Annotated in this window: 97 protein-coding genes and 7 tRNA genes (1 of these 104 running past the window's edge); 80 read left to right on the top strand and 24 right to left on the bottom strand. The window is 56.5% G+C overall.

What is annotated here, in order from left to right:
- The 5 genes from xerD to lysS form a co-directional block, all read left to right on the top strand.
- Nucleotides 1-122: the 3' portion of a site-specific tyrosine recombinase XerD gene (xerD, locus tag ACMGGP_RS14320; RefSeq protein ID WP_010248689.1), read on the top strand. 772 nt of this gene lie to the left of the window's left edge; the window shows 122 of its 894 coding nt (coding positions 773-894); its start codon lies off the left edge, out of view; the stop codon is at nt 120-122.
- Between the two features lie 21 nt (nt 123-143).
- Nucleotides 144-857, top strand: coding sequence for a bifunctional protein-disulfide isomerase/oxidoreductase DsbC (dsbC, locus tag ACMGGP_RS14315; protein ID WP_010671049.1), 714 nt, complete (start codon nt 144-146; stop codon nt 855-857).
- 3 nt (nt 858-860) lie between these two features.
- Nucleotides 861-2,594, top strand: a complete 1,734-nt coding sequence (recJ, locus tag ACMGGP_RS14310; RefSeq protein WP_033769918.1) for a single-stranded-DNA-specific exonuclease RecJ — start codon at nt 861-863, stop codon at nt 2,592-2,594.
- 231 nt (nt 2,595-2,825) lie between these two features.
- Nucleotides 2,826-3,924 (top strand): peptide chain release factor 2 gene (gene prfB, locus ACMGGP_RS14305; RefSeq protein ID WP_099257461.1). Its coding sequence is split into 2 segments (ribosomal slippage): nt 2,826-2,900 and nt 2,902-3,924, totalling 1,098 coding nucleotides; the frame shifts between segments, so codons are not numbered across the junction.
- 9 nt (nt 3,925-3,933) lie between these two features.
- Nucleotides 3,934-5,454 (top strand): lysine--tRNA ligase, encoded by a 1,521-nt coding sequence (gene lysS / locus ACMGGP_RS14300; protein ID WP_010248682.1) that lies wholly within the window; start codon nt 3,934-3,936, stop codon nt 5,452-5,454.
- A 300-nt stretch (nt 5,455-5,754) separates the two neighbouring features.
- On the opposite strand, the gene ACMGGP_RS14295 is transcribed toward lysS, so the two are convergent.
- On the bottom strand, nt 5,755-6,381 hold the full coding sequence (locus ACMGGP_RS14295) for a serine protease (protein ID WP_029519406.1): 627 nt from the start codon (nt 6,379-6,381) through the stop codon (nt 5,755-5,757).
- A 360-nt stretch (nt 6,382-6,741) separates the two neighbouring features.
- On the opposite strand from ACMGGP_RS14295, the gene ACMGGP_RS14290 reads away from it, so the two are divergent.
- The gene (locus ACMGGP_RS14290) at nt 6,742-7,905 is read left to right on the top strand and encodes an MFS transporter (protein ID WP_010248677.1); all 1,164 of its coding nucleotides are present in this window, start codon (nt 6,742-6,744) and stop codon (nt 7,903-7,905) included.
- On the opposite strand, the gene ACMGGP_RS14285 is transcribed toward ACMGGP_RS14290, so the two are convergent.
- Nucleotides 7,902-8,822: a LysR family transcriptional regulator gene (locus ACMGGP_RS14285; protein ID WP_346525764.1), complete on the bottom strand. Its 921-nt coding sequence runs from the start codon at nt 8,820-8,822 to the stop codon at nt 7,902-7,904. The two genes, ACMGGP_RS14290 and ACMGGP_RS14285, sit on opposite strands and share 4 nt — an antisense overlap.
- A gap of 102 nt (nt 8,823-8,924) precedes the next feature.
- On the opposite strand from ACMGGP_RS14285, the gene lysA reads away from it, so the two are divergent.
- Complete coding sequence (gene lysA, locus ACMGGP_RS14280) at nt 8,925-10,181, top strand: diaminopimelate decarboxylase (RefSeq protein WP_010248673.1); 1,257 nt, start codon at nt 8,925-8,927, stop codon at nt 10,179-10,181.
- Between the two features lie 32 nt (nt 10,182-10,213).
- Here the strand turns inward: lysA and ACMGGP_RS14275 are convergent, their stop codons facing one another.
- Nucleotides 10,214-10,522: a PTS lactose/cellobiose transporter subunit IIA gene (locus ACMGGP_RS14275; RefSeq protein ID WP_010671044.1), complete on the bottom strand. Its 309-nt coding sequence runs from the start codon at nt 10,520-10,522 to the stop codon at nt 10,214-10,216.
- Nucleotides 10,523-10,700: 178 nt separating this feature from the next.
- Between ACMGGP_RS14275 and ACMGGP_RS14270 the strand changes: the two genes are divergently transcribed.
- The 5 genes from ACMGGP_RS14270 to ACMGGP_RS14250 all read left to right on the top strand — a co-directional run bounded on the left by ACMGGP_RS14270 (nt 10,701) and on the right by ACMGGP_RS14250 (nt 15,135).
- On the top strand, nt 10,701-12,059 hold the full coding sequence (locus ACMGGP_RS14270) for a PTS sugar transporter subunit IIC (protein ID WP_498798581.1): 1,359 nt from the start codon (nt 10,701-10,703) through the stop codon (nt 12,057-12,059).
- Nucleotides 12,056-13,483 carry a glycoside hydrolase family 1 protein gene (locus tag ACMGGP_RS14265; protein WP_033772527.1) on the top strand — a complete coding sequence of 476 codons (1,428 nt, stop codon included), beginning with the start codon at nt 12,056-12,058 and terminating at the stop codon, nt 13,481-13,483. The genes ACMGGP_RS14270 and ACMGGP_RS14265 overlap by 4 nt, the downstream gene beginning before the upstream one ends.
- A 15-nt stretch (nt 13,484-13,498) precedes the next feature.
- Nucleotides 13,499-13,816, top strand: a complete 318-nt coding sequence (locus ACMGGP_RS14260) for a PTS sugar transporter subunit IIB (RefSeq protein WP_010248665.1) — start codon at nt 13,499-13,501, stop codon at nt 13,814-13,816.
- A gap of 96 nt (nt 13,817-13,912) precedes the next feature.
- On the top strand, nt 13,913-14,686 hold the full coding sequence (locus ACMGGP_RS14255; RefSeq protein ID WP_010248663.1) for an FCD domain-containing protein: 774 nt from the start codon (nt 13,913-13,915) through the stop codon (nt 14,684-14,686).
- Nucleotides 14,683-15,135, top strand: a complete 453-nt coding sequence (locus ACMGGP_RS14250; RefSeq protein ID WP_498798580.1) for a GNAT family N-acetyltransferase — start codon at nt 14,683-14,685, stop codon at nt 15,133-15,135. Before ACMGGP_RS14255 ends, ACMGGP_RS14250 begins: the two co-directional genes overlap by 4 nt.
- 40 nt (nt 15,136-15,175) lie before the next feature.
- On the opposite strand, the gene ACMGGP_RS14245 is transcribed toward ACMGGP_RS14250, so the two are convergent.
- From ACMGGP_RS14245 to mutH, 4 genes are all read right to left on the bottom strand, one after another.
- Complete coding sequence (locus tag ACMGGP_RS14245) at nt 15,176-16,216, bottom strand: NADP(H)-dependent aldo-keto reductase (RefSeq protein WP_010248659.1); 1,041 nt, start codon at nt 16,214-16,216, stop codon at nt 15,176-15,178.
- Between the two features lie 140 nt (nt 16,217-16,356).
- On the bottom strand, nt 16,357-16,575 hold the full coding sequence (locus ACMGGP_RS14240) for a YgdI/YgdR family lipoprotein (protein WP_003853956.1): 219 nt from the start codon (nt 16,573-16,575) through the stop codon (nt 16,357-16,359).
- Between the two features lie 118 nt (nt 16,576-16,693).
- Complete coding sequence (locus ACMGGP_RS14235) at nt 16,694-17,404, bottom strand: TerC family protein (protein ID WP_010248654.1); 711 nt, start codon at nt 17,402-17,404, stop codon at nt 16,694-16,696.
- Nucleotides 17,405-17,503: 99 nt separating this feature from the next.
- Nucleotides 17,504-18,181: a DNA mismatch repair endonuclease MutH gene (gene mutH / locus ACMGGP_RS14230; protein WP_010248652.1), complete on the bottom strand. Its 678-nt coding sequence runs from the start codon at nt 18,179-18,181 to the stop codon at nt 17,504-17,506.
- A gap of 684 nt (nt 18,182-18,865) precedes the next feature.
- Between mutH and rppH the strand changes: the two genes are divergently transcribed.
- From rppH to recD, 12 genes are all read left to right on the top strand, one after another.
- Nucleotides 18,866-19,393, top strand: a complete 528-nt coding sequence (gene rppH / locus ACMGGP_RS14225; protein WP_009087042.1) for an RNA pyrophosphohydrolase — start codon at nt 18,866-18,868, stop codon at nt 19,391-19,393.
- A 12-nt stretch (nt 19,394-19,405) separates the two neighbouring features.
- Nucleotides 19,406-21,652 (top strand): phosphoenolpyruvate--protein phosphotransferase, encoded by a 2,247-nt coding sequence (ptsP, locus tag ACMGGP_RS14220; RefSeq protein WP_010248647.1) that lies wholly within the window; start codon nt 19,406-19,408, stop codon nt 21,650-21,652.
- Between the two features lie 324 nt (nt 21,653-21,976).
- A complete protein-coding gene (gene lgt, locus ACMGGP_RS14215) occupies nt 21,977-22,861 on the top strand; it encodes a prolipoprotein diacylglyceryl transferase (protein WP_498798579.1) in 885 nt (294 codons plus the stop codon).
- Nucleotides 22,858-23,652 carry a thymidylate synthase gene (gene thyA / locus ACMGGP_RS14210; protein ID WP_033772525.1) on the top strand — a complete coding sequence of 265 codons (795 nt, stop codon included), beginning with the start codon at nt 22,858-22,860 and terminating at the stop codon, nt 23,650-23,652. Before lgt ends, thyA begins: the two co-directional genes overlap by 4 nt.
- Before the next feature lie 186 nt (nt 23,653-23,838).
- Nucleotides 23,839-24,309 (top strand): prepilin-type N-terminal cleavage/methylation domain-containing protein, encoded by a 471-nt coding sequence (locus ACMGGP_RS14205; protein ID WP_115758843.1) that lies wholly within the window; start codon nt 23,839-23,841, stop codon nt 24,307-24,309.
- Nucleotides 24,300-24,833, top strand: a complete 534-nt coding sequence (locus ACMGGP_RS14200) for a prepilin peptidase-dependent protein (protein WP_498798578.1) — start codon at nt 24,300-24,302, stop codon at nt 24,831-24,833. The genes ACMGGP_RS14205 and ACMGGP_RS14200 overlap by 10 nt, the downstream gene beginning before the upstream one ends.
- Nucleotides 24,830-25,234, top strand: a complete 405-nt coding sequence (locus ACMGGP_RS14195) for a DUF2509 family protein (RefSeq protein WP_187493112.1) — start codon at nt 24,830-24,832, stop codon at nt 25,232-25,234. The genes ACMGGP_RS14200 and ACMGGP_RS14195 overlap by 4 nt, the downstream gene beginning before the upstream one ends.
- Before the next feature lie 25 nt (nt 25,235-25,259).
- Nucleotides 25,260-25,520: a prepilin-type N-terminal cleavage/methylation domain-containing protein gene (locus tag ACMGGP_RS14190; RefSeq protein ID WP_022623816.1), complete on the top strand. Its 261-nt coding sequence runs from the start codon at nt 25,260-25,262 to the stop codon at nt 25,518-25,520.
- Between the two features lie 101 nt (nt 25,521-25,621).
- A complete protein-coding gene (gene recC, locus ACMGGP_RS14185) occupies nt 25,622-28,999 on the top strand; it encodes an exodeoxyribonuclease V subunit gamma (RefSeq protein WP_418796208.1) in 3,378 nt (1,125 codons plus the stop codon).
- Between the two features lie 108 nt (nt 29,000-29,107).
- On the top strand, nt 29,108-32,005 hold the full coding sequence (gene ptrA / locus ACMGGP_RS14180) for a pitrilysin (protein WP_498798577.1): 2,898 nt from the start codon (nt 29,108-29,110) through the stop codon (nt 32,003-32,005).
- Entirely contained in the window at nt 32,002-35,541 is a 3,540-nt protein-coding gene (recB, locus tag ACMGGP_RS14175) for an exodeoxyribonuclease V subunit beta (protein WP_498798576.1), read from the top strand. Before ptrA ends, recB begins: the two co-directional genes overlap by 4 nt.
- On the top strand, nt 35,538-37,379 hold the full coding sequence (recD, locus tag ACMGGP_RS14170) for an exodeoxyribonuclease V subunit alpha (RefSeq protein ID WP_498798575.1): 1,842 nt from the start codon (nt 35,538-35,540) through the stop codon (nt 37,377-37,379). Before recB ends, recD begins: the two co-directional genes overlap by 4 nt.
- 49 nt (nt 37,380-37,428) lie before the next feature.
- Here the strand turns inward: recD and argA are convergent, their stop codons facing one another.
- Nucleotides 37,429-38,757: an amino-acid N-acetyltransferase gene (argA, locus tag ACMGGP_RS14165; protein ID WP_010248624.1), complete on the bottom strand. Its 1,329-nt coding sequence runs from the start codon at nt 38,755-38,757 to the stop codon at nt 37,429-37,431.
- A gap of 232 nt (nt 38,758-38,989) precedes the next feature.
- On the opposite strand from argA, the gene amiC reads away from it, so the two are divergent.
- Nucleotides 38,990-40,234 carry an N-acetylmuramoyl-L-alanine amidase AmiC gene (gene amiC / locus ACMGGP_RS14160; RefSeq protein WP_010248623.1) on the top strand — a complete coding sequence of 415 codons (1,245 nt, stop codon included), beginning with the start codon at nt 38,990-38,992 and terminating at the stop codon, nt 40,232-40,234.
- A gap of 110 nt (nt 40,235-40,344) precedes the next feature.
- On the opposite strand, the gene ACMGGP_RS14155 is transcribed toward amiC, so the two are convergent.
- From ACMGGP_RS14155 to ACMGGP_RS14145, 3 genes are all read right to left on the bottom strand, one after another.
- Nucleotides 40,345-40,421, bottom strand: a tRNA-Met gene (locus ACMGGP_RS14155).
- A gap of 54 nt (nt 40,422-40,475) precedes the next feature.
- Nucleotides 40,476-40,552: transfer RNA gene (locus ACMGGP_RS14150), tRNA-Met, on the bottom strand.
- A gap of 66 nt (nt 40,553-40,618) precedes the next feature.
- Nucleotides 40,619-40,695, bottom strand: a tRNA-Met gene (locus tag ACMGGP_RS14145).
- 203 nt (nt 40,696-40,898) lie between these two features.
- Here ACMGGP_RS14145 and mltA point away from each other — a divergent pair.
- Nucleotides 40,899-42,047 carry a murein transglycosylase A gene (gene mltA, locus ACMGGP_RS14140; protein WP_010248620.1) on the top strand — a complete coding sequence of 383 codons (1,149 nt, stop codon included), beginning with the start codon at nt 40,899-40,901 and terminating at the stop codon, nt 42,045-42,047.
- A gap of 48 nt (nt 42,048-42,095) precedes the next feature.
- Complete coding sequence (gene tcdA, locus ACMGGP_RS14135; RefSeq protein ID WP_010248618.1) at nt 42,096-42,908, top strand: tRNA cyclic N6-threonylcarbamoyladenosine(37) synthase TcdA; 813 nt, start codon at nt 42,096-42,098, stop codon at nt 42,906-42,908.
- On the opposite strand, the gene csdE is transcribed toward tcdA, so the two are convergent.
- Nucleotides 42,887-43,342, bottom strand: a complete 456-nt coding sequence (gene csdE / locus ACMGGP_RS14130) for a cysteine desulfurase sulfur acceptor subunit CsdE (protein ID WP_010248617.1) — start codon at nt 43,340-43,342, stop codon at nt 42,887-42,889. The two genes, tcdA and csdE, sit on opposite strands and share 22 nt — an antisense overlap.
- 2 nt (nt 43,343-43,344) lie before the next feature.
- Nucleotides 43,345-44,553, bottom strand: a complete 1,209-nt coding sequence (gene csdA / locus ACMGGP_RS14125; RefSeq protein WP_498798574.1) for a cysteine desulfurase CsdA — start codon at nt 44,551-44,553, stop codon at nt 43,345-43,347.
- Between the two features lie 209 nt (nt 44,554-44,762).
- Here csdA and ACMGGP_RS14120 point away from each other — a divergent pair, with 209 nt between their 5' ends.
- From ACMGGP_RS14120 to rlmM, 4 genes are all read left to right on the top strand, one after another.
- Nucleotides 44,763-44,987 carry a YgdI/YgdR family lipoprotein gene (locus tag ACMGGP_RS14120; protein ID WP_010248613.1) on the top strand — a complete coding sequence of 75 codons (225 nt, stop codon included), beginning with the start codon at nt 44,763-44,765 and terminating at the stop codon, nt 44,985-44,987.
- 333 nt (nt 44,988-45,320) lie between these two features.
- Complete coding sequence (locus ACMGGP_RS14115) at nt 45,321-46,238, top strand: transcriptional regulator GcvA (protein WP_003854641.1); 918 nt, start codon at nt 45,321-45,323, stop codon at nt 46,236-46,238.
- A gap of 50 nt (nt 46,239-46,288) precedes the next feature.
- The gene (locus ACMGGP_RS14110; RefSeq protein WP_010248611.1) at nt 46,289-46,684 is read left to right on the top strand and encodes a DUF423 domain-containing protein; all 396 of its coding nucleotides are present in this window, start codon (nt 46,289-46,291) and stop codon (nt 46,682-46,684) included.
- Nucleotides 46,677-47,777 carry a 23S rRNA (cytidine(2498)-2'-O)-methyltransferase RlmM gene (rlmM, locus tag ACMGGP_RS14105; protein WP_010248609.1) on the top strand — a complete coding sequence of 367 codons (1,101 nt, stop codon included), beginning with the start codon at nt 46,677-46,679 and terminating at the stop codon, nt 47,775-47,777. The genes ACMGGP_RS14110 and rlmM overlap by 8 nt, the downstream gene beginning before the upstream one ends.
- Nucleotides 47,778-47,801: 24 nt before the next feature.
- Here the strand turns inward: rlmM and xni are convergent, their stop codons facing one another.
- From xni to queF, 3 genes are all read right to left on the bottom strand, one after another.
- Nucleotides 47,802-48,557 carry a flap endonuclease Xni gene (gene xni, locus ACMGGP_RS14100; RefSeq protein ID WP_010672145.1) on the bottom strand — a complete coding sequence of 252 codons (756 nt, stop codon included), beginning with the start codon at nt 48,555-48,557 and terminating at the stop codon, nt 47,802-47,804.
- A 34-nt stretch (nt 48,558-48,591) separates the two neighbouring features.
- Nucleotides 48,592-49,956 carry a nucleotide 5'-monophosphate nucleosidase PpnN gene (ppnN, locus tag ACMGGP_RS14095; RefSeq protein ID WP_010672144.1) on the bottom strand — a complete coding sequence of 455 codons (1,365 nt, stop codon included), beginning with the start codon at nt 49,954-49,956 and terminating at the stop codon, nt 48,592-48,594.
- Between the two features lie 169 nt (nt 49,957-50,125).
- A complete protein-coding gene (gene queF / locus ACMGGP_RS14090) occupies nt 50,126-50,971 on the bottom strand; it encodes an NADPH-dependent 7-cyano-7-deazaguanine reductase QueF (protein ID WP_061901167.1) in 846 nt (281 codons plus the stop codon).
- A 62-nt stretch (nt 50,972-51,033) separates the two neighbouring features.
- Between queF and syd the strand changes: the two genes are divergently transcribed.
- The 4 genes from syd (at nt 51,034) to ACMGGP_RS14070 (ending at nt 53,737) form a co-directional block, all read left to right on the top strand.
- Nucleotides 51,034-51,582 carry a SecY-interacting protein gene (gene syd, locus ACMGGP_RS14085; RefSeq protein WP_010672142.1) on the top strand — a complete coding sequence of 183 codons (549 nt, stop codon included), beginning with the start codon at nt 51,034-51,036 and terminating at the stop codon, nt 51,580-51,582.
- 587 nt (nt 51,583-52,169) lie between these two features.
- On the top strand, nt 52,170-52,499 hold the full coding sequence (locus ACMGGP_RS14080; RefSeq protein WP_498798573.1) for a YqcC family protein: 330 nt from the start codon (nt 52,170-52,172) through the stop codon (nt 52,497-52,499).
- The gene (gene truC / locus ACMGGP_RS14075) at nt 52,499-53,278 is read left to right on the top strand and encodes a tRNA pseudouridine(65) synthase TruC (RefSeq protein ID WP_498798572.1); all 780 of its coding nucleotides are present in this window, start codon (nt 52,499-52,501) and stop codon (nt 53,276-53,278) included. The genes ACMGGP_RS14080 and truC overlap by 1 nt, the downstream gene beginning before the upstream one ends.
- Before the next feature lie 12 nt (nt 53,279-53,290).
- Complete coding sequence (locus tag ACMGGP_RS14070) at nt 53,291-53,737, top strand: flavodoxin (protein ID WP_010248594.1); 447 nt, start codon at nt 53,291-53,293, stop codon at nt 53,735-53,737.
- 78 nt (nt 53,738-53,815) lie between these two features.
- On the opposite strand, the gene garD is transcribed toward ACMGGP_RS14070, so the two are convergent.
- A complete protein-coding gene (gene garD, locus ACMGGP_RS14065; protein WP_061703060.1) occupies nt 53,816-55,375 on the bottom strand; it encodes a galactarate dehydratase in 1,560 nt (519 codons plus the stop codon).
- Nucleotides 55,376-55,949: 574 nt separating this feature from the next.
- On the opposite strand from garD, the gene ACMGGP_RS14060 reads away from it, so the two are divergent.
- The 6 genes from ACMGGP_RS14060 (at nt 55,950) to ACMGGP_RS14035 (ending at nt 62,931) form a co-directional block, all read left to right on the top strand.
- A complete protein-coding gene (locus tag ACMGGP_RS14060) occupies nt 55,950-57,311 on the top strand; it encodes an MFS transporter (RefSeq protein ID WP_010248591.1) in 1,362 nt (453 codons plus the stop codon).
- Nucleotides 57,308-58,654, top strand: a complete 1,347-nt coding sequence (locus ACMGGP_RS14055) for an enolase C-terminal domain-like protein (protein ID WP_187493121.1) — start codon at nt 57,308-57,310, stop codon at nt 58,652-58,654. The genes ACMGGP_RS14060 and ACMGGP_RS14055 overlap by 4 nt, the downstream gene beginning before the upstream one ends.
- A gap of 10 nt (nt 58,655-58,664) precedes the next feature.
- Nucleotides 58,665-59,996, top strand: coding sequence for a glucarate dehydratase (gudD, locus tag ACMGGP_RS14050; RefSeq protein ID WP_498798571.1), 1,332 nt, complete (start codon nt 58,665-58,667; stop codon nt 59,994-59,996).
- A 45-nt stretch (nt 59,997-60,041) separates the two neighbouring features.
- Nucleotides 60,042-60,812 (top strand): 2-dehydro-3-deoxyglucarate aldolase, encoded by a 771-nt coding sequence (garL, locus tag ACMGGP_RS14045; RefSeq protein WP_498798570.1) that lies wholly within the window; start codon nt 60,042-60,044, stop codon nt 60,810-60,812.
- A 19-nt stretch (nt 60,813-60,831) separates the two neighbouring features.
- Nucleotides 60,832-61,716, top strand: coding sequence for a 2-hydroxy-3-oxopropionate reductase (gene garR, locus ACMGGP_RS14040; protein WP_010248583.1), 885 nt, complete (start codon nt 60,832-60,834; stop codon nt 61,714-61,716).
- 75 nt (nt 61,717-61,791) lie between these two features.
- The gene (locus ACMGGP_RS14035; protein WP_033758769.1) at nt 61,792-62,931 is read left to right on the top strand and encodes a glycerate kinase; all 1,140 of its coding nucleotides are present in this window, start codon (nt 61,792-61,794) and stop codon (nt 62,929-62,931) included.
- A gap of 54 nt (nt 62,932-62,985) precedes the next feature.
- Here the strand turns inward: ACMGGP_RS14035 and barA are convergent, their stop codons facing one another.
- Nucleotides 62,986-65,715 (bottom strand): two-component sensor histidine kinase BarA, encoded by a 2,730-nt coding sequence (gene barA / locus ACMGGP_RS14030; protein WP_010248580.1) that lies wholly within the window; start codon nt 65,713-65,715, stop codon nt 62,986-62,988.
- A gap of 94 nt (nt 65,716-65,809) precedes the next feature.
- Here barA and rlmD point away from each other — a divergent pair, with 94 nt between their 5' ends.
- From rlmD to queE, 6 genes are all read left to right on the top strand, one after another.
- Nucleotides 65,810-67,126, top strand: coding sequence for a 23S rRNA (uracil(1939)-C(5))-methyltransferase RlmD (gene rlmD, locus ACMGGP_RS14025; RefSeq protein WP_498798569.1), 1,317 nt, complete (start codon nt 65,810-65,812; stop codon nt 67,124-67,126).
- 29 nt (nt 67,127-67,155) lie between these two features.
- Entirely contained in the window at nt 67,156-69,387 is a 2,232-nt protein-coding gene (gene relA / locus ACMGGP_RS14020; RefSeq protein ID WP_010248576.1) for a GTP diphosphokinase, read from the top strand.
- A gap of 158 nt (nt 69,388-69,545) precedes the next feature.
- On the top strand, nt 69,546-70,334 hold the full coding sequence (gene mazG, locus ACMGGP_RS14015; protein ID WP_010248574.1) for a nucleoside triphosphate pyrophosphohydrolase: 789 nt from the start codon (nt 69,546-69,548) through the stop codon (nt 70,332-70,334).
- 229 nt (nt 70,335-70,563) lie between these two features.
- Complete coding sequence (gene pyrG, locus ACMGGP_RS14010) at nt 70,564-72,201, top strand: glutamine hydrolyzing CTP synthase (protein ID WP_010248572.1); 1,638 nt, start codon at nt 70,564-70,566, stop codon at nt 72,199-72,201.
- Between the two features lie 76 nt (nt 72,202-72,277).
- On the top strand, nt 72,278-73,573 hold the full coding sequence (eno, locus tag ACMGGP_RS14005) for a phosphopyruvate hydratase (RefSeq protein WP_010248571.1): 1,296 nt from the start codon (nt 72,278-72,280) through the stop codon (nt 73,571-73,573).
- Nucleotides 73,574-73,973: 400 nt separating this feature from the next.
- Entirely contained in the window at nt 73,974-74,645 is a 672-nt protein-coding gene (gene queE, locus ACMGGP_RS14000; RefSeq protein WP_010248569.1) for a 7-carboxy-7-deazaguanine synthase QueE, read from the top strand.
- Nucleotides 74,646-74,754: 109 nt separating this feature from the next.
- Here the strand turns inward: queE and queD are convergent, their stop codons facing one another.
- Nucleotides 74,755-75,114, bottom strand: a complete 360-nt coding sequence (gene queD, locus ACMGGP_RS13995; protein ID WP_498798568.1) for a 6-carboxytetrahydropterin synthase QueD — start codon at nt 75,112-75,114, stop codon at nt 74,755-74,757.
- Nucleotides 75,115-75,413: 299 nt separating this feature from the next.
- On the opposite strand from queD, the gene cysJ reads away from it, so the two are divergent.
- Genes cysJ through ACMGGP_RS13980 form a run of 3 tightly spaced genes read left to right on the top strand, consistent with a single transcriptional unit; the run spans nt 75,414 to nt 79,677 of the window.
- Nucleotides 75,414-77,225 (top strand): NADPH-dependent assimilatory sulfite reductase flavoprotein subunit, encoded by a 1,812-nt coding sequence (gene cysJ / locus ACMGGP_RS13990; RefSeq protein ID WP_022623799.1) that lies wholly within the window; start codon nt 75,414-75,416, stop codon nt 77,223-77,225.
- Nucleotides 77,225-78,946 (top strand): assimilatory sulfite reductase (NADPH) hemoprotein subunit, encoded by a 1,722-nt coding sequence (cysI, locus tag ACMGGP_RS13985; RefSeq protein ID WP_022623798.1) that lies wholly within the window; start codon nt 77,225-77,227, stop codon nt 78,944-78,946. Before cysJ ends, cysI begins: the two co-directional genes overlap by 1 nt.
- Entirely contained in the window at nt 78,943-79,677 is a 735-nt protein-coding gene (locus ACMGGP_RS13980; protein ID WP_010248562.1) for a phosphoadenylyl-sulfate reductase, read from the top strand. Before cysI ends, ACMGGP_RS13980 begins: the two co-directional genes overlap by 4 nt.
- 60 nt (nt 79,678-79,737) lie before the next feature.
- Here the strand turns inward: ACMGGP_RS13980 and ACMGGP_RS13975 are convergent, their stop codons facing one another.
- Both ACMGGP_RS13975 and ACMGGP_RS13970 read right to left on the bottom strand, forming a co-directional pair.
- The gene (locus ACMGGP_RS13975) at nt 79,738-80,022 is read right to left on the bottom strand and encodes a YciI family protein (protein WP_010248560.1); all 285 of its coding nucleotides are present in this window, start codon (nt 80,020-80,022) and stop codon (nt 79,738-79,740) included.
- A 9-nt stretch (nt 80,023-80,031) separates the two neighbouring features.
- On the bottom strand, nt 80,032-81,045 hold the full coding sequence (locus tag ACMGGP_RS13970; protein ID WP_010672132.1) for an aminopeptidase: 1,014 nt from the start codon (nt 81,043-81,045) through the stop codon (nt 80,032-80,034).
- A gap of 363 nt (nt 81,046-81,408) precedes the next feature.
- Here ACMGGP_RS13970 and cysG point away from each other — a divergent pair, with 363 nt between their 5' ends.
- The 13 genes from cysG (at nt 81,409) to rpoS (ending at nt 92,781) form a co-directional block, all read left to right on the top strand.
- Nucleotides 81,409-82,824, top strand: coding sequence for a siroheme synthase CysG (cysG, locus tag ACMGGP_RS13965; RefSeq protein ID WP_498798567.1), 1,416 nt, complete (start codon nt 81,409-81,411; stop codon nt 82,822-82,824).
- Between the two features lie 9 nt (nt 82,825-82,833).
- The gene (cysD, locus tag ACMGGP_RS13960) at nt 82,834-83,742 is read left to right on the top strand and encodes a sulfate adenylyltransferase subunit CysD (protein WP_010248554.1); all 909 of its coding nucleotides are present in this window, start codon (nt 82,834-82,836) and stop codon (nt 83,740-83,742) included.
- 11 nt (nt 83,743-83,753) lie between these two features.
- Complete coding sequence (gene cysN / locus ACMGGP_RS13955) at nt 83,754-85,181, top strand: sulfate adenylyltransferase subunit CysN (RefSeq protein ID WP_122457787.1); 1,428 nt, start codon at nt 83,754-83,756, stop codon at nt 85,179-85,181.
- Complete coding sequence (gene cysC / locus ACMGGP_RS13950; protein WP_013358869.1) at nt 85,181-85,786, top strand: adenylyl-sulfate kinase; 606 nt, start codon at nt 85,181-85,183, stop codon at nt 85,784-85,786. Before cysN ends, cysC begins: the two co-directional genes overlap by 1 nt.
- A 54-nt stretch (nt 85,787-85,840) precedes the next feature.
- Nucleotides 85,841-86,161 carry a DUF3561 family protein gene (locus ACMGGP_RS13945; protein WP_010248547.1) on the top strand — a complete coding sequence of 107 codons (321 nt, stop codon included), beginning with the start codon at nt 85,841-85,843 and terminating at the stop codon, nt 86,159-86,161.
- A gap of 177 nt (nt 86,162-86,338) precedes the next feature.
- Nucleotides 86,339-86,656 (top strand): cell division protein FtsB, encoded by a 318-nt coding sequence (gene ftsB, locus ACMGGP_RS13940; RefSeq protein WP_010248545.1) that lies wholly within the window; start codon nt 86,339-86,341, stop codon nt 86,654-86,656.
- A gap of 3 nt (nt 86,657-86,659) precedes the next feature.
- The gene (gene ispD, locus ACMGGP_RS13935; protein WP_010248543.1) at nt 86,660-87,376 is read left to right on the top strand and encodes a 2-C-methyl-D-erythritol 4-phosphate cytidylyltransferase; all 717 of its coding nucleotides are present in this window, start codon (nt 86,660-86,662) and stop codon (nt 87,374-87,376) included.
- A complete protein-coding gene (gene ispF, locus ACMGGP_RS13930; protein WP_022623795.1) occupies nt 87,373-87,858 on the top strand; it encodes a 2-C-methyl-D-erythritol 2,4-cyclodiphosphate synthase in 486 nt (161 codons plus the stop codon). The genes ispD and ispF overlap by 4 nt, the downstream gene beginning before the upstream one ends.
- The gene (truD, locus tag ACMGGP_RS13925; protein WP_163851055.1) at nt 87,855-88,895 is read left to right on the top strand and encodes a tRNA pseudouridine(13) synthase TruD; all 1,041 of its coding nucleotides are present in this window, start codon (nt 87,855-87,857) and stop codon (nt 88,893-88,895) included. The genes ispF and truD overlap by 4 nt, the downstream gene beginning before the upstream one ends.
- Nucleotides 88,896-89,086: 191 nt before the next feature.
- Nucleotides 89,087-89,848 (top strand): 5'/3'-nucleotidase SurE, encoded by a 762-nt coding sequence (gene surE / locus ACMGGP_RS13920; protein ID WP_003849099.1) that lies wholly within the window; start codon nt 89,087-89,089, stop codon nt 89,846-89,848.
- Nucleotides 89,842-90,468: a protein-L-isoaspartate(D-aspartate) O-methyltransferase gene (locus tag ACMGGP_RS13915; RefSeq protein WP_010248537.1), complete on the top strand. Its 627-nt coding sequence runs from the start codon at nt 89,842-89,844 to the stop codon at nt 90,466-90,468. The genes surE and ACMGGP_RS13915 overlap by 7 nt, the downstream gene beginning before the upstream one ends.
- 162 nt (nt 90,469-90,630) lie before the next feature.
- On the top strand, nt 90,631-91,731 hold the full coding sequence (gene nlpD, locus ACMGGP_RS13910) for a murein hydrolase activator NlpD (RefSeq protein ID WP_498798566.1): 1,101 nt from the start codon (nt 90,631-90,633) through the stop codon (nt 91,729-91,731).
- 57 nt (nt 91,732-91,788) lie between these two features.
- Nucleotides 91,789-92,781: an RNA polymerase sigma factor RpoS gene (rpoS, locus tag ACMGGP_RS13905; RefSeq protein WP_498798565.1), complete on the top strand. Its 993-nt coding sequence runs from the start codon at nt 91,789-91,791 to the stop codon at nt 92,779-92,781.
- Between the two features lie 139 nt (nt 92,782-92,920).
- Here the strand turns inward: rpoS and mutS are convergent, their stop codons facing one another.
- Complete coding sequence (gene mutS / locus ACMGGP_RS13900) at nt 92,921-95,482, bottom strand: DNA mismatch repair protein MutS (protein WP_010248533.1); 2,562 nt, start codon at nt 95,480-95,482, stop codon at nt 92,921-92,923.
- Nucleotides 95,483-95,788: 306 nt separating this feature from the next.
- Entirely contained in the window at nt 95,789-96,436 is a 648-nt protein-coding gene (gene narL / locus ACMGGP_RS13895) for a two-component system response regulator NarL (protein ID WP_010248531.1), read from the bottom strand.
- Between the two features lie 316 nt (nt 96,437-96,752).
- Here narL and ACMGGP_RS13890 point away from each other — a divergent pair, with 316 nt between their 5' ends.
- The 7 genes from ACMGGP_RS13890 (at nt 96,753) to ACMGGP_RS13860 (ending at nt 106,595) form a co-directional block, all read left to right on the top strand.
- Complete coding sequence (locus tag ACMGGP_RS13890) at nt 96,753-98,144, top strand: NarK family nitrate/nitrite MFS transporter (protein ID WP_498798564.1); 1,392 nt, start codon at nt 96,753-96,755, stop codon at nt 98,142-98,144.
- Between the two features lie 101 nt (nt 98,145-98,245).
- Nucleotides 98,246-102,007 (top strand): nitrate reductase subunit alpha, encoded by a 3,762-nt coding sequence (locus ACMGGP_RS13885; protein WP_498798563.1) that lies wholly within the window; start codon nt 98,246-98,248, stop codon nt 102,005-102,007.
- Nucleotides 102,004-103,548 carry a nitrate reductase subunit beta gene (gene narH / locus ACMGGP_RS13880; RefSeq protein ID WP_060680820.1) on the top strand — a complete coding sequence of 515 codons (1,545 nt, stop codon included), beginning with the start codon at nt 102,004-102,006 and terminating at the stop codon, nt 103,546-103,548. The genes ACMGGP_RS13885 and narH overlap by 4 nt, the downstream gene beginning before the upstream one ends.
- Entirely contained in the window at nt 103,545-104,273 is a 729-nt protein-coding gene (gene narJ, locus ACMGGP_RS13875; protein ID WP_033772484.1) for a nitrate reductase molybdenum cofactor assembly chaperone, read from the top strand. Before narH ends, narJ begins: the two co-directional genes overlap by 4 nt.
- A complete protein-coding gene (gene narI / locus ACMGGP_RS13870) occupies nt 104,270-104,947 on the top strand; it encodes a respiratory nitrate reductase subunit gamma (RefSeq protein WP_010248521.1) in 678 nt (225 codons plus the stop codon). The genes narJ and narI overlap by 4 nt, the downstream gene beginning before the upstream one ends.
- A gap of 149 nt (nt 104,948-105,096) precedes the next feature.
- Nucleotides 105,097-106,179 (top strand): lytic murein transglycosylase B, encoded by a 1,083-nt coding sequence (mltB, locus tag ACMGGP_RS13865; protein ID WP_010248519.1) that lies wholly within the window; start codon nt 105,097-105,099, stop codon nt 106,177-106,179.
- Between the two features lie 80 nt (nt 106,180-106,259).
- The gene (locus tag ACMGGP_RS13860) at nt 106,260-106,595 is read left to right on the top strand and encodes a zinc ribbon domain-containing protein YjdM (RefSeq protein ID WP_010248517.1); all 336 of its coding nucleotides are present in this window, start codon (nt 106,260-106,262) and stop codon (nt 106,593-106,595) included.
- A 34-nt stretch (nt 106,596-106,629) separates the two neighbouring features.
- Here the strand turns inward: ACMGGP_RS13860 and ACMGGP_RS13855 are convergent, their stop codons facing one another.
- Entirely contained in the window at nt 106,630-107,517 is an 888-nt protein-coding gene (locus ACMGGP_RS13855; RefSeq protein ID WP_191924316.1) for a dihydrodipicolinate synthase family protein, read from the bottom strand.
- Nucleotides 107,518-107,681: 164 nt separating this feature from the next.
- Between ACMGGP_RS13855 and tam the strand changes: the two genes are divergently transcribed.
- The 10 genes from tam to ACMGGP_RS13805 all read left to right on the top strand — a co-directional run bounded on the left by tam (nt 107,682) and on the right by ACMGGP_RS13805 (nt 115,109).
- The gene (gene tam, locus ACMGGP_RS13850; RefSeq protein ID WP_498798562.1) at nt 107,682-108,461 is read left to right on the top strand and encodes a trans-aconitate 2-methyltransferase; all 780 of its coding nucleotides are present in this window, start codon (nt 107,682-107,684) and stop codon (nt 108,459-108,461) included.
- A 105-nt stretch (nt 108,462-108,566) separates the two neighbouring features.
- On the top strand, nt 108,567-109,061 hold the full coding sequence (gene pncC / locus ACMGGP_RS13845) for a nicotinamide-nucleotide amidase (protein ID WP_010672121.1): 495 nt from the start codon (nt 108,567-108,569) through the stop codon (nt 109,059-109,061).
- 95 nt (nt 109,062-109,156) lie between these two features.
- The gene (recA, locus tag ACMGGP_RS13840; protein WP_010248510.1) at nt 109,157-110,224 is read left to right on the top strand and encodes a recombinase RecA; all 1,068 of its coding nucleotides are present in this window, start codon (nt 109,157-109,159) and stop codon (nt 110,222-110,224) included.
- Between the two features lie 123 nt (nt 110,225-110,347).
- Nucleotides 110,348-110,866, top strand: coding sequence for a regulatory protein RecX (locus ACMGGP_RS13835; protein ID WP_337029262.1), 519 nt, complete (start codon nt 110,348-110,350; stop codon nt 110,864-110,866).
- A 133-nt stretch (nt 110,867-110,999) separates the two neighbouring features.
- Nucleotides 111,000-113,627 carry an alanine--tRNA ligase gene (gene alaS / locus ACMGGP_RS13830; protein WP_115387249.1) on the top strand — a complete coding sequence of 876 codons (2,628 nt, stop codon included), beginning with the start codon at nt 111,000-111,002 and terminating at the stop codon, nt 113,625-113,627.
- Between the two features lie 250 nt (nt 113,628-113,877).
- Nucleotides 113,878-114,063, top strand: a complete 186-nt coding sequence (gene csrA, locus ACMGGP_RS13825) for a carbon storage regulator CsrA (protein ID WP_008927091.1) — start codon at nt 113,878-113,880, stop codon at nt 114,061-114,063.
- A 283-nt stretch (nt 114,064-114,346) separates the two neighbouring features.
- Nucleotides 114,347-114,439 (top strand) — tRNA-Ser (locus tag ACMGGP_RS13820).
- Between the two features lie 8 nt (nt 114,440-114,447).
- Nucleotides 114,448-114,524 (top strand) — tRNA-Arg (locus ACMGGP_RS13815).
- A gap of 209 nt (nt 114,525-114,733) precedes the next feature.
- A tRNA-Arg gene (locus tag ACMGGP_RS13810) sits at nt 114,734-114,810 on the top strand.
- 222 nt (nt 114,811-115,032) lie between these two features.
- Nucleotides 115,033-115,109: transfer RNA gene (locus ACMGGP_RS13805), tRNA-Arg, on the top strand.
- The last annotated feature ends 234 nt before the right edge of the window (nt 115,110-115,343 follow it).

Raw genomic sequence — 115,343 nt, 5'->3', positions numbered from 1 at the left:
CCGATCTGCGTGTCGTACAGATGCTGCTGGGACACAGCGATCTCTCCACCACCCAAATTTATACGCACGTCGCCACTGAGCGCCTGCGTCAGTTGCATCAACAACACCATCCGCGGGCCTGAACCGCGGCGATAAGGACAAAAATGAACAAGCATTTTGCCATGCTGGCTCTTTTAGCCAGCGCCTTTTCCGGTCTCGCACAGGCCGATGACAGCGCCATTCAGCAATCACTTAAAAAGCTCGGTCTGAACCAGACGGAGATCAGCCCGTCACCGCTGCCGGGTTTTAAAACCGTGCTGTCAGAAAGCGGCGTGCTCTACGTGACCGACGACGGGAAACATATGATCCAGGGTCCGCTCTATGACGTCAGCGGCAAACAGCCGGTCAACGTCACCAACCAGCTGCTGGACAAAAAAGTCGAGGCGCTGGTGCCGGAGATGATCGTCTACAAAGCGCCTAAAGAGCAGCACGTGATCACGGTCTTCACCGACATCACCTGTGGCTACTGTCACAAGCTGCACGAGCAGATGGCGGACTACAATGCGCTGGGCATTACCGTGCGTTACCTGGCGTTTCCGCGTGAAGGGCTGAACGGTCAGATTGAACCAGCGATGAAAGCGATCTGGTGCAGCGCTGACCGCAATAAAGCGTTTGATGAGGCGATGAAAGGCAATGCGCCGAAAATGGCCGCACCAGACAGCTGCAAAATCGATATCGCCCAGCACTATAAACTTGGCGTGCTGTTCGGCATTCAGGGCACGCCCGCGATGCTGACTGACAGCGGCATGATGATCCCAGGTTATCAGTCGCCGCAGGAGCTGAAGCAGGTGCTGGACAATCAGAAGCGTGGTGGTTAATCGGTGGTAAAACAGGATGTGGAACTCCGTCGCCGTGAGGTGACGGTTGACGATGCGCTTCCGGCGACGCTGCCGCCGCTGCTGAAACGACTCTATCTGCAACGCGGCGTGCGCGACGCGGCAGAGCTGGAGCGCGGGGCGAAAAACCTGCTGCCGTACCAGTCCTTAAGCGGGATTGAGAGCGCAGTGGAACTGCTGCATCAGGCGCTGCTGGATGGGCGTCGCATTATGGTGGTGGGCGACTTTGATGCCGATGGCGCGACCAGTACCGCGCTGACGGTCATGGCGCTGCGCAGCATGGGCGGCGGCAACGTGCAGTATCTGGTGCCTAACCGCTTTGAAGATGGTTATGGCCTCAGCCCTGAAGTGGTTGAGCAGGCGCGGGCGCGCGGCGCGGCGATGATCCTGACCGTCGACAATGGCATCTCCTCCCACGCTGGCGTTGAATGTGCCCATCAGCACGGGATTCCGGTGCTGATTACCGACCACCACCTGCCGGGCGAGACCTTACCAGCCGCTGAGGCGATCGTTAATCCCAATCTGCCGGACTGCAACTTTCCCTCACGTGCACTGGCGGGCGTGGGCGTTGCGTTCTATCTGATGCTGGCGCTGCGCGCCCATCTGCGCACCCAGGGCTGGTTTGGTGCCACTCGCACCGAACCCAATCTGGCGGAGATGCTGGATCTGGTGGCGCTCGGCACGGTTGCCGACGTGGTGCCGCTCGACGTCAACAACCGCATTCTGGTGTGGCAGGGACTCAGCCGCATTCGGGCCGGAAAATGCCGGCCAGGCATCCGGGCGCTGCTGGAGATTGCTAATCGCGATGCGCGTCAGATGGCGGCCAGCGATCTCGGCTTTGCGCTGGGGCCACGGCTCAATGCCGCAGGCCGGCTCGACGATATGTCGGTGGGCGTGGCGCTGTTAATGACTGAGGATCTCAGTCAGGCACGGATGTTAGCCAGTGAGCTGGACGCGCTGAACCAGACGCGCAAAGAGATAGAGCAGGGCATGCAGAGCGAAGCGCTGGCGCTGTGTCAGGCGCTGGAGCGTGAGCAGCGCGATCTGCCGCTGGGGCTGGCCTTTTATCATCCCGAATGGCATCAGGGGGTGGTGGGGATCCTCGCCTCCCGTCTGAAAGAGCGTTTCCATCGTCCGGTGATTGCCTTTGCTCCGGCGGGCGACGGTACGCTGAAAGGCTCTGGCCGCTCAATTGCCGGTCTGCATCTGCGCGACGCACTGGAGCGTCTGGATACGTTGAATCCCGGCCTGATGCTGAAGTTCGGCGGTCATGCCATGGCGGCAGGCTTATCACTGGAAACCGCACGCTACGAGGAGTTTCGTCAGCGCTTTGCCGATCTGGTCGGTGAGTGGCTGGATGGCGAATCTCTGCAGGGCATCATCTGGTCAGATGGCGCGTTGCAGCCGCAGGAGTTTTCGCTGCAGACCGCTGAGATGCTGCGCGAAGCGGGGCCCTGGGGCCAGGCGTTCCCGGAACCCGCCTTTGACGGCAAATTTAAGCTGCTGCAACAGCGGCTGGTGGGCGAGCGACATCTGAAAGTGATGGTCGAACCGCTGGACGGCGGTCCGCTGATCGACGGTATCGCCTTTAATGTCGATACCACCCTGTGGCCCGACAGCAGCATTCGTCAGGTCGAGCTGGCCTATAAGCTGGATATCAATGAGTATCGCGGTAACCGCTCGGTACAGCTAATCATTGACCATATCTGGCCGCTTTGATTTTTCTAAGGCGCGCGCGTCTCCGGTCACGGCAGAGGCGCGTCAGCCTGTTTTTCCCCTGCGTTAACCTGCTGTGCGAGCGGTTGTCGTCGCAGCCCGATAAGCAAATGCAACGCGTCACGCCGCTCCGGCATCAGCCCGCTGTCTCAGCGCTACAAACTGCCGCCAGTTTCGGGTAAACTTGTGCGTTAAATTTCCTGTCCCATCGAACATAAGAAAGACGCTAAAGCCATGTTTGAAATCAACCCGGTCAAAAACCGTATTCAGGACCTCAGTGAGCGCAGCGACGTTCTTCGGGGGTATCTTTGACTACGATGCCAAGAAAGAACGCCTCGAAGAAGTAAACGCCGAGCTGGAACAGCCCGATGTCTGGAACGAACCTGAGCGTGCTCAGGCGCTGGGCAAAGAGCGCTCCTCGCTGGAAGCGATCGTGCAGACGCTGGATCAGATGTCGCAGGGCCTGGAAGATGTGCAGGGTCTGCTTGAACTGGCGGTAGAAGCGGAAGACGAAGAGACTTTCGACGAAGCGGTTGCCGAGCTGGATGTCCTTGAGGGCAAGCTGGGCGAGCTGGAATTCCGCCGCATGTTCTCTGGCGAGTATGACAGCGCCGACTGCTACATCGATTTGCAGGCGGGTTCCGGCGGCACCGAAGCGCAGGACTGGGCCAGCATGCTGATGCGTATGTATCTGCGTTGGGCTGAAGCCAAAGGCTTCAAAACCGAAATTATCGAAGAGTCTGAAGGTGAAGTTGCAGGCATTAAATCTGTGACCATTCGCGTGTCAGGCGACTACGCCTTTGGCTGGTTGCGCACCGAAACGGGCGTGCATCGCCTGGTGCGTAAGAGCCCGTTTGACTCCGGCGGCCGTCGTCACACCTCCTTCAGCTCCGCCTTTATCTATCCGGAAGTGGATGACGATATTGATATCGACATCAACCCAGCCGATCTGCGCATTGACGTCTATCGTGCGTCAGGGGCGGGCGGCCAGCACGTTAACCGGACGGAATCTGCGGTACGTATTACCCATATTCCAACCGGTACCGTCACCCAGTGTCAGAATGACCGTTCTCAGCACAAGAACAAAGATCAGGCGATGAAGCAGATGAAAGCGAAGCTGTACGAGCTTGAGATGCAGAAGAAAAACGCTGAGAAACAGGCGCTGGAGGACAACAAGTCCGACATCGGCTGGGGAAGTCAGATCCGTTCTTACGTTCTCGATGATGCACGCATCAAAGATCTGCGCACCGGCGTAGAGACGCGTAACACCCAGGCGGTGCTGGACGGCGACCTGGATCGATTCATTGAAGCTAGTTTAAAAGCAGGGTTATAAGGAACCGACATGTCTGAACAACAACCGCAGAGCGCTGATGCCGCCGTTGAGTTAAATAACGAACTGAAAGCGCGTCGCGAAAAGCTGAGCGTGCTGCGTGCAAATGGCGTGGCGTTTCCTAACGATTTTCGTCGTGACAGTCTCTCAAACCAGCTGCATGAGAGCTATGGCGAGAAGAGCAACGAAGAGCTTGAAGATCTCGGCATCGAAGTCAGCGTTGCCGGACGTATGATGACCCGTCGTATCATGGGTAAAGCCTCTTTCGTGACCCTGCAGGATGTGGGTGGCCGGATTCAGCTTTACGTCTCGCGTGACGATCTGGCTGAAGGCATCTACAACGAGCAGTTCAAAAAGTGGGATCTCGGCGATATTCTGGGCGCGCGCGGCAAACTGTTCAAAACCAAAACCGGCGAACTGTCGATTCACTGTTCTGAACTGCGCCTGCTGACCAAAGCACTGCGTCCGCTGCCGGACAAGTTCCACGGCCTGGCCGATCAGGAAACGCGCTACCGTCAGCGTTACCTTGATCTCATCGCCAACGAGGAATCGCGCAACACCTTCAGAATTCGTTCGCAGATCATGGCCGGTATTCGCCAGTTCATGGTGGGCCGCGACTTTATGGAAGTGGAAACCCCGATGATGCAGGTGATCCCTGGCGGCGCGTCTGCGCGTCCGTTCATCACCCATCACAATGCGCTGGATATCGACATGTATCTGCGTATCGCTCCAGAGCTTTATCTGAAGCGTCTGGTGGTGGGCGGATTCGATCGCGTGTTCGAGATCAACCGTAACTTCCGCAACGAAGGTATTTCGCCACGTCATAACCCAGAGTTCACCATGATGGAACTCTATATGGCTTATGCGGATTACAAAGATCTGATCGAGCTGACCGAAAGCCTGTTCCGTACGCTGGCGCAGGATGTGCTGGGCAGCACCGTGGTGCCTTACGGCGAGCAGGAGTTTGATTTCGGTAAGCCGTTTGAAAAACTGACCATGCGTGAAGCGATCAAGAAATACCGTCCGGAAACGGATCTGGCCGATCTGGAAGACTTTGATAAAGCGGTGGCGATTGCTCAATCACTGCACATCAAGGTTGAGAAAAGCTGGGGTCTGGGCCGCGTCGTAACCGAAATCTTTGAAGAGACCGCAGAAGCGCATCTGATTCAGCCGACCTTCATCACTGAATATCCGGCTGAAGTCTCTCCGCTGGCCCGTCGTAACGACGAGAACCCGGAAATCACCGATCGCTTTGAGTTCTTCATTGGCGGTCGTGAAATCGGTAACGGCTTCTCCGAGCTGAACGATGCGGAAGATCAGGCTGAGCGTTTCCTGCAGCAGGTGAATGCCAAAGATGCTGGCGACGACGAAGCGATGTTCTACGACGAAGACTATGTCACCGCACTGGAGCACGGTCTGCCGCCAACAGCCGGTCTGGGTATCGGTATTGACCGTATGGTGATGCTGTTTACCAACAGCCACACTATCCGCGATGTGATTCTGTTCCCGGCACTGCGCCCAGGCAGCAAGTAATCGTTATGAGTCGCTGTCAGGCCTGATCTTCAGGCCTGACAGCGTGATGACAAAGCCGAATCAGAGTGAATTTGGCAGCAACTGATAAACTCACGGCACAGGGAACACGGTCAGAAGAGGAAAGCGTCCCGCGCCATGGATGGCGTGGGCCGAGCGGTCATGGATGACAGTTTTTGCGTCTTTCCGATCTGACCGTGTTACCTGTGCAGGCTCGGTCTTACAGCGAATCAGGCCCGACCTTGTCACCAAGCTTAAGGCCGGAAATTCCGGCCTTTTTTACATCTGTTCGTTCAGCAGATATCAGGATTTAATCGCCTGATCCAGCCATGTCTGAAATCGCGAGTAAGGCACATAGAGCGCAACGTTCTTATAGAGTGTCTTACCGCTGACATTGTCGTTGATGTTATTGCTGTAGCCAATAATCACGCCCGCCAGCGTATCGTCAGAGGCGTTATAGACTGCGCCGCCCGACATCCCTTTAACCACCCCCGCATTCGCCGCCACCACGACGCAGTCTGATTTGTTCCAGCTGTTCGCCAGCGTGGTATTAATCAGGTTCTGCCCGCTGGAACTGACCGGCATGGCCGAAATAAAACTGTAGCCGTAGAGATTGACCTGATCGCCGATGTGGCTGTTACGAAAGTTGGGTGGCAGGTTCATTTCGCTGTTTTTGTGGTAGACCACGGCCAGATCGCATTGCGGATGCCAGGCTTTGACCCGGTAAAGCGAAAACTTTGCCACATGTGCGGCGGTCAGGCTGTACTCCGGCGTCAGTGGGATGGTGGTACCGAGCGTGCCTAAACCCAGCACGGTGGGAATGCCGGTCACGGTCATATCCACCCGTTTTTCAGCTTCTTTACTGTACTCATAATGACCCACCGAGCAGCCGGTTAAGCCAAACACCATTAAGGCTATGAGTCGTTGCATTCTCTCTCCCTGCGTCAGAAGTTGATCACATCACCTGGCAATTGATTAGGGATATATCGGCAACGTTAAGGATTTATTAATTAAATACGCACTAAAAAGCGTAACGGGTTCGCGGGAAATGACAACCTGACCCTGGGTCATGCGCGCTTTAACGGGCTTTGCCAGCAGGCTGACAAAGCCATTTGTTCTGGCAAAGCGGCAGATTATTGCGCCCCCGGCAATAATCCTTTGCTGCGCGCAGGCTATGTCGCGCATCAGCACTGTGCTGTAATGCTCACCGTGACGCAGATCAAATTTTAATAAGCGTCGAGGGGCTGCACGTCTGTGCAGTTCACCTGCAAATGATATTGGGAGAGTGTTATGCCTGTAGCATTAATGGCGCTGGCGTTGAGTGCGTTCGCCATCGGGACCACCGAGTTTGTCATTATGGGATTGCTGCCGGAGGTGGCGCGTGACCTTCAGGTGTCGATTCCGTCGGCGGGCTGGCTGATCAGCGGTTACGCGCTGGGCGTGGCGATAGGTGCGCCGATTATGGCGCTGCTTACCGCCAGGCTGCCGCGTAAAAAAACGCTGATTCTGCTGATGGTGATATTTATTGTCGGCAACCTGCTGTGTGCGCTGGCTTACAACTATAACCTGCTGATGCTGGCACGCATCGTCACCGCGCTTTGTCACGGTGCCTTCTTCGGTATTGGCGCGGTGGTCGCCGCCAGTCTGGTGCCAGCCGGTCGCCAGGCTTCCGCTGTCGCACTGATGTTCACCGGACTGACCTTAGCCAACGTGCTGGGCGTTCCGCTGGGAACCAGTTTCGGACAGATGTTTGGCTGGCGAGCCACCTTCTGGGGCGTGGCAGTGATTGGCGTGCTGGCGTTTATCGCCCTGATCGTGAGTCTGCCCAACAATAAACAGGAAAAGCCGGTTCACCTGGCGAGTGAAATTGGGGCACTGGCCAACGGGAAACTGTGGCTGTCGCTGCTGATGACGGTGTTCTTTGCCGCGGCGATGTTTGCGCTGTTCAGCTACATTGCGCCGCTGCTGCTAGAGGTGACGGGCATCAGCGATCGCGGCGTCAGCTGGACGCTGTTCCTGATTGGCGCAGGCCTGACGGTCGGTAACATTCTTGGCGGCAAACTGGCCGACTGGAAAGTCTCCTTTAGCCTGATCCTCAGCTTCTCCCTGATCGCCATCTTCTCGCTGCTGTTCAGCTGGACCAGCCATGCGCTGTGGCTGGCGGAGATCACCCTGTTCCTGTGGGCGATGGCGACCTTTGCGACGGTGCCGGGTCTGCAGATCAACGTGGTACGTCACGGAAAAGAGGCGCCTAACCTGGTCTCAACCCTGAACATTTCGGCGTTTAACGTGGGCAATGCGCTGGGTGCCTGGGTCGGCGGTGCGGTGATTGGCCGTGGATATGGCCTGACGGCGGTGCCGGTTGCTGCCGCTGCGCTGGCGGCAATCGGCCTGCTGATCTGTCTGATCACCTTCCGCAAATCGGGCCGCGCAGCCGCCAGGGTTCGCGCTTAAGCCAGGCGGGCGGCGATGCGTGTCGGAAAGTCAGCCACCTGCCGTTGCAGATGGCTGACAAAGGCATCGACCAGCGCCGATGCAGGGCGGTGCTGCGGCCTCACCAGGCTGACGGTAAACGGAACCGCCACGCTGAACTTACGCATCACCACACCGCTGTCGGCGTAATCCAGCGCCGTCAGCGGATTCACAATTGAAATGCCCACGCCCGCTCTGACCATGGCGCACACCGAAGCGGCACTGTGCGTCTCCATCACCAGCCGCCGCTCGACGCCCTGCTCATGAAACAGCGCATCCAGCAACTGACGATAGCTGTCACTGCGCGACAGGCTCACATACTGTTCGCCCGCAAAATCGTGCGGCGTCAGCTCTGAACGCTGACTCAGAGGGTGATTCTGAGGCAATACGCACACTTCATCGCAGGTCAGCAGGGCGAGACGGTCAGTGCCGGCCGGAGCGTGCTGGGTTTCGGTTAAGCCGATATCGTAGCGCTGTGCTGACAGCCACTCCTCCAGCAGCGGCGACTCCTGCGGAATCACATTCAGGCTCACATCCGGGTAGCGCTGTAAAAAGGGCTGACACAGTGGTGGCAGCAGCGACTGCGAAAAAACGGGCAGGCAGGCGATCGACAGCTCACCCTGACGGAACTGGCGCAGCCCTTCAGCCGCTTCCATGATGCGATCCAGTCCGTACCAGGATCGCTGCACCTCTTCGAAAAGACGCAATCCCTGCACCGTCGGTTGCAGGCGACCACGAACCCGTCCGAACAACTCTAATCCCAGCTGCTGCTCCAGGCGTGCCAGCTCCCGGCTCACCGTCGGCTGTGAGGTGTGCAGCAGTGTCGCGGCCTGAGTCAGATTGCCGCTGGTCATCACCGCATGAAAAATCTCGATATGCCGCCAGTTAATGTTCGCCACGCACCCTTCCTATATCCATTCTGCATAGATGCTATTAAAACAGATATTTTTCGCTATGACACGATTCTGGCTTAATGCAGCTATTGCCACAGGAGAATTGCCATGCCACGTTCCTTACAGAGTACCGAAACCGCACTCAGCGCCGCTAACCTGCTGCCGCTGGCACGCCGCTACGCCGGGCCATTCTGGGCTTATGATGCGCAGATTATTCAGGCGCGTATTGCCCAGCTGCAGGCATTTGATGTGGTGCGCTTTGCGCAGAAGGCCTGCTCGAATACGCATATCCTGCGCCTGATGCGCGCAGCAGGCGTGAAAGTGGACTCGGTATCGCTGGGTGAGATCGAACGTGCGCTGGCCGCGGGTTACCAGCCCGGCGGTGATGAGATCGTCTTTACCGCGGATCTGTTCGATCAGCCGACGCTGGAGCGGGTGACCGCGTTAAAGGTGCCGGTTAATGCCGGATCGATCGATATGCTGCATCAGCTCGGCGCGGTCTCACCGGGACATGCGGTGTGGCTGCGGGTCAATCCTGGTTTTGGTCACGGCCACAGTCAGAAAACCAATACCGGTGGCGAAAACAGCAAGCACGGTATCTGGCATGCCGATTTAGCCGAGGCGCTGGCGGCGATTAAGCAGCACGGCTTGCAGCTGGTGGGCATTCATATGCATATCGGCTCAGGCGTCGATTATGCGCATCTGCAGCAGGTCTGTGATGCGATGGTTGAACTGGTGATGGCGTCGGGTCAGGATCTGACCGCGATCTCTGCGGGCGGCGGCCTCTCTGTGCCTTATCGCTATGGCGAAGAGGCGATCGATACCGATCACTATTTCGGCCTGTGGGATGCAGCGCGGCAGCGTATCGCTCAGCATCTGGGTCACGCGATAAAGCTGGAGATCGAACCGGGCCGTTTCCTGGTGGCCGAGGCCGGTGTGCTGGTCTCTCAGGTTCGGGCGGTTAAGTCGATGGGCAGCCGTCACTTCGTGCTGGTCGATGCCGGTTTCAGTGACCTGATGCGTCCCTCCATGTATGGCAGCTATCACCATATCTCGCTGATGGCGGGCGATGAGCGGGCCATTGATGAGCAGCAGACTATCGACACCGTGGTCGCTGGCCCGCTGTGCGAATCGGGTGATGTCTTTACCCAGCTGGAGGGCGGCATGGTCGAACCACGCGCGATTCCGGCGGCAAAGGTTGGCGATTACCTGGTGTTCCACGACACCGGTGCTTACGGTGCATCCATGTCCTCTAACTACAACAGCCGTCCGCTGATCCCGGAAGTCCTGTTTGAGCAGGGCCAGCCGCGCGAAATCCGCCGCGCGCAGACTATTGAGTCGCTACTGGCACTGGAAATCAGCTAATCACCTTGCTCAGGCGGCCGGCGCGCCGCCTGTCAGCCATAGATCTCTTTGCGCAGCATGACCAGCTCCTCTGCCAGCTCGCGGCACAGCATGGCATTCATCAGATGATCCTGCGCATGCACCAGAATCAGCGTGACCGGCAATTTTCCGCTTCCCTCGTCTGCACCAATCAACGCGGTCTGAATTTTATGTGCCGCTTTTGCCGCGGTATCTGAAGCTGCCAGCGCCGCGTCAGCCCCGGTCCAGTCGCGTTTGCGCGCACACTGAATCGCCATCATCGCCGACGAACGGGCTTCCCCTGCATTGATCAGCAATTCCATCATGGTCTGTTCGTAATCCATAACGCCTCCGCTATTGGTATGCCAAATTGGCCGTTTTAATCATACTGGAATGCCAATAAGCGTTTCCGGGAGGCTCGTCACAGAAAAAACCGAGGAGATTCGTCATTTTGGTATGCCACTAACAGGGAAGACCACGACGATTACAGGAATACCGATCTTACATCTCTGAGGGTTGATCATGTCTCTACAGGACCGCCTTATCGATTCCCTGGGCAGCTTTGCCACCCGCTTTAACAGTTATCGCTACATCATGGCGATTAAAGCCTCGTTCATTACCCTGATGCCGGTGATCATTGTTGGCGCCTTCTCGGTATTGATCTCTAACATGGTGCTGGACAGCAAAAATGGCCTTGCCAGCTTTGCCGCCCTGGCTTTTTTAGCTGACCTCAAGCCCATCACCAGCAGTATCAATTACGCCACGCTCAGCTTTCTCAACATTGGTGCGGTGTTCCTGATTGGTATTGAGCTTGGGCGCATCAACGGTATAAAAACGCTGTTTCCCGGCCTGCTGGCGATCATCTGCTTTGTATCCGTAACGCCGACCACCTTACAGATGATGGTCGATGGGCAGATGCACCTGGTCACCGACGTGCTGGCCAAACAATTCTCCGATACCAAAAGCCTGTTTCTCGGCATGTTTATCGCCATTCTGTCGGTAGAGATCTACTGCCGCCTCGAACAGGTTGAACGGCTGAAAATCAAAATGCCCGACACCGTGCCGCCCAACGTGGCCGCCTCTTTTTCCGCGCTCATCCCCTCAATCATCACCGTGACGCTGATAGCGACTTTTGGCTTTATCTTCCATCGCGTCACCGGCATGTACCTTTACGACGCGGTATACCAGGTGGTGCAGCAGCCGCTGGAGTCGGTGGTGCAGAGCCTGTGGGGCATTCTGATTCTGATGTTCGTCGCCCAGCTGTTTTGGGTGATTGGTATTCACGGCAACCAGATGGTGAAGCCGATCCGTGAGCCGCTGTTGCTGGGCGCGATTATGGTCAACATGACCGCTTTTGAGCAGGGGAAAGAGGCACCGAACATCATCACCATGCCGTTCTGGGATGTTTATATGAGCATCGGCGGCTCCGGCCTGACCATCGGGCTGCTCACCGCCGTGATGCTGGCAACGCGACGCAAAGAGATGCGTGAAATCGCCAAACTGTCGTTCGGGCCAGGCATTTTCAATATCAACGAGCCGGTTATATTTGGTATGCCGATTATGCTTAACCCGATACTGGCTATCCCTTTCATCATTACACCGCTAGTGACAGGTTCTATCGGCTACTTCGCTACGGTGATGGGATTTGCCGGGAAAGCCGTGGTGATGGTGCCATGGACCACGCCTCCGATTATCAATGCCTGGCTGTCAACGGCCGGATCGATGGGTGCGGTGGTGACGCAGATCGTCTGCATTCTGGTGTCAGTACTTATCTATCTGCCATTTGTGAAAGTCGCAGCCCGCCGCGCGGATTCAGCAGAAGCAGCGGAAGCAAAGAGCCTGCAACCTGAGCTGAACCCTAACCGAACGGAGGTGTTATGAGTCGTCAGACTGTCCACATACCTGAGAATTTCATTCTGGGAGCTGCTGCCTCCGCCTGGCAGACGGAAGGCTGGAGCGGAAAAAAAGCGGGGCAGGACTCCTGGCCTGACGCCTGGTATCAGCAGGATCGTCACGTCTGGCACAACGGCTACGGCCCGGCGGTTGCCACCGACTTTATCAACCGCTTTAGTGAGGATGTGGCGCTAATGAAGGCCAGCGGGCTGACCCACTACCGCACTTCAATCAACTGGTCGCGTTTCCTGATCGATTACGAAACCGCTACGGTCGATGAGGAATACGCGGCTTACTATGACCGGCTGATTGATGAAATGCAGCGCCAGGGCATTGAACTGATGCTCTGTCTGGAGCATTACGAGCTGCCCGCCACGCTGCTGGAGCAGTATGGCGGCTGGCAGTCAAAGCATGTCGTTGAACTCTTTATCCGTTATGTCGAACAGGTGTTTAAACGCTATGCCGGTCGGGTCACGCGCTGGTTTGTGTTTAACGAGCCGATTGTGGTGCAGACCCGCGTCTATCTCGACGCGCTGCGCTGGCCTTATGAGCAGAACACCCATAAATGGATGCAGTGGAACCACCACAAGAATCTTGCTACCGCCCGGGTAGTGAAGCTGTTCCGCGCGGCAGGCTATGCCGGTCGCATTGGTACCATACTCAATCCGGAAGTCACCTATCCGCGATCGTCAGCCCCGCACGACCAGAAGGCGGCGCATATTTATGACCTGTTCTACAACCGGGTGTTTCTCGATCCCGCCATTAAAGGCGAGTATCCGGCGGAGCTGCTGGCGCTGCTTGATAAGCATCAGATTGAGTGGGAAACCACCCCGGAAGAGCTGGCGATTATTGCCGCCAATACCGTCGATGAAGTCGGGCTTAATCTCTACTATCCGCATCGCGTGAAGGCACCGTCCCGCGCCTGGCATCCCGAGACACCCTTTCATCCCGCCTGGTATTACGAACACTTTGAACTGCCGGGGCGACGGATGAACCCTTCACGCGGCTGGGAAATTCAGCCTGAAATTATCTGGGATATGGCGCAGCGGATGCGCGATGAGTACGGCAATATCCCGTGGTTTGTGGCGGAAAGCGGTATGGGAATAGAGAACGAAGCGCAGTTCAAAAATGCCGACGGGGAGATTCAGGACGATTACCGCATCGCGTTTATCAGCGAGCACCTGCATCAGGCGATACGCGCCAGTCAGGCGGGGATTAACTGTCAGGGCTACATGCTGTGGGCGTTTACCGACAATGTCTCGCCAATGAATGCCTTTAAAAATCGCTATGGTCTTATCGAAATCGACTTAGATAAGCAGCGTCAGCGCCGTATGAAGAAATCTGCCCACTGGTTCCGTACGCTGCGCGACACGCAGCAATTTACCCTGTGGCTTGATGATGAGCCGAAATAACGCGAGGAAACGAGCATGAAACGAATTGTTCTGGCCTGTGCTGCGGGCATGTCGACCTCAATGGTGGTGACGCGGATGGAAAAGGAGGCTGCCGCGCGCGGTCTGGCATTTCAGATCTACGCCATTCCGGAGCAAAACCTGCGTGAAGAGCTGCAAAACTACGGCAACGAGGTGGTGGTCGTGCTGCTGGGGCCACAGGTGCGCTTCAAACTGGAGGAGAACAGAAAACTCACCGACAGCTATCAGTTGCCCATCGCGGTGATCGATACGGTTGCTTACGGCACGCTGAATGGTGCAAAGGTACTCGATCAGGCGCTGGCTTTGATACACTGAGCCCCAGTTTGCGAGCCAGCCTCTCCGGTTCGCGGGCATTGTCGCGCAGGGAACCGCGGCAATGCCGTTAGCGCATTGATTGCAAAGGGTGACAGTGTGGACAAAGCCGAAGCGCCGCAAGAAAAAAAGCAGTATCAGGAAATTGGTCAGCACCTGCGTCAGCAGATCTGTGACGGGCACTATCCGGTGGGATCGCGCCTGCCGCCTGAACGTCAGCTGGCTGAAACCTGGGGCGTCAGCCGGACCATCGTGCGCGAGGCATTATTGATGCTGGAGCTGGAAGGTACGGTGGATATCCGCCAGAGCTCCGGCGTCTATGTGATGCGTATTCCTTCCGCCAGTGATGATGAAGAAGAGGCCTTCTTCCGCAGCGACGTTGGCCCGTTTGAAATGCTACAGGCACGTCAGTTGCTGGAGAGCAATATTGCAGCCTTTGCCGCAAAAATGGCGACCAAAGCGGACATTGAAAATCTGCGCCGAACGCTGGAACAGGAGCAGCGTGCTATCGCCGCCAACGACAGCAGTCAGGACAACGACAAGTTGTTTCATCTGCTGCTGGCGGGTGCCAGTCAGAACCAGATGCTGCTCGATACCGTCACCAGTATCTGGCGACATCATGACAGCAGCCCGCTCTGGCAGCAGCTGCGCCCGCAGTTTGAAACCCGCGCCTATCGCCTGAAGTGGCTTGGCGATCACCAGACTATCCTGGCTGCTCTGCGTCGGCGTGATGTGATGGGGGCCTGGCAATCTACCTGGCAGCACCTTGAGAACGTCAAGAATACGCTGCTGGAGCTTTCCGACGCCGATGCGCCTGACTTTGATGGCTACCTGTTTGATTCAGTCCCGATCTTTCAGGGGAAACTGATGTGATTGAGATTGTATCGCTCAGCGATGCCCCCCAATTTGCCGATCAGATCATCGACTGGCAGTGGCGCGCATTTGGTGAAGCCACCAGCCGGGCGTTCTTTGCCAGTGTGGTGAACAGCAGCCTTATCGGTGCTGATTTTCCGGTGACTTTCGTTGCCGTGGAGGCGCGCAGGGCAGTCGGCACGGTGGGATTCTGGCGCTGCGACCTGATCAGCCGTCAGGATCTTTTCCCCTGGCTGGCGGCGCTCTATGTTGATGAGTCGGTGCGCGGCAAAGGTGTCAGTGAGGCGCTGCAGCAGCATGTCATCGCCTATGCGCAGGCACAAGGCTATCCACGGTTATGGTTATGGTCAACGTTTGGGGGCTACTACGAACGTTATGGCTGGCTGCCACAGGGCGAAGCGCTGGAGTATCCCGCTAAGCCGGTAAAACTCTATTATCGCGACCTGTAAGTGATGCCAGCCGCCATCGCGGCAGCTGGCAACAGAACGCTCAGGGAGCCGGATAAGTATAACGACGGTGGATCGCCTCAATGCCTTCCAGGATCTCTGCATTTAAGGTCAGATTGAAGCTGTCGATATTGATCTGCAACTGTTCAGGCGTAGTGGCGCCCAGCAGCGTGCTGGCCACAAACGGCTGCTGACGCACATAGGCCAGGGCCATCTGCGACGGGTCGATCTGATGCTGCTGAGCCAGTGCCACATATTCGGCAATCGCCTTTTGTGACTGCTCGCCGCTGTAGCGGGTAAAGCGGCTGAACAACGTGTTGCGTGCGCCCGCAGGCTGCGCGCCATTCAGGTATTTGCCGCTCAGCGTTCCAAACGCCAGGCTGGAATACGCCAGCAGCTCTACGCCTTCATGCTGGCTGATTTCGGCCAGACCCACTTCAAAGCTGCGGTTCAGCAGGCTGTAGGGATTCTGAATGCTGATAATGCGCGGCAGCTCATGCTTCTCCGCCAGCTGCAGATAGCGCATCACGCCCCACGCGGTTTCGTTCGACACCCCGATATAGCGGATCTTACCAGCGCGAACCTGTTCGGTCAGCGCTTCCAGCGTCTCCAGCAGCGTCACCTGAGCAGTGGTTTCGCTGTACTGATAGCCGAGCTTGCCAAAATAGTTGGTCTGACGCTGTGGCCAGTGCAGCTGGTAGAGGTCAAGGTAGTCAGTATTCAGGCGTTTCAGACTGGCATCGAGTGCTGCGCGGATGTTTTTACGGTCCAGCGCCATATCCGGGCGAATCGACGCATCATTGCCACGTGAAGGCCCGGCCACTTTACTGGCAAGAATGATTTTGTCGCGGCTGCCGCGCTGTTTAAGCCAGCTGCCAATATATTGTTCGGTCAGACCCTGGGTTTCCGGACGCGGGGGCACCGGATACATCTCGGCAGTATCAATAAAGTTGATGCCGGAACGGATAGCTAAATCCAGTTGAGCATGGGCGTCGGCTTCGCTGTTCTGTTCGCCAAACGTCATGGTGCCCAACCCCAGCTGACTCACTTCCAGCGTGCTGTGGGGAATACGATGATAGTGCATTGCCAGCTTCCTTTTCTTTATGGAATGGAATGTTGTGTCCTCAGGGACTATAGCGCGAGCAATGGCGGGGAAGGAAGGGGGAAAAGTCGGGGAAATCACCTGCCAGTCGGGAATCGGTGGCAGGTGATTAAATCGGGCACTTAACGTTCAATGATCGTAGAAACCTCATCGCTGTTAATCTGCACCATATGACCCGTCTGGTCAGTGTACTCCACCAGGCCGGTCTCTTTATCAATGCTCGGCTTGCCTTCGGTCATGATCATCCGGCCATCTTTGGTCGCCATGACATAATCAGAACTGCATCCACTTAAGAATGCGGCGGTTACCATCACCAGTGCTACTCCTGCCAACCCTTTCATCACGCCTAATCCTCACAAATGGTCAAGTGCAAACAGTGTAGTAATAAATGGTTTTGCCGGCAGGGTTAATCGTATGAATCTGAAAATAACCGGGCGAGCAGGCTCGCCCTTGACTTTATCAGGCGTGCTTTTTCTTACTGCGCATCAGGTTAAGACACTCAACCGCCATTGAGAAGAACATAGCGAAATAAATGTAACCTTTTGGTACGTGGACCGCAAAACTCTCCAGGATCAGGGTGAAACCGACCAGAATCAGGAAAGAGAGAGCCAGCATTTTCACTGACGGATGGCGGTCAACAAACTCACCGATCGCGCGCGCAGCGAACATCATCATCAGCACGGCAATAACCACCGCCGCCATCATAATGAACAGATGATCGGAGAGGCCGATGGCCGTGATCACCGAGTCGAGGCTGAAAATAATGTCGAGCATCATGATCTGCACAATCGCACCCAGGAAGGAATGGACGCGGGTGTTGTGTTCGCCTTCGCTGCCTTCGATCGTTTCATGGATCTCCATGCTCGATTTCCACAGCAGGAACAGTCCGCCGAACAGCAGAATCAGATCGCGCGCCGAGAACGCATGATCCATCAGCGTAAAGAGCGGGTTAGTCAGACGGGCTACCCACGCGATAGAAGCCAGCAGGCCAAGACGCATCAGCATCGCGCCCATCAGACCAATGCGACGTGCGCTGGCTTGCTGGTGTTTTGGCAGTTTAGCAACCACCAGCGACAGGAAAATGATGTTATCAATACCCAGCACCACCTCAAGGATGGTCAGGGTGCCCAGCGCCAGCCAGGCGTTGGGATCGGAAATCCACTCAAACATACCGACATTTAATCCTAAACGAAAAGTAAACGGCGATTATACGCATTCAATTCGCCGATCTCCCACAAAATTGCGACACATCAACGCGGGTGGCGACGTTCAGAGGAGAAAATGACGCGCCAGCAGGGGCCCGGTGAAGCTTTTCTTCAGGTAGAAACCGCGCGGCAGCGTCATGATTGGCTGGCCCTGATCGCCGATTCCTTCTGTCAGCGCTTTGCTATTGGCGGCTTTGGGCCGGATTTGCAGCCAGGCACCATGTCGCGCGGTAATCTGCTCTACGCGACCCAGCACAATCATATCCATCAGCTCTTCCCAGTCCTGTCGCAGCATCTCATCTTCTTCCGCATCGGGGCTCCATAACAGCGGCGCGCCGACACGGCGTTCCCGCAGCGGAATCTCACGCCCGCCTTCAACCGGGATCCACAATACCCGCGCCAGCTTGTGGCGCACATGGCTGGTGAGCCAGGTCACGCCGCTGTTGCCGGTCAGAGGTGCCACGCAGACAAAGGTGGTTTCCAGCGGTTTACCCTGCGCATCAATCGGGATGGTTTTCAGTTCGATACCCAGATGGGCAAAGTCCTGCTCCGCTTTGCTGCCTGCGCTGGCACCAAGATGCCACTCCAGCAGCATGCCGACCCAGCCCTTGTCGCGTTTGAGATCAGCAGGCATGGGCAGACCGGCGCGCGCGGCCAGGGTTTCCAGGGTCAAACCGGCTAAATCCTGCGCGCGTGCCAGCAGGCTGGCTTCATCTTCAGGTGGTCCTGGCTGGTAACTCATGGTGAACACTCGCAATGATTAAAATTTGTACAACAGCAGGTGAGTCACGTTTCTCACATAAATAATCCGCGTCAGGGATCGATAATAACATGATAGATCGTGCTTTTTTTAGCGGATTGCACGCTCGCCGCCCCAGGTGCTTCAGGGTTATCCCAGCTTACCCGCAACAATGAACAGGATCTCCAGCCCGGTTATCCACAGAAAAATGGGATAACCACCGTCTGAGTGCGGTACTGGTTCCATTTACAGCCTTGACTTTTCACGATCTGGCCATAATTTCGTCGCTCTGGCCTAACCCTGAGCGATTATCTGTGGATAAAAAGCAGTGTGCTTATATTTTAAGCAATTGTCAGTTACCATGAAAATATTCACTGTTTATAAAAGATTTACCGGTAAGATTTTCGATTTAATGTCATTAAAAATCATACTGATGTGTTGTTGGTTCTTTTTGGCTCTTCAGCGCGCACGGAAAAGGTTATTCAGATAACTCCCGCGTTCTGCACAAAGCTATCCACAGAAAAGGTGAATAAGATCGATCTTTTGCACGGTCATTGTTTATAACTTTGCCATTTTCTGTGAGTTATCCCGGCGCTGGTGGCTTAACCCCCCATGAATCCAGTGGTTTACCGCCTGTAAGGAGTGTGAAACAATCAGCTCATTCAAATTTTGCTTTGAGGTAGTCCGGTGATCGATGATGATGGCTACCGCCCGAATGTTGGTATCGTAATCTGTAACCGGCAGGGACAAGTGTTATGGGCCAGGCGCTTTGGACAGCACTCCTGGCAATTTCCTCAGGGAGGCATCAATCCCGGTGAAACCGCAGAACAGGCGATGTATCGCGAACTGTTCGAAGAAGTCGGATTACACCGGAAAGATGTTCGAATACTTGCTTCTACCCGTAACTGGTTACGTTACAAGTTGCCAAAACGTTTGGTGCGTTGGGACACAAAGCCGGTATGTATCGGCCAGAAACAAAAGTGGTTTCTTCTGCAGTTAATGTGTAATGACGCGGATATCAATGTGCAGCACAGCAGCACGCCCGAGTTCGATGGCTGGCGCTGGGTCAGTTTCTGGTATCCGGTGCGTCAGGTTGTCTCCTTTAAGCGCGACGTTTATCGTCGGGTGATGAAGGAATTCGCTGGCGTGGTGATGTCTATGCAGGAGAGTGCGGGGCAGCGAAATAATCCTGCCCATCGACGTAAGAGAGGATAGGCCACGCCCTTTATGCTCACTCAGTTGCGCGAAATTGTAGAAAAAGTGGCGAGTGCGCCGCGTCTCAATGAAGCACTCGACATCCTGGTTAATGAGATCTGTCTGGCGATGGATACGGAAGTCTGTTCCGTTTACCTCGCCGACCACGATCGTCACTGCTACTACCTGATGGCGACGCGCGGACTTAAAAAACCGCGTGGCCGCACCGTGACCCTGGCGTTTGACGAGGGGATCGTCGGTTTAGTGGGCCGTCTGGCCGAACCGATTAACCTTGCTGACGCCCAGAGTCATCCCAGCTTTAAATATATCCCCGCAGTGAAAGAGGAGCGCTACCGCTCCTTCCTCGGCGTGCCGATTATCAGCCGTCGCCAGTTACTGGGCGTGCTGGTGGTACAGCAGCGCGAGCACCGTCAGTTTGATGAAAGCGAAGAGTCGTTTCTGGTCACCCTTGCCACCCAGATGGCGGCATTGCTGTCGCAGTCGCAGATGGCTCAACTATTTGGTCAGTTCCGGCAGACGCGGGTGCGCGCAATTGCAGCTGCGCCTGGCGTGGCGGTGGCACCGGGCTGGGTGGATGAGACGCAGCCACTGCTCGATCAGGTTTCGGCTGCCTCAACGCTGGATGTTCATCGCGAACGTGAGCGTCTGTCGCTCGCCATGAGCGAAGCCACCAGTGAATTTCGTCGCTTCAGTAAACGCTTCAGCGCCAGCGCTCAGAAAGAGAGTGCGGCCATTTTCGACCTTTACTCTCACCTGTTAACCGATGCCCGACTGAAAAAAGATCTGTTCGACGAGATCGAACGCGGATCGGTCGCCGAATGGGCAGTGAAACAGGTGATCGAGAAGTTTGCTGAACAGTTTGCCAGCCTGACGGACACCTACCTGCGTGAACGCGCAGGCGATCTGCGGGTGCTGGGTCAGCGCCTGCTGTTTCACCTTGACGATACGCTGGTCGGGACCAATGCCTGGCCGGAACGCTTTGTGCTGGTGGCCGATGAGCTGACCGCCACCACTTTAGCTGAGCTGCCGCATGAGCGGCTGGCGGGCGTGGTGGTGCGTGACGGCGCAGCCAACTCCCATGCGGCGATTCTGACGCGCGCGATGGGGATCCCGACGGTCATGGGCGCTGACATCCAGCCTCATCAGCTCAACAAACGTTTGCTTATCGTCGATGGGTATCGCGGTGAGCTGTTGATCGATCCCGAGCCGGTGCTGGTGCAGGAGTACCAGCGTTTGATCAGCGAAGAGAATGCGCTGAGCAAAATGGCGGAAGGCGTGGTCGATCAGCCCGGTGAGCTGAAAAGTGGCGAGCGCGTGCAGGTGATGCTGAATGCCGGCTTAAGCCCGGAGCATGAGCAGACGCTGGGCAACTGGGTGGATGGCATCGGTCTCTACCGCACCGAAATCCCGTTTATGCTGCAGAACGGCTTCCCGTCGGAAGAGGAGCAGGTGGCACAGTATCAGGGCATGTTACAGCTGTTTCACAACAAGCCTGTGACGCTGCGTACCCTGGATGTAGGAGCAGATAAACAGCTACCCTACATGCCTATCAGTGAAGAGAATCCCTGTCTGGGCTGGCGCGGCATCCGCCTGACGCTTGACCAGCCGGAAATTTTCCTGGTGCAGGTGCGCGCGATGCTGCGTGCTAACGCCGCATCCGGCAACCTCAGTATTCTGCTGCCGATGATCAGCCATATCGATGAGATCGACGAAGCGAAAAAGCTGATCGATCGCGCAGGACGCGAAGTCGAAGAGATGCTGGGCTATACGATCCCCGCGCCGCGCATCGGCATCATGATTGAAGTGCCGTCGATGCTGTTTATGATCCCGCATCTGGCGTCACGGGTCGATTTTGTCTCGGTTGGCACCAACGATCTGACCCAGTATCTGCTGGCGGTGGATCGCAACAACACCCGCGTGGCCAATCTCTACGACTCGCTGCATCCGGCGATGCTGCGTGCACTGAATACGATTGCGCAGGAAGCCCGTCTGGCCAATCTGGAATTGTGCCTGTGTGGTGAAATGGCCGGCGATCCAATGTGCGTGGCGCTGCTGGTCGGGCTGGGGTATCACCATCTCAGCATGAACGGCAAAAACGTACCACGGGTGAAATACCTGCTGCGCCATCTGGATCACGAAGAAGCGCAGCAGCTCAGTGAGCAGGGGATGAATGCTCATACCGCCACTGAGGTTCGTCATCTGGTCTCGACCTTTATGGAGCGTCGCGGGCTGGGTGGATTAATCCGCGGCGGTCGCTAAGCGCTACTTCAGGCTATTTTATTTGCCATTCTGGCCCCGGGCAGTGCTCACACAGGCTGCTTTAGCAACCTGAACGCCCGTCAGGGCGGCCCTGAAGGGGCGAGCACAGCGAGTAATCCTCACGTACTACGTGTACGCTCCGGTTGTTGCGCGCTGTCCGTGACCAGTCTGGCTGCAACAATGTACGCCTGACGAGTCAGACTCTGGGCGTTATCCGCGTTTACATTTGCGGGACAATTCACAAAACCGGCTGTGCTATGATGCGCAGCCTTAATTTATGTGCCTGACAACACCCCCTTTTCAGGGTTGAAAAATAGACGGTGAATGATGAATAACGGCTATATTGCATTTCCGCAGTTCGATCCGGTGATCTTCTCGATTGGACCGGTTTCGCTTCACTGGTACGGTCTGATGTATCTGGTGGGCTTTGTTTTCGCCATGTGGCTGGCTGTCCGCCGCGCCAATCAGCCGGGCAGCGGCTGGAAAAAAGAGGAAGTGGAGAACCTGCTTTATGCCGGTTTCCTGGGGGTCTTCCTGGGTGGACGCATCGGCTATGTGCTGTTCTACAACTTACCGCTGTTCCTGGAAAATCCACTCTATCTGTTCAAAGTCTGGGATGGCGGCATGTCGTTCCACGGTGGCCTCATCGGGGTGATTGTCGTCATGCTGGTCTTTGCCCGCCGCACCCGACGTAATTTCTTCCAGGTGGCTGATTTCATCGCGCCGCTGATCCCGTTCGGTCTGGGTGCCGGTCGTCTCGGCAACTTCATTAACGGTGAGCTCTGGGGCCGTGTCGATCCGGGCTTCCGCTATGCCATGCTGTTCCCTGGCTCCCGCAGCGAAGATGTCGCGCTGGCCGCCACCAATCCGCAATACCAGGCGCTGCTCAACACCTACGGCGTGCTGCCGCGTCATGCTTCGCAGCTCTATGAACTGGTGCTGGAAGGGATAGTGCTGTTTATCATCCTGAATCTGTTTATTCGTAAGCCACGCCCGATGGGCAGCGTCTCTGGCCTGTTCCTGATTGGCTATGGCGCCTTCCGTATTATCGTTGAGTTTTTCCGCCAGCCGGATGCCCAGCTTGGCCTGTTTGAAGGCGGAATCAGTATGGGACAGATCCTCTCTGTGCCAATGATTATTGCCGGTATTATTATGATGATCTGGGCGTATCGTCGTCGCCCGCAGCCACAATTTCGCGAGGAAAAATGAAACAGTATCTGGATTTAATGCAACATGTGCTGCACGAAGGCACGCCAAAAGCTGACCGTACCGGCACCGGTACGCTTTCAATTTTTGGTCACCAGATGCGTTTCAACCTGCAGGATGGTTTTCCGCTGGTCACCACCAAGAAATGTCATATCCGCTCGATTATTCATGAGCTGCTGTGGTTTCTGAAAGGTGATACCAACATCGGTTATCTCAAAGATAACAACGTCTCCATCTGGGATGAGTGGGCGGATGAGAATGGCGATCTCGGCCCGGTGTATGGCAAACAGTGGCGCAGCTGGGGAACGGCCAGCGGCCAGGAGATTGACCAGCTAAGCCAGGTGATGGAGCAGCTGAAGCGCGATCCCGACTCACGCCGGATTATCGTTTCTGCCTGGAACGTCGGCGAGCTGAGCGAGATGGCGCTGGCTCCTTGCCACGCGTTCTTCCAGTTCTACGTGGCGGACGGCAAACTCTCCTGCCAGCTCTATCAGCGCTCGTGCGACATCTTCCTGGGCCTGCCGTTTAACATCGCCAGCTATGCGTTGCTGGTACATATGGTGGCGCAGCAGTGCGATCTGCAGGTGGGCGACTTCGTCTGGACCGGCGGTGATACCCACCTCTACAGTAACCATCTGGAGCAGGCGCGCCTGCAGCTGACCCGCGAACCGCGTCCGCTGCCATCACTTGTTATCAAACGCAAACCGGCGTCGCTGTTTGACTATCAGTTCGAAGATTTTGAGATTGAAGGCTACGATCCGCATCCCGCGATCAAAGCCCCTGTCGCCATCTGATTCGCGATAAAAAATAACGCCCTGGCACTTCGCCGGGGCTTTTTTTTGCCCGCAAACCGGTAAATCTGCGGCAACGCTCGCACGCTTCTGCCAATTCATGCTATTGGGGAAGATTCTCTGCGACGTGCTTTCCAGCCTGCCAAACCGCACCTTGTTTCATCTGTTCATCACCCGCACTCTGACACCATGAAAACAGCACACTTACGCGGCTTTACCCTACCGGAACTGCTGCTGGTGATGGTGATTGCCGGCATGCTGAGCGTTGCCGCGCTGCATGGCTGGCAGCGCTGGCAACAGCGGCAGCAACTGCGCGACAGCGCTCAGCAACTGCAGGGATTCCTGCTTCGGCTGCGTGCCCAGGCCAACCGGCAAAATAGCGATCTGGTTTTATGGTCACGGCCTGGCGATCCCTGGTGCATCGGTGCCGGAAGCCGCCCCGTTGCAGGCTGTGATAGCCGAAAACGGCTGCAATTCGTAGCGCCGCACGCTGGCGTTGCGCTCTATGACATCCGGGGTGAACCGGGCTTCTATGGCCGACGTAATGTGGCCCGGGCGGGCAGCATTGAGTTGGGTAACAGCACCGGACGAATGCGGCTGATTATCTCGGCAAGAGCCCGTATTCGCCTCTGCATGACGGATGAGGAGACGTGCCGTTGAAAATGGCCGGATTCAGCCTGCTGGAGATGCTGATCGCCTTAGCAATCAGCGCCGTCGTGATGTTAAGTGCTGGCCGTTTTCTGCCGCTGCTGCTGGCAGAGAACGCCGGCGTGATGCAACGGGCGCAGCTGCGTCAGGAGTTACAGCAGATGATGGCGACACTGGAAAAAGCGGTGCGGCGTGCCGGTTATTGTCACGGTGAGTGTGGCAGTGGGGCGCTGCAAATCAGAGAGAACTGCCTGCTGCTGCGCTGGGATGAGAACAGCAACGGTAAATGGGAAGGGGTGAGCCATGCAGAGAGTGACTATTACGGTTATCGCCTGCGACAACAGCAGCTTGAGATGCAGCGAGGTGTTGACCAGTGTCAGTCAGCGGGCTGGGAGCGGCTCTCCGACCCCGCGTTTATGACGCTGGAGCAGTTCAGCGTCAGCCAGCAGGGCACGCAGGTCAGATTAGTGCTGCAGGGACGGGCCGGACGCTGGCTTGAAACGATGGAGAGCTGGATTGAGGCAGAGAACCTGTGAAGCAGCGAGGCAGCAGCGCTCTGGGCATGGTGTTGATGATTATGGTCATTGGCAGCTTTACGCTGCATGCCAGCCGTAAGATGTCTGAGCAGGGAATGCGACTGCTGGCGGATGAGCAGCAGTTTATTCAGGATTTCTGGCGGGCGCAGTCTGCGCTGCAATGGGGCTTCTCCCTGAGCTGGTCAGCCAGTGAGGCGACCAGCTGTCAGCAGGATGATCGCCAGGGCTGGCGCAGCTGTTTACAACGAGGTGAAAAGGATGAAGGTCTGCTTAAAGGGGAGGCCAGCGGCAGTGGCATGGCAGTCTGGCAGTGGGTGCGGTTACGGGGCAATCAGATTACCGCGTTGCCGCACGGCTGGATCGATTACTGCCCGCTCACGCCCCCGGCCACCTGCCAGTAAGCGCGGTGGATTCAGCCTGCCGGAAGTGTTGTTTGCTCTTCTGTTAATGGCATTAAGCAGCAGCACGCTGTTGCACTATCATCGCGCACTGGCACTGGGATTCAGCCAGCAGTGGTATCAGCGTGAAGCATGGCGGGTGGCTGAGCAGCAACTGATGGGACATGAGAGTCCCGGCTGGACTTCAATACTGCAACAGCAGAGCGGTCCTTCAGGCTGCACCCTGGATCGGGCTGACGTGACGGGACCTTATCAGCGCCGTGCCACCCTGACGCGGCTGCGATGTTAACTCTTCCCGGTCGCCCTTTTGATGGGTTTCAACCGCGATACGCGGTAAAGTGACAGAGCCGCAATACCGCAGTCACGTTCTGAGTTATCACAGGAGTTTTCATGTTTCACGTTTATCACTCAAATCAGCTTGATGTGCTGAAGATTCTGGCTGCTGCGGTGATTAAACATGACCCTCTTGATGATCCTTTCGCCTCAGAAATGGTGCTGGTGCAGAGTCCGGGTATGGCGCAGTGGCTGCAGATGGAGCTGGCGCAAACCTTTGGTATTGCTGCCAATATCGAATTCCCGCTGCCTGCCAGTTTTATCTGGGAGATGTTCGTCCGCGTACTGCCCGATATCCCGGTAGAAAGTGCTTTCAGTAAGGCCAGCATGGGCTGGAAGCTGATGCACCGGCTGCCGGAGATGCTGAAGCATGAAGAGTTTACCTCTTTACGCCACTATCTCCATGACGACGGCGACAAGCGTAAACTGTTTCAGCTCAGCTCACGTGTGGCCGATCTGTTCGACCAGTATCTGGTCTATCGTGCCGACTGGCTCAACAGCTGGGAGCGCGGCGAAACCATTGAGGGGCTGGGCGAGGCGCAGCGCTGGCAGGCTGCCCTGTGGCGTGATCTGGTGAGTTATACCCAAGCCCTGCGCCAGCCTGAATGGCACCGCGCCAACCTCTATGCGCGATTTATCCAGACGCTGGATCAGGCGAAAAGCACGCCGGAAAATCTGCCCAAACGGGTCTTTATCTGTGGCATCTCTGCGCTGCCGCCGGTCTATCTGCAGGCGTTGCAGGCGCTGGGACGTCACATCGACATCCATCTGCTGTTCACCAATCCCTGCCGCGATTACTGGGGCGATATTCAGGATTATGCGTTTCTGGCGAAACTGCAAAGTCGTCAGCGCCGACGCCATGGTGCTGATGAATCACGCGGACTCTTCCGGGATGCAGAGCAGGCACCGGCGCTGTTTAACGACGCTGGTGAACAGCAACTGACCAACCCTTTGCTCGCCTCCTGGGGCAAGCTGGGGCGTGACAACCTGTTTCTGCTCAGTCAGATGGAGTCAAACGACGACATCGATGCTTTTGTCGATGTGGAGCCGGACAACCTGCTGCACTGTATGCAGCACGATCTTCTCAATCTGCAGGATAACGCCATCATCGGACTGAATGCGGCGGAACTGGCACACAGCGATCAGAAGCGCTGCCTGGATCCGGAGGATCGGTCAATTGCGGTGCAGGTCTGCCACAGTGCCCAGCGCGAAGTTGAAGTGTTGCAGGATCATCTGCTGGCAATGATGGAGGCCGATCCGACGCTGAAAGCACGTGACATCATCGTCATGGTGGCGGATATCGACGCCTACGCCCCTTTTATTCAGGCGGTTTTCGCCAATGCACCTGCCGATCGCTATCTGCCGTTTGCGATTTCAGATCGCCGTGCCAGTCAGGCTCATCCGGCCATTGTGGCGTTTTTGCATCTGCTGGCACTGCCGGACAGCCGTTTTGTCTCGGAGGATGTGCTGGCGCTGCTCGATGTCCCGGCGCTGGCTTCCCACTTCGCCATTGATGAAAGCGGCCTGCGTTTACTGCGGCGCTGGGTCAGCGAATCGGGGGTACGCTGGGGGCTGGATGATGCCAGCGTAGAAGCCCTGTCACTTCCGGTTACCGGCCAGCACACCTGGCGCTTTGGCCTGCAGCGTATGCTGTTGGGTTATGCGATGGAGAGCCACAACGGTGACTGGGAAGGAATTCTGCCTTATGACGAGTCGGGTGGTCTGGTGGGGGAGCTGGCGGGACATCTGGCTGAGCTGCTCTCCCGGCTTAATCACTGGCGGCAGCTGCTTGCCGAACCCCGGCAACTGGCGGCCTGGCTGCCCATGTGCCGGGAACTGCTCAATGCCTTTTTCAGCCCCGATGCAGAAACCGAGGCCGCCTTGCTGCTGGTGGAAGAGCAGTGGCAGCAATTGATTGAATATGGCATGGATGCGCGGTTTGAAGAGGCGATTCCGGTGGCGCTGTTGCGTGATGATCTGCGTAGCCGGCTTGATCAACAGCGCATCAGTCAGCGTTTCCTGGCGGGGCAGATTAACTTCTGTACCCTGATGCCGATGCGCTCCATTCCTTTTCAGCTGGTCTGTTTGCTGGGCATGAACGACGGCGTCTATCCACGGACCTTAGCGCCGTTAGGTTTTGATCTGATGCAGCAGCAGTCCCGCAAAGGCGACCGCAGTCGCCGCGATGATGACCGCTATCTCTTCCTGGAGGCGATGATCTCGGCGCAGCAGCAGCTCTACATCAGTTATATCGGCCGGGCGATTCAGGATAATACGGAACGCTACCCCTCGGTGCTGGTCACAGAACTGCTGGATTACATTGGACAGAGTTTTTATCTGGACGGTGATGGCCATCTTGAACTGGATGAGAGTGCCGAACGGGTGCGGATGCACCTGCAGCACCTGCACAGCCGGATGCCGTTTGCTGCCGAAAACTTCCAGCCTGCTGCCAGACTGCAAAGTTTCGCCCGTGAGTGGTTGCCTGCCGCGCGGGGTGCGGGGCAGCCCCAGCCCGATTTTGTGCAGCCGCTGGAGGCGCCGTTAATTGATGCGCTCACGCTGGAGGCGTTCCTGCGCTTCTGGCGACATCCGGTCCGTGCCTGGTTCCACCAGCGGCTTGGCGTGAGTTTCTGGCTGGAGGAGAACGAACTGCCCGACAGCGAGCCGTTTGCGCTCGACAACCTTGAGCGTTATCAGATCAACGCGCAGTTGCTGAATGCGCTGGTCGAAGGCGAGGATACTCAGCGGCTTTATGCGCACCATCGTGCGGCCGGTAATCTGCCTTATGGCGCGTTCGGTGAGCTGTTCTGGCAGGCGCAGCGCGATGAGATGCAGGAAGTGGCGGCAGAAGTGGTCACCCAGCGCAGCGACGGCGAGAGCTGGGAAGTGAATCTGCAACTGGAGCAGGTCAGCTTAACCGGGTGGCTGACGCAGGTTCAGAGTGATGGATTGCTGCGCTGGCGGCCTGGCGTACTCAACATGAACGACGGACTGCTACTCTGGCTGGAACATCTGGTCTACTGCGCGCTGGGCGGCACCGGCAGCAGCCGGATGTTTGGCCGGCAGCAGAGCCGCTGGTGCTTCCTTGCCGTGCCGCAGGCAGAGGCGATTGCTGCGCTGAATGAGTATGTCACGGGGTATCTCGCGGGTATGCGTCAGCCGCTGATGCTGCTTAACAAAAGTGGCGGCGCATGGCTGACCGCCAGCTACGACAAAAAAAGTCAGCAGTTACTGACCGATGAGGCAACCCAGCTTAAGGCGCGTAATCGCCTGCTGACGGCCTGGTCAGGCAGCTATCAGGTTGAGGGTGAAGGCAGCGATCCCTATCTGCAACGTCTTTGCCGGGTGCTGGATGAGCCACAACTACAGCAGATAACTGAGGCGGCACAGCGCTGGTATTTACCGGTGCTGGCTGCACATCAGGATGATGAATAGCCGATCAGAAGGCGTTTTTGCTGACTGACTCATTACACAAAAATTTTGCTCTGCTTTGAGCCGCCGCGTCCGACATTGGCGGTTTATCGGGAAACGAGAGGGGTTTACATGCGGGTACACGCACGCTGGATAGCGGCGCTAATGTTAAGCCTGATGGCTTGCACAGCGCAGGCGCAGGAGCAGGCATCATCAGGCTGGCAGCCGGTTAACGACACCATTCGCAAAAGTGAACAGGATCCCCGCCACTATCAGGCTATCCGGCTCGATAATGGGATGACGGTGTTACTGGTTTCCGATCCTGTGGCACCGAAATCGCTGGCGGCGCTGACGCTGCCGATAGGATCGCTGGACGATCCCGATCAGCAGGCGGGACTGGCGCACTACCTTGAGCATATGGTGCTGATGGGTTCAAAGCACTACCCGCAGCCCGATAACCTGGCCGAATTCCTGAAAAAGCATGGCGGCAGCCACAACGCCAGCACAGCCTCTTACCGCACCGCCTTTTATCTGGAAGTGGAAAATGACGCGCTGGAACCGGCGGTTGATCGCCTGGCGGATGCGGTGGCTGAGCCGCTGCTGGATCCGGTTAACGCTGACCGCGAGCGCCACGCCGTGAATGCCGAGCTGACCATGGCGCGCTCGCGCGATGGCCTGCGTATGGCCCAGGTCGGCGCAGAAACCCTGAACCCGGCGCATCCGGCGTCACGTTTTTCGGGCGGCAATCTTGAGACCCTGAAAGATAAGCCAGGCAGCAAACTGCACCAGGCGCTGCAGGACTTTTATCATACGCATTACTCCGCCAATCTGATGAAAGCGGTGATCTACAGCAACAAACCGCTGCCGGAGATGGCGTCGATTGCGGCTAAAACCTTTGGCCGGGTGCAAAATCATGACGCCAGCGTGCCGGAGATTACGGTGCCGGTGGTGACCGATGCGCAGCAGGGCATCATCATCCATTACGTTCCGGCCCAGCCGCGCAAGCAGCTCAAAATTGAATTCCGCATTGCCAACAACAGCGATCGGTTCCGCAGTAAAACCGACACGCTGATCAGCTATTTAATCAGTAACCGCAGCAAAAACACGCTGACTGACTGGTTGCAAAAACAGGGGCTGGCCGACGGGGTGAATGCGGGCGCTGACCCGATGACCGAGCGTAACAGCGGCGTGTTTGCGATTACCGCGTCACTGACTGATAAAGGTCTGGCGCAGCGCGACCAGGTCGTGGCGGCGATATTCAGCTACATCAATCTTCTGCGTCAGCAGGGGGATGATAAGCGCTATTTCGATGAAGTTTCGCATGTGCTGGCGCTCGACTTCCGCTATCCCTCAATTACCCGCGATATGGATTACATTGAATGGCTGGCCGACACCATGCTGCGCGTACCGGTTGAACATACGCTGGATGCACCTTATCTGGCGGATCAGTACGATGCCGCCGCGATTAATGCCCGGCTGAAAGAGATGACCCCGCAGCATGCGCGTATCTGGTACATCAGTCCGCAGGAGCCGCACAACAAAAAAGCCTATTTTGTGGATGCGCCTTATCAGGTTGAGAAGATCACTCCACAAACCTTTGCAGACTGGCAGCAGCGCGCCAGCCAGATTACGCTGGCGATGCCCGTGCTAAACCCCTATATCCCGGACGACTTCACCCTGTTACCGTCAGACGGCAAAACGTATCAGCATCCGGTGAGACTGGATAACCAGGATGATATGCGTATTTACTGGATGCCCAGTCGTTATTACGCCAGCGAGCCAAAAGCGGCGATCACCCTGGCGTTACGCAATAAGCACACCATCAGTGATGCCCGTCAGCAGGTGCTGTTTGGCCTGAATGACTACCTTTCCAGCCTGGCGCTGGACGAGCTTAATTCACAGGCTTCAGTGGGCGGCATCAGCTTCTCAACGGGTGAAGATGAAGGGCTGGTATTCAGCGCCAACGGCTTCACTCAGCGTCTGCCGACCCTGCTGAAGAAACTGGTGGAAGGTTACGCCACTTTCCAGCCGACAGAACAGCAGCTGGAGCAGGCGAAATCCTGGTATCTGGAGCGGCTGGACGCGGCGGAAAAGGGCAAAGCGTTTGAACAGGCGATTCAGCCAATGCAACTGCTGTCGCAGCTGCCATATACCCAGCGCGAGGCTCGCCGCAAGCTGGTAAGCACACTCTCACTTAAGGATGTCACTGACTATCGCGATACGCTGTTCCGCGACGCGACGCCGGAGATGCTGGTAGTGGGCAACCTCAGTGCTGACAGCGTGACGCAGCTGGGGCATGAGCTCAAACAGCAGATGCAGAGTCATTCGACCCGCGACTGGCATAGTCAGTATGTCTCGATTAAAAAACCGCTGAAAGCCAACCTGCAACAAAAAGGCAGCAGCACCGACTCCGCCCTTGCCGCGCTCTATGTTCCACTGGGATACAGTGAATATCAGAGCATGGCGCACAGCTCCATGCTGAGCCAGATTGTGCAGCCGTGGTTCTACAATCAGCTGCGGACCAAAGAGCAGCTCGGCTACGCGGTTTTTGCCTTCCAGATGCCTGTGGGTCGCCAGTGGGGGATCGGCTTCCTGCTGCAAAGTAACAGCAAACAACCGGGCTGGCTGTTGCAGCGCTATCAGGCCTTCTACCCGCAGGCGGAAAAACGTCTGCGCAGTATGAGCCAGGCAGACTTTGCCCAGTATCAGCAGGCGATGATCAATGATTTGCAGCAGCGTCCTCAGACGCTCTTTGAGGAAGCGGATCGCTTTAGCCGCGACTTTGATCGGCAGAATGATCAATTTGATACCCGGCAAAAAATGACAGAGCAGGTTCAGCGGTTAACCCCGGCGAGCCTGGCAGACTTTTTCCGGCAGGCCGTGATCGAACATAAGGGCATGGTGATGACCTCGCAGATTGCAGGCACCGGCAATGGCAAAGTTGAGTTTGCCCGTCAGCCTAGCTGGAAAACCTGGAGTGAAGTGGCACAACTGCAGCAGTCGCTGCCGGTAAAGAGTGAGACCCAATGACGCAGTTACCTCCCGTATCGCTGAATCCTTTAACGCTGCCGCTCAGAGGCGAGCGGCTGATTGAGGCGTCAGCGGGCACCGGAAAAACCTTTACCATTGGTCTGCTCTATCTGCGCCTGCTGCTGGGGCTGGGCGGTGAAAACGCCTACAGCCGGCCGCTCTCTGTCGAAGAAATTTTAGTCGTGACCTTTACCGAGGCCGCGACCGCCGAATTGCGCGGGCGCATCCGCGAGAATATTCATCAGCTACGTCTGGCCTGTATCCGCGGCAAAAGCAGCAATCCGATGCACCAGTTACTGCTGGAGCAGATGCCTGATCTGGCTCAGGCCGCCGCGCAGCTGCTGGCTGCCGAGCGGCAGATGGATGAAGCCGCCATTTTTACCATTCACGGCTTCTGTCAGCGGATGCTGAATCTCAATGCCTTTGAGTCGGGCATGCTGTTCGAGCAGGAGTTGATTGAAGATGAGCAGGCGCTGCTGAAGCAGTCGGCCGCCGATTTCTGGCGTCGTCAGTGCTATCCACTGAGTCTGGATGTGGCACGGATCATCGCCGCAGAGTGGAGCGGGCCGGACAGCCTGCTGACCACGCTGCGCCCCTGGCTGCAGGGGGAGTCGCCGGGGCTGAAACGTCCGCCTGCCGCCGATGAGACGCTGGCATCACGGCACGCACGCAATCTGGCGCGCATCGAGGCCATCAAGCAGCAGTGGCAGGCGCTCAGCGCCGATGTTGAGGGCATTATCACTGCATCTGGCGTTGATAAGCGCAGCTACAGCAGTAAACATCTGCCCAACTGGGTCGCCCGCGTCACGCAGTGGGCCAGCAGCGACACGCTGGATTATCAGCTGCCCAAAGAGCTGGAGCGCTTTGGACAGCAGGTGCTGGAGGAGAAAACTAAAAAGGGTGAAGCGCCGCGTCATTCGCTTTTTGAGGCGATCGATCAGTTTCTGGCAGAACCGCTGTCGCTGCGGGATGTCATCATTGCGCAGGCGCTGACCGATGTGCGCGCCACGGTGCAGCGCGAGAAACGGTTACGTGCACTGTTAGGCTTCGACGATCTGCTCAGTAAACTGGATGAAGCGCTGCAGCAGCCAGGTGGCGTTTTGCTGGCAGAAACCATCCGGGCGCGTTACCCGGTGGCCCTTATTGATGAATTCCAGGATACCGATCCGCAGCAGTACCGCATCTTCCGCACGCTCTATATTAATCAGCCTGAACAGGCACTGTTTCTGATCGGCGATCCTAAGCAGGCGATCTATGCGTTTCGCGGTGCGGATATTTTTACCTATCTGCGGGCCAGAAACGAAGTCAGCGCTCACTACACGCTCGATACCAACTGGCGTTCATCACCTGAGATGGTCGGGAGCGTCAACCGCCTCTTTTCTCAGCTCGATTCGCCTTTTTTGTTCTCGGCGATCCCCTTTCAGCCAGTTAAGCCTGCTGCGCCCAATCAGTCGCTGAAACTGATTTTTGACGAGCAGCAGCAACCGGCGTTACGGTTCTGGCTGCAGCCTGGCGAGGGCGTGGGTAACAGCGATTACCAGCAGTTTATGGCACAGCAGTGTGCGGCCGATATCAGCTGCTGGCTGGTGGCCGGACAGCAGGGGCGCGCCCGCCTGGGCAAAGGCGAGGCGCTGCAGCCGGTGCGGGCTTCCGATATCACCGTGCTGGTGCGCAGTCGTAATGAGGCCGGTTTAATCCGCGACGCGCTGAATGCGCTGTCGATTCCTTCGGTCTATCTCTCCAGCCGGGACAGCGTCTACACCACGCCGGAAGCGCGCGAACTGCTCTGGTTACTGCAGGCGATACAGGCACCTGAGCAGGAACGTCTGCTGCGCAGCGCGCTGGCGACCTCAATCTTTGCTATTGATGCAGCAACGCTCGACGCGCTGACACAGAATGAACGCGAGTGGGATGCGCTGGTGGAGCAGTTTGCCGTCTGGCAGCAGCTGTGGCATCAGCGCGGCGTGTTACCGATGCTGCGTGATGTGATGATCAGGCGGCAACTGGCGGAGAATATGCTGGCCTCGGAGAACGGTGAACGTCGCCTGACTGACCTGATGCATCTGGGTGAACTGCTGCAGGAGGCTTCGGTGCAGCTGGAGAGTCCGCACGCCCTGGTGCGCTTCCTGGCGCAGCAGATTGCCCGGCCAAACAGCCAGGCCTCCAGCCAGCAGCTGCGTCTGGAAAGCGACCGCCATCTGGTGCAGATCATCACCATCCATAAATCGAAAGGACTGCAATATCCGCTGGTCTGGCTGCCATTTGCTGCCGGGTTCCGCGAGGCGGCCAGCGCGCTTTATCACGATCGCGACACCTTCACGGCACTGCTGGATGTGCAGGGTGATGCACAAAGTCTGGCGCTGGCCGAAGAGGAGCGCCTGGCGGAGGATCTGCGTCTGCTCTACGTGGCGCTGACCCGTTCGGTCTATCACTGCAGCGTCGGCATTGCGCCACTGATCAAAGGCACCCGCAAAAAAGAGGGCGAAAGCGATCTGCACAAGAGCGCGCTGGGCTACCTGGTGCAGCAGGGTGAGGCGGCGGATGCGCAGCAGCTCAGTCAGCGATTGAATGCGTTAACCGGTGAAGGGATTGCGCTGGTTGAAGAGGCTCTGCTGCCGGGAGAAATGTGGCAGGATGCGCAGCAGGGCGATGAGGTTTTAAGCAGTCGCGACATTACGCGCGCGCTGGCTGACGTCTGGCGGGTAACCAGTTATTCAGGCCTGCAACAGCATCACAGCTCGCCGCTGCTGGATGCGATGCCCAATTTTGATATTGATGCAGCGGGCGAAGAAGAGAAGGGTGAAGAGGCTGCATTGACACCCCACCACTTTCCGCGCGGAGCGGCACCCGGTACGTTTTTGCACGGTCTGTTTGAGTCGATCGACTTTACCGAACCGCCGGACAGCGTCTGGCTGGAAGATCAGCTGCAGCATAATGGCTATCCGCTGACCTGGTTGCCGGTTCTGGAACAGTGGATTGACCGGGTCTTACATACGCCGCTCAATGCTGAGGGGCTGAGGCTGTCGGCGATAAAAAGCAGCGAACGCCTGATCGAGATGGAGTTCTATCTGCCGATCAACAATCTGCTGACCGCGGCGGATCTTGACGCTCTGCTGCGCCGGCACGACAGTCTCTCTCAGCAGGCCGCCCCCCTGGATTTTCGTCAGGTGCGGGGCATGCTGAAGGGCTTTATCGATCTGGTCTTCCGCTGGCAGGGAAAATATTATCTGCTCGATTACAAATCGAACTGGCTGGGGGATAGCCACGCCGCTTACACGCCAGAGGCGATGGCGCAGGCGATGATCGGCCACCGCTACGATCTGCAGTATCAGCTCTATACGCTGGCGCTGCATCGCTATCTGCAGCATCGTTTGCCGGACTACGACTATCAGCGTCACTTTGGTGGGGTGTTTTATCTGTTTTTGCGCGGGATGGATGGCAGCTCGCCGGACAACGGCATTTTCGCCACCCGACCTGCTGAAGCCTTTGTGGAAGAAATTGATGCACTGTTTGGTGAAACCGGGGAGATGTTATGAGTGACATGCTGAGTCTGCTGCTGCAGGCGGTAGAGAAGCGTCTCCTGCGACCGCTGGATATACAGTTTGCCCAACTGGTGGCCCCGGAATCACAGCCTGGGCTGCTGCTCGCTGCTGCCTGCGTCAGCGCTGACGCGGGTGAGGGGCACGTCTGTTTACCGCTGAGCAACCTCTGCGAAGCGAATCTGTTCGCTGGTCGCCAGCCTGCGCTGGCTCAGGCGATCTGGCACGCTGCTGGTGCGCCGCAAGACTGGACAGCACGCTTTGCTGACTGGTCGGCTGTCAGTGATGGCAGCCTGGTTACGCCGCTGGTGCTGAGCAACCAGCGTTTATATCTGCATCGGCTGTGGCAAAGCGAAGGCCGGGTCGCCGACTTCTTCGCTGCGCAGGAAGTAAAAACTGCGTTTGATATGCATGCTGCAGGCGACGTGCTGAACAGCCTGTTTGACGACCAGCCGGAGAACTGGCAGAAAATTGCGGCGGCCGTGGCGCTGACCCGCAAGACTGCGGTTATTTCCGGCGGGCCGGGTACCGGTAAAACCACCACAGTGGCGAAACTCCTCGCTGCCCTGATTCGCCTGAATCCCGGTGCACTGCGGATTCAGCTGGCGGCACCGACCGGCAAAGCCGCCGCGCGACTGACCGAGTCACTGGGCAGTGCACTGCAGGAACTGGCGGTCAGCGACGAAGAACGCCGGCGTTTTCCTGCCGAAGCCACCACGCTGCATCGCCTGCTGGGCGCACAGCCCGACACTCAGCGGCTGCGCTACCATGCCGGTAACCCACTGCACCTTGATGTGCTGGTGGTTGATGAAGCGTCGATGGTCGATCTCTCAATGATGGCAAAACTGATCGCCGCGCTGCCTGCCCATGCCCGCGTCGTGTTTCTGGGCGATCGCGATCAGCTGGCCTCGGTCGAAGCCGGTGCGGTGCTGGGCGACATCTGCCGCTGCACCGAAAGCGGCTACAGCCTGGCGCGGGCTGAACAGCTCGCGCTGCTGACCGGCTGCACACTGCAGGGCAGTGACGATGTGCAGGCACCCGCAGTCCGCGACAGTATCTGTCTGCTGCAGAAGAGTTATCGTTTTGATGACTCATCAGGCATCGGCCAGCTGGCAAAAGCGATCAATCGTGGCGATGCAGAGCAGGTCAGGGCGGTGTTTGCTGCGGCTTATGAGGATATTAGTTACCAGCCGCTGAACAGCGCTGACGCTTATCAGGCGATGCTGGATGAGGTAGCCCAGGGTTATCAGCCCTTCCTGCAGTTGATCAGACAGCAGTCGTCGCCCGCAGAAGTGATTGCCGCTTTTGGCCGTTATCAGCTGCTGTGTGCATTACGTGACGGGCCATTTGGCGTGCAGGGTCTGAACCAGCGTATTGAGCAGCGACTGATGCAGCTGCAGCGCATCCGTCGTCCTGGCATGGGCAGCCGCTGGTATGAAGGGCGTCCGGTGATGATCACCCGAAATGACAGCGCGCTCGGCCTGTTTAATGGCGATATCGGCATGACGATGCGCGATGAAGAGGGCAACCTGAAGGTCTTTTTCCCGCTGCCGGATGGATCGATCAAGGCGATTCAGCCGAGCCGGTTACCCTCACATGAAACGGCCTGGGCGATGACGGTGCACAAATCACAGGGCTCGGAGTTTGATCATACCGCGCTGGTGATGCCCACGCAGTTTCTGCCGGTGCTGACCCGTGAACTGGTCTATACCGCGATTACACGTGCACGGCGGCAACTGACCATCTACAGCGAACCCGGCGTATTTCAGCGTGCCGTGCAGCTGCAAACGCAGCGACGCAGCGGTCTGGTGGAGCGACTGGGAGAAACCGGCTGAGAAGAGAGGGGACAGCCCACGCGGGGGGGCTTGTCCCTTACGGATTGAATCAGGTGAGATCGGCCATCAACACTTTTGAACGGCGCTGATAGTTATACATCTCTTTTTTACTCTCGGGCAGCGACTCAATATCTACCGGCGTAAAGCCGCGTTCCTGGAACCAGTGGATGCTGCGGGTGGTTAACACAAACAGTTTTTCCAGCCCCATCTGGCGTGCCTGAAGTGCCACGCGCTGCAGCAACATCTCACCGCGTGAAGAGCTGCGATAGTCAGGATGAACCGCCACACAGGCCATTTCGCCAATCTTCTCATCCATAAATGGATAGAGTGCTGCACAGGCGATGGTCAGATTATCGCGCTGAATGATGGTGAACTTATCAATTTCCATTTCCAGCTGCTCGCGCGAGCGACGCACCAGAATACCCTGCTGCTCCAGCGGACGGATCAGTTCGAGGATGCCGCCGATATCATTGATATTGGCGCGACGGATCTGCTCTGCCGACTCCATAACGATCTGGGTACCGATACCGTCGCGTGAGAAGAGCTCCTGCAACAGCGCGCCATCTTCCTGATAACTGATTAAATGGCTGCGGCGTACACCACTGCGGCAGGCTTTCACCGCCCCACGCAGGAAGCGAACGGTCCCGGAAAGATAATCGCCTTCCTTTTCAATCTCATCGATACGGGCCTGCGCATCATTCGGGAAAAGCTCGGAGATGATTTCACCTTCGCTGTTCAGCACGCCCTGCTCAGAGCAGAAGCCGATCATTTTTTCCGCTTTGAGTTTAATCGCCAGCTGGGTAGCCACTTCTTCCGAAGTCAGGTTAAAGCTTTCGCCGGTAACAGAAACCGCAACCGGGCCCATCAGCACAATCGCATCGTTATCCAGCTGACGATGAATGGCCTCTTCATCAATACGACGGATACGGCCGCTGTGACAGTAATCCACGCCATCATCCACGCCCAGCGGCTGTGAAATAATGAAGTTGCCGCTGACCACGTTGATATGCGCGCCCTGCAGCGGCGTGTTGTTGAGACTCATTGAGAGGCGGGCCGTGATATCTAACTGCAGTCGGCCGGCGGCCTGCTTCACTAACTCCAGCGATTGCGCGTCGGTGACCCGGGTAAACTTATGGTAAACCGGCTCCAGCTGCTGCTGAGCCAGGCTGGCATCAATCTGCGGTCGTGCGCCATACACCACGACGAGGCGAATGCCCAGGCTGTGCAGCAGGCCGATATCATTAACGATGCCAGAGAAGTTCTCATGCTCAATCGCTTCGCCACCCAGCATGATGACAAAGGTTTTACCCCGGTGGGCATTGATATAGGGAACGGTATGGCGAAAACCCTGAACCAGTTCGGTACTACGTTCCTTCACGGCCAACCCTCAGTGAATGTTTATTCGTATTTTTTGTATTTTTATGCTTTTACGCCCGGTTTTGCAAGTCTTAATCCTGACGAAAATTTACGTTTTTCTGGGTGTCAAAGCCGCTAACAGCCTGCATTATTTAGGGTTTCCGGGGTGACATCATGCTGCGGATTGGATAAAGTTTTCGCCGCCATTTTAGTAACTGGCGCTTTTTTAGACATTACACAGCAGCTGGAGCGGCATGTCAGACGTTAATTCCCATTTTTCACGCAGACGATTTTTACAGGGGACGGGCGCCTTACTGCTGTTAAGCGTCAGCCGGACAGGGTTGGCGGCGAAGAACCACATTGTGGCGGTGCGTATCTGGCCCTCATCGACCTACTCGCGGATGACGCTGGAGTCCAATGTCGCGCTGAAGTACAAGCAGTTTGCGCTGAGCAATCCCGAACGCCTGGTGATTGATATTCAGGGGCTGCATCTCAATCCGGTTCTGAAAGGGGTAGATAAGCAGGTTCGGGTCGACGATCCCTTTATTAAAAATGCCCGTGTCGGTCAGTTCGACAGCAACACGGTGCGCGTGGTACTGGAATTAAAGCGCAACGTCGCGCCGAAGATCTTTAATCTCTCGCCGGTCGCCGGGATCAATCACCGGCTGGTGGTCGATCTCTATCCGAGCCAGAACCAGGTTGAGGACGATCCTCTGCTGGCCCTGCTGAAAGATTACAACCAGGGCGATCTGGAGAAAGATGAAGGGGTGCAGGCGCCCTTACCCGGCAAAGCGGGGCGCGATCGGCCGATCATTATCATGATCGATCCCGGTCACGGCGGGGAAGATCCGGGCGCGCACGGCAAATATAAGACCCGCGAGAAAGATATTGTGCTGAAGATTGGACGGCGACTCAAAGCGCTGATCGATAAAGAGTCCAATATGAAAGCCTATATGACGCGCAATGAAGATGTCTTTATTCCGCTGCGCGTCAGGGTTGCCAAAGCCCGTAAACAGCGTGCCGACCTCTTTGTGTCGATCCATGCGGATGCCTTTACCAGTCGCGCGGCACGCGGCTCTTCAGTGTTTGCCTTATCAACCAGCGGTGCCACTTCGGCGGCGGCTCGTTTCCTGGCTCAGACTCAGAATGAATCAGACCTGATTGGCGGCGTCAGCAAAAGCGGTGACCGCTATCTCGATCACACCATGTTCGATATGGTGCAGCGTCAGACGATTCATGACAGCCTTAAATTCGGCAAAGAGGTGCTGCATCGCATGGGGCGCATCAACCATCTGCACAAACGCACCGTGGATCAGGCCGGATTTGCGGTGCTGAAAGCCCCTGATATCCCGTCAATTCTGGTCGAGACGGCGTTTATCAGTAATGTGGAGGAGGAGCGCAAGTTGCGAACCACCCGTTACCAGCATCAGGTGGCAGAGGCGATTCTGAACGGCATCAAAGCGTATGTAGAGAGTGGGGCGGCGCTGGCCCATCGGTAAAGGAGTGCGGGTAGCCGGGCTATCCGCGCGCTTTTCAGGGCAGAAAGAGGCTGAAGCGGCTTTTGGGAACGTCAGAAACAAAAAAACACCCTTTCAGGTGTTTAAATGATTGGTTGCGGGGGCCGGATTTGAACCGACGACCTTCGGGTTATGAGCCCGACGAGCTACCAGGCTGCTCCACCCCGCGTCCGTATCATACTTTTTTCACATTGTGACTTCTGTAAAACAACTGCAGAAGTATTGGTTGCGGGGGCCGGATTTGAACCGACGACCTTCGGGTTATGAGCCCGACGAGCTACCAGGCTGCTCCACCCCGCGTCCGTATTGCTTCTATTACTTTTACTTCTCACATTGTGACTTCTGCAAAAACTGCTGCAGAAGTATTGGTTGCGGGGGCCGGATTTGAACCGACGACCTTCGGGTTATGAGCCCGACGAGCTACCAGGCTGCTCCACCCCGCGTCCGTGGAAGCGCACTATACTCTCCGCGCTAATTCATGCAACCCCTTTTTGCAGATAAAAGCCAAATTAACAGCCAGTTGCTGAAGGATTCAACCATCTGGTTAATTATTAAACTGATATGCGTGACGTCTGAGCGGATGCATTTCATTCTGTCGGGGGCTTTGCTATCGTCGCGGGGCGAACAGTTATAAAAAGAGAAGATAATGAAATCACATTGGGTGAAGTATGCACTCACTGGCGCGTTAATAACGCTGCTGGCGGCCTGTAGCTCCAAACCGACCGATCGCGGTCAGCAATATAAAGATGGCAAACTGGAACAACCGCTGGCGCTGGTGAATCAGCCCAATGCCAAAGGCGCACCGGTTAATGGCAGAGACTTTGGCGAGCAGGTTCGTCAGATTCAGTCCGCCTCATCCGCCCTGTATAGCCGTCAGAACGGCACCTATAGTGCGATTGAGAGCTGGCTGATGGCGGGTGCCGATACCCGACAGCTTCGTCAGTATGGGCTTAACGCCTGGCAGATGGAGGGAACGGATAACTACGGTAACGTGCAGTTCACCGGTTACTACACGCCGGTAGTGGAAGCGCGTTATACCCGTCAGGGTGAATTCCAGTATCCCATCTACCGCATGCCACCGCGCAAACGCGGAGAAAAATTACCGAGCCGCGCCTCTATCTATAGTGGCGGACTCGATGACCGCTACATCATCGCCTACAGCAATTCCCTGATTGATAACTTCATGATGGATGTGCAGGGCAGTGGTTATGTCGACTTTGGCGATGGCCGCCCGATGACCTTCTTTGGTTACGCCGGTAAAAATGGCTGGGGTTATCACAGCATTGGCAAAGAGCTGATCGATCGCGGTGAAGTGAAGCGCGAAGATATGTCGATGCAGGCGATTCGTCAGTGGGCGCAGGAGCACTCACCGCAGGAGGTCCGTGCGCTGCTGGAAACCAACCCATCATTTGTCTTCTTTAAGGCTGAGCCGTTTACGCCGGTGCGCGGTGCCAGCGCAGTTCCGCTGGTGGCGAAAGCCTCCGTTGCGTCTGACCGCTCAATTATTCCGGCGGGCACCGTACTGCTGGCTGAAGTGCCGCAGTTAAATGAGAAGGGCAAATTCAACGGCAAATATGAGATGCGCCTGATGGTGGCACTCGACGTGGGTGGCGCGATTAAAGGCCAGCACTTTGATATCTATCAGGGTATCGGCCCCGACGCTGCGCATCTGGCGGGCTTCTATAATCACTACGGACGCGTCTGGGTAATTAAAGCCGCGCCGGGTGCCGGACAACCGCTGTTCTCCAGCCCGCAAAACGGTAATAATGGTTCACTGCTTCTCGGCGCTAACTAACTTCTTCTCTGCGGGCCTTCGGGCCCGCACGACGTAACAGGTTCAACTATGAAAGTGTTAAATGACGCCTGGCATCAGCGCTTTGGCGGCACGGCGCGTCTCTATGGCCAGGATGCGCTGCAACGTTTTGCTGACGCACACTTCTGCGTCATCGGTATTGGCGGTGTCGGATCCTGGGCGGCGGAAGCGCTGGTGCGCACCGGAATTGGTAAAATCACCCTGATTGATATGGATGATGTCTGTATTACCAACACTAACCGGCAGCTTCATGCGCTGCAGGGCAACGTCGGCAAAGCCAAAACAGAAGTGATGGCAGAACGGCTGCGTGCGATTAATCCTGACTGCGAAGTGATCTGCATTGATGACTTTATTACGCCAGAGAACACCGCCGAACTGATGGCAGCCGGTTTCGACTATGTGATCGACGCTATCGACAGCGTGCGACCGAAAGCGGCGCTGATTGCCTGGTGCCGCCGGAATAAGATCCCGCTGATCACCACCGGTGGCGCGGGTGGGCAGATCGATCCGACTCAGATCCAGGTCGCCGATCTGGCGAAAACCATCCAGGATCCGCTGGCAGCGAAGCTGCGCGAACGACTGAAAAGCCTGGGCGTGGTGAAAAACAGCAAGGGCAAACTTGGCATCGACTGCGTATTTTCTACCGAAGCGCTGGTCTATCCGCAGGCTGATGGCAGCGTCTGTGCTTCACGCAGCACAGCGGAGGGGCCGAAGAGAATGGATTGCACATCCGGCTTTGGCGCGGCCACCATGGTAACCGCCACCTTCGGCTTTGTTGCCGTCTCGCATGCGCTGAAGAAGTTTCTGGCGCGTGCTGCCCGTCAGGACGCCGTCAGCGCCTGACGCGCGGCGTGCTCCACTGCGGCGGCCAGCGCCTGCAGGCCGCTGCTGCGGGAGGCACTGAGCTGGGCGCGCAGGCCCAGTTCATCAAACAGTTTTAAGGGATCCATCGCCAGCAGCTGTTGCGGCGTCTGGCCCTCAACGGCGGTCAGCAGCACGGCCAGCAGGCCGCGCACAATACGTCCTTCACTGTCACCATAGAAATGCAGCGTGCCATCTTCACGTAACTGGCTGCCCAGCCAGACCCGATTTTCACAACCGCTCAGTTCAATTTCCGCTGTTTTCAGTTCCCCGGGTAAGGCAGGCAACTGGCGGCTCAGCTGGATCAGCTGACGATAACGATCTTCCCACTGATGAAAGCGGCCAAAGCTCTCTTTCAGGCTGGCAACGGTAATCTCTTCGCCAAACGGGTGCGGCGCTAACGGCGATGAATGCATAATCAAAACTCCGATAACAGCGAGATGGCGCTCTTCATGGCGCGCACCAGCGCATCAACATCCTGCAGATTATTATAGGGTGCAAAAGAGGCCCGCAGCGTGCCGCTGACGCCCAGCGCCGCCAGCAACGGCTGCGCGCAGTGCTGGCCAGCGCGCAGGGCGATTCCCTGCTCAGCCAGCAGCGTCACCAGATCGCTGTGATGCAGGCCAGCGAATTCAAATGCCAGCAGGCTGGCATTTGAACAGCGGAAGCTGCGGAAACCGGGTAATTCCGCCAGCTGCTCTTCCGCTAGCGTCGCAAGATGCTGACTCCAGCGCTCCGCTTCGGGCAGATCGTACTGCGCCAGCCAGCTCAGTGCTGCACTCAGGCCCACCACGCCCGCCACATTCGGGGTGCCAGCCTCAAAACGCCACGGCACCGGCTGCGGCGTAAATCCGTTGAAATCGACATCCGTTATCATTTTACCGCCGCCCTGCCAGGGATCCATCGCCTCCAGCAGTTCCGCTTTGCCATATAACGCGCCAATGCCCATCGGGCCGTAAATCTTATGTCCGGAAAAGGCGTAAAAGTCGATATCCAGCGCCTGTACGTCAGGCGGGCAATGCACCACGCCCTGTGCGCCATCGACCATCACTTTCGCGCCCACGGCGTGAGCGAGCGGTATCGCCTGAGCGAGTGCGGGACATCCGCCGGTGACGTTCGACATCTGTCCGATCGCCAGCAGGCGGGTACGGCTGTTGAGCAGGGCGGGCAGCAGGCTGATATCCGGCAGGCGATCCGCGCCTAACGGCCATTTTACGACGCGGGCACCGCACGCCTGCGCAGCCATCAGCCAGGGCACCAGGTTAGCGTGGTGTTCTGCCTCGCTGACCACAATCTCATCACCAGGCTGTAAGCGCGGACGCAGCCAGCTGTTTGCCACCAGGTTTATCGCTTCGGTGGTGCCGCGCGTCCAGACAATCTCACGATCGCAAGCGGCGTTAAGCCAGCGGGCAACCTGGTTGCGCGCCTGCTCATAGCGATGGGTTAAGGCCTGGGCGGCGGCAAACTGGCTGCGGTGGACTGTACCCGCGCTGAGGCTGTAAAACTGCTGCGTGCTGTCAATGACAGCCTGCGGCTTCAGCGTGGTCGCTGCGCTGTCGAGATAAACGCCTGCGTCGGCGAGTGCGGGAAACTGCTGGCGAAATGCGGTGGGATTGAATGCGGTCATGCCTGGTCCATGATAAGAAAAATTAGGACCACACTGAAAGAATGGTCTGCGTCTGGCAAAGCTGGAAAAGCGCGTTATGCTGAATATTGCAAGGTTTGAACCAAACCCGCATAACGATCGGACGTTTACTAGTCGATCTCACTTATCGGCTGCCTCTGGTTAGCGTAACGCGGGTGGTTTGATGCAATCAATCTACAAGGAGATAGCAGATGAAAAAATTAACCGCAGTACTGGCCGTGTGTACCCTGGCTTTTACCCTGAGTGCCTGTTCAAGCAATTACGTGATGCATACCAATGATGGTCGCACCATTGTGGCTGCCGGCAAGCCTAAAGTCGATAACGATACCGGCATGATCAGCTATAAAGATGCGAATGGCAACGAGCAGCAAATCAACCGCTCTGATGTCAAAGAGATGGTAGAGTCTGGCAACTAAGCAGCAAAAAAAAGCACCGCAATTTGCGGTGCTATTTAAAAATCACTATGGACAGACAGGGTAAATCTACAGGAATTAAGAGTTCGATCCGCAATCGTCGGATCAAAAATTGCAAACACAACATCACGACCACAAGCCAAAAGCTTTCAGAAAATCTGCGAACTCACTCACAAATCTAAAAACTTTTCGTTCCGGCTCAGGAAGTGCGGCAACTATAGGTATTTGCTGGAGGTTCCTCAACGGACAAATTATAATGCCTCGGATTAAAAATTCTAATACGTAAACGCTTTGTATAAGCCAGCGTATTTTTTGCCGATCCGGATACGGAAAACCATGTCGAAACGCCTTCCTCCTCTCAACGCACTGCGTGTTTTTGATGCAGCTGCACGCCATTTAAGCTTTACCAAAGCCGCAGAAGAGCTGTTTGTCACCCAGGCTGCTGTAAGCCATCAGATTAAATCTCTGGAAGATTTTCTGGGGTTAAAGCTATTTCGCCGGAGGAATCGTTCGCTATTGCTGACCGAAGAAGGACAAAGCTACTATCTCGACATCAAAGAGATTTTCTCGGCAATCAACGAAGCGACCCGCAAACTGCAGGCGCGCAGTGCCAAGGGTGCGCTGACCGTTAGTTTACTGCCGAGCTTTGCCATTCAGTGGCTGGTTCCCCGCCTCTCCAGCTTTAATATGGCTTATCCGGGAATCGATGTGCGTATCCAGGCGGTTGACCGCGACGAAGAGAAACTGGCCGACGATGTCGACGTGGCGATTTTTTACGGTCGGGGTAACTGGCCCGGCCTGCGGGTTGAAAAACTTTATGCCGAATATTTGCTGCCGGTCTGTTCACCGTCGCTGATGACCGGGGATAATCCGCTGAAAACGCCGATGGATCTGTCGCGTTTTACTCTGCTGCATGATGCCTCCCGCCGGGATTGGCAATCTTATATCCGGCAACTGGGCCTGCAGCATATCAATGTGCAGCAGGGGCCAATCTTCAGCCACAGCGCCATGGTATTGCAGGCGGCGATTCATGGTCAGGGCGTGGCGCTGGCGAATAACGTCATGGCGCAGAGCGAAATAGAAGCCGGGCGATTAATCTGCCCGTTCAATGATGTATTAGTCAGTAAAAACGCTTTTTATCTGGTTTGTCATGACAGTCAGGCAGAACTGGGTAAAATAGCCGCCTTCCGGCAGTGGATCCTGGAAAAAGCTGCAACCGAACAAGAAAAATTCCGCTTTCGCTATCAACAATAACGTATTGATTTATTTGCATTCAGATGCAAAAGGACTCTGAGGATCGGTTAATGTCCAGTCGTGCCATGTTTGTTTTTTCGGCTATCAGCGGATTTCTGCTGGTGGCTTTTGGCGCATTTGGTGCCCACGTTTTGAGTCAGTCGCTTGGTGCGGCTGAAATGGCCTGGATTCATACCGGGCTGGAATATCAGGCTTATCACACCTTAGCGGTGATGGGGCTGGGTGCTGCGATGTTACGCCGCGCCAATATCTGGTTTTACTGGAGCAGTGCGCTGATGGCGCTCGGCACCGTGCTGTTTAGTGGCAGCCTCTATTGTCTGGCGCTGTCACATCTGAAGTTTTGGGTTTTTATCACCCCCGTGGGCGGGGTCTGTTTCCTCGCCGGTTGGGTATTGATGTTGATTGGCGCGCTGCGTCTTAAACGAAAGGCAGAACGCCATGAATAAAGTTTTACTCTATTGTCGTCCCGGTTTTGAAAAAGAGTGTGCGGCGGAAATCAGCGCCAAAGCGGCTGAACGTGAAATCTACGGCTTTCCACGGGTTAAAGATGACTCTGGCTACGTGCTGTTTGAGTGCTATCAGTTTGAAGATGCCGAGCGGCTGGCACGTGAGTTGCCATTTGACGAGCTGATTTTTGCCCGTCAGATGCTGGTCGTCGGCGAAATGCTGCGTGACCTGCCGCAGGAAGATCGCATTACCCCGATTGTCGGCATGCTGACCGGCGTAGTGGAAAAGGGCGGCGAACTGCGTGTTGAAGTGCCAGACACCAACGAAGCCAAAGAGCTGACTAAGTTCTGCCGCAAGTTCACCGTGCCGCTGCGCTCGGCACTGCGTGAAAGCAAAATCCTGTTGAATTATGAGAGCCCGAAACGCCCGGTCGTGCATGTGTTTTTCATCGCGCCGGGCACCTGCTACGTCGGCTACTCCATCCGGGAAAACAGCTCGCCGTTTTACATGGGTATTCCACGCCTTAAGTTCCCCTCCGATGCGCCAAGCCGTTCCACCCTTAAGCTGGAGGAGGCGTTTCACGTCTTTATCCCTGCGGATGAGTGGGATGAGCGTTTAGCCAGCGGCATGTACGCCGTGGATCTCGGTGCCTGTCCGGGCGGCTGGACTTATCAGCTGGTGCAGCGCAGCATGATGGTATATGCGGTGGACAACGGACCGATGGCACCGAGCCTGATGGATACGGGCCAGGTGATGCACGAGAAAGCGGATGGCTTTAAATTCCGTCCGCCACGCACCAACATCAGCTGGCTGGTGTGTGACATGGTGGAGAAGCCGGTGCGCGTGGCTAACCTGATGACCGACTGGCTGGTCAACGGCTGGTGCCGTGAAGCGATCTTCAACCTTAAGTTGCCCATGAAAAAGCGCTATGAAGAGGTGACGCAGAATCTGGCCATGATGCAGGAACGATTTGATGATAATGGTATTAACGTGCAGATTCGCGCTCGTCAGCTTTACCATGACCGCGAAGAGGTGACCGTACATGTGCGCCGAATCTGGGCGGCTGCCGGTGGTCGTCGCGACGAACGTTAATCGCCGGGCTGAGTGCAAGGGCACTCAGCCGGTATAACGCAGCGTATTCAGATTGCCCTGCAGCACCAGATCCCGCTTCAGGGTTGCGACCTGACGGCTGATCTCTGCCATCTGCCGACCCTCAGCGAGCTTCTCCCGCCATCTGGCTGGCACCTGATCCAGTTGCTGATAGATTCCCTCAAGCGTGTGAAACTCTGTCAGCAGCTGTTTCGCGCTTTTCGGACCGATGCCGGTGATGCCCGGAATTTTACTGCTGCTGATGCCGCACAACCCCCAGTAGTCGGGTAACCGCTGTGGCGCCACACCAAATTCAGCCTCAATAAAAGGCAGATCAAGCCAGCGTTTCTGGAAGTAGTCGCGGATGCGGATCTCGGGTGCCAGCAGCTGACAGTAGCCTTTGTCGGTTGAAACAATGGTGGCCTGATGTCCGGCCTGAGCCATTTTCACCGCCAGCGTCGCCGCTAAATCGTCCGCTTCATCCTCGCCCGCTATCCAGCAGCTTACGCCTGCGGCGCGAAAGGCCTCCTGTAACGCCGGCATCTCTGCCTGTAAATCGTCTGGCATCGGCGGGCGACCGCTTTTGTAATCGGGTAGCAGCTGATGACGCCAGCCCTGATGACGCGCTTCGCCATCAAATACCGCCACCGCATGAGTCGGATGGGCGTGACCCAGTATCTGGCGCAGCGCGGCCAGGCAGCCTTCGACACAGGGTGAGCCCTGTACCGCATGCAGACGGCGAATCAGATTCAACGCGTCAACAATAACAAGATGAAGAGCCATGAGAGTATGGGCAGCCCGGGGGCTGCCTCCTGGTTTATTTGATAATTTCGTAGCAGGGAATGTAGGCGGTGCCTGGCAGTTTCATGCGTTGCTGTGCAACGAATCCCTGAAGCAGCTCATCCATGCGGTGCATGATGTCGGGGTCGCCATGGAGTTTGTAGCGTCCCTTCTCACGGATTTCGCGGATGCCCATCTCTTTGACGTTACCGGCTACGATACCTGAGAAGGCACGGCGCAGGTCAGCAGCCAGCTTTTCGGGTGGCTGATTGGTGTAGAGATTGAGATTCGCCATATTTTCATGGGTTGGCAGGAACGGCACCTGCAGATCGGGTTCAATGCGAATCGACCAGTTAAAGCTGTAAGCATCGCCGGTTTCGCGACGATTCTCTTTTACCTGCGGCATCGCTTTCTTCATCAGACGCGCCACTTCGGCTGCATCGTTGATGATGATCTGATAATGCTTACGCGCCTGTTCGCCCAGGGTGTTAACGATGAAATCATCCAGCACGCGGAAGTAGTCGGCGCTCTCTTCCGGCCCGGTCAGGATCAGCGGTAATACCTGATCGCTGTTCTGCGGATTCATCAGGATGCCCAGCAGATAGAGCAACTCTTCTGCGGTCCCTACGCCGCCCGGGAAAATGATGATGCCATGGGCGATGCGCACAAAAGCTTCCAGACGTTTTTCGATGTCCGGCATGATGATCAACTCATTCACCAGCGGATTCGGCGGTTCTGCCGCAATGATGGAGGGTTCGGTCAGGCCGATAAAGCGGCTGTCACGATAGCGCTGCTGAGCATGGCCTACGGCGGCCCCTTTCATTGGCGCTTCCATCACGCCCGGCCCGCAGCCGGTACAGATGTTCAGTTCACGCAGTCCAAGCTGAGTTCCGACATTGCGGCAATACTGGTACTCAACGGCGTTGATCGAGTGACCGCCCCAGCAGACCACGGTGTTGGGATACTCGCCGATGTGCAGCGCCCGCGCGTTACGCAGAATGGAAAACACGGTGTTGGTGATAGTGGCGGAGTCATTTTCTTCAGCCGCAGTGAACCGACCCGGCATGTTGAGCTGGCCGCTGACAAACAGGATGTCACGCAGCACCGCAAACAGGTTAGCCTGCAGTGAACGGATGATGCGGCCATCCACAAACGCCTCTTCCGGTGGATTGATCAGCTCCAGTTTGACGCCGCGCTCACGGCGCAACACATTGATGTCGAAATTTTCAAAGCGGGAGAGCAGCTCCTGGCTGCTGTCAGTCTGGCTGCCGGAGTTAAGCACGGCAAGAGAGCAGTTGCGAAACAGCTGGTAGAGGTCGCTGCTGGCTGTGCGCTTGAGCATATCGACTTCCAGCTGTGAAAGCAGATCCATCGAGCCAAGAGGGCTGATATGGGTAATCAAATGAACTCCTTTACACCCGCCTGGGTGCGTGTTGGCACTGCAACGGCAGTGACGAAAATCCCTGGTCGGCCACCCGCAGGTAGCCGCCATCACCAGAGTAGCCTTGTCGGCCCGCACAGCTCAAGCGGAACTGCGCTTAGTGCATGCAGCCTGCGAGAAGTCTCGCAAACTACTGACGGACCAGCCGCGAAAAACCGGGCGAGAAGGGCACATTAGTGCGCCATGGATTGATATCCAGTCCGCCACGACGGGTGTAGCGTGCATACACCGTCAGCGCTTCCGGATGGCAGAAACGCATCAGATCATTAAAAATGCGTTCGACACACTGCTCGTGAAATTCGTTGTGCTGGCGGAATGAGACCAGATAGCGCAGCAGCGCTTCACGGTCGATACGCGGGCCTTTATAACGAATCATCACGGAGCCCCAGTCGGGCTGATTGGTAATCAGACAGTTTGACTTGAGCAGGTGGCTGACCAGCGTCTCTTCAACGATTTCGCTGCCCGCAGCATCGGCCAGATAGTCAGCATTGAAGCGGTAATCCTCTATGGCGATATCCTGCTCATCAATACAAACCCCCTCAAAATGGCCGATGGGCTGACCTTCCACTTCATTGAGACGGAACAGCGCGACCCGCGCTTCACCTTCAGCACAGGCACTCAGGTCCCGCTCCAGCGTCTGACGAACCTCGCCCCAGTCGGCAAAGCGGGTCTGGTTGAAACTGTTAAGGTAGAGCTTGAAGCTTTTTGACTCGATAAGGTTGCGGCTCTGCGCATCGAGCACCACTTCGCCAACGGCAACCTGTGGCAGACCTTTGCTGTTGAGCCACGAGAGTTCATACAGGGTCCAGATATCACTGCCGGTAAAGGGCAGACTGTCGGGAAACAGGCCAAGGGGTTCACGATTCAGGCTGCGCGGCACCGCCTGCAGTAAGCTGTTGTCATAATGATCGTGATAGGCTGTGGGTTTGCCCAGCGTCAGGTTGCTGAGTGCCTGATCCTGTTCGTGAGTAGTCATTGCGGTTACCACCAAAATTAATCAAAGTGGCTAAGTGTAACCCATCAGAAGTGAGAATATGAATGATGCAGCAAACTGCCGCCGCGTTGCGCGACTTTACCACCCGATACTGCCAGCACTGGCTTCAGCAGGCCGGGCATGCGCCGGCCAGCAGCGATCTCTTTGGTGTACCTTCGCCCTGTGCCCTGGAGGATCGCGATCAGCGGGTCGTCTGGCAGCCGCAGCCTTTTACTCTGCCACAGACGCTGGATGCGGTTGAGCGGGCGATCGACATCCAGCTCCAGCCGCAGATCACGGCTTTCTATACCACGCAGTTTGCCGGCGATATGCAGGCCAGTTTTGGTGAGAATCAGCTGACACTCTTACAGGTCTGGAGTGAGGATGATTTCCTGCGGTTACAGGAGAATCTGATCGGGCATCTGGTGATGCAGCGCCGCCTTAAACAGTCGCCTACGCTGTTTATCGCCACCACCGAGTCAGAACAGGAGATCATCTCGCTTTCTAATCTCAGCGGCGAAGTGATTCTGGAGCAGCCCGGCGGTAAACAGCGTGTGAAATTAGCGGAAACGCTTGAGATATTTCTTAAGTCATTACAACCGGTTATCATCTGAGTTGCAGTGATTTGCCTCTGACCTTGTGAGACATCTCTTACATGTGCTGTGAGAGATCGCTATATAACAGGTGAGACTTCCGGAAGGCTGAGATGTAAAAATATTGTGAATCATCAACTTAATGGCGTTTATCTGAATTTACGCCGCACATTTCGTAAAGTTCTGCTGTGAGTACCTTGTGCGCGTAACGAGTTCTGTCAAAATGTTTCGCACTGCAGGAGGCTCAGGAAAAAGATATCGTCAGGATGATGATAAGCCATGAGGCAGGAACGTAACGGAGCTTACGGCACACGGAAGGTTTCAGGACGAAACAGGATCGCTCAGGATTGAGCAAGGGACACCTCCAGGATGGAGAATGAGAACCCCCTCAGAAGAGGTGGTGGGCCAGGATGCTAAGGATACATCAGGACGATGCGCGACAGGAGTTCGCACTGGACAAGTTGTCATGGAAGAGCAGGGAGCATTAACGTGGCGGGATGGCTGCAAACGAACCGGGAGCACTGTTTATACAGTGCTCCCTTTTTTTGTGCCTGTGCCAACAAGTGATATGCTTGCCGCCCATTTTTGACTGCTCGCGGAGGTGGCGCATGGCGCATGAACAATTGATTACGCAACGGCTGGAACAACTGGAAGCGGTGATGCGTGAGCATCATCTCTGGCAGAGTACCCCGCCGGCCGAGGGGGCGCTCGAGAGCCGCGAACCCTTTTGCCTGGATACGCTGGAGCCGCTGCAGTGGCTCCAGTGGGTGTTAGTCCCGCGGATGCATGCCCTGATTGCGGCCCGACATCCGTTACCACAAAATTTTGCCGTGGCTCCCTATTATGAGGTGGCTCTGGTGCCTGACCAGCCGGGTATTGCGCCGCTGTTGCTGATCCTGCGTCAACTTGATGCGTTAATCACGGATGCTGCCCACTGATGCTGGAGATACTCTATCAGGATGAGTGGCTGGTTGCCGTCAACAAGCCCAGCGGCTGGCTGGTTCATCGCAGCTGGCTGGATCGCCATGAAACGGTGTTTGTGATGCAGACCGTTCGTGATCAGATTGGACAGCATGTGTTTACGGCGCATCGTCTCGACAAGCCCACGTCAGGGGTACTGCTGATGGGGCTCTCCAGTGAAGTCGGACGTCTGCTTTCCCTGCAGTTTGAACAGCACCAGATGCAGAAAACCTACCACGCTGTGGTTCGCGGCTGGCTGGAGAGCAGCGGGACGCTCGATTATCCGCTGGTGGAAGAGCTGGATAAAATTGCCGATAAACACGCCACGGAAGCGCGCACCGCACAGCCCGCGGTCACCGATTATCAGTCACTGGCAACGGTCGAGATGCCGGTCGGCATTGGCCGTTATCCCACTTCGCGTTATAGCCTGGTTGAACTGGCTCCTAAAACCGGTCGCAAGCATCAGCTGCGTCGTCATATGTCACATCTGCGTCATCCGATTATTGGCGATTCGGCGCACGGCGATCTGCGTCAGAACCGGGGTGCTGCCGAACATTTTGGCGCTAACCGCCTGATGCTGCACGCCAGCAGCCTGGCATTAACTCATCCGGTAACCGGTGAACCGTTGCTGCTTCGCGCCGGACTGGAAGGCGTCTGGCAGAACCTGATGAACCAGTTTGGCTGGCAGGATCGCATTCCTGAGGTGCCGCGGGTTGAGTTTGACGCAGCGCCAGGACAGGATAACGTTTCAGAATAAGGGAGAAAGCAGATGGCAAAGATTGGCATTTTTGTAGGTACGGTATATGGCAATGCGCTACTGGTCGCGGAAGAAGCAGAGCCCATTCTGCAGCAGCAGGGGCACAGCGTAACGGTGTTTGACGATCCGACGCTGGCTGACTGGCAAAACTATGCCAGCGACGTGGCGTTAATTGTCACTTCTACTACCGGGCATGGCGATTTTCCCGACACGATTTCAGGTCTGTTCCATGCGATTAAAGATCAGCTCGGTCATCAGCCCGCGCTGCGCTATGGCGTGATTGCGCTGGGTGACAGCAGCTATGACCATTTCTGTGGCGCGGGTAAAACCTTTGACGCGCTGCTGCAGGAGCAGGGCGCTCAGCGGGTTGGTGAGGTGTTACTGGTTGATGCCACTGAAAATCCGGAACCGGAGGCGGTTACCTCGCCGTGGGTTGAAGCCTGGGGCGCGCAGCTCTGATTGCAAGGCCAGGCTTATCTCTGCCTTAACAGAGATAAGCCTGTAGTGTGCGCACGGCGATATCCGTTGAGTGCACTGTCAGGTGACAGGCGCCGGGTTAAACACCGCCAGCTGATTACGAATGCCCCAGCGATCGGACCAGGTCTGCTTCCTGCCACTGGCGATATCCAGAATCAATTCAAACAGTCGCCAGCCCACCTGCTCAATACTCTCTTCACCGGTAGCAATCGTCCCGGCATTGATGTCCATCAGATCGTGCCAGCGCTCTGCCAGCGCATTACGCGTCGCCATCTTGATCACCGGAATCGCGGCCAGACCGTAAGGCGTACCGCGACCAGTAGTAAACACCTGCAGGGTGATACCGGATGCCAGCTGCTGTGTACCGCAGACAAAATCGCTGGCGGGCGTGGCCGCGTAGATCAATCCGCGTCGCGTGGGCCGCTGGCCGGGCGAGAGCACTTCAACAATGGCGCTGCGTCCCGATTTTGCGATCGAGCCAAGCGCTTTTTCCACCACGTTCGCCAGCCCGCCTTTCTTATTGCCCGGCGACGGGTTAGCGCTGCGATCGGTCTGGCCCTGGTCGAGGTAATTATCATACCAGGCCATCTCCTCCAGTAAGCGCTTACCGACTTCCTGATTAATCACCCGCGGCGTCAGCAGGTGAATCGCATCACGCACTTCAGTGACTTCGGAGAACATCACGGTGGCACCGCAACGCACCAGCAGATCAGAGGCAAAGCCCACTGCAGGATTTGCCGTCACGCCCGAAAACGCATCGCTGCCACCACACTGCATGCCGACAATCAGTTCTGCTGCAGAGCAGGTTTCGCGCTGGCGCTGATTCAGCCGCTGGAGATGACGCTCCGCCACCTGCAGAATCTCATTGACCATCGCGCCAAAGCCCACCAGCTTTTCATCCTGCAGACGCACGATGTCATGTTCGTCCAGCGAAATCGCCTGCACGTCGGGGGTGCCAGTCAGCAGACGCTCTGGCTGTAACTTTTCACAGCCGAGGCTGACGATCATCACTTCGCCGCCGAAATTCGCATTCAGCGCCAGGTTATGAATGGTGCGAATCGGCACGACCGCCGCCGGTGCGTTGATCGCCACACCACAGCCATAAAGGTGGTTCAGGGCAACCACACCATCCACGTTCGGATAGCGCGGCAGTAAATCCCGTTCAATGATCTGTACGACATGATCCACCACACCGGCCACGCAGTGGACGCTGGTGGTGATGCCGAGCAGGTTACGCGTGCCTACGCTGCCATCCGCATTGCGGTAACCTTCAAAGGTATAGCCCTCCAGCGGCGGCAAATCAGGTGGAACCTGAGTAGCTAACGGCAGACTCTCCAGCGGAGGGGCTTCCGGCAGCGCGACCAGTGACTCATCAATCCAGCTGCCCTGGGCAATATCCCGCAATGCATAGCCAATGACTTCGCCATAACGCACGATCTCTGCACCCTGATTAATCGCGCTCAGCGCCACTTTGTGGCCCTGCGGCACATGCTCTGTGAGGGTCAGGCCATCCGCAAACTGCGTACCGGCTGGCAGACCGAGGCTGTTAACCACAATCGCCACATTGTCGTGCTCATGGACTTTGATATAGAGCGGTTGTTCATCTGTTTTTGGGTTCATCGCTCACCTTCCCGTCTGTCGTACCGTACTTGTGCGGCACGCTGTAATGATCTGACCTGTCACGCCCTTGTTTGCCAGCTTCAGTATAGGGAGGCGGGGCGGGTCGCGCATTGTGCAAATGACCACCATTAAGGCAATTCGTCTCGCTGTTTTGGGTCGATTATCCAAAAGCAAGTGAAGACCCTCACAAACAGCGGGGGAAAGCGTTATCCGGGGCGGATTTTGCACGGGTATTTGCCACTTTCGTGAGCTATACCGCAGGCTTTTGTGCATCCGCAAGACAATCACTTCAATAAGGCGATTATTCCAGGGCGATGCGCCAATGTGATCGCCTCAGGCTGTTCTTATACTGAGTTCCGTTAGCCAAAGTCAGGTTATCTGTCACGACGTATTATTCATCCGAAAGAGGTTGCCTGGAGTTATTAACCGCCGCGGCTGCCAGACACCGGATGGATAAATAAAGTTTGCCAAAACAAAAAGATCGCCGTGTTTAACCCAACTTCTCTCTGATACCCAACGCGATGTGTATGCAGTCAGAGCGAATGTAGCTCACGCTATATTTCAGGAGTGCATCATGAATAGTTTCAGCCAGACCGCGGAAACGGTGCAGAAACGCACCAATGCCCGTTACTGGATTGTGGTGATGTTATTTATCGTCACCTCATTCAACTACGGTGACCGCGCAACGATTTCGATTGCCGGTTCGGCGATGTCAAAAGATATTGGCCTCGATTCGGTCGGACTCGGCTATATCTTCTCAGCCTTCTCATGGGCGTATGTTATTGGTCAGATTCCGGGCGGCTGGCTGCTTGACCGCTTCGGCTCAAAACGCGTCTATTTCTGGAGCATCTTTACCTGGTCGCTCTTTACCTTTTTGCAAGGGTTCGTCGATCTGTTCAGCGGCTTCGGCATCATCATGTCGCTGTTTATTCTGCGCTTCCTGGTGGGACTGGCCGAAGCGCCCTCTTTCCCTGGCAACAGCCGCATCGTCGCGGCCTGGTTTCCGGCGCAGGAGCGCGGCACGGCCGTGGCGATCTTCAACTCGGCCCAATACTTCGCCACCGTTATCTTCGCGCCCATCATGGGCTGGCTGGTCTCTTCCGTGGGCTGGGCGCACGTGTTCTGGTTTATGGGCGGCCTGGGCATCATCCTCAGCTTCATCTGGCTGAAAGTGATCCACGATCCCACCGATCACCCTGGCGTGAATAAAGCCGAACTGGAGTACATGGAGCAGGGCGGTGCGCTGATCAACATGGATGTCAAAAAGGATAGCCGCAAAGTGAGCTGGAGCGAGAAGTGGTTCCAGATCAAACAGCTGCTGACGTCACGCATGATGCTGGGTATCTACCTCGGTCAGTACTGCGTTAACGCCTTAACCTACTTTTTTATCACCTGGTTCCCGGTCTATCTGGTACAGGCGCGCGGCATGTCGATTCTCAAAGCGGGCTTTATTGCCTCGATTCCGGCGGTGTGCGGCTTCCTCGGCGGCGTACTGGGTGGGGTGATCTCCGACTGGCTGATGCGTAAAACCGGCTCGCTGAATATCGCGCGTAAAACACCGATCGTGCTCGGCATGCTGCTCTCTATTTCGATGGTGATGTGTAACTACACCGATACCGAATGGGTGGTGGTGTTCTTCATGGCACTGGCGTTCTTTGGTAAAGGCATCGGTGCGCTGGGCTGGGCGGTGATGGCAGATACCGCGCCGAAAGAGATCAGTGGCCTGAGCGGCGGTCTGTTCAACATGTTCGGTAACTTCTCTGGCATCGTGACGCCTATCGCCATCGGTTACATCATCGCCACCAGCGGCTCCTTTGAAGGCGCGCTGATCTATGTCGGTATTCACGCCTTTGTCGCCGCATTCAGCTTCCTGGTGATCGCGGGCGATATCAAACGTGTCGAACTGAAAACCTGGCCCGGTAAGGATGCATTATGAATACGCAAAGTTCGCCGGTGATTACTGAGATGCAGGTTATCCCGGTCGCCGGCTATGACAGCATGCTGCTCAATATTGGCGGTGCGCACAACGCCTGTTTTACCCGCAATATTGTGGTTCTCACCGACAGCGCCGGTCACACCGGCGTCGGTGAAGCCCCCGGCGGCGACACCATCTATCAGACGCTGGTAGAGGCGATTCCGCAGGTGAAAGGCCAGCAGATTGCGCGAATGAACCGTCTGGTGCAGCAGGTGCACAAAGGCAATCAGTCGGCTGACTTCACCACCTTCGGCAACGGTGCCTGGACTTTTGAGTTGCGGGTCAACGCGGTAGCGGCGCTGGAAGCGGCGCTGCTCGATCTGCTGGGACAGTGTCTGGGCGTACCGGTGGCTGAACTGCTGGGGCCAGGTAAACAGCGTGATGAAGTGACGGTGCTGGGCTATCTGTTCTATCTCGGCGACCGCCGCAAGACCGATCTGCCCTATCTGAGTGGTGAGCAGGCCAGCCACGACTGGTATCACCTGCGTCATCAGGAAGCGCTGACCAGCGATGCCGTGGTGCGGCTGGCTGAGGCGGCGCAGGATAAATATGGCTTCAAAGATTTTAAGCTCAAAGGCGGCGTGTTGCCGGGCGAGCAGGAGATTGCCACCGCGGCGGCGCTGAAGCAGCGCTTTCCCGACGCCCGCATTACGGTCGACCCGAACGGCGCCTGGCTGCTGGACGAGGCGATAGCGCTGTGTAAAGGGATGCAGGATGTGCTGAGCTACGCCGAAGATCCGTGCGGCGCGGAGCAGGGCTATTCGGGACGTGAAGTGATGGCCGAGTTCCGGCGCGCAACCGGCTTACCGGTGGCCACCAATATGATCGCCACCAACTGGCGAGAGATGAATCACGCGGTGATGCTCAATGCGGTCGATATTCCGCTGGCGGATCCTCACTTCTGGACGCTGAGCGGCGCCGTGCGGGTCGCGCAGCTCTGCGATGAGTGGGGCCTCACCTGGGGCTGCCACTCCAATAACCACTTCGATATTTCGCTGGCGATGTTCACCCATGTGGGTGCGGCGGCGCCAGGTAATCCTACCGCGATTGATACCCACTGGATCTGGCAGGAGGGCGATCAGCGCCTGACGAAAAATCCGCTGCAAATCCGCAACGGGAAAATTGCCGTACCGGATGCGCCGGGTCTGGGCATTGAGCTCGACTGGGAGCAGGTAAACAAAGCCAATCAGCTTTATCAGTCACTGCCCGCCGGTGCGCGTAACGACGCTACGGCGATGCAATATCTGGTCCCCGGCTGGACATTTGATCGCAAACGCCCGGCATTTGGCCGTGCAACAGCATAAGGAGCAGGAGATGAGTTCAACACCGAAAGTCACCGCCATGCAGGTTATTCCGGTCGCAGGCTACGACAGCATGCTGCTGAACCTCAGCGGCGCTCACTCGCCATTCTTTACCCGCAACATTGTGATTATCAAAGATAACGCCGGACACACCGGCGTCGGCGAAATCCCGGGCGGCGAAAAAATCCGCCAGACGCTGGAAGATGCAGCGTCGCTGGTGATTGGCAAAACCGTGGGCGAATACAAAAACATTCTCAGCCTGGTGCGCAGCACCTTCGCCGACCGCGATGCCAGCGGGCGCGGCACCCAGACCTTCGATCTGCGCACCACTATTCATGTGGTGACCGGCATTGAAGCGGCGCTGCTCGACCTGCTGGGTCAGCATCTGGAGGTTAATGTGGCCTCGCTGCTGGGCGACGGACAGCAGCGCGACCGCGTTGAGATGCTCGGTTATCTCTTCTACATCGGCGACCGCCGCAAAACGTCCCTCTCTTACCAGAGCCAGGAGAGCGATCCCTGCGACTGGTATCGCCTGCGCCACGAAGAAGCGCTAACCCCGGAGACGGTGGTGCGGCTGGCGGAAGCGGCGTATGAGAAATATGGTTTCAACGATTTCAAACTCAAAGGCGGCGTACTGCGCGGCGGCGAAGAGGCCGAAGCGGTCACAGCGCTGGCTAAGCGTTTTCCTGAAGCCCGTATCACCCTTGATCCCAACGGGGCCTGGTCGCTCAACGAGGCGATCATGCTCGGCAAACATCTCAAAGATGTGCTCGCCTACGCAGAAGATCCCTGTGGCGCGGAGCAGGGTTACTCCGGCCGTGAAGTGATGGCGGAGTTCCGCCGCGCCACCGGCATGCCAACCGCCACCAATATGATCGCCACCGACTGGCGTCAGATGGGCCATACCCTGTCGCTGCAGTCGGTGGACATTCCGCTGGCGGATCCGCACTTCTGGACCATGCAGGGTTCGGTGCGGGTAGCACAGATGTGTCACGACTTCGGCCTGACATGGGGCTCGCACTCCAATAACCACTTCGACATTTCGCTGGCGATGTTCACCCACGTCGCCGCTGCCGCGCCGGGCGCGATCACCGCCATTGATACCCACTGGATCTGGCAGGAGGGCAATCAGCGCCTGACCAAAGAGCCATTCCAGATCAAAGGCGGCATGGTGCAGGTACCGCAGAAGCCCGGTCTCGGCGTCGAGCTGGATATGGATCAGGTGATGCAGGCCAACGCGCTCTATCAGAAGCAGGGGCTGGGCGCGCGTGACGATGCCGAAGCGATGCAATTTTTAGTACCGGGATGGACCTACGACAACAAACGTCCCTGCCTGGTACGTTAACCTTTTCGGCTTCCCACGGGGAGCCATCGTCACAGGAGTTTAACCATGAGTAATGCAGCCTGGCCAAATGGATTTCGTCGTCGTTTGTTAGCGGGTGAAACCCTGATCGGCAGCTGGTGTGCGCTTGCCAGCCCGATCTCAACCGAGATTTTAGGGCTGGCCGGTTTTGACTGGCTGGTCCTGGATGGCGAACACGCGCCCAACGATATCACCACGTTTGTGCCGCAACTGATGGCGCTTAAAGGCAGCCACAGTGCGCCCGTGGTGCGTCCGCCCTGCAACGAGCCGGTGATCATTAAGCGTCTGCTGGATATCGGGTTTAACAACTTCCTGGTGCCATTTGTCGAGACCGAAGAGGAAGCAGTGCGTGCCGTCGCTTCAACGCGCTATCCGCCAGCCGGCATTCGCGGTGTCTCAGTTTCGCATCGCAGCAACATGTACGGCACCCTGCCGGATTACAACAGCACCATCAATGACAACGTCACGGTGCTGGTGCAGATCGAAACCCAGCAGGCGGTCGACAACATTGACGCCATCGCGGCGGTTGACGGTGTCGACGGTATTTTTGTCGGGCCGGGCGATCTCTCTGCTGCGCTGGGCTATCTCGGTCAGCCTGCGCATCCTGAAGTGCTGAAAGTGATTAAACACCTTTTTGAACGCGCCAAAGCCGCCGGTAAGCCGAGCGGCATTCTGGCACCGGTGGAAGCGGACGCGCGTCGTTATCTGGAGTGGGGTGCCACTTTTGTCGCCGTCGGCAGCGATGTCGGTATGTTCCGCAACGCCTCTCAGGCGTTATGCGACAAATTTAAGCGCTAATCAATCAAGGGGAAACGCAATGAAAATTGGATTTATCGGCCTGGGTATTATGGGCAAACCAATGAGTAAAAATCTGGTGAAAGCCGGTTATTCGCTGGTGGTGCGCGATCATAACGCTGACAACGAAGCGGAACTGACTGAACTGGGCGCGACCGTGGCGAAATCGCCAAAAGAGGTGGCTGAGCAGTGCGATGTGGTGATTACCATGGTGCCCAACTCGCCGCAGGTCATCGAAGTCTGCCTGGGTAAAAATGGCATTATCGAAGGGGCGAAGCCAGGCCTGGTGGTCATCGACATGAGCTCAATTGCGCCGCTGGCGAGCCGTGAAGTCCACGATGCGCTGGCAGAAAAAGGGATCAAAATGCTGGATGCGCCGGTCAGTGGCGGTGAACCTAAAGCGATCGAAGGCACGCTCTCTGTGATGGTCGGCGGTGATAAAGCGGTGTTCGATACCTGCTACGACATCATGAAATCGATGGCGGGATCGGTGGTGCATACCGGCGACATCGGTGCGGGTAACGTGACTAAGCTGGCCAACCAGGTGATTGTGGCGCTGAATATTGCGGCGATGTCCGAGGCGTTATCACTGGCGACCAAAGCGGGTGTGAATCCGGATCTGGTCTATCAGGCGATTCGTGGCGGCCTGGCCGGCAGTACGGTACTGGATGCCAAAGCGCCCATGGTGATGGATCGCAACTTCAAACCCGGCTTCCGCATTGACCTGCATATCAAAGATCTGGCGAACGCGCTGGATACCTCGCACAGCATCGGCGCGCATCTGCCGCTGACGGCGGCGGTGATGGAGATGATGCAGGCGCTGCGTAACGACGGGCAGGGTAGCGCCGACCACAGCGCGCTGGCCTGCTATTATGAGAAGTTAGCGAAGGTTGAAATCGCCCGCTAAAACCCGGTGTCGGTCTCTGCGGAAACCGGACTGGTTCAGAGCCGTTTCAATTACTCAACTGCGCTCGGATTGCCTATGAAAATCGTAATCGCACCGGATTCATATAAAGAGAGTTTATCCGCCCTGGATGTGGCATCGGCGATTGAAGCGGGTTTCCGTGACATCTTTCCCGATGCGCATTACGTGAAAATACCGGTCGCCGACGGCGGTGAAGGAACGGTAGAAGCGATGGTGGCGGCGACGAAGGGAAAAATCGTCAGGCTGAAGGTGACGGGGCCGCTGGGTACAGAGGTCGACGCCTTCTATGGCCTGTCCGGCGATGAGTCCACCGCCTATATCGAAATGGCAGCGGCCAGTGGACTGGAGCGGGTGCCTGCATCGCAGCGTGACCCGCTGATAACGACCTCATTTGGCACCGGCGAGTTGATCAGACATGCGCTGGATAAGGGGGTCGGCCACATCATCATTGGTATCGGCGGCAGCGCCACCAATGATGGCGGAGCCGGCATGATGCAGGCGCTGGGCGCCCGGCTGCTGGACGACCAGGGCTGCGAGATCGGTCACGGTGGCGGTGCACTCGCCGATCTTGCCAGCATCGATATTGACGCGCTGGACACCCGCATTCATCAGTGCCGCATTGAAGTGGCCTGTGACGTCACGAATCCGCTGACGGGCAAAGAGGGTGCATCGGCCATTTTCGGCCCGCAGAAAGGGGCGACACCGGCGCTGGTGCAGCAGCTCGATCAGGCGCTGGCCCATTACGCCGCGATTATTCACCGCGATCTCGATATTGATGTGCTGCATATTCCGGGCGGCGGCGCAGCGGGCGGTATGGGGGCGGCGCTGCACGCCTTTTGTCAGGCGGAGCTGCGACGCGGCATTGAGATTGTTACTGAAGCGCTGGGGCTGGCTGAAGAGGTAAAAGATGCTGACCTGGTAATTACCGGTGAAGGGCGTATCGACAGCCAGAGTATTAATGGCAAGGTGCCGATCGGGGTCGCCAGCGTGGCAAAGCGCTTTAATAAGCCGGTGATTGGCATCGCCGGAAGTCTGACGGCCGATGTCGGCGTGGTGCATCAGCACGGGATCGATGCGGTATTCAGCGTGCTCTACAGCATCTGTACGCTGGATGAGGCTCTCGCCAGCGCCGGAAAGAATGTTGAGATGACGGCGCGTAATGTGGCAGCCACGTTAAAGCTGGCCGGGTTTAACTAACCACCAGCATTACCCGGCCACTCCACATCGGCCGGGTTTAATTCACCGCCAGCCTTATCCAATCCCTAACAGCTGGCGGGCTTCTCGGGCGACGTTCTCCATCTCATCCTGCAGCTCCAGCAGTTCCGGCTCCAGCGCAGCGATATCGCTGGCCTCCAGCAGCTCTCTTTCCAGCTGATGGCAGAGTTGCTTCATGCGCGGCACGCCGCTGTAGCTGGCACTGCCGTGCAACTTGTGAATAATCTCACGCAAGGCGTTGACCTCATTGGTCGACATAAACTGCGCCATCTTCGCATGCACTTCCGGTAAAAATTCCAGCAGCATCCGCAGCAGATCGCGCGCGAGATCGGCTTTGTTCGCCGCCTGTCGCAGCGCCAGTTGCCAGTCCAGCGTGGGTAATATTGGCAGCAGTTCCGGCACGGTGACCACCGGTGGTGGCGTATAGCGCGCCAGCAACTGTCTTAACTTGCTCTCATCAATCGGTTTGGCAAGATAGTCATTCATGCCCGCCTTGATCAATTGCTCACGCTCGCCATCAATTGCATGGGCGGTGACCGCCACAATCGGTGTACTGGCATGATGCGGCATGCTGCGGATAATTTCGCTGGCGCGAATGCCATCGATGTCCGGCATCTGAATATCCATCAGAATCACATCCAGCGACTGCTGACGTGCTTCGCGGATGGCGTGTTCGGCGCTGCTGCACAGCAGGATGTTCTGCACCTGCTCCTCCAGCAGCGCGCCAATCAGCTTGAGGTTGGCGGGATTATCATCCACCGCCATCACCGTCAGCGGCAGCCGGGGTGAAAGCGGCAGTTCACTGATCTGACGGGTATGCAGATCCAGTAACATCGGCAGGAGTCGCGTCAGGGAGATCGGTTTAGCGATGCAACCGTCGATGCCGCGTACCTTCAGTTCATCCGCCAGCAACATCATCGGGCTGGGGAGCGCCATCAGCACGTTGTCGGCCCGATCCAGCAGCGCATTAATCATGCGTTCATTGAGCAGCTCGGGCTGACTGATGTCGACCGGCATCGCCATCAGCAGCAGCGGATAGTGAGACGCTTTTAAACCCTCCAGCGTTTCGCTGTAATCGATCTGCAATGGTGTGGCGCTTAACATCTCCAGTGCTGCGCTGGCAACGTTAGCATCCGCTTCAACATAGGCAATGCGCGCATGTGACAGCGCATCCAGCACGCGTGGCATGCCGGGCGCATTGGGATTGAGATCCAGCTGCACGCGAATCACAAAGGTGGAGCCCTTGTCCGGCTGACTGCTGAAGGTGATTTCGCCGCCCATCTCCCGCACCAGTTTCTGGGTGATCACCAGCCCCAGCCCGGTGCCGCCATGACGGCGCGAAATGCTGGCGTCAGCCTGACGGAACGCCTGGAACAGCTGTGTCTGTTGCTGCTCAGAGATGCCGATGCCGCTATCTTCAACCTGAATCTCCAGCTCGACGCGCGACTGCGTAATCACCCGCTGTCCGACACGCAGGCCGATATACCCTTTCTCGGTAAACTTGATGGCGTTACCGATCAGGTTAATCAGAATCTGTTGCAGGCGCAGCGCATCGCCAATCACGTTGTCCGGCACGCTGCTGTCACACACCACCGTCAGCTCCAGCCCTTTGTCATGCGCCGACGGGGCCAGCAGCACCAGCGTTTCATCCAGTGTGGCACGCAGCGGGAAGGGGATCGCCTCCAGCATCAGTTTGCCCGCTTCCAGCTTCGAGAAATCGAGCACGTCATTGATAATACTGAGCAGGTTATTGGCTGAACGTTCAATGGTCTGCATATAGTCGCGCTGGGTGGTGCGCAGCTGGGTTTTCAGCATCTGCCGGGTAAAGCCCAGCACGCCATTTAGCGGCGTCCGCAGCTCATGCGACATATTGGCCAGAAACTCAGATTTGATACGCGCCGCTTCCTGGGCGCGTTTCTTCGCCAGATCCAGCTCAACGTTCTGAATCTCCAGCTGTTCCAGCGTCTCTCGCAGATCGTAGGTCGCCTGATCGATATTGTGCTGCATCTCTTCGTGATAGGCGGTCAGCGACATCGCCATCGCATTAATCCCGTTTTTCAGAATGCTGAGTTCACCCAGCATGTATCCCTCAACGCGGCTGTCGAGCTGGCCGCGACGGATGCGGTCAACGGTGGTGACCATATTGCGGATCGGGCCGGTGACATCACGCATCAGACGATAGGCAAACAGCATGGCCAGGCAGAGGCAGAAGAGCAGCATCAGCGTGGCGACAAACACCTCTTTATACTGCTGCAGGCGCACCGACTGCAGATCCAGTTCTATCGCCACGTAGCCCAGCGGATTTCCCGACGGCTTGGCATCTTCGTCCGGCAATTCATCCACATCGTAACGCTCGGTGGTGATCGGTGTGCGCAGAATCAATACGTTGCCGTGACGTTCCATGGAGACATCGTCGGGCAGGGCGCGGATATCATCCTGTTGCAGCAGGCTGAGGTTCTGCTTGTGATTGGAGGTGACGTAGAGCTGGTTGTGATTATCAAACACCGAGATCGCCCGGACGATGCCGGAATGGCGGCGGTGCAGCAGGCTGACCAGTTCACGCATGGCGTCACGATTGTGCCAGGTCATGCTGTATTCGCTGGAGATCGCCAGCGGTTCAATGATATTGGCTCCGGCATCGATAACCTGGCGCTGCAGTTCATTGTAGCGGTGCACCACAAAAAATGAGCTGAGCAGCAGGCCAACCATCAGCGTGGGTGCCAGAATTAAAATCATCATTCGCGCCCGCAGGCTGTATTTGGTCATAATAGTCGCCTGGCTACTCCGGCATTAACGTCCCTGTGCATGCTGTCGACAAAAACAATGCAGGTCGTTTTCGATAAAGAGAATTAATAACACTATGGCGCAATTTTACGTTGCAAAACAGCGCGTGACGACGCAACAACGGATCACCGTCACCATTGAGGCGCTCGATCCGTTCGGACAAGGGGTGGCGCGTCACAAGGGCAAAACCCTTTTTGTCGCCGGTGCCCTGCCTGGGGAACAGGCGGAGGTCATGCTGACAGAGGATAAACGTCAATTTGCCCGGGCGAAAGTGACACGACTGATTAGCCGCAGTCCGGCGCGCGTCACGCCGCGCTGCCCACATTATGAACGCTGCGGCGGCTGCCAGCAGCAGCATGCCGATGTGGCGCTGCAACAGCAGAGCAAAGCCCAGGCGCTGAGCCGGATGCTGCGCCAGGCCGCCGCACAAGACGTGGCGGTGGATGAGGTAATCGCCGTTCAGCCCTGGGGCTATCGTCGTCGCGCCCGTCTGGGGCTGCAATGGCAAAATAAGGCGCAGCGGTTGCAGATGGGCTTCCGTCAGGAAGCCAGCAACGATCTGGTTGATATTCAGCAATGCCCCATTTTAGTGCCCGAACTTGAGGCTTTACTGGTTCCATTGCATCAGTGTCTCAGTGACTTACGCGCCGTCAGGCGTCTCGGGCATGTGGAACTGGTGCTGGCAGACAACGGGCCGCTGATGATTCTGCGCCATCTTGATGCGCTGCATGCGGATGACCGTGAAAAACTGGAACAGTTTTCGCATAAGCATCAGCTGATGCTGTTCCTGGATGCGGGCGAGGAAGAGTTGAGTGCGTTAAATGAGTCGACGCCGTTTTATCAATCTCACCAGCTTAAGCTAACCTTCAGCCCACAGGATTTTATTCAGGTTAACGATGGTGTTAATCAGCAGATGGTCGCGAAGGCAATTGCCTGGCTCGATCTGCAGCCGGAAGACCGGGTGCTGGATCTGTTTTGCGGCATGGGAAACTTCACACTTCCTATAGGAATCTTCGTACATAATGTGGTTGGTGTGGAGGGGATTGCAGCATTAGTGCGGCAGGCAGCGTATAATGCTGATTTGAATAATCTTAAAAATGTCAGTTTCTTTCAGCATAATCTGGAAGAAGAAGTGTCGCGCCAGCCGTGGGCGGCACAGGGATTTAACAAGGTATTACTCGATCCGGCACGCGCCGGGGCTGCGGGCGTAATGGCGCATGTGGTTAAACTTGCACCAGATCGCGTGGTCTATGTTTCGTGTAATCCCACCACACTCGCCCGCGACAGCCAGACATTGCTGTCGGCAGGCTACCAATTGGAAAGGGTCGCGATGCTGGATATGTTCCCACATACCCGTCATCTCGAATCCATGGTGCTGTTCAGAAAAACATAAGCGATGTATGTCGTTGTGCAGGAGAGGTTATGGTTGCGGTCAGAAGTGCGCATTTAAATACTGAGGGGGATTTCGCCCTCGACCAGTGGATCGCCAGTCTCGGTATTGCCAACCCGCAATCATGTCAACGTGTGGCCGAGACCTGGCGCTACTGTGAAGCGCAGACGCAGGGCCATCCTGATCAGTCGCTGCTGCTGTGGCGCGGTATTGAGATGGTTGAAATCCTCTCAATGCTCAGCATGGATATCGAAAGCCTGTGTGCGGCACTGATTTTCCCGCTGGCTAACGATGAAGTGGTGAGTGAAGAGGAGCTGGAAACCGCCGTCGGCAAAGGCATTGTTTCGCTGGTACACGGCGTGCGCGATATGGACGCCATCCGCCAGCTGAAAGCGATCCACAACGACTCCATGGCCTCTGAACAGGTGGATAACGTTCGCCGCATGCTGCTGGCGATGGTGGAAGATTTCCGCTGCGTAGTGCTGAAGCTGGCTGAACGCATCATGAACCTGCGCGAAATGAAAGATGCGCCGGAAGATGAGCGGGTACTGGCCGCCAAAGAGAGCACCAATATCTATGCGCCACTGGCCAACCGTCTCGGTATTGGTCAGCTCAAATGGGAGCTGGAAGATTACTGCTTCCGCTACCTGCATCCCGACGAATATAAGCGCATCGCCAAATTACTGCATGAGCGGCGTATTGACCGTGAGCAGTACATCGAAAACTTCGTCAGCAATCTGCGCAAAGAGATGGTCAAAGAGGGCGTGCGCGCCGAAGTCTATGGCCGTCCGAAACATATCTACAGCATCTGGCGCAAGATGCAGAAAAAATCGCTGGCCTTTGATGAGCTGTTTGACGTGCGGGCGGTGCGCATCGTCGCCGATCGCCTGCAGGATTGCTACGGTGCGCTGGGTACGGTGCATACGCTCTATCGCCATCTGCCCAGCGAGTTTGATGACTACGTCGCTAACCCCAAACCCAACGGCTACCAGTCGATTCATACGGTGGTGTTAGGGCCGCAGGGCAAAACGGTGGAGATCCAGATCCGTACCCGCCAGATGCATGAAGATGCCGAGCTGGGCGTGGCGGCGCACTGGAAATATAAAGAGGGGCCAACTTCCAGCAGCGCGCGTGGCGCGGCCGGTCATGAAGAGCGGATCGCCTGGCTGCGTAAGCTTATCAGCTGGCAGGAAGAGATGGCGGACTCCGGCGAACTGCTGGAAGAGGTCCGCAGCCAGGTGTTCGATGACCGGGTCTACGTCTTTACCCCGAAAGGCGACGTGGTGGATCTGCCCGCTGGATCGACGCCGCTCGACTTTGCCTATCATATTCACAGCGACATCGGTCACCGCTGCATCGGCGCGAAAATCGGTGGCCGTATCGTGCCGTTCACCTACCAGCTGCAGATGGGCGATCAGGTTGAAGTGATCACCCAGAAGCAGCCGAACCCGAGCCGCGACTGGCTCAATCCGAATCTGGGCTACATCACCACCAACCGTGGGCGCTCGAAGATCCACAACTGGTTCCGCAAGCAGGATCGCGACAAGAATATTATCGCCGGACGGCAGATTCTGGATAACGAACTGAATCAGCTGGATATCAGCCTGCGCGAAGCCGAAAAATTGCTGCTGCCGCGCTATAACGTGACCTCGCTTGAAGAGCTGCTCGCGGCGATTGGCGGCGGCGATATCCGTCTTAACCAGATGGTTAACTTCCTGCAGGCGAAGCTGAACAAGCCGAGCGCCGAAGAGGAAGATCGCGAAGCGCTGCGTCAGCTCACCCAGAAGTCGTACACTCCCTCTTCACGCAAAGAGAGCGGACGCGTCGTCGTGGAAGGCGTGGGCAACCTGATGCACCACATTGCCCGCTGCTGCCAGCCGATTCCGGGGGATGATATTGTCGGCTTCATCACCCAGGGGCGCGGCATCTCTATTCATCGCGCCGACTGCGACCAGCTGGCTGAACTCATTTCGCATGCGCCGGAACGTATCGTCGATGCGGTGTGGGGCGAAAGCTACTCCAGCGGCTATTCGCTGGTGGTGCGCGTGACCGCCAACGATCGCAGCGGCTTACTGCGTGACATCACCACCATTCTCGCCAACGAGAAAGTGAATGTCCTGGGCGTCTCAAGCCGCAGCGACACCAAAAAACAGCTGGCGACCATCGACATGGATATTGAGATCTACAACCATCAGGTACTGGGACGTGTCCTGGCGCGTCTGAACCAGGTCTCTGATATCATTGACGCCCGTCGCCTGCACTGATATTCAGGCAGGCACTGAGGCAACCGGCAGCTGGAGGTTGCGCAGGCGTTTTCTGCACCACCAGACACGGCCGGACGCGGTGAATAGCGTCCTGCCGTGTTGTACGCTTTGCCTCTTCGCCCGTTGCCTGTCATCTCACTAATCAAGGATCCTCCTGAATGAACGCTATTGAGCGCCTGCTTGGCATAATGAAAACCCTGCGCGATCCACAACATGGCTGTCCGTGGGATCGTGAACAGACCTTCGCCACCATCGCGCCCTATACGCTGGAAGAGACCTACGAAGTGCTGGACGCTATCCAGCGCGAAGATTTTGACGATCTGCGCGGTGAGCTGGGCGATCTGCTGTTTCAGGTGGTGTTCTATGCGCAGATGGCCAGCGAACAGGATCGCTTTAATTTTGAGGATGTCTGCCACGCAATCAGCGACAAGCTGGAGCGCCGTCATCCACACATTTTTGGCGATGCCACAGCAGAAACCAGCAGCGAAGTGCTGAAAAACTGGGAAGCGATAAAAACCGCTGAGCGGGCTGACAAAGCCCAGCATTCGGCGCTGGATGATATCCCTAAGGCACTGCCCGCACTGATGCGCGCCCACAAGATTCAGAAGCGTTGTCACAATGTCGGATTCGACTGGACCACGCTGGGGCCGGTGGTGGCTAAAGTGCATGAAGAGATTGATGAAGTGATGCACGAGGCGCAGCAGAGCGTGGTGGATGGTGAGAAGCTGGAAGAGGAGATTGGCGATCTGCTGTTCGCCACGGTTAACCTGTCGCGCCATCTGGGCAGCAAAGCGGAAACTGCGCTGCAAAAGGCCAACGACAAGTTTGAGCGCCGCTTCCGCGAAGTCGAAGCGATCATCGCTGCACAGGGGTTAAGTATGCCGGGTGCCACGCTGGAGCAGATGGAAGCCGCCTGGCAGCAGGTGAAACGGGGCGAGAAGCGCTGATTATTCCAGCGCTGTGCATAAAGTCACCGCTTTCGCTTACTCGATTCAGCCTGACGGCAACTTTGTGACGCACGTCAACATTTCATTGGCGGCTATCGGCTATGTTAGCCGCAGCAATGCGTTGGAGGATGGCGGTGATTCATCAATTGTGGCTGATAGCGGTTTCCAGTATACTGTTTTCCCGTCCTGGTTATTCCACCGTCTTTAAACCTAAACTCTCAGGTTCAGCATGACAACGAATTATATTTTTGTGACCGGCGGGGTCGTTTCCTCTCTGGGTAAAGGCATTGCCGCAGCCTCCCTCGCAGCCATTCTCGAAGCCCGTGGTCTGAACGTGACCATCATGAAGCTGGACCCGTATATCAACGTGGATCCAGGCACCATGAGCCCGACGCAGCACGGTGAAGTTTTCGTCACTGATGACGGCGCTGAAACCGATCTGGATTTGGGTCACTACGAGCGCTTCATCCGTACCAAAATGTCGCGTCGTAACAACTTCACCACTGGCCGTATCTACTCAGAAGTCCTGCGCAAAGAGCGCCGTGGCGACTATCTGGGCGCAACCATTCAGGTTATTCCGCACATCACCAACGCCATCAAAGAACGCATTATTGAAGGCGGTGAAGGTCATGATGTGGTACTGGTCGAAATCGGCGGCACGGTCGGGGATATCGAATCACTGCCGTTCCTGGAAGCGATTCGCCAGATGGCCGTTGATGTGGGCCGCGAACACACCATGTATATGCACCTGACGCTGGTGCCGTATATGGCGGCTGCCGGTGAAGTGAAAACCAAACCGACCCAGCACTCGGTGAAAGAGCTGCTGTCGATTGGTATTCAGCCAGACGTGCTGATTTGCCGTTCTGACCGTGCCGTACCGGCCAACGAACGCGCTAAAATCGCCCTGTTCTGTAACGTCCCTGAAAAAGCGGTTATCTCGCTGAAAGACGTTGATTCCATCTACAAGATTCCTGGCATGCTGAAATCGCAGGGCCTGGATGACTATATCTGCAAGCGCTTCAACCTGAATGCACCGGAAGCCAACCTGGCCGAATGGGAGCAGGTGATCTACGAAGAAGCCAATCCAGGTGGTGAAGTTACCATCGGTATGGTGGGCAAGTATGTGGAATTGCCGGATGCCTACAAGTCGGTCATCGAAGCGCTGAAACATGGCGGCCTGAAAAATCGCGTCACCGTGAACATCAAACTGATCGATTCGCAGGATGTTGAATCACGCGGTGTCGAATTACTGAAAGATCTGGATGCGATTCTGATCCCGGGTGGCTTCGGTTACCGTGGCGTGGAAGGCAAGCTGATGACCGCGCAGTATGCACGTGAAAACAACGTGCCGTACCTGGGCATCTGCCTGGGCATGCAGGTTGCGCTGATGGAGTTCGCCCGTAATGTCGCCGGGATGCCGGGCGCCAACTCCACGGAATTTGTGCCAGACTGTAAATATCCGGTGGTGGCATTAATCACCGAATGGCGTGACGAAGATGGCAACGTCGAAGTCCGCAGCGAGCAGAGCGATCTGGGCGGCACCATGCGTCTGGGCAGCCAGCAGTGTCAGTTAACGCCGGGCAGCCAGGTTCGCCAGCTCTACGGCTCTGACACTATCGTTGAGCGCCATCGCCACCGCTATGAAGTGAACAATATGCTGTTAAAGCAGATTGAAGCAGCCGGTCTGCGCGTAGCAGGTCGCTCTGGTGATGATCAACTGGTTGAGATTATCGAGATCCCGAACCATCCGTGGTTTGTGGCCTGCCAGTTCCATCCTGAGTTTACCTCGACCCCACGCGACGGCCATCCGTTGTTTGCCGGCTTTGTTAAAGCCGCACATGAGCATCAGAAGCGTTTAGCGAAGTAAGTTTCACAGGCAGCGCGCGAACTTTTCGCGCGTTGCTTGTCTTAGGATTGACTAACTTGTACTGAGGAAAATCGTAATGTCCAAAATCGTAAAAGTCATCGGTCGCGAAATTATCGACTCACGTGGTAACCCGACTGTTGAAGCTGAAGTGCATCTGGAAGGCGGTTTCGTAGGCCTGGCAGCTGCACCATCAGGTGCCTCTACCGGTTCACGCGAAGCGCTGGAACTGCGTGACGGTGACAAATCACGTTATCTGGGCAAAGGCGTAACCAAAGCCGTTGCTGCAGTAAACGGTCCGATTGCTGAAGCGGTAAAAGGCAAAGACGCGAAAGATCAGGCGAACATCGATAAGATCATGATCGACCTGGACGGTACTGAGAACAAATCTAACTTCGGTGCTAACGCCATTCTGGCTGTTTCACTGGCAGCTGCTAAAGCCGCTGCAGCCTCTAAAGGTCAGCCGCTGTATGAGCACATCGCTGAACTGAACGGCACCCCAGGCAAATACTCTATGCCACTGCCAATGATGAACATCATCAACGGCGGCGAACATGCCGACAACAACGTCGACATCCAGGAATTCATGATCCAGCCGGTTGGCGCTCCGAACCTGAAAGAAGCCATCCGTATGGGTTCTGAAGTGTTCCACAGCCTGGCAAAAGTGCTGAAAAGCAAAGGCATGAGCACTGCAGTGGGTGACGAAGGCGGCTACGCGCCTAACCTGGGTTCCAACGCCGAAGCGCTGGCTGTTATCGCTGAAGCGGTAAAAGCAGCAGGCTACGAGCTGGGCAAAGACATCACTCTGGCGATGGACTGTGCGGCATCTGAGTTCTACAAAGATGGCAAATACGTTCTGGCCGGTGAAGGCGGTAAATCGTTTACCTCTGAAGAGTTCACCCACTTCCTGGAAGATCTGACTAAACAGTATCCGATCGTTTCTATCGAAGATGGCCTGGACGAATCTGACTGGGACGGCTTCGCTTACCAGACCAAAGTACTGGGCGACAAAATCCAGCTGGTGGGTGATGACCTGTTCGTTACCAACACCAAAATCCTGAAAGAAGGTATCGATAAAGGTATCGCTAACTCCATTCTGATCAAATTCAACCAGATCGGTTCTCTGACCGAAACTCTGGCTGCGATCAAAATGGCGAAAGACGCGGGCTACACTGCCGTGATCTCTCACCGTTCAGGCGAAACCGAAGATGCGACCATCGCTGACTTGGCGGTAGGTACTGCAGCGGGCCAGATCAAAACCGGTTCAATGAGCCGTTCTGACCGTGTTGCTAAGTACAACCAGCTGATCCGTATTGAAGAAGCGCTGGGTTCTAAAGCGCCATTCAACGGTCTGAAAGAAGTTAAAGGTCAGTAATGACTGTGCGTTGATGTCGCGCTAAGTGACATCATCGGCCTCTGAAGCCCCGCCTTGTGCGGGGCTTTTTGTTGGTGGCGGTGCGCAGACGCAGATGGAAAGGCCCGATCGCCAAAGCGGCATCTCTGCCGGCCGGGTCCGCGCGATTACGCACCTCATCCCTGAGGTACGCCCGTTACCGGGACAACGTTTTGCGTTGTTCAAAAACGCTTCCGGCGTTTTTGTCCTGAGCGCGGGACGCTTTGCTCTTCGGTCCTGGCCATCCACGTTCTGAGCCTGTCAGCCGTCTGAAGCCCCTCATTTGTGTTTTGTCCGGCGCGGAGAAAAGGCACAACGCGTGGTTGAGCTGCGCGGCAAATCTGCCATAATCAGCGCCCTGTTTTTTTCAAGCGAGTCCGTAATGCAATACCCGATTAACGAAATGTTCCAGACACTGCAGGGCGAAGGTTATTACACCGGCGTGCCTGCCATTTTCATTCGTTTGCAGGGATGCCCGGTGGGCTGTAGCTGGTGCGATACCAAACACACCTGGGAAAAGCGGACAGATCGGGAAACGTCGCTGGGCGATATTTTGATCAAGACGGTGGAAAGCGACGCCTGGGGTGATGCCGACGCGGCGACCCTGGTGAGTGCCATTGCGCAGCAGGGCTGGACGGCGCGTCATGTGGTCATCACCGGTGGTGAACCGGCGATTTACGATCTGCGTCCGTTAACCACTGCGCTGGAGCAGCACGGTTTCCAGTGCCAGATTGAGACCAGCGGAACCCACGAGATTCACTGTTCTGAACGGACCTGGGTGACCGTCTCGCCGAAGGTCAACATGCGCGGCGGCTACGATGTGCTGCCCCAGGCGCTGAGCCGGGCCGATGAAATCAAGCATCCGGTGGCGCGCGAGCGTGATGTGGAAGCGCTGGATCGGCTGCTGGCAGGCATTGATGACACCAAAGCGCGTATCATCGCCCTGCAGCCAATCAGCCGCAAAGATGATGCAACCCGGCTCTGTATTGAGACCTGCATTGCCCGTAACTGGCGTCTGTCGATGCAGACCCATAAATATCTCAATATCGCCTGATCCTGATAAAGCGGCACGCAATGAGCCGTTAACCACAGGGAAGTGTTGAGCGTCAGAGGCAGGACGGAGAGAAGAGCCGCGTCGGATCGAAGGGTTCGATCCGACAGGGTTAGCCGCGGTAAACGCAGCCTGCGGTGCAGGTTTCTTTGATCATCACCGCGCTAAGCAGCGGCAGTTGCGGCTTCATCTGATCCCAGATCCATTTCGCCAGCACTTCGCTGGTGGGATTTTCCAGGCCGGGAATATTATTCAGATAGTAGTGGTCCAGCCGATTGTAGACAGGCTTAAACGCCGCCTTCAGCTCAGCAAAATCCATAACCCAGCCGGTATGCGCATCCACTTCGCCGGTAATCTCCAGACGAACCAGGAACGAATGACCGTGCAGACGGCCACATTTGTGTCCGGCCGGCACATTCGGTAGATGATGCGCGGCTTCGAACTGGAACTCTTTAAACAAGGTGGTAGACATAATGGTTCTCAGACATTAAAAAACCGCTGAATTCTACCTGATTACCGCTTTTTTCGCACCCGAACCGCACAAACCGATACTTTTCCTGCGCGTTTATACAGTGTCGTCCAGCTAATTAACTGATATATCACCGCTTTGCTTACCACTTTTAACGATTATTCCTACCTGGAAAACCATTTAGTCATTTTGGTTATTTGATATGTCGAAGGTGTATTTAATCGTTAATATACGGACCGGTAACCTACGCACTCTTCCGCCATTTTACGGTCCGGACTTCTGATACTGGAATTTTTAACGCGATGACGACTCAGGCACCTGGTTCAATGCTTCCGCTCTCCCCGGAACAACTCGCTCGCTTACAGGCGGCGACGACAGATTATTCCCCGACTCAACTGGCGTGGCTGTCAGGCTATTTCTGGGGCAGGGTGGAACAGACCCCGGGTAGCGCCGTCGCCAGCACTGCATCTGCTCCGGCTCCGGCCGAAGCGCCCGCCATTACGCTGCTTTCCGCTTCCCAGACCGGCAACGCACGTCGTCTGGCTGAGCAGTTGCGTGATGACCTGCTGGCCGCAAAGCTGAACGTAAACCTGGTGAATGCCGGTGATTACAAGTTCAAACAAATTGGCCAGGAAAAAATGCTGGTGGTTGTAACCTCCACCCAGGGCGAAGGCGAACCGCCAGAAGAGGCGGTGGCGCTGCATAAATTCCTGATGTCGAAAAAGGCACCGAAAATGGAGGGTGCCGCCTTCGCAGTGTTTGGCCTGGGCGACACCTCTTATGAATTCTTCAGTCAGGCGGGTAAAGATTTTGACAGCCGACTGGCGGAGCTGGGCGGCGAGCGTCTGCTGGATCGCGTCGATGCAGATGTTGAGTATGCGGAGCAGGCCGCCGCCTGGCGCAATGCACTGACGGAAATTCTCAAGAAACGCGTTCCCACTGAATCCCCGGCGCAGGCTGCGGCGACAGCAGCCGGCAGCGTCAACGAAGTCACCACCAGCCCCTATACTAAAGAGTCGCCGCTCAGCGCGAGTCTGGCGGTGAATCAGAAAATTACCGGACGGGACTCAGATAAAGATGTGCGCCATATCGAAATCGATCTGGGCGATTCCGGTCTGCGCTACCAGCCTGGCGATGCGCTGGGCGTCTGGTATGAGAACGACGCGGCGCTGGTCAGCGAACTGCTGGAGCTGGTCTGGCTGAAAGGCGATGAGCCGGTAGAGGTTCAGGGGAAAACCCTGCCGCTGGCGGAGGCGCTGCAGAAGCATTTCGAGCTGACGGTTAACACCGCGCAGATCGTGGCGCAGTATGCCCAGCTGTCACGCAACGCGGAGTTGCTGTCACTGGTGGATGATAAAGCCAGGCTGCAGCACTATGCGCAGCACTATCCGATTGTGGATATGGTGCGCCTGGCACCGTCCGAACTCAGCGCTGAACAGCTGACCGGACTGCTGCGACCGCTGACGCCGCGCCTCTACTCTATCGCCTCTTCGCAGGCTGAAACCGATACCGAAGTGCATATCACCGTCGGTGCCGTTCGCTTTGATATTGAAGGTCGCCAGCGCGGCGGCGGTGCATCGACCTGGCTGGCCGATCGCATCGAAGAAGAGGGCGAAGTCCGGGTCTTCATCGAACACAACGACAACTTCCGCCTGCCGGCTAATCCGGATGCGCCAGTGATCATGATTGGCCCGGGCACCGGCATCGCGCCGTTCCGCGCCTTTATGCAGCAGCGCGACAACGACGGTGCCGGCGGCAAAAACTGGCTATTCTTTGGTAATCCGCACTTCACCGACGATTTCCTCTATCAGGTGGAGTGGCAGAAATATGTGAAAGATGGTCTGCTGACTCATATCGACCTCGCCTGGTCACGCGATCAGGCAGAGAAGATTTACGTACAGGATAAGATCCGCGCGAAAGGGGCCGAAGTGTGGCGCTGGATCGAAGAGGGCGCGCATCTTTATGTCTGTGGCGACGCGAATCGTATGGCAAAAGACGTCGAGCAGGCATTGCTGGATGTGGTGGTCGAACACGGCGGAATGGATCGTGAAACGGCCGACGAATTTTTAAGTGAGCTGCGCATTGAGCGCCGTTATCAGCGAGACGTTTACTAATGAGCGATAAACACCCTGGACCGCTGGTTGTAGAAGGCAAATTAGCAGACGCTGAGCGTCTGAAGAAGCAGAGCAACTATCTGCGCGGCACCATTAAAGAAGATCTGGAAGAGGGTCTGACCGGCGGTTTTACCGGCGACAACTTCCTGCTGATTCGTTTTCACGGCATGTACCAGCAGGACGATCGCGATATTCGTGCCGAACGTGCGGAGCAGAAGCTGGAGCCGCGCCACGCCATGATGCTGCGTTGCCGGTTACCGGGCGGCATCATTACGCCGACTCAGTGGCTGGCCATCGACAAATTTGCCACCGATAAAACCATCTATGGCAGCATCCGTCTGACTAACCGTCAGACCTTCCAGTTTCACGGCATTCTGAAGAAGAACGTCAAGCCGACGCATCAGATGCTGCATGAGGTGGGGCTGGATGCGCTGGCGACCGCCAACGACGTTAACCGTAACGTGCTCTGTACGTCGAACCCGGTTGAGTCGGAGCTGCATCAGGAAGCGTATGAGTGGGCGAAGAAACTCTCTGAGCATCTGCTGCCACGCACCCGAGCCTATGCGGAGATCTGGTGGGATAAAGAAAAAGTCGCCACCACCGACGAAGAGCCGATCCTCGGTGAAACGTATCTGCCGCGTAAATTCAAAACCACCGTGGTGATCCCGCCGCATAACGACGTGGATCTGCACGCCAACGATCTGAACTTTGTCGCTGTCGCCGAGCACGGCAAGCTGGTGGGCTTTAACCTGCTGGTGGGTGGCGGGCTGTCGATTGAGCACGGTAACAAAGCGACCTATGCGCGCACCGCCAGCGAGTTTGGCTATTTCCCGGTGGAGAAGATCCTCGACGTTGCCGAGGCGGTGGTCACGACGCAGCGCGACTGGGGTAACCGTACCGACCGTAAAAACGCCAAAACCAAGTACACCCTGGAACGCGTTGGCGTCGAGACCTTTAAAGCAGAAGTTGAAAAACGGGCAGGCGTGACGTTTGAGCCGATCCGTCCTTATGAGTTCACCACCCGTGGCGATCGCATTGGCTGGATTAAAGGCATCGACAACAAATGGCACCTGACGCTGTTTATCGAAAATGGTCGCCTGCTCGACTATCCGGGCCGACCGCTGAAAAGCGGCATCGCTGAAATTGCGAAAATCCATCAGGGCGATTTCCGCCTGACCGCTAACCAGAACCTGATTGTGGCCGGCGTGCCGGAAAGCGAAAAAGCGCAGATCGAAGCAATCGCGCGCGAACATGGTCTGATGGATCACGTTACGGCACAGCGCGAAAACTCGATGGCCTGCGTGGCGTTCCCGACCTGTCCGCTGGCGATGGCAGAAGCCGAGCGCTTCCTGCCTGCCTTCGTGACCAAAGTGGAAGGGATCATGCATGCGCATGGCGTTGGCGATGAGCACATAGTGTTACGCGTTACCGGTTGTCCCAACGGCTGTGGCCGTGCCATGCTGGCTGAGCTGGGGCTGGTGGGTAAAGCGCCAGGTCGCTACAACCTGCATCTGGGTGGAAACCGCAGCGGAACGCGTATTCCCCGCATGTACCGTGAAAACATTAACGAAAGCGAAATTCTCGCCACCATTGATGAGCTGGTGGGACGCTGGGCCACTGAGCGCCAGGCCGCTGAAGGCTTTGGTGACTTCACCATCCGCGCGGGCATTGTTGCGCCGGTGCTGGACCCGGCACGCGATTTTTGGGAGGAAGCAAAATGAGTCACCCCGACCTCGCAGCACTGAATGAGATGTCCAAAGTCCAGCGTGCTATGGCGCTGGCCGCGACCAATGCGCAGCTGGAGAAGTCATCAGCGGAAGAGCGGGTCAGCTGGGCACTGGAGAATCTGCCGGGTGCCTACGTGCTCTCCTCCAGTTTCGGTATTCAGGCCGCGGTGTCGCTGCATCTGGTGACGCGTCAGCAGCCCGATATTCCGGTGATCCTGACCGACACCGGCTATCTGTTCCCGGAGACCTATCGTTTTATTGATGAGCTGGCGGACCAGCTCAATCTCAACCTTAAAGTGTTCCGCGCCGAAACCTCACCGGCCTGGCAGGAAGCGCGCTACGGCAAACTGTGGGAGCAGGGCGTCGAGGGGATTGAGAAATATAACGAGATCAACAAAGTTGAGCCGATGAATCGCGCCATTGAAACCCTGGGCGCGCAGACCTGGTTTGCCGGATTGCGGCGCGACCAGTCGGGCAGTCGGGCGAATCTGCCGGTGCTGGGCGTCCAGCGTGGCGTCTTTAAGCTGCTGCCGATTATCGACTGGGATAACCGCCAGATTCATCAGTATCTGGAACAGCATAAGCTGAAGTACCATCCGCTGTGGGATGAAGGCTATCTTTCCGTGGGCGATACCCATACCACCCGCAAGTGGGAGCCGGGTATGGCAGAAGAAGAGACGCGCTTCTTCGGCCTCAAGCGCGAGTGTGGTCTGCACGAAGGCTGACGCAGGACTTCTCTCCCCGCACACAGGGAGAGAAGTTTTTGGCTGCAGTCAGGCGGAAAGCTAAGCGCCTTTTAATCCGGCAAACGCCTCTGCTGCACGGGTCACATTCACTTTCGTCACCTCATACTCTGCCACCGTGACAAACGGATCTTCCGCTAAAATTGCATCCAGCTCTTCTCGTTCCATCTCCCTGACCAGTAACATGCCGCCCGTGCGCGGATCTTTACGTCCCGCTGCAATAAAAAAGCCCGCGTCAAAATAGCGATCCAGCCATTCGATATGGGCTGCCAGCAGCGCTTCAACTTCTTCTACCGGACGAACGTAATTCAGAAAGACCACGTACATGTCAGATCCTTACACTTTGGGGTTGGTCAGTTCACTGAGCAGCGGCAGCAGCACGCGAACGCTGTCGCGGGTTCGCAAGGTTATCTGCCCCGGCAGCCAGCGGTCGAGATAGCTCAGATTATCCAGGTCAGTCTGATGGCGGGTAACGCCATCAGGAAAGTGGGGACTACGATGACGCTGCAGCGCACCATCTTTATTACCCAGCGTCCAGTTGCTGGCGGTCACATCCAGCAGCGGAAAGCCCGCCTTGTCGAAGGCATTAAGAGCGTCAAAATCTTTACGGTTCAGCTGATGACTGGCGGCGGGAATGCCCTGCTGGCGTGCCAGTAACAGGGCTCGTTCGCTGGTCTGCTTGCGCACCGCCCGGGGCGTATTCATGCCGCTGTTAAAATAGAGATGATCGCCGGTGATCAGGCTATTCAGATCGATGACCAGCAGGGTATTCTTCTTCTCACGCGTGCTCATCCGCTCAACATAATCATCCATGCCGTGCAGATCTGCCTCTCCGGCGCTCAGCGCCACAAAGCGTATGCCGTAGTGCAGCGGTTTGCGGCTCAGCTGCTGCGCCAGCTCCAGCATCACGCCAAGACCCGATGCATTATCATCGACGCCCTGCAGGCGTAAGCCGCCCAGGTTGTGCTGGGCCTGGCTGCTATTTTGCGGCGTCCAGGTATCCAGATGTGCCACGATCAGAATCTCCTGCGGCACGCTGCCTGCACGCGCGGCAATCACCGAGGTTGCTGTGAGCTTATGCCAGCGCTGCGTGCCGTCCTCTTCCTGCCACTTATAGCCGGTCCTGAACTGGCGGGTATTGGTCTTATAACCCAGCGCGGTAAATTGCTGTTGCAGGTAGTCGGCTGCCATCAGCTCAGCCGGGCTGCCGCTCATCCGGCCAGGAAACAAGGTGGCGATGTGCCGGACCTGCTGTTCGGCAAACTGACCAGGCGGAGTGGCCAGAGCCAGCGGGGAAATGAGTGCGCCAAATAAAATTGTCGCTACCCTCAAGCGGAGGGAATAAAACATAGTGCATCCTTTTTCATTATTCGGGAGCCGTTCCGCATGGGGACCAGGGCCAGCCATGCCGCGCGCATTATATCCTTTTTGTCCCGTGACTTTGTTAGTGGAATCGGGCGCTGTCACTACCGAAAGGCGTAACGGACCATTATCGCTGGCACTTATCTGCTTTTGCTGCCGCAGGTGTGGCTTTCAATATGTGAGCCTGTTCACGAAAAAGCCATTAAATTTCATCTGTTAAGACCAAATTGTTCTGTGCTTTGCGGCGTCGTTATTCCATTCGGTAACTACTCATTCCAATTCGTAATTTCATCTGGATAAACTCAGCGACGTATAGTCGCGTTAATACAAAGTTAAAACATCAGGGTTAACGTGGACTATTTGCCTCTTTTTGCCGATCTTTCTGGCCGCCCGGTTCTGGTTGTCGGCGGGGGAGATATTGCGGCGCGAAAAATTGAACTGCTGCGCCGTGCACGCGCGCGCGTTCTGATCGCATCTCGTGAACTCTGCCCTGAACTGCAGGCACTGCTGGATAAGCAGGAGCTGGAGTGGCTGGCGACCGAATTTGACCCGGCCCAGCTGGATGGCGTTTTCCTGGTGATTGCCGCCACCGACGACAACCATCTCAACAGCCAGGTGTTTGAAGCCGCCAACGCGCGGCATAAGCTGGTTAACGTGGTGGATGACCAGCCAAAATGCACCTTTATCTTCCCCTCGATTGTTGACCGCTCACCGCTGGTGGTGGCGATCTCCTCCAGCGGCACCGCACCGGTGCTGGCACGCATGCTGCGCGAAAAAATCGAAACGCTGCTGCCTGCCAGTCTGGGTCAGATGGCTGAAGTGGCCGGACTCTGGCGCGATAAAGTCAAACAGCGCTTCAGCCGCATGTCTGACCGTCGGCGCTTCTGGGAACGCGCTTTCGACGGCCGGTTCGCCAGTGAGATGTCTGCCGGTAACGTCGAAGAGGCGAAACGCACGCTGGACCGCGAACTGCAGGAAGAGCCGACCCGTCAGGGCGAGATCTTTCTGGTGGGCGCCGGGCCGGGCGACAGCGGTCTGCTGACGCTGCGTGGCCTGCAGGTGATGCAGTTAGCCGATGTGGTGCTCTACGACCATCTGGTCAGCGAAGAGGTGCTGGATCTGGTGCGCCGCGATGCCGATCGCATCTGCGTCGGCAAACGGGCCAGCGCGCACACGTTGCCGCAGGAAGAGATCAATCAGATGCTGGTTTCACTGGCGCTGAAAGGCAAGCGCGTCGTGCGCCTCAAGGGCGGCGATCCCTTTATCTTTGGCCGCGGCGGCGAAGAGCTGCAGGCGGCTCAGCAGGCGGGTGTGCCGTTCCAGGTGGTGCCGGGCGTCACCGCGGCTGCCGGTGCGACGGCCTATGCCGGTATTCCGCTGACCCACCGCGACTACGCGCAGAGCGTGATGTTTATTACCGGTCACTGCCGTCCCGATGGGGATGACATTGACTGGCCATCGCTGGCGCGTGCGCGTCAGACGCTGGCAATCTACATGGGAACCGTTAAAGCCGCTGCCATCAGCGAGGCGCTGATTCAGCACGGTCGCGCGGCATCAACGCCGGTGGCGGTGATCAGTCGCGGCACCCGTCCGGATCAACAGGTGCTGACCGGTACCTTAGAACAACTTGAGGCGCTGGCCGCCTCGGCACCCACTCCGGCGCTGCTGGTGATCGGAGAGGTGGTTAATCTGCACGGGCAACTCGCCTGGTTTAAACATTCAGCACAGCAGGGGGCTCGCGAGTCCGCCGTTGTCAATCTGGCTTGAGGGAAAATCATGGACCAAAAACGACTCACTCATCTGCGTCAGCTGGAGGCGGAGAGTATCCACATCATTCGCGAAGTGGCGGCGGAGTTCAGCAATCCGGTGATGATGTACTCCATCGGCAAAGACTCCTCGGTCATGCTCCATCTGGCGCGTAAAGCCTTCTACCCAGGCACGCTGCCGTTCCCGTTGCTGCATGTGGATACCGGCTGGAAATTCCGTGAAATGTACGAATTTCGCGATCGCACCGTGAAAGCGATGGGCGCAGAGTTGCTGGTTCACCGCAACCCGGAAGGCGTGGCGATGGGCATCAACCCCTTTGTTCACGGCAGTGCCAAACACACTGACATCATGAAAACCGAAGGGCTGAAGCAGGCGCTGAACAAATATGGTTTTGATGCAGCCTTTGGCGGCGCACGTCGTGATGAAGAGAAGTCACGCGCCAAAGAGCGTATCTACTCATTCCGTGACCGCTTCCATCGCTGGGATCCGAAAAACCAGCGCCCTGAGCTGTGGCACAACTACAACGGTCAGATCAACAAGGGTGAAAGCATCCGCGTCTTCCCGCTGTCGAACTGGACCGAACTGGATATCTGGCAGTACATCTTCCTGGAAAACATCGAGATCGTGCCGCTCTATCTCGCCGCACCGCGTCCGGTGCTGGAGCGTGATGGCATGCTGATGATGATCGATGACGATCGCATCAACCTGCAGCCGGGTGAAGAGATCACCGAACGGATGGTCCGTTTCCGTACGCTCGGCTGCTGGCCGCTGACCGGCGCGGTAGAGTCTGAAGCGCAGACGCTGCCGGAGATCATCGAAGAGATGCTGGTTTCCACCACCAGCGAGCGTCAGGGCCGCATGATCGATCGCGATCAGTCCGGTTCGATGGAACTGAAAAAACGTCAGGGTTATTTCTAAGGAGACGCCAGATGAATACCGTAATTGCACAACAGATTGCCGACCAGGGCGGCGTTGAAGCCTGGCTGACCACGCAACAACACAAGAGCCTGCTGCGTTTTCTGACCTGCGGCAGCGTTGATGACGGAAAAAGTACCCTGATTGGACGTCTGCTACACGACACCCGTCAGATCTATGAAGATCAGCTCTCGTCGCTGCACAACGATAGCAAACGTCACGGCACCCAGGGCGAGAAGCTCGATCTGGCGCTGCTGGTGGATGGTCTGCAGGCTGAGCGTGAGCAGGGCATTACCATTGATGTGGCCTACCGCTACTTCTCGACCGAAAAGCGTAAATTTATTATCGCCGACACGCCGGGACATGAGCAGTACACCCGTAACATGGCGACCGGCGCGTCAACCTGCGATCTGGCGATCCTGCTGATCGATGCGCGTAAAGGCGTACTGGATCAGACCCGCCGCCACAGCTTTATCTCGACGCTGCTGGGGATCAAACACCTGGTGGTGGCGATCAATAAGATGGATCTGGTGGAGTACAACCAGGAGCGCTTCGAGCAGATCAAACAGGATTACCTCGACTTTGCTGCGCAGCTGCCGGAAGACCTCGATATCCGCTTTGTGCCGATGTCGGCGCTGGAAGGGGATAACGTCGCTTCTGCCAGTCAGACCATGCCGTGGTATAGCGGCCCGACGCTGCTGGATGTGCTGGAGACCGTGGAGCTGAAGCGCGTCGTCGATCATCAGCCGATGCGTTTCCCGGTGCAGTATGTCAACCGTCCGAACCTCGATTTTCGTGGCTATGCCGGCACCCTGGCGTCGGGCAGCGTGCAGGTAGGCCAGCGCGTTAAAGTGCTGCCTTCTGGCGTGGAGTCGGCCATTGCCCGCATTGTGACCTTCGATGGCGATCTGCAGGAAGCGGGTGCAGGCGAAGCGATTACCCTGGTGCTGCAGGATGAGATTGATATCAGCCGTGGCGATCTGCTGGTGGATGCCAGTGAAGAGCTGGCAGCGGTTCAGTCTGCCAGCGTTGACGTGGTCTGGATGGCAGAGCAGCCGCTGCAGGCCGGTCAGAGCTATGACCTGAAAATCGCCGGTAAGAAAACCCGTGGCCGGGTAGAGAAGGTGCTGCATCAGGTCGAGATCAACTCGCTGGAGACGCGTCAGGTCGATACGCTGCCGCTGAACGGTATCGGTCGCATTGAGATCACCTTTGACGAACCGATGGTGCTCGACAGCTATCAGCAGAACCCGGTAACCGGCGGCATGATCTTTATCGATCGCCTGAGCAACGTCACCGTGGGTGCCGGCATGATCCATCAGCCAAACCATGATGCCCCGGTTAATACCGGCGAGTTCAGCGCGTTTGAGCTGGAACTGAATGCGCTGGTGCGCCGCCACTTCCCACACTGGAATGCGCGCGACCTGCTGGGCGGTCAGTAATGGCTCAGCACGACGATAACGTGGTGTGGCATGATCATCCGGTGACACGCGCCTCTCGCGAACAGCAGCATGGCCATCAGGGCGTGGTGCTGTGGTTCACCGGGCTTTCGGGCTCGGGGAAATCCACCGTTGCCGGTGCGCTGGAGCAGGCGCTGCACCGCATCGGCGTCAGCACCTATCTGCTGGATGGTGACAATGTGCGTCACGGCCTCTGTCGTGACCTCGGTTTCAGCGATGATGACCGTAAAGAGAATATCCGTCGCGTCGGTGAAGTGGCGAAACTGATGGTGGATGCCGGACTCGTGGTGCTCACTGCCTTTATTTCGCCGCATCGCGCTGAGCGTCAGATGGTGCGCGATCTGCTGGAGCCGGGACAGTTTATCGAGGTATTTGTCGATACGCCGTTAGCCGTGTGTGAAGCGCGTGATCCGAAAGGGTTGTATCGCAAAGCGCGCGCCGGTGAACTGCGTAATTTCACCGGCATCGACAGCGTCTATGAGGCGCCCGATAGCCCGGAAATCCAGCTGGATGGCGAACAATTGGTTACAAAACTGGCCGCCCAATTGTTAGACCTGCTGCGTGACCGCGATATCATCAGATCCTGAAGAGACAGCGGCAAATCGTTTCTGATTTGCCGCCCTCGCGCCAACAGGATGCCTATGCAGAACATTACCCCAATGCTCGCTCGAAAAGATGACTCCTCCCCGGATGAGCCGCGCTCATTGTTGCCGGGCGGCGTTATCGGCTTTCTCGCTTACTGGTGCGCGCTGGCGATTCCTTTCCTGCTGTTCGGCTCTAACACGCTGTTCTTCTTTCTTTATACCTGGCCATTCTTTCTTGCGCTGCTGCCGGTTGCGGTGGTCACGGGTATCGCGCTGAATACGCTGCTGAGTGGACAGTGGCTGTGGGCCGCGCTCGCCACGGTGATCATGGTGGTCACGCTCTTCTGGTTAATGTTCTCTTTTCTCTCTGGCTGGTAAGCCCTCAGTGCGCCCGCGCTGATGTGCAAACGCATCGGCAGGTTACAAATCTTTTCCCGTCTGAATCGGTACTGATTCATATTTTGCGCAGACGCGCAGCAAAGCACGCCATTTTCTCCGCTGGTGTGGAGTCCTGTGCAAAGTTATGGGATGATTGGGCCGTTTTTAGGGGGCGGGATGGGAAAACTGACGTTACTGTTATTGGTGCTGCTTGGCTGGCTGCAATATTCGTTGTGGCTGGGGAAAAATGGCATCCATGACTATACGCGCGTCAATGATGATGTCGCGGTGCAACAGGCAAACAATGCCAAACTGAAATCGCGAAACGATCAGCTGTTTGCCGAAATTGACGATCTCAATGGCGGCTCGGAAGCGATCGAGGAGCGTGCACGCAATGAACTGGGCATGATTAAGCCCGGTGAGACTTTCTATCGTCTGGTGCCTGACCAGAACAAACGCAACGCGCAACAAGCAGCGCTTAACCAACAACGATAAAACATGAACACTCTGGCCTCCCTTGCGGATGTGATTGCCGTGGTGCCCGCTGCCGGGATCGGCAGCCGCATGCAGGCAACCTGTCCGAAGCAGTATCTGACGATTGGTCAGCACACCCTTCTGGAACACAGCATTGCGCGTCTGTTTTCCCATCCCGCTATCAAACAGGTGATTGTCGCCCTCAGTCCTGATGACCAGCACTTCGCTTCACTGCCGCTGGCACGCGATCCGCGCGTGCTCAGGGTGACAGGCGGAGAGACCCGCGCCGAATCGGTGCTGGCCGGATTGCAGGCCGCACAGGGTTCCGCCTGGGTGCTGGTCCATGACGCCGCGCGTCCCTGTCTGCATCCCGACGATCTCCAGCAACTGCTCAACGTGCGTGAACAGAGCCACGTTGGCGGGATTCTGGCCGCGCCAGTGCGTGACACCATGAAACGGGGCGAGCCGGGCAAAGCCGCTGTGGCCCATACCGTAGAGCGCGACGATCTCTGGCACGCCTTAACGCCGCAATTTTTCCCTCATGCGCTGCTCACCGCCTGCCTGACGCGGGCGCTGGCAGAAGGCGCGACCATCACCGATGAAGCCTCGGCGCTGGAGTATTGCGGCTACCACCCGCTGTTAGTCAGCGGACGCAGTGATAACATCAAAGTCACCCGGCCAGAAGATCTGGCGCTGGCGGCTTTTTATCTGAGTCAGATTCAATTAAAGGAGAGCGCATGATGCGTATCGGTCACGGTTTTGACGTTCACGCCTTTGGCGGAGAGGGTCCGTTAGTGATTGGCGGTGTGCGGATCCCGTTTGAGCAGGGTTTTATCGCCCATTCGGATGGCGATGTGGCGCTGCACGCGCTGACTGACGCGCTGCTGGGCGCAGTGGCGATGGGCGATATCGGCAAGCTTTTTCCTGACACCGATCCGGCCTTTAAAGGGGCGGACAGCCGCGGCTTGCTGCGTGAGGCCTGGCGCCGTATCGAAGCCAAAGGCTATCGCATCGGTAATGTCGACGTCACGATTATTGCTCAGGCACCGAAAATGCTGCCGCACGTGCCACAGATGCGGATCAATATTGCAGAAGATCTGGGCTGCCATATGGATGCGGTCAACGTCAAAGCGACCACCACCGAGAAGCTGGGCTTTACCGGGCGCGGCGAAGGCATCGCCTGTGAAGCGGTGGCGTTAGTCCTGAAAGCTGACAGCCAATGATGCTGAATTACCTGCACGGCACACCCGTGGCCTCCGGCGTGATCAAAGCCAATCCGGAAGATTTCGTGGTGGTTGAGGATCTCGGTTATGGCGCGGATGGTGAAGGTGAGCACCTGCTGGTGCGCATCCGTAAAGTGGGGGCCAATACCCGCTTTGTGGCTGAGGCACTGGCGAAGTATCTCGGTATTCATCAGCGCGACATGAGTTATGCCGGAATGAAAGATCGCCATGCGGTGACGGAACAGACTCTCTGTTTTCGCCTGCCGGGTAATGCTATGCCCGATCTGCGCGGTTTTGAACTGGAAGGGGTCGAGATTCTGCAGGCGGTGCGCCACAAACGTAAGCTGCGCATCGGCGCACTGGCGGGGAACGCGTTCCGGCTGATCATCCGCCAGATCAGTGACCGTGATGCAGTTGAAACGCGTCTGGCGCAGATTCGCGATGCGGGCGTGCCGAACTATTTTGGTGAACAGCGTTTTGGTCGCGGCGGCAATAACCTGGTGATGGCAGAAAAGTGGGCGCGCAATGAGATCATTATTCGCGACCGCAACAAGCGCAGCCTGATGCTCTCTGCCGCGCGCAGTGCGCTGTTTAATCAGGTGACCAGTGCGCGTCTGCAACAGCAGGGTAGGCTGACTCAGGTGCTCAACGGCGACGCGTTGCAGCTGACCGGACGAGGCAGCTGGTTTGTCGCGCAGCCTGATGAACTGGCAGAGTCACAGCGCCGGGTTGAGCAGCATGAGCTGCGCATCACCGCGCCGCTGCCGGGACGGGGCGAGCCTGGCCCGCAGGCTGACGCGCTGGCCTTTGAACAGCAGGCGCTGGCTGATGAGACGCTGCTGCTGGGACTGATTGAACGTGAAAAGGTCGATGCTGCACGCCGTGCCATGTTGATGGTGCCGCGCGATATGCAGTGGAGCTGGTGGGATGATGTTACGCTGGAACTGGCATTCTGGCTGCCAGCGGGCAGCTTTGCCACCAGCGTGGTCCGGGAGCTGCTGACCCACGCGGACTCGCCCGATCAGATTGATGAGTAATCTTCGCCGCAACCTGACCCGCAGTGTGGGTAATGTTGCGGCAAACCCCCACCGTCGTGTGATTTACGCCTACCACTTCCTTGCGCGCCTCGCTAGAATGCAAAAATCGCCGTCTATTCCTCACCTGTTGCCATGCCGTTAAAACAGGTTCCGTCACGGCGACCAGTCGAATAAAAAAAGGTCAGAACGAAATGCGGATATTGCTCAGTAACGATGACGGCATTCATGCGCCAGGCATTCAGACTCTGGCGAAAGCCCTGCGGCAGATTGCTGACGTGCAGGTTGTTGCCCCCGATCGTAACCGAAGCGGTGCCTCGAACTCATTAACGCTGGAAACGCCTCTGCGCACCTTCACCCATGAAAACGGCGATATCGCCGTCCAGATGGGGACGCCGACCGACTGCGTCTATCTGGGGGTGAATGCGCTGATGCAGCCGCGTCCCGACATTGTGGTGTCGGGCATCAATGCCGGCCCCAATCTGGGCGATGATGTGATCTACTCCGGCACGGTGGCGGCAGCGATGGAAGGGCGACATCTTGGCTTACCGGCTATCGCGGTTTCGCTCAATGGCCATCAGCACTACGCCACCGCGGCGGCCGTGACCTGCGCGCTCCTCAGGGCGCTGACGCATGAACCGCTGCGCACCGGCCGCATTCTCAACATCAACGTTCCCGATCTGCCGTTATCTGAACTCAAAGGCATCCGCGTGACGCGCTGTGGCAGCCGCCATCCGGCGGATCAGGTGATTGCGCAGCAGGATCCGCGTGGCAATACACTCTACTGGATTGGTCCGCCAGGCGAAAAACTGGATGCGGGCCCGGATACAGACTTCGCCGCCGTGGATCAGGGCTACGTCTCTGTCACGGCACTGCATGTCGATTTAACGGCGCACAGCGCGCAGAACGTGCTCAGTGACTGGCTGGCTAAAGCTGAGGTGAACCTGGCATGGTGAATCGGCGTATTGAGACGTTGCTGTCACAACTGCGTCAGCAGGGCATCGATGATGAAAACCTGCTGAAAGCCATCAGCGAGGTGCCGCGCGAACGTTTTATCGACGAAGCGTTCGAGCATAAAGCCTGGGACAATGTTGCCTTGCCCATCGGCTCCGGTCAGACGATATCACAGCCCTACATGGTTGCGCGGATGACCGCGCTGCTCGGACTTAATCCGCATTCGCGTGTGCTGGAGATTGGTACGGGTTCAGGTTATCAGACGGCGATTCTTGCCCATCTGGTGGACCATGTTTATTCAGTGGAACGCATCAAAGGGCTGCAGTGGCAGGCCAAGCGCCGTCTGAAACAGCTGGATCTGCATAATGTCTCAACCCGTCATGGTGATGGCTGGCAGGGCTGGCCTTCACGTGGCCCCTTCGATGCCATCATCGTCACGGCTGCACCGCCTGAAATTCCGATTGCGCTGATAGCACAACTGGCAGAAGGCGGCATCATGGTGCTGCCGGTTGGCGAAGATCAGCAGGTACTGAAGCGCCTGCGTCGTCAGGGTGAAGAGGTGATGGAAGAGACCATCGAACCAGTGCGTTTTGTCCCGCTGGTGCAGGGCGATCTGGCCTGACCCTCTTCGTATTTCTTCACAACTGTTTCATAGCACCACGTACCTGATGTTGTTACTATCCAGTTTATTCATCGAAAACGCAGATTTTATCGCGCCGCGCAGAGTATCCTGCTGGCAGATACAGTGAAACAGTTAGATCAGAGTTGCCATCACGGGGGATTAATGAGCACGGGAAGCACACTTTTTCAGTTACGCCGTCTGGCGGCGCTTTCACTGGTAGGTTTTTGGCTGGCAGGCTGCAGCTCCAGCGACAACTCACAGGCACCCATCAGTCGCGTTGGCGACAATGGTGGCATGAACACTAACCAGTCTGGAGCAGACACGAGTTCAGGCGGCGTTCCTGCCACGCCAGCCCAGGGACAAATGTTAAGCAAAAATTCAGCATCTACCCCCGCTAGTGGTGGAATGATTAGTACCAACAGCAATGTTGAGACGCAGAATGGCCGGATTGTTTACAATCGCAGTTATCAGAACATTCCTAAGGGTAGCTACTCCGGTGAAACTTATACCGTTAAGCGTGGCGACACATTGTTTTACATCGCCTGGATTACCGGCAACGATTTCCGTGATTTAGCCCAGCGCAACAATGTTCCGGCGCCATATGGCCTGAATGTCGGACAAACTTTGCAGATTGGCAATGGGTCGGGTCAGCCGATTACCGGCGGCAATCCCATTACCGTTGCTGATGCAACGCAGGGCGGCGTTCCGGCTGCGCCACAAATTAAATCGCCTGCTGTTGCACAGCAACCTGTTATTACGTATTCTGATGATTCAGGTAATTCGGGTGGCAGCAAAATGTTGCCTTCGAATGGAGCAAATGTTGCAACGACAACAGCTCCAGTCGTTACCGCACCCCCAACGGTTAGCAGTACAACCAACAGTTCAACGCCGGTCGGAAGCTGGCGCTGGCCGACTGACGGGAAGATCATCGATAACTTCTCTGCCGCCGAAGGTGGCAATAAAGGTATCGATATCGCCGGGACGCGCGGACAATCTGTGGTCGCCACTGCTTCAGGACGAGTGGTTTACGCAGGTAACGCACTCCGGGGTTACGGTAATTTAATCATCATTAAACACAACGATGATTACCTGAGCGCCTACGCCCACAACGATACAATGCTGGTCCGGGAACAACAGGAAGTTAAGGCGGGGCAAAAGATCGCTACCATGGGTAGCACCGGAACCAGTTCAGTCAGATTACACTTTGAAATTCGTTACAAGGGGAAATCCGTAAACCCGTTGCGTTATTTACCGCAGCGATAATCCGGCAGAACAAAACAGGTTTATGTTCTGCCCTGGAATCACGGGTAGGAGCCGCTTATGAGCCAGAATACGCTGAAAGTAAACGAGTTACATGAGAACGCGGAATTCGATGAGAACGGAGCTGAAATTTTTGACGAGAAGGCACTCGTTGAAAATGAAGCCAGTGATAGCGACGTAGCGGAAGAAGAGTTGCTATCACAGGGTGCGACGCAACGTGTGTTAGATGCGACGCAGCTCTATCTCGGGGAGATTGGCTATTCTCCGTTGTTAACGGCAGAGGAAGAAGTCTTCTTCGCGCGCCGTGCATTGCGGGGTGATATCCCTTCCCGTCGCCGTATGATCGAAAGTAACTTACGCCTGGTGGTGAAAATCGCTCGTCGTTACAGCAATCGTGGTTTAGCTCTGCTGGACCTGATTGAAGAAGGTAACCTCGGCCTGATTCGCGCCGTAGAGAAATTTGACCCGGAGCGCGGGTTCCGTTTCTCAACGTACGCCACCTGGTGGATTCGTCAGACCATTGAACGGGCGATCATGAATCAAACCCGTACCATCCGTCTGCCGATTCACATTGTGAAAGAACTGAATGTTTATCTGCGTACTGCGCGTGAACTTTCCCACAAGCTCGACCATGAGCCGAGTGCGGAAGAGAGCGCAGAGCAGCTTGATAAACCGGTTGATGACGTAAGCCGCATGTTACGTCTCAACGAACGCATTACCTCGGTTGATACGCCATTAGGCGGTGATTCTGAAAAAGCGCTGCTGGATATTCTGGCCGATGAGAAAGACAACGGACCGGAAGACACCACGCAGGACGATGATATGAAACAAAGCATCGTTAAATGGCTGTTCGAACTGAACGCCAAGCAGCGTGAAGTGCTGGCACGTCGTTTCGGCCTGTTGGGCTATGAAGCGGCAACACTTGAGGATGTGGGTCGTGAAATCGGCTTAACCCGCGAGCGTGTACGCCAGATTCAGGTTGAAGGTTTACGCCGTCTGCGTGAAATCCTGCAGGCGCAGGGCCTCAGCATTGAAGCACTGTTTCGTGAATAATCGTTAACAGTAAATCTGAGTTTGAATGCGAAAAGCGATGGTGAAAACCATCGCTTTTTTTATGTCTGCAGAAAAGTGATTTGCGGGCGAGCGAGCATAGCACCGCGCATTAACGCGGTGCGATGTACGGGATGTAATGTCAGACCAGCGATTTAAGACGATAAATCCAGTCGAGTGCCTGACGCGGTGTCAGCGTATCGGGATCCAGCGCCTCAAGCGCCTCCATGGCAGGCGAGGTCTCTTCAACCAGCAGCGGCAGCTGAGAGCCATCGACCGTCGATGACGCGGAGTGGTTTGAAACGGTCTCAAGTTCCTTCAGCTTATTGCGTGCCCGCTTAATCACCTCTTTGGGTACGCCGGCCAGCGCCGCCACCGCCAGACCATAGCTCTTACTTGCCGCACCCTCCTGGACGCTGTGCATAAAGGCGATCGTGTCGCCATGCTCAACGGCATCCAGATGGACGTTGACCACGCCTTCCATTTTTTCCGGCAGGGTTGTCAGCTCGAAGTAATGGGTGGCAAACAGCGTCATCGCCTTGATACGGTTCGCCAGGTTTTCGGCGCAGGCCCAGGCGAGCGATAAACCGTCGTAGGTGGATGTTCCGCGTCCAATCTCATCCATCAGCACCAGGCTGTTTTCGGTGGCGTTGTGCAGGATGTTAGCGGTTTCGGTCATCTCAACCATAAAGGTCGAGCGCCCGGAGGCGAGATCGTCAGCGGCACCGACACGGGTAAAGATGCGATCCAGCGGGCCAATCAGCGTCTCATCGGCAGGAACAAAACTGCCAATCCATGCCATCAGCGCAATCAGCGCCGCCTGACGCATATAGGTACTTTTACCGCCCATGTTGGGGCCGGTAATAATCAGCATTCTGCGCTGGGGTGCCAGTGACAGTGGGTTGGCAATAAACGGCTCTTTCAGAACCTGTTCCACCACCGGATGGCGTCCGCCGCTGATTTTAATCCCGGCTTTATCCTGCAATACCGGGCGGCAATAGTTCAGGGACCAGGCACGTTCTGCCAGGTTGCTTAACACATCCAGCTCTGCCAGCGCGGCGGCACTCAGCTGCAGCGCTTCAAGATGCGGCAGCAACTGATCGAACAGCGCCTCATACAGGCTTTTTTCCAGCGACAGCGCTTTACCCTTGGAGGTGAGTACTTTGTCTTCGTACTCTTTCAGCTCCGGAATGATATAGCGTTCAGCATTTTTCAGGGTCTGACGACGGACATAGTGCATCGGTACCTGATGGCTCTGTCCGCGGCTCACCTGAATGTAATAACCATGCACGCCGTTAAAGCCGACCTTCAGGGTATCCAGTCCCAGCTTCTCGCGTTCGCGGATCTCCAGCCGGTCAAGATAGTCGGTTGCGCCATCTGCCAGTGCGCGCCACTCATCCAGCTCCGCGTTGTAGCCGGGCGCAATCACTCCGCCATCGCGGATCAGCACCGGCGGTGACTCAATCACCGCCTGTTCCAGCAGCTCACGTAACGCAGTGAACTCGCCCATCTGCGTGCGCAGCTTCTGCAACTGGGGCGCCTCAACATCGGCCAGCAGCTGGTTAAGTTCCGGCAGTTGCTGAAACGCATGACGCATGCGAGCCAGATCGCGCGGACGTGCGGTGCGCAGGGCCAGGCGAGCCAGGATTCGCTCCAGATCGCCGACCTGACGCAGCACCGGTTGCAGCACGTCGCTGAGATTTTGTAGCTCAGCAATCGACTCCTGACGCTGGTTAATGATGCGCGCATCGCGCAGCGGCATATGCAGCCAGCGTTTCAGCATCCGGCTACCCATCGGGGTGACCGTTTTATCCAGCACCGCCGCTAAGGTGTTGTCGGTGCCGCCAGCCAGGTTCTGGGTGATCTCCAGATTACGGCGGGTGGCCGCATCCATGATGATGCTGTCCTGCTGCCGCTCCATGCTCAGCGAGCGGATGTGAGGCAGCGTGGTGCGCTGGGTATCTTTAACATACTGCAGCAGGCAGCCCGCCGCGCTCAGTCCGAGGTGCGCATTCTCCACGCCGAAGCCATTGAGATCGCGGGTGCCGAACTGCAGGTTCAGCTGCTGGCGTGCGGTGTCGATCTCAAACTCCCACAGCGGACGGCGTCGCAGGCCGCGTCGCTGATCGATTAGCGACATCGCCTGAAAATCTTCGGGGTAGAGCAGCTCCGCCGGATTGGTGCGCTGCAGCTCTGCCGCCATGGTTTCAGCATCGGCAGGTTCGCTGAGGCGAAAACGGCCTGAGCTGATATCCAGCGTGGCGTAGCCAAAACCGCGCGGGCTCTGCACAATCGCCGCCAGCAGATTGTCGTGTCGCTCCTGCAACAGCGCCTCATCACTGATGGTACCCGGGGTAACGATGCGCACCACTTTGCGTTCGACCGGGCCTTTGCTCAGCGCCGGATCGCCTATCTGCTCGCAGATGGCAACGGATTCGCCCAGCTGCACCAGTTTAGCCAGGTAACCTTCAACCGCATGATAGGGCACACCCGCCATCGGGATCGGTTCGCCCGCTGACGCACCGCGCTTGGTGAGTGAAATCTCCAGCAGCTGCGAGGCACGTTTTGCGTCGTCATAAAACAGCTCGTAGAAGTCACCCATACGGTAAAATAGCAGAATGTCAGGATGCTCCGCCTTGAGACGCAGGTACTGCTGCATCATCGGCGTGTGGGAAGGAAAGTCCTTTTCGGTTGGCTCTTGCATAAGGTTTTAGCTCATTTTTAATGCGGTAAATTTCTGGCGGTCAACGCCCATGAAACCGAAAGGGATTCCAGGCGCGCAGGATAATCAGATGATAACGAATAGGGCAGGGCATATGCCAGCATGATGCACAGCCGCGATCCTGACCGGGTGTAACCTGACAGGCATCCTGGCAAATGTGGCGGCGGCTGGCGACAAAAAAGTGCCTGTTCTCATGACGCTGATGCGGGGCTGCGAGGCGGCTCGCGATTTCTGCGGCAGTTTATGGCCGGCAGGACGGCACTGCGCCGCATCGGGAAGGGGGAAAAGTCAGTGCAGCCCGTTCTGCAGCGCCCAGACGGCGGCTTCAAGTCGGGATTTAAGGTTCATCTTCTTCAGCAGATATTTAACGTGAACCTTAACCGTGCTTTCACTGATGGCCAGCTTGCGGGCAATCGCTTTATTGGTCATCCCGTCGCTGATCAGTTGCAGAATATCGCGTTCGCGCCGGGTCAGCTGATTAATGTCGCGCGTCTGAGCAGGCTGCGCTTCACGCAACCGGGCGACCAGAATCGGAGTTAACGCCTCGCTCAGCACGATCTGACCGGCAGCAGCCTGATGCAGCGCTTTCAGTAAGGCTTCCGGTTCCATATCTTTCAGCAGATAACCATCAGCGCCGCGCTTCAGCGCGCTGACCACATCCTCTTCATTATCTGAAACGCTGAACACCACTACCCGGCCAGAAAGGGCTATCTCACGCAGCTGGGTCAGGGTATCCAGTCCGTTCAGACCTGGCATATTAAGATCAAGCAGGATCAGGTCGGGATCATGCTGCTGTGCCAGCGCCAGGCCATCAATGCCATTACCCGCTTCGGCAACCACCTGCAGTCTTTCATCCAGCGCAATCAGCTGCTTCAGGCCATTGCGCAGCATGGGATGGTCGTCGATCAATAAAAGCGTAAATTTCTCTGCCGTCACAATGGCTCCTGTTCCTGTCACATACGCCAGCCCTGAGCGGGCGGAGAGCCTATCTTACCGGTGAAGCGGGGTCGCTATATACCCCCAATGGACTACTCCTTTATTTCCAGTCGGACACCCTTTTACAGAAGGCATGGGCGGCCGTGTTTAAACCCTATGATTTATAAGGGTTATCTGAATTCAGTCAACTACTTAACCGGGGTGAAGAGAGGGCGCTGCACCTCTGTAACCTGCATTGCCGTTGATTTGTATCAAGCCCGACACCACGGCGGATGCGCAGGATACGCACAATTATTATTCTGCTGATGAGAGATTTATGACCCAATCCACCTCTTTGCAAACCCCGACGCGCGGCGCGTTAATTCAGGACTGGCAACCGGAAAACGATGCGTTCTGGCAGGCGCGTGGTAAACGTATCGCCAGCCGTAACCTGTGGATTTCTGTCTTCTGTCTGCTGCTGGCCTTCTGCGTCTGGATGCTGTTCAGCACCGTTGCGGTTAACCTGAATAAAGTTGGCTTTACCTTCAGCACTGAGCAGCTCTTTTTACTGACCGCACTGCCGTCGGTTTCTGGCGCGTTGTTGCGTGTGCCTTACTCTTTTGTTATTCCCATCTTTGGGGGACGTCGCTGGACCGCCTTCAGCACCGGCATCCTGATCATTCCCTGCCTGTGGCTCGGCTTTGCCGTACAGGACAGCCAGACCTCATTCACCACTTTTATGGTGATTTCCCTGCTGTGCGGTTTTGGTGGCGCTAACTTCGCGTCGAGCATGGGCAATATCAGCTTCTTCTTTCCCAAAGCCCGTCAGGGCGGCGCGCTGGGTATCAACGGCGGCCTCGGTAATCTTGGCGTCAGCGTAATGCAGTTTGTCGCCCCGCTGGCGATCTCCTGTGCCATTTTTGGTTTTGCCGATGTGGGTCAGACCACCGTCACCGGCGACAGCATCTGGCTGGAAAATGCCGCCTGGATCTGGGTGCCGTTCCTGGCGATCGGCACGCTGGCGGCCTGGTTCGGCATGAACGACCTGGCGGCGGCGAAATCCTCGCTGCGTGAGCAGTTGCCGGTGCTGAAACGTCCACACCTGTGGGTTATGGCACTGCTCTATCTGGCCACCTTTGGCTCATTTATCGGTTTCTCTGCCGGTTTTGCCATGCTGACGAAGACGCAATTTCCTGATGTCGTGATCATGCATTACGCCTTTTTCGGCCCCTTTATTGGCGCGCTGGCCCGTTCAGCAGGCGGCATCATTTCTGACCGCTTCGGCGGTACCCGCGTCACGCTGATCAACTACGTGCTGATGGCGCTGTTTGCTGCGCTGCTGTTCCTTACCCTGCCGGGTGCCGGACATGATGGCTCGTTCGTGGCCTTCTTCGCCGTGTTTATGGGCCTGTTCCTGACGTCCGGGCTGGGCAGCGGCTCCACCTACCAGATGATTGCGGTGATCTTCCGTAAGCTGACGCTGGAACGTATCAAAGCTGAGGGCGGCGACGATGCGCTGGCACAGCGCGAAGCGGCAACAGAAACCTCTGCTGCGCTCGGCTTTATCTCCGCCATTGGCGCGCTGGGCGGTTTCTTTATTCCGCAGACTTTTGGCCTGTCGCTCGCCATGACCGGTTCACCCGCCGGCGCGATGAAAATCTTCCTGGTCTTTTATCTCTGCTGCATCGCGGTGACCTGGCTGGTTTACGGCCGAAAATCACGCGCCTGATAACGACAAAGCCGGTGTGGCGCACCGGCACAATTTCACTTTCTGTGTCGGGACAGATGCAGAGTCAGCAATGTCACATTAAGCCTTCAGGAGTATTCCGGATGAGCAAGTTTCTTGATCGGTTTCGCTATTTCAAACAGCTGGCCGAACCCTTTTCCGGCCAGCATGGCCAGACGTTAAACAGCAACCGCGACTGGGAAGATGGCTATCGCAGTCGCTGGCAGCACGATAAAATCGTGCGCTCCACGCACGGTGTTAACTGTACCGGCTCATGCAGCTGGAAAATCTACGTTAAAAATGGACTGGTCACCTGGGAGACCCAGCAGACCGACTATCCGCGTACCCGTCCCGATCTGCCAAACCATGAGCCGCGTGGCTGCCCACGCGGTGCCAGCTACTCGTGGTATCTCTACAGCGCTAACCGCCTGAAATATCCGTTGATGCGCAAGAAGCTGATTCAGCTCTGGCGCGACGCGAAAGCGCAGCACAGCGACCCGGTGGACGCCTGGGCATCCATCATCAGTAATCCTGAAAAGGCCAGAAGCTACAAACAGGCGCGTGGACGCGGCGGCTTTGTCCGCTCCAGCTGGCAGGAAGTCAACGAGATGATCGCCGCCGCGAACATCTGCACCGCGAAGACCTACGGCCCTGACCGCATTATGGGATTCTCACCGATTCCGGCGATGTCGATGGTCTCTTACGCTGCGGGCGCACGTTACCTGTCACTGATTGGCGGAACCTGTCTGAGCTTCTACGACTGGTACTGCGATCTGCCGCCGGCCTCACCGATGACCTGGGGCGAGCAGACCGACGTGCCGGAATCGGCTGACTGGTACAACTCCTCCTACATTATTGCCTGGGGCTCTAACGTGCCGCAGACCCGTACCCCGGATGCGCACTTCTTTACGGAAGTCCGCTATAGAGGGACGAAAACCGTGGCGATCACGCCGGACTATGCTGAGGTCGCGAAGCTGTGTGACCAGTGGCTGAGTCCGAAGCAGGGCACCGACAGCGCGATGGCGCTGGCGATGGGCCACGTGATGCTGAAAGAGTTTCATCTTGATCGCGAAGTTGGCTATTTCCGCGACTATGTGCGCCGTTACACCGATATGCCGATGCTGGTACTGCTGGAACCCCGTGAGGGCGGTTTTTACGCCGCCGGCCGTCAGCTGCGCGCCAGCGATCTGGTGGATGGGCTCGGTCAGGAGAATAACCCGGAGTGGAAAACCGTCGCGATCAACGAGGCGACCGGGGAACTGACCGCGCCGCAGGGATCTATCGGCTTCCGCTGGGGCGAAAAAGGCAAATGGAACCTCGAGCAGCGTGATGGGGCGTCACATCAGGAAGTTGAACTGCAGCTCAGCCTGCTCGGCAGCCACGATGAGGTGGTCGAGGTCGGTTTCCCTTACTTCGGTGGCATTACCAGCGAGCATTTCAACAGCGTTGCGCTGGACGAAATCCTGCTGCATAAGCTGCCGGTGAAACGCCTGCAACTGGCGGATGGCAGTGAAGCACTGGTCACCAGCGTCTACGATCTGACGCTGGCGAATTATGGTCTGGATCGCGGTCTGGATGATGCCAACTGCGCGCAAACCTACGACGACATCAAAGCGTACAGCCCGGCCTGGGCGGAGCAGATTACGGGTGTCTCCCGTCAGAACATCATTCGCATTGCCCGTGAATTTGCCGAAAACGCCGAGAAGACCCGCGGTCGTTCGATGATCATCGTCGGTGCCGGTATGAACCACTGGTATCACATGGACATGAACTATCGTGGCCTGATGAACATGCTGATTTTCTGCGGCTGCGTCGGTCAGAGCGGCGGTGGCTGGGCGCACTATGTCGGCCAGGAGAAACTCCGTCCGCAGACCGGCTGGACCCCGCTGGCCTTTGGCCTGGACTGGCAGCGTCCGCCACGCCAGATGAACAGCACCTCCTTCTTCTACAACCACTCCAGTCAGTGGCGCTATGAAACCCTGGCCACCAGCGAATTGCTCTCCCCGCTGGCGGATAAAAGTCGCTACAGCGGCAGCCTGATCGACCTTAACGTCCGTTCCGAACGTATGGGCTGGCTGCCTTCAGCGCCGCAGCTTAACGTCAACCCGCTGCACATCGCGGCGCAGGCGAAAGCCGCCGGTCAGTCGCCGCTGGATTACACCGTGGAAAGCCTGAAGCAGGGCACCATGCGGTTTGCCGCTGAACAGCCGGACGATCCGCAGAACTTCCCGCGTAACCTGTTTGTCTGGCGCTCCAATCTGCTCGGCTCATCCGGTAAAGGGCATGAGTACATGCTGAAGTATCTGCTGGGCACGGAAAACGGCATTCAGGGCAAAGATTTAGGCCAGCAGGGCCGCGTGAAGCCGGAAGAGGTGGAGTGGCTGGATCAGGGTGCCGAAGGCAAACTGGATCTGGTGGTCACACTCGACTTCCGCATGTCGAGCACCTGTCTCTACTCCGATGTCGTGCTGCCAACGGCGACCTGGTATGAAAAAGACGATATGAATACCTCGGATATGCATCCGTTTATTCATCCGCTTTCGGCGGCCGTCGATCCTGCCTGGGACTCAAAAAGTGACTGGGAGATCTACAAAGGCATCGCCAAAGCCTTCTCCGATCTCTGCCCGGGTCATTTAGGCGTTGAAACGGACGTCGTTACTCTGCCGGTGTTGCATGACTCACCCGCGGAACTGGCGCAGCCTTTTGAGGCGAAAGACTGGAAAAAAGGCGAATGCGATCTGATTCCGGGTAAAACCGCGCCACACATTATGGTGGTGGAGCGCGACTATCCGGCGACCTGGGAGCGCTTTACCTCGCTGGGACCGTTGCTGGAGACCCTGGGTAACGGCGGCAAAGGTATCAGCTGGAACACCAGCAAAGAGGTCGATTTCCTCAAGCAACTGAACTACGTCAAAGCGGATGGCCCGGCAGCGGGGCGGCCGAATATCGACACGGCGATCGATGCGGCAGAAGTGATCCTGGCGCTGGCACCGGAAACCAATGGTCAGGTGGCGGTGAAAGCCTGGCAGGCACTGGGCGTGATTACTGGTCGTGACCACACCCACCTGGCGCTCAATAAAGAAGATGAGAAGATTCGCTTCCGCGATATCCAGGCGCAGCCGCGCAAAATTATCTCTAGTCCGACCTGGTCAGGGCTGGAAGATGAACATGTCTCTTACAACGCCTGCTACACCAACGTTCATGAGCTGATCCCGTGGCGAACCCTGAGCGGCCGTCAGCAGCTCTATCAGGATCATGAGTGGATGCGCGCCTTCGGTGAGAGCCTGATGGTCTATCGTCCGCCAATCGATACCCGCGCGGCGAAGCCGTTGCTGAACAGCAAACCCAACGGTAACCCGGAGAAGGCGCTGAACTTCCTGACGCCACACCAGAAGTGGGGCATTCACTCCACCTACAGCGACAACCTGCTGATGCTGACACTGTCGCGCGGCGGACCGATTGTCTGGATGAGTGAAGATGACGCTCGTGAGCTGGGTATCGTGGATAACGACTGGATCGAGGCGTTCAATGCCAACGGTGCGCTGACCGCACGTGCAGTAGTGAGCCAGCGCATCCCGGCCGGTATGACCATGATGTACCACGCGCAGGAACGTATCGTGAATATCCCTGGCTCGGAGATCACCAGCCAGCGCGGCGGGATCCATAACTCGGTGACGCGGACCTGCCCGAAACCGACCCATATGATCGGCGGTTATGCGCAGCTCTCCTGGGGCTTTAACTACTACGGCACCGTCGGCTCGAACCGCGATGAGTTCGTGGTAGTGAGAAAAATGAACAACGTTAACTGGTTAGATGGGGAAGGCAACGATGCCTGCCAGGGCAGCCAGCAGGAGGTAAAACCATGAAAATTCGTTCACAGGTCGGCATGGTGCTGAACCTCGACAAATGTATCGGCTGCCACACCTGCTCGGTGACCTGTAAAAACGTCTGGACCAGCCGCGAGGGCATGGAGTACGCCTGGTTTAACAATGTCGAAAGCAAGCCTGGCGTCGGCTATCCGCACGCCTGGGAAGATCAGCAGAAGTGGAAGGGCGGCTGGATCCGTAAGATCAACGGTAAGCTGGAGCCGCGCATGGGCAGTCGCATCGGTCTGCTGTCGAAGATCTTCGCCAACCCGGATGTGCCCGCGCTGGATGATTACTACGAACCGTTCGATTTTGATTATCAGCATCTGCACAATGCGCCCGCCGGTAAGCATCAGCCGATTGCGCGTCCGCGCTCGCTGATCACCGGTCAGCGGATGAAAAAGATCGAAAACGGCCCGAACTGGGAAGAGATCCTCGGCGGCGAGTTTGCCAAACGTTCGCAGGATAAGAACTTCGATAACATCCAGAAGGAGATTTACGGTCAGTTTGAGCACACCTTCATGATGTACCTGCCGCGCCTGTGTGAGCACTGCCTCAACCCGGCGTGTGTGGCGACCTGCCCAAGCGGCGCGATCTACAAACGCGGCGAAGATGGCATCGTACTGATCGACCAGGATAAATGTCGCGGCTGGCGGATGTGCCTCACCGGCTGTCCGTACAAGAAGATCTACTTCAACTGGAAAAGCGGCAAATCAGAAAAATGCATTTTCTGTTATCCGCGCATTGAAGCGGGCCAGCCCACCGTCTGTTCAGAAACCTGTGTCGGCCGTATCCGCTATCTCGGCGTGTTGCTCTATGACGCTGACCGCATTGAACAGGCGGCCGCAGCGGAAAACGAGAAAGATCTCTATCAGAGCCAGCTGGATATCTTCCTTGATCCCAACGATCCGGCGGTGATTGCGCAGGCGCTGAAAGATGGCGTTGCGCAGAGTGTAATCGACGCAGCACAGCGTTCACCGGTCTATAAAATGGCGATGGAGTGGAAGCTGGCGCTGCCACTTCACCCTGAATACCGCACGCTGCCGATGGTCTGGTATGTGCCACCACTGTCACCGATTCAGTCGGCGGTGGATGGCGGGGCGCTGGCGCACACCGGCGTGCTGCCGGATGTGGAAAGCCTGCGCATTCCGGTTGAGTATCTGGCGAACCTGCTGACCGCAGGCGACACCGCACCGGTGCTGCTGGCACTGAAGCGGATGCTGGCAATGCGTCATTACAAACGCGCAGAAAGCGTGGACGGTGAGCATGATATCCGGGCGCTGGAGCAGGTCGGCCTGACCGAAGCGCAGGCGCAGGAGATGTACCGCTATCTGGCGATCGCGAACTATGAAGATCGCTTTGTGGTGCCCTCCAGCCATCGCGAACTGGCGCGTGAAGCCTTCCCGGAAAGCAAAGGCTGCGGCTTTAGCTTTGGCGATGGCTGTCACGGCAGCGACAGCAAATTCAACCTGTTCAACAGCCGCCGTATTGATGCCATCGACATCAGTAAGAAAACCATTCGTCCGGAGGATGCCTCATGATGACGTTACGGATTCTTTCGCGGCTGCTGGACTACCCGGACGAGGCGCTGTTTACCCACTCTTCCGACCTGATCGCGGCGCTGGATGACGCCACTGAACTCAACCTGCAGCAGAGCGCACGGCTGGTGCGGTTTATCAATCAGCTCTGTGCCCGGCCACTGCTCGACGTGCAGGCTGACTACTGCGAACTGTTTGATCGTGGCCGCGCCACCTCGCTGCTGCTGTTTGAACACGTGCACGGTGAGTCACGCGATCGCGGTCAGGCGATGGTTGATCTGCTGGAACAGTATCGTGCCGATGGTCTGGAGCTGGACAGCAAAGAGCTGCCCGATTTCCTGCCGCTCTACCTGGAGTATCTCGCCTGTAAAAGCGATGAGGCCGCGCGTCAGGGACTGGACGACATCGTGCCTATCCTGGCCTTGCTGGCGGCGCGGCTTGAAGAGCGTCAGAGCCCCTACGCCGATCTCTTCACAGTGTTACTGACGCTGTCCGGTAGCGCGGTTGATCCTGCGGCCCTCAAGCCACAGGTGGCGCAGGAAGCGCGCGACGATACGCCGGCAGCACTGGATGCTGTCTGGGAAGAGGAGCAGATTAAATTTCTCGGCGAACAGGGCTGCGCCTCGGCGCAGCAGGCGATGCATCAGCGTCGCTTCGCCGATGCGGTCGCGCCGCAGTATCTGGACATCGCCGCGGCGACGGCGCGTACCACAGGAGAATCAGCATGAATTTTATTAACACTTTCTTCTTCGATATTTACCCCTACCTCGCCGGAACGGTCTTCCTGGTGGGAAGCTGGCTGCGCTATGACTACGGGCAGTACAGCTGGCGTGCCGGTTCCAGTCAGATGCTGGACAAAAAAGGGATGCGTCTCGCCTCCAACCTGTTTCACATCGGCATCATCGGTATTTTCTTCGGTCACATCGTCGGGATGCTGACGCCGCACTGGATGTATGAATCCTTCCTGCCGATCGACGTGAAGCAGAAACTGGCGATGATTGCCGGTGGCCTATTCGGGGCGATGACACTGCTGGGCGGTGGACTGCTGCTGAAGCGCCGTCTGACCAATCCACGGGTGCGGGCGACCAGTAGCGTCGGTGATATTCTGATCATGACCCTGCTGGTGGCTCAGGCGACGCTGGGCCTGCTGACCATTCCCTTCTCCGCCCAGCATATGGACGGCAGTGAAATGATGAAGCTGGTGGGCTGGGCGCAGGCGGTGGTGACCTTCCACGGTGGCGCTTCGCAGCATCTCGACGGCGTGGCGTTTATCTACCGCGTGCACATGGTGCTGGGAATGACGCTGTTCCTGCTGTTCCCGTTCTGCCGGCTGGTGCACATCTGGAGCGCGCCGGTTGAGTATCTGACCCGTCGCTATCAGCTGGTGAGAAACCGCCGCTAAGCGCATGATGGCTGCGGGGCAGAGAGAGCCCCGCAGCCATTTTAGCCCATGGCTGCCCTGACGTTTTTTTAAGATTTTGCCCTGTATGTCATTGCGCTGAACGTCTACTATTACCGCATCTGAAATTACCCCTCGTTTATGGATAACCGATGCGCCTCAAGTTAGCCTTCCTTGCGTTCATTCCGCTTCTGGCCTCCTGCAGCAGCAAACCTGAAGTCCCGTCCCAGCAGAAGATGCTGGCTGCGCCACAGGGCGGTTTTTTACTGCAGCCGTCGCACAGCGGACAGGCGATGTTTGGCGACTTTGCCGGTAACCCGGCAGCAGAGCAATTTATCGATAAGATGGTGGAGAAGCATGACTTTGACCGTCAGCAACTGCACAACATCATCGGTCAGGCCAAACGACTGGATTATGTGCTGCGACTGATGGATCGTCAGGCACCAAGCTATACGCCAGCGCCAGGACCTAATGGCGCCTGGATCCGCTATCGCAACAAGTTCATTACGCCCGATAACGTGCAAAATGGGGTGGCGTTCTGGAATCAGTATCAGGATGCCCTGCAACGCGCGCAGCAGGTTTATGGCGTGCCGCCAGAAATTATTGTGGGCATCATTGGCGTGGAAACCCGCTGGGGTCGCGTGATGGGGAAAACGCGGATTCTGGATGCGCTTGCGACCTTATCCTTTAACTATCCGCGCCGCGCAGAGTACTTCAGCAGCGAGCTGGAAACCTTTCTGTTGATGTCGCGCAAAGAGCAGGATGACCCGCTGGCGCTGAAAGGCTCCTTTGCCGGGGCGATGGGCTATGGTCAGTTTATGCCCTCCTCTTACAATGATTATGCGGTTGATTTCAACGGAGACGGTCATGCAAACCTGTGGGATCCGGTGGATGCTATCGGCAGCGTGGCGCACTATTTTCAGAAGCATGGCTGGCGCAGCGGCGAAAATGTGGCGGTACCGGCCAGCGGTCAGGCACCGATGCTGGAAGATGGCTTCAAAACCCGTTACAGCGTGAGCATGCTGGCGGCGTCAGGATTGTCACCACAGGGCTCGCTGAACGGTAACGATCAGGTCAGTCTGCTACGCCTGGATTTGGGCACCAGCTACCAGTACTGGTACGGCTTACCCAATTTCTATGTCATTACCCGCTACAACCATAGTACCCATTATGCGATGGCGGTGTGGCAGCTGGGTGAGGCGGTGAGCAAGGCACGCCAGGGCGGCCTGTTATAAAGGCTGTCCTTGTTAACTGTAAGGTTATATGATGACGCCCTTTTTCAGGCCACACAGCCACTGATATTTCTGGAGTCACTATGTCTTTACCTGCCTGCCCGGCTTGTCACGCCGATTACACCTGGCAAGATGGCGATAACCTTAACTGCCCCTCCTGCGGTCACATCTGGACCGAGGGAGAAGGTGACAGCAGCAACGCAACACTGGAAGTGCGTGATGCCAACGGCAATCTGCTGGCAGATGGCGACAGCGTCACGGTGATCAAAGATCTCAAGGTGAAGGGCAGTTCTTCATCGCTGAAGATCGGCACTAAAGTGAAAAGCATTCGTCTGGTTGAAGGGGACCACAACATCGATTGTAAAATCGACGGTTTTGGCCCGATGAAATTAAAATCTGAGTTTGTGAAAAAGAACTGAGATCGGGGGCGCAGAGATGCGCCCGCTTTCCTGCTTAGCTGAACAGCTTATCAATTGCGGCACACTGTTCCGCATTCAGCGTGCCACCGTAGTTTCGTGAGCCGCTGCTCATCGAGTCATAGCGCCGTGCCACGGCCGTTTTAATTGTCGTTACGAAATCATCTCCAATACTGTAAATCGCCATCAGACGGCCGATCTGCTGCTGCAGGTGCGTCAGCTCCGGCAGATTGCCACTTCGCCACGCCGTCATCATCTGCGCAAAGTACTCCGGCACAATATTATTCAGTCCTGAAATGACACCGGCACCGCCCGCCAGCAGGTTCGGGAGCAGGTACTCGTCATACCCCGACAGTACGGCGAAATCGCTACGCACCTTGCGGGTCTCTTCAATCATCATCCGGTTATGCGACAGGCAATCCACCGTATCTTTAATGCCGGCGAAGTTGGGCAGCTTTGCCGCCAGGGCGGCAATCAGCGCGGGCGTCAGATCGCAGCCGGTGCGGGCTGGAAAGTTGTAGGCAAACCATTTACCACCCAGCTGCGCGTCCAGTGCTTCGAAGTAGTGCATCAGCTGGTTTTGCGTCTGGCCATAATAGTAGGGTGGCAGCACCATCACCGCGTCAAAGTCATTTTTCCAGGCGGCTTCAGCCAGCTCCAGCATGTCAGGAATGCAGGTTGCCGAGACGTTCGCGACCATCTTCAGCGATGACAAGGGTCTGGTTTCCTGAATCAGTTGTAAGCGTTCCTGCTGCGTCAGTGAGGCGAACTCGCCAATGCTGCCCATCACCAGTAAGGTATCGATACCGGAGTCATTGAGGCGGGAGAAATGTCGCCCGAGCGCATCAATATCGACCGCACCCTGCGCATTGAACGGGGTGACTGAAGGGCACCAGACACCGGCAAAGGGCGATTTTTCACTCATAAATGACTCCTGAATCGGATGTTAAAAAAATGAAACAGTGTTTTAACTTAATGACTCCGGCCGGTCTCTGCCAGCGCATGATTCAAAAATGAGCAACGGGTCGCACTTTTTCCTCTTTCATCCGTCTCAGTAAGCGGATGCATCTGATAACTGAGCGAGAGGTCATGATGAAAGAGTGGGATCCTGTGCTGTACCGTAAGTTTGAAGCAGAACGAACCCGTCCAGCCCGCGAACTTCTGGCGCGCCTCAGCCTGGAACAGGTTGAGCAGGTGACCGATCTGGGATGCGGGCCCGGTAACAGCACCGAGCTGCTCGCTGATGCCTGGCCACTGGCGCAGATTACCGGGCTGGACAGTTCCGCCACGATGTTAACTCAGGCCGCTGAACGCCTGCCGCACTGTCGTTTTATCCAGGCGGACATCCGCAACTGGCAGGCCGATGTGCCGCAGCAGGTGGTCTACGCCAACGCGTCTCTGCAATGGCTGGATAATCACGCAACGCTGTTTCCCCATCTGGTCAGCCAGCTGGCGCCCGGTGGCGTGCTGGCGATCCAGATGCCTGATAACCTCAATGAGCCGTCGCACCGGCTGATGCGCGAGGTGGCGGCAACGGATCGCTGGCGTTCACGCATCAATGCCGATGCCGCTGAACGTACACAGCTGCTTTCCACGGGCGAGTATTACGATCTGCTGACGCAGGCCGGCTGTGAGGTGGATATCTGGCGTACCACCTATTATCACGTGATGGCCGATGCGCAGGCGATTATCAGCTGGCTGCAGGCGACCGGTTTACGGCCTTTCCTGGCAACGCTGGATGAGACCGAACAGACGGCGTTTCTGACCGATTATCATCAGCGTTTGCTCGCGGCTTATCCGGCTCAGGCCGATGGTCAGGTGTTGCTCGCCTTCCCGCGTCTTTTTATGGTTGCGGTGAAAAACCGGTAAGCGCAGTGGAAAGCTGGCCGCAAAAACAGCGTAATAATGGTGAGTGACCTTGAAAAAGCGGTTTTTCTGCACCACCTTCAACCCACAGCCAAAGGGAGAGTCGCAATGGATGATCAGCAATTGCAGGCGCTTAGTGCGCAGATAGGTGAGAAGCTGAAGCAGCGCAATGCCACCGTAACCTGTGCGGAATCCTGCACGGGGGGATGGATTGCCAAAGTCTTTACCGATATCAGCGGCAGCTCCGCCTGGTTCGAGCGGGGTTTTGTGACCTACAGTAACCAGGCCAAACAGCAGATGGTCAGTGTTCAGGCTGCTTCGCTGTTGCAGTATGGTGCGGTAAGTGATGTGGTGGTGCGGGAGATGGCGCTGGGTGCCCGCAGGGCGGCCCATGCTGACTACGCGATCTCCGTCAGCGGTATTGCCGGTCCGGATGGCGGCAGTGAAGAAAAACCGGTGGGTACGGTATGGTTTGGCTTTGCCGGGCCGCAGGATAACGTATTGACTTTTCAGCAGCATTTTAGCGGCGATCGTGATGCCGTACGCCGCCAGTCGGTGGCATGGGCCCTGCAGAAACTGTATGGCGAATTTCTGACAAATTAAACTTGATACTGTATGACTATACAGTATAATTGTCGGCAACAGAAAGAGTACAGGCACCCTGAGTGCGTGTTTACCCGGCTTGATTAGGAGTTGAAATGGCGATTGATGAAAACAAACAGAAGGCTTTAGCTGCCGCGCTTGGCCAGATTGAGAAGCAATTTGGTAAAGGCTCCATCATGCGCTTGGGTGAAGACCGCTCAATGGATGTGGAAACTATCTCTACCGGCTCGCTGTCGCTGGATATCGCATTAGGCGCAGGCGGTCTGCCAATGGGCCGTATCGTTGAGATCTACGGACCTGAGTCTTCAGGTAAAACCACGCTGACTCTGCAGGTTATCGCATCTGCACAGCGTAAAGGTAAAACCTGTGCCTTTATCGATGCCGAGCATGCGCTTGATCCGGTTTACGCCAAGAAACTCGGCGTAGACATTGATAACCTGCTCTGCTCTCAGCCAGACACTGGTGAGCAGGCGCTGGAAATCTGTGATGCGCTGGCGCGCTCTGGTGCCGTTGACGTGATCATCGTCGACTCCGTCGCGGCGCTGACGCCTAAAGCGGAAATCGAAGGTGAAATCGGTGACTCACACATGGGCCTCGCGGCACGTATGATGAGCCAGGCGATGCGTAAACTGGCCGGTAACCTGAAGCAGTCCAATACCCTGCTGATTTTCATCAACCAGATCCGTATGAAAATTGGTGTGATGTTTGGTAACCCGGAAACCACCACTGGTGGTAACGCGCTGAAGTTCTACGCCTCTGTCCGTCTTGATATCCGCCGTATCGGTGCAATCAAAGAGGGCGATAACGTGGTCGGCAGTGAGACCCGCGTTAAAGTGGTGAAAAACAAAATCGCCGCGCCATTCAAACAGGCTGAGTTCCAGATCATGTACGGCGAAGGTATCAATACCTTTGGTGAGCTGGTCGACCTGGGCGTGAAGCACAAGCTGATTGAAAAAGCGGGTGCATGGTACAGCTACAATGGCGACAAGATTGGTCAGGGTAAATCGAATGCCGGCAACTTCCTGAAAGAGAATGCTGCTGTGGCAAACGAGATTGATCTGAAGTTACGTGAGATGTTGCTCAACGGCGCGGATGAAAAACTCGCAGCAGCCGACAAGGCTGCTGAGAAAGAAGACGCGGCTGAAGCGAACGAAGACTTCTAATCTCTGATGCGGGAGGGGCGAAAGCCTCTCCCGTAGTTTTTATCCCCCTCTATTGCCTTTCTTGCCTTCCCTCTGTCCTGTTCTGTCGCCATAATCTCCCTCTGTTTGTACAAGGTGCGCAGTATGACTGAACCCTCTCAGCCCCAACCTAATGTCGTCTCTTACTCTCGTCTGCTTGACCGTGCGATGCGTATTCTGGGTCAGCGCGACCACAGCCGTGCAGAGTTAGCGCGTAAACTGCAACAATCAGCGCAGCGTGCTGCGTGGGCGCAGAAAAAAGAGCCCGAAACTGTTACCGAAGCGTTGCTGGAACAGGTTCTTAACTGGTGTCAGGAAAGCGGCTGGTTAAACGACGAGCGTTTCACCGAACGATTTATTCAGAGCCGGAGCCGTAAGGGCTTTGGATCGCAGCGCGTGCGCCTTGAACTGGGCCAGAAAGGCATCGACCGTGAAGCCATTGATCTTGCAATGGAAGAGACAGAGGTAGACTGGGCGGCGTGCGCGGCTCAGCTGGCTGAACGAAAATTCGGACACCCGCTGCCCACAGAGTGGAAAGAGAAAGCGAAAGTACTACGCTATCTGCAGTCAAAGGGTTTTATGAGCGAAGATATCCAGTCCATTTTCAGAAATTTTGATGACTAAAAGCCGATGTAATTTTACTTCCCACTGAAGAAAATTTATCTTATTCCCACTTTTTGTTCCGCTAATCAGGCACCACCAGAATGTGGTCGCGCCGATCAGAGGGAACGTTCGTTAGCGTGATTCCAGGATATATATGAGCAAGAGCACTGCTGAGATCCGTCAAGCGTTTCTCGACTTTTTTCATAGCAAGGGACATGAGGTTGTAACCAGCAGCTCCCTCGTACCGAATAACGATCCAACGTTGTTGTTTACTAACGCCGGGATGAACCAGTTTAAAGATGTGTTCCTCGGTCAGGACAAACGTGACTACACACGTGCGACCACGTCACAGCGCTGCGTACGCGCAGGCGGCAAACACAACGATCTTGAAAACGTCGGTTACACCGCACGTCACCACACCTTCTTTGAAATGCTGGGTAACTTCAGCTTTGGTGACTACTTCAAGAGAGAGGCGATTGGTTTTGCCTGGGAACTGCTGACGAGCGAGCAGTGGTTCAGCCTGCCAAAAGAGCGTCTGTGGGTGACAATCTATGAAACCGACGATGAAGCCTTTGATATCTGGGCGAACGAAATCGGTGTGCCACGTGAACGCATTATTCGCATCGGCGACAACAAGGGCAGCGCGTATGCGTCAGATAACTTCTGGCAGATGGGCGATACCGGTCCTTGTGGTCCGTGCAGCGAGATTTTCTACGATCATGGCGATCACATCTGGGGTGGCCCGCCGGGCAGCCCGGAAGAAGATGGTGACCGTTACATTGAGATCTGGAACATCGTCTTTATGCAGTTCAACCGTCAGGCTGATGGCACCATGCTGCCGCTGCCAAAACCGTCGGTTGATACCGGAATGGGCCTTGAGCGTATTTCTGCCGTTCTGCAACACGTCAACTCCAACTATGAAATCGACCTGTTCCAGAAACTGATTGAGGCCGTGGCACAGGTTACCGGTGCCACTGACCTCAGTAACAAATCGCTGCGTGTCATTGCCGACCACATTCGCTCCTGTGCTTTCCTGATTGCCGATGGCGTCATCCCGTCTAATGAGAACCGTGGCTACGTGCTGCGTCGTATCATTCGTCGTGCCGTACGTCATGGCAACATGCTGGGCGCCAAAGAGGCCTTCTTCTATAAGCTTGTTGCGCCACTGGTTGAGGTCATGGGTGCCGCAGGCGAAGAGTTACAGCGCCAGCAGGCTCAGGTTGAGCAGGTGCTGAAAAGCGAAGAAGATCAGTTTGCCAGAACCCTGGAGCGCGGACTGGCGCTGCTGGACGAAGAGCTGGAAAAACTGCAGGGCGACACGCTGGATGGTGAAATCGTCTTCCGTCTCTACGATACCTTTGGTTTCCCGGCTGATTTAACGGCTGACGTCTGTCGCGAACGCAATCTGAAGATCGACGAAGCCGGCTTTGAGCGGGCGATGGAGCAGCAGCGTCAGCGCGCACGTGAAGCGAGTGGCTTCGGCGCTGACTACAGCAACGTTATTCGTATTGATGCCGCCTCATCCTTCAAAGGCTACGACCAGCTCGATTTAGCTGCCACGGTGAAAGCGCTCTATGTTGCAGGCGAGGCGGTTGATGAAGTGACCGCGGGTCAGGATGCCGTGGTCGTGCTGGATGAAACGCCATTCTATGGCGAATCAGGTGGCCAGGTAGGCGATACCGGTCTGCTGAAAGGGAAGAATGCTGAATTTAGCGTCCAGGATACACAAAAATATGGTCAGGCAATCGGTCATGTCGGTAAGCTGACCGCAGGGCAGTTGCGTATCGGTGATCGCCTTGAGGCGCAGGTTGATGCGGCACGCCGTGCGCGCATCCGTCTTAACCACTCTGCTACTCACTTACTGCATGCCGCCTTGCGTCAGGTTTTAGGTGAGCATGTGGCGCAGAAAGGCTCGCTGGTTAACGACAAGTACCTGCGTTTCGATTTCTCGCATTTCGAAGCGATGAAACCTCAGGAGATTCGTCAGGTCGAAGATATCGTCAATGCGCAAATTCGTCGCAACCTGCCGGTTGAAACCGAAGTGATGGATCTGGATGCGGCGAAGTCTAAAGGGGCAATGGCACTGTTTGGCGAGAAATATGATCAGCGCGTGCGCGTTCTGACCATGGGTGATTTCTCTGTTGAGCTGTGTGGTGGTACCCATGCTGCGCGCACGGGTGACATCGGGCTGTTCCGTATTCAGGCGGAGTCAGGTACCGCAGCCGGTATTCGTCGTATCGAAGCGATTACGGGTGAAGGCGCGCTGGCGCAGGTCAATGCGCAGAGCAGCCAGCTGCAGGATCTTGCGCAGCTGGTAAAAGCGAACAGCAGCAACCTGAATGAGAAAGTACGTGGTCTGGTCGATCATGTACGGGCTCTGGAGAAAGAGTTGCAGCAACTGCGCGATCAGCAAGCCGCGCAGGAGAGCGCTTCACTGAGCAGCAATGCTATCGACATTAAGGGAGTGAAACTGCTGGTCAGTGAGCTCAACAATGTTGAACCTAAAATGTTGCGTACCATGGTTGATGATCTTAAGAATCAGCTGGGTTCGGCGATTATTGTGCTGGCAACGGTTACTGAAGGTAAGGTGTCGCTGATTGCGGGTGTGACCAAAGATCTGACTGACCGTGTTAAAGCGGGTGAGTTGATTGCCGGTCTGGCTCAGCAGGTTGGCGGGAAGGGCGGTGGCCGTCCTGATATGGCACAAGCTGGTGGTAACGATGCGGGTGCTCTGAAAGGCGCATTAGCAGGGGTTGAGGACTGGGTCAGCAGCCGTCTGTAAGTGAATTAAAACAAGGCATCGTAAAAAGCGTCAGAACGGTTGTTCCGGCGCTTTTTAATACGATGCTAAAGCAGCAAGTGACAAAGTCAGGTTGATGTAGTGTATTTCGGCTAAACTAACTATCAGCAGAATGTATTGGCGCATCGATGTGCATTGGTGTATTTCTCATACACATTGTGCAGCGTTAAATGATGGATAATGCCGGGAGCCTGTACAAGCCCGACTCTTTTAATCTTTCAAGGAGCAAAGAATGCTTATTCTAACTCGTCGAGTTGGTGAAACCCTCATGATCGGTGATGAGGTAACTGTAACGGTGCTGGGTGTTAAGGGTAACCAGGTTCGTATCGGTGTTAACGCGCCGAAAGAAGTGTCTGTGCATCGCGAAGAGATCTATCAACGCATCCAGGCTGAAAAAACGCAACAAACCAGCGTTTAACGGATTCAGCGTCTCGCACCTGTGCGAGGCGCTACCGCTTTCTGTAAAAATCCTGCCTTTTCTTTCTACCTGTTCCTCCTCTGTTTTGTTAACGCCATCATCTTTCATTGTTGATAATTCACTCTTTTTGTCGCCATTTTGTCCCAATTGTGTGTGATTTGCTCAATCAAACAAAGTTTCGGAAAAATTGTTTGACTTAAAAGTCCGGGAAAGTAATATGTGCGCCACGCAGTGCCGATGAGCAGAAACAACGTTCAGACGCACAGTTCGAAAGAAAGCGTAAGGTGAGGTGGCCGAGAGGCTGAAGGCGCTCCCCTGCTAAGGGAGTATACGGTCAAAAGCTGTATCGAGGGTTCGAATCCCTCCCTCACCGCCATTTTCGATGCATCCATAGCTCAGCTGGATAGAGTACTCGGCTACGAACCGAGCGGTCGGAGGTTCGAATCCTCCTGGATGCACCATATTTTCGAATATGGAGAAGTGCCTCGGTGTGACATGACGCATTCGCGTACAGGCCGCACTAAGGAGGATAACGTTGCATCAGCAACGGCCCACAGGGCGAAGCGCAAGCTGAGTAATCCTCCTGGATGCACCATCGAAACAAAGCGAATTAGCAATTCCTTTCATGGTGAGTAGTTAGCACCCTGCGTTGTACAAGAATTTGTTTTATGCATCCATAGCTCAGCTGGATAGAGTACTCGGCTACGAACCGAGCGGTCGGAGGTTCGAATCCTCCTGGATGCACCATATTCTTCCCGAATATGGACAGTGCCTAAGTGTGTCATGACGTGATTATCGTTCAGGCCGCACTAAGGAGGATAACGTTGCATCAGCAACGGCCCATAGGGCGAAGCGCAAGCTGAGTAATCCTCCTGGATGCACCATTCTTTGTAACATCCTCAGGTTGGTTTCTGTAAGTCCATAAAAAGTTGTACCTCAAAAGATAGACCCCAAAAGATAGACCCCAATGCATCCATAGCTCAGCTGGATAGAGTACTCGGCTACGAACCGAGCGGTCGGAGGTTCGAATCCTCCTGGATGCACCATATTCTTCCCGAATATGGACAGTGCCTAAGTGTGTCATGACGTGATTATCGTTCAGGCCGCACTAAGGAGGATAACGTTGCATCAGCAACGGCCCATAGGGCGAAGCGCAAGCTGAGTAATCCTCCTGGATGCACCATCTTCTTCTTTAGCCTCAAAATCCCTCAAAGTATCATGGCGCGATGATCGCTAAGACCTCACTAAACACGATAGCGTTACTTCCGTAACCGCCCGTA

It is taken from the genome of Curtobacterium sp. BNK-1, from assembly GCF_048685235.1.
In the GTDB taxonomy this organism is placed as follows: domain Bacteria; phylum Pseudomonadota; class Gammaproteobacteria; order Enterobacterales; family Enterobacteriaceae; genus Pantoea; species Pantoea agglomerans.
Note: the sequence above shows the minus strand (reverse complement) of the source record. Positions and strands in the feature narration are given on the sequence as shown.

Excerpts from the sequence above, each read along its gene's own strand:
- mutS (WP_010248533.1), bottom strand. The coding sequence starts at position 95,482 with ATGCAAGAGCCAACCGAAAAGGACTTTCCTTCCCACACGCCGATGATG.
- queE (WP_010248569.1), top strand. The coding sequence starts at position 73,974 with ATGCAATACCCGATTAACGAAATGTTCCAGACACTGCAGGGCGAAGGT.
- csrA (WP_008927091.1), top strand. The coding sequence starts at position 113,878 with ATGCTTATTCTAACTCGTCGAGTTGGTGAAACCCTCATGATCGGTGAT.
- ACMGGP_RS14260 (WP_010248665.1), top strand. The coding sequence starts at position 13,499 with ATGAAACGAATTGTTCTGGCCTGTGCTGCGGGCATGTCGACCTCAATG.
- cysI (WP_022623798.1), top strand. The coding sequence starts at position 77,225 with ATGAGCGATAAACACCCTGGACCGCTGGTTGTAGAAGGCAAATTAGCA.
- ACMGGP_RS14070 (WP_010248594.1), top strand. The coding sequence starts at position 53,291 with ATGGCAAAGATTGGCATTTTTGTAGGTACGGTATATGGCAATGCGCTA.
- csdA (WP_498798574.1), bottom strand. The coding sequence starts at position 44,553 with ATGACCGCATTCAATCCCACCGCATTTCGCCAGCAGTTTCCCGCACTC.
- eno (WP_010248571.1), top strand. The coding sequence starts at position 72,278 with ATGTCCAAAATCGTAAAAGTCATCGGTCGCGAAATTATCGACTCACGT.
- recA (WP_010248510.1), top strand. The coding sequence starts at position 109,157 with ATGGCGATTGATGAAAACAAACAGAAGGCTTTAGCTGCCGCGCTTGGC.
- recD (WP_498798575.1), top strand. The coding sequence starts at position 35,538 with ATGAGTGACATGCTGAGTCTGCTGCTGCAGGCGGTAGAGAAGCGTCTC.
- garL (WP_498798570.1), top strand. The coding sequence starts at position 60,042 with ATGAGTAATGCAGCCTGGCCAAATGGATTTCGTCGTCGTTTGTTAGCG.
- ACMGGP_RS14240 (WP_003853956.1), bottom strand. The coding sequence starts at position 16,575 with ATGAAAGGGTTGGCAGGAGTAGCACTGGTGATGGTAACCGCCGCATTC.
- cysN (WP_122457787.1), top strand. The coding sequence starts at position 83,754 with ATGAATACCGTAATTGCACAACAGATTGCCGACCAGGGCGGCGTTGAA.
- surE (WP_003849099.1), top strand. The coding sequence starts at position 89,087 with ATGCGGATATTGCTCAGTAACGATGACGGCATTCATGCGCCAGGCATT.
- garD (WP_061703060.1), bottom strand. The coding sequence starts at position 55,375 with ATGAACCCAAAAACAGATGAACAACCGCTCTATATCAAAGTCCATGAG.
- mazG (WP_010248574.1), top strand. The coding sequence starts at position 69,546 with ATGAACGCTATTGAGCGCCTGCTTGGCATAATGAAAACCCTGCGCGAT.
- amiC (WP_010248623.1), top strand. The coding sequence starts at position 38,990 with ATGTCAGACGTTAATTCCCATTTTTCACGCAGACGATTTTTACAGGGG.
- barA (WP_010248580.1), bottom strand. The coding sequence starts at position 65,715 with ATGACCAAATACAGCCTGCGGGCGCGAATGATGATTTTAATTCTGGCA.
- narJ (WP_033772484.1), top strand. The coding sequence starts at position 103,545 with ATGATGACGTTACGGATTCTTTCGCGGCTGCTGGACTACCCGGACGAG.
- narH (WP_060680820.1), top strand. The coding sequence starts at position 102,004 with ATGAAAATTCGTTCACAGGTCGGCATGGTGCTGAACCTCGACAAATGT.
- ACMGGP_RS13915 (WP_010248537.1), top strand. The coding sequence starts at position 89,842 with ATGGTGAATCGGCGTATTGAGACGTTGCTGTCACAACTGCGTCAGCAG.
- rpoS (WP_498798565.1), top strand. The coding sequence starts at position 91,789 with ATGAGCCAGAATACGCTGAAAGTAAACGAGTTACATGAGAACGCGGAA.
- ACMGGP_RS14265 (WP_033772527.1), top strand. The coding sequence starts at position 12,056 with ATGAGTCGTCAGACTGTCCACATACCTGAGAATTTCATTCTGGGAGCT.
- queD (WP_498798568.1), bottom strand. The coding sequence starts at position 75,114 with ATGTCTACCACCTTGTTTAAAGAGTTCCAGTTCGAAGCCGCGCATCAT.
- cysJ (WP_022623799.1), top strand. The coding sequence starts at position 75,414 with ATGACGACTCAGGCACCTGGTTCAATGCTTCCGCTCTCCCCGGAACAA.
- ACMGGP_RS14055 (WP_187493121.1), top strand. The coding sequence starts at position 57,308 with ATGAATACGCAAAGTTCGCCGGTGATTACTGAGATGCAGGTTATCCCG.
- ACMGGP_RS13970 (WP_010672132.1), bottom strand. The coding sequence starts at position 81,045 with ATGTTTTATTCCCTCCGCTTGAGGGTAGCGACAATTTTATTTGGCGCA.
- ACMGGP_RS13855 (WP_191924316.1), bottom strand. The coding sequence starts at position 107,517 with ATGAGTGAAAAATCGCCCTTTGCCGGTGTCTGGTGCCCTTCAGTCACC.
- ACMGGP_RS14110 (WP_010248611.1), top strand. The coding sequence starts at position 46,289 with ATGTCCAGTCGTGCCATGTTTGTTTTTTCGGCTATCAGCGGATTTCTG.
- ACMGGP_RS13980 (WP_010248562.1), top strand. The coding sequence starts at position 78,943 with ATGAGTCACCCCGACCTCGCAGCACTGAATGAGATGTCCAAAGTCCAG.
- ftsB (WP_010248545.1), top strand. The coding sequence starts at position 86,339 with ATGGGAAAACTGACGTTACTGTTATTGGTGCTGCTTGGCTGGCTGCAA.
- pncC (WP_010672121.1), top strand. The coding sequence starts at position 108,567 with ATGGATGATCAGCAATTGCAGGCGCTTAGTGCGCAGATAGGTGAGAAG.
- nlpD (WP_498798566.1), top strand. The coding sequence starts at position 90,631 with ATGAGCACGGGAAGCACACTTTTTCAGTTACGCCGTCTGGCGGCGCTT.
- ACMGGP_RS13945 (WP_010248547.1), top strand. The coding sequence starts at position 85,841 with ATGCAGAACATTACCCCAATGCTCGCTCGAAAAGATGACTCCTCCCCG.
- ACMGGP_RS13885 (WP_498798563.1), top strand. The coding sequence starts at position 98,246 with ATGAGCAAGTTTCTTGATCGGTTTCGCTATTTCAAACAGCTGGCCGAA.
- ispF (WP_022623795.1), top strand. The coding sequence starts at position 87,373 with ATGATGCGTATCGGTCACGGTTTTGACGTTCACGCCTTTGGCGGAGAG.
- ACMGGP_RS14235 (WP_010248654.1), bottom strand. The coding sequence starts at position 17,404 with ATGTTTGAGTGGATTTCCGATCCCAACGCCTGGCTGGCGCTGGGCACC.
- tam (WP_498798562.1), top strand. The coding sequence starts at position 107,682 with ATGATGAAAGAGTGGGATCCTGTGCTGTACCGTAAGTTTGAAGCAGAA.
- queF (WP_061901167.1), bottom strand. The coding sequence starts at position 50,971 with ATGACTACTCACGAACAGGATCAGGCACTCAGCAACCTGACGCTGGGC.
- alaS (WP_115387249.1), top strand. The coding sequence starts at position 111,000 with ATGAGCAAGAGCACTGCTGAGATCCGTCAAGCGTTTCTCGACTTTTTT.
- rlmM (WP_010248609.1), top strand. The coding sequence starts at position 46,677 with ATGAATAAAGTTTTACTCTATTGTCGTCCCGGTTTTGAAAAAGAGTGT.
- ACMGGP_RS13975 (WP_010248560.1), bottom strand. The coding sequence starts at position 80,022 with ATGTACGTGGTCTTTCTGAATTACGTTCGTCCGGTAGAAGAAGTTGAA.
- xni (WP_010672145.1), bottom strand. The coding sequence starts at position 48,557 with ATGGCTCTTCATCTTGTTATTGTTGACGCGTTGAATCTGATTCGCCGT.
- ACMGGP_RS14120 (WP_010248613.1), top strand. The coding sequence starts at position 44,763 with ATGAAAAAATTAACCGCAGTACTGGCCGTGTGTACCCTGGCTTTTACC.
- ACMGGP_RS14080 (WP_498798573.1), top strand. The coding sequence starts at position 52,170 with ATGGCGCATGAACAATTGATTACGCAACGGCTGGAACAACTGGAAGCG.
- mutH (WP_010248652.1), bottom strand. The coding sequence starts at position 18,181 with ATGAGTTACCAGCCAGGACCACCTGAAGATGAAGCCAGCCTGCTGGCA.
- ACMGGP_RS14290 (WP_010248677.1), top strand. The coding sequence starts at position 6,742 with ATGCCTGTAGCATTAATGGCGCTGGCGTTGAGTGCGTTCGCCATCGGG.
- thyA (WP_033772525.1), top strand. The coding sequence starts at position 22,858 with ATGAAACAGTATCTGGATTTAATGCAACATGTGCTGCACGAAGGCACG.
- syd (WP_010672142.1), top strand. The coding sequence starts at position 51,034 with ATGATGCAGCAAACTGCCGCCGCGTTGCGCGACTTTACCACCCGATAC.
- ACMGGP_RS13835 (WP_337029262.1), top strand. The coding sequence starts at position 110,348 with ATGACTGAACCCTCTCAGCCCCAACCTAATGTCGTCTCTTACTCTCGT.
- ACMGGP_RS14245 (WP_010248659.1), bottom strand. The coding sequence starts at position 16,216 with ATGCACTATCATCGTATTCCCCACAGCACGCTGGAAGTGAGTCAGCTG.
- truD (WP_163851055.1), top strand. The coding sequence starts at position 87,855 with ATGATGCTGAATTACCTGCACGGCACACCCGTGGCCTCCGGCGTGATC.
- ptsP (WP_010248647.1), top strand. The coding sequence starts at position 19,406 with ATGCTCACTCAGTTGCGCGAAATTGTAGAAAAAGTGGCGAGTGCGCCG.
- cysC (WP_013358869.1), top strand. The coding sequence starts at position 85,181 with ATGGCTCAGCACGACGATAACGTGGTGTGGCATGATCATCCGGTGACA.
- pyrG (WP_010248572.1), top strand. The coding sequence starts at position 70,564 with ATGACAACGAATTATATTTTTGTGACCGGCGGGGTCGTTTCCTCTCTG.
- ACMGGP_RS14060 (WP_010248591.1), top strand. The coding sequence starts at position 55,950 with ATGAATAGTTTCAGCCAGACCGCGGAAACGGTGCAGAAACGCACCAAT.
- relA (WP_010248576.1), top strand. The coding sequence starts at position 67,156 with ATGGTTGCGGTCAGAAGTGCGCATTTAAATACTGAGGGGGATTTCGCC.
- recC (WP_418796208.1), top strand. The coding sequence starts at position 25,622 with ATGTTTCACGTTTATCACTCAAATCAGCTTGATGTGCTGAAGATTCTG.
- ACMGGP_RS14270 (WP_498798581.1), top strand. The coding sequence starts at position 10,701 with ATGTCTCTACAGGACCGCCTTATCGATTCCCTGGGCAGCTTTGCCACC.
- dsbC (WP_010671049.1), top strand. The coding sequence starts at position 144 with ATGAACAAGCATTTTGCCATGCTGGCTCTTTTAGCCAGCGCCTTTTCC.
- ACMGGP_RS13860 (WP_010248517.1), top strand. The coding sequence starts at position 106,260 with ATGTCTTTACCTGCCTGCCCGGCTTGTCACGCCGATTACACCTGGCAA.
- ACMGGP_RS13890 (WP_498798564.1), top strand. The coding sequence starts at position 96,753 with ATGACCCAATCCACCTCTTTGCAAACCCCGACGCGCGGCGCGTTAATT.
- ptrA (WP_498798577.1), top strand. The coding sequence starts at position 29,108 with ATGCGGGTACACGCACGCTGGATAGCGGCGCTAATGTTAAGCCTGATG.
- rlmD (WP_498798569.1), top strand. The coding sequence starts at position 65,810 with ATGGCGCAATTTTACGTTGCAAAACAGCGCGTGACGACGCAACAACGG.
- ACMGGP_RS14205 (WP_115758843.1), top strand. The coding sequence starts at position 23,839 with ATGAAAACAGCACACTTACGCGGCTTTACCCTACCGGAACTGCTGCTG.
- tcdA (WP_010248618.1), top strand. The coding sequence starts at position 42,096 with ATGAAAGTGTTAAATGACGCCTGGCATCAGCGCTTTGGCGGCACGGCG.
- lysS (WP_010248682.1), top strand. The coding sequence starts at position 3,934 with ATGTCTGAACAACAACCGCAGAGCGCTGATGCCGCCGTTGAGTTAAAT.
- ACMGGP_RS14035 (WP_033758769.1), top strand. The coding sequence starts at position 61,792 with ATGAAAATCGTAATCGCACCGGATTCATATAAAGAGAGTTTATCCGCC.
- cysD (WP_010248554.1), top strand. The coding sequence starts at position 82,834 with ATGGACCAAAAACGACTCACTCATCTGCGTCAGCTGGAGGCGGAGAGT.
- truC (WP_498798572.1), top strand. The coding sequence starts at position 52,499 with ATGCTGGAGATACTCTATCAGGATGAGTGGCTGGTTGCCGTCAACAAG.
- ACMGGP_RS14115 (WP_003854641.1), top strand. The coding sequence starts at position 45,321 with ATGTCGAAACGCCTTCCTCCTCTCAACGCACTGCGTGTTTTTGATGCA.
- narI (WP_010248521.1), top strand. The coding sequence starts at position 104,270 with ATGAATTTTATTAACACTTTCTTCTTCGATATTTACCCCTACCTCGCC.
- csdE (WP_010248617.1), bottom strand. The coding sequence starts at position 43,342 with ATGCATTCATCGCCGTTAGCGCCGCACCCGTTTGGCGAAGAGATTACC.
- ACMGGP_RS14275 (WP_010671044.1), bottom strand. The coding sequence starts at position 10,522 with ATGGATTACGAACAGACCATGATGGAATTGCTGATCAATGCAGGGGAA.
- ispD (WP_010248543.1), top strand. The coding sequence starts at position 86,660 with ATGAACACTCTGGCCTCCCTTGCGGATGTGATTGCCGTGGTGCCCGCT.
- mltA (WP_010248620.1), top strand. The coding sequence starts at position 40,899 with ATGAAATCACATTGGGTGAAGTATGCACTCACTGGCGCGTTAATAACG.
- recB (WP_498798576.1), top strand. The coding sequence starts at position 32,002 with ATGACGCAGTTACCTCCCGTATCGCTGAATCCTTTAACGCTGCCGCTC.
- gudD (WP_498798571.1), top strand. The coding sequence starts at position 58,665 with ATGAGTTCAACACCGAAAGTCACCGCCATGCAGGTTATTCCGGTCGCA.
- ACMGGP_RS14295 (WP_029519406.1), bottom strand. The coding sequence starts at position 6,381 with ATGCAACGACTCATAGCCTTAATGGTGTTTGGCTTAACCGGCTGCTCG.
- lgt (WP_498798579.1), top strand. The coding sequence starts at position 21,977 with ATGATGAATAACGGCTATATTGCATTTCCGCAGTTCGATCCGGTGATC.
- mltB (WP_010248519.1), top strand. The coding sequence starts at position 105,097 with ATGCGCCTCAAGTTAGCCTTCCTTGCGTTCATTCCGCTTCTGGCCTCC.
- garR (WP_010248583.1), top strand. The coding sequence starts at position 60,832 with ATGAAAATTGGATTTATCGGCCTGGGTATTATGGGCAAACCAATGAGT.
- lysA (WP_010248673.1), top strand. The coding sequence starts at position 8,925 with ATGCCACGTTCCTTACAGAGTACCGAAACCGCACTCAGCGCCGCTAAC.